Raw genomic sequence first — 115343 nt, 5'->3', positions numbered from 1 at the left:
CGCAGCTATGTGTTCTTGCAGCCTTGATAGCGCGAGGTTGATACCGATAAAGGACCCGCATAAGTAGAGGCCAATAAACGCCCAGGGGAGTTTTTTGACCCGCACAATAATATAGAGGGATGCGGCACTCATGCCTACGCTTTGTATGGCAAGTGAGAATGTTTTGGCGTTGAGGGCGTCTACGCTTAGTAGTTTGGTCAAAGCAGGGAAGGCCACCGCGCCGCCTCCGAGAAAGGTCGAGCCAGCTACAAAAGAGCCCAAGGCCATAATGGGGGCTATTAAGATGGTCGGCAGCTCTAAGCTCTCTATGAAATGCTCTGCAAAGAAAATAAAATAGAGCACGGCAATGGCAATAAGTATTGCCAGTACACAGCGTGATGGTCGAGAGGCTTGTTGAGTCACAGGTCTATCATTATCGTTATTATGACCAACTAGTTTAGCTTAGGCCTTTAGGGCAAACAATCGGACTTGATTGAATTGTTTACTGTGCGGCAGACAGTTTGTCGTAGCGTTTACGTAGAAACTGATAGCGCTGAAAGCACGCGGCATTTTCTGCCGGTTCGCCAACTCGTTGGAAGGCGCTATCGAGTATCAGGCGTTCAGCCACACTAAGTTGTTTGTTTTTGGCTTTGCTTGTAAGTGCTTGTATCAAGTTGAGGTTTAAGCCTATATGGTTCGGCAGCTCTCTGAGCACCTCGCGAAAGACATCAATGGCAAGCTCGATATCACCACTTTCGTAATGTTCTATACCGCGCTTGTTGCAACTTGCCGCATAGGCAATGCCTTCTTTAGTTTGCGGCTCTCGAAGTAGCTTGTCGATATCAATAGCAAGTTCAGGGTCTTGGTTGAGTCGTGCCAGTTCTTGCAAAATGGCCTCACCCTCATCACCGCAGCCACGATTCATAAAGGTTTTAGCGCAGTCTATACAAAGCTCATAGGAGGTGTTGCCTATGACGCTGTATTTCATGGTTGCGTGTATATCCAAAGCTTTGGCCACCGCATCAATTGCCTGTTGTTCTTGCCCTTGCTCTTCGAGTAAATCAGCTTTAATTAAGTGGTTACGCATAGTCACAATAGGCTGATGGGTATAGCGTTTCTCCGCGCTGGCTAGTTGTTGTTGGGCCTCTTCAGTCAGTTTTTTAGCTGACTCGCTTGGCGACTTTTTAGCTTGTCTAATAAGACTATCGGCAAGATTTAAAAAATCATCGGCGACCTCATGGCAGGAGTTTTTTGCGTGACGAAGTGCTGAACGGTAGGCGTGAATGCTGGTTTGGTCGTCGTCCAATAACGTACTTGCTCGCCCCAGTTCCCTTTGACGCTGAGCAGAGCGTGGGGATATTTTTACTGCATTGAGCAGGGCTTGTTGGCTTTTTTGGGCTCTGTGGGTGTTTTGGTAGATTTTTGCGAGCAAGTCATGAGCTTCAACACAATATTGATGCTGCTCTATTATTTTTTGCAGTCGTGTTTCTGCTTGGTCAAATTCTGCTCGTTGGTAGTGAGCGCGAGCTAGACCAAGTTCAGCCCAGACAGGAAGGCGAGTCGGGTCGAGTAGGGCATAGATGGCTTCGGCCTCGTCGCTGCGATGTTGTTTGAGCAATAGCTCAGCAAGAATTTTGCGTACATCATTTTGAAAGCGGCTGGCTTTGGGGGCGAGGGCCGCAGCTACCTTGATCGCTTTGTCTATATTGTTGCTATCTAGGGCGCTTTTGATGTCCTGTAAATATTCATTTTTGAGTAGAGCCTGATCAAGCCTAGGTCTTAAGCTGTCGTGGCTAACCGGTTTTTGTAAAAACTCATCGGGTTCGTATTCTAAGGCATGCAATACATAGTGGCTGGAGCTTTCGGCCGTTAGCATTACAAACAAGGCTGTGTTTTTGAGAAGTTTGTGAAAGCGAAGCTCCTCAAGCAGTTGCTGACCGTTTTTACCTTGGCCAAGATTGTAATCGGATATGACTAGGTCATAGCTGTGCTTTTGGCATAAATCGATGGCTTCTTGGGCATTGCCAGCGGTATCGGTTTTGGCCGCGCCATAATCAACAATGATGCGTTTGAGGTGCGCGCGAGCCTGCGCCAAGTCATCAACGATCAGGCAGCGCTTTTGAGCGTAGGTACGAATGATGTCAATTTGCTTCATGAACAGGGCATAGTTAAAGCTTGTTTAAAGTCTAGTCTACTTAGAGGATAGAGGAATAAGAAATCAACTGTGTTTCTTTGCTTTGCCTGTTTCGGTTTTGTCAGTCGCTCTGCTAGAATGGCGCCTCTTTTAATAGCGGCGCGCATTGCGAACTCAGAGCTTCATGAATTGGGCCGATTGGGTAATTTTGGCGATACTGGTGGTATCCAGTTTATTGAGTCTCAAACGAGGCTTTATTAAAGAAGCGCTGTCGCTAGTCAATTGGGCTGCAGCCTTTGTTGTTGCTGTCACCTTTCGTGGTGTCATGGCCGACCTGCTTAGTACTTGGGTCGAAGCCCCTTCTCTTAGAGAGATTCTTGCCTTTGCTAGTTTATTTGTAGCGACCCTGATAGTGGGTGCTTTAATTAGCAATGTTCTATCTGAGCTGGTACGTATTACTGGCTTGAGCAGTACGGACCGTACCATCGGTATGGTCTTTGGTTTATTGCGAGGCTTTGTTTTAGTCATGGCCATACTCTTATTGGTTCCCAACTTTGTGCCTATCGATGAAGATGGCTGGTGGAAAGAGAGTGTGATTATTCCTGAACTTTTAAAATTAGAAGACTGGTGTCGCGGTATTACTGCTGATGTCAGAGATTTAGTTAGTCCCTTAATTAGTAAAACAGACGTGATTTGAGGCCCCTATGTGCGGAATTGTTGGACTTGTAGGTAAGAGCGATGTGAACTTGGCGCTGTATGACGCTCTCACCATGCTACAACATCGAGGGCAGGATGCCGCCGGTATTATGACTTGTGACGGAGGTAAATTTGCACAGCAAAAAGCCCTCGGTCTGGTAAAAGATGTGTTCCGTACACGTCACATGCAACGTTTAGTAGGGAATATTGGCATAGGTCATGTTCGTTACCCCACGGCCGGTAGCTCTGGGCCTGCCTTAGCGCAGCCGTTTTATGTTAACTCTCCTTACGGTATTGCACTGGCCCACAACGGTAACCTAACTAACAGCGCGCAATTAAGTGACGACTTATTTAAAGATGATTTGCGTCATGTAAATACGGACAGTGACTCAGAAGTGTTACTCAATGTATTTGCTCATGAACTTCATGAACAAGGTAAGTTAAAACCCGGTGCAGAAGACGTTTTTAACGCGGTTAAAGGTGTTCACAAGCGAGTTCGAGGCGGTTACGCTGCAGTAGCAATGATTGCGAGTTATGGCCTACTTGCCTTTCGTGATCCGAACGGCTTGCGCCCCTTAGTCTTTGGTTCTCGTGACGTAGATGGCGGCACTGAGTATATGGTGGCCTCTGAATCTGTAGCCTTAGATACGCTAGGCTTTAAATTGATTCGTGATGTTGCTCCAGGTGAAGCTATTTTCATTTGCGCCAATGGCAACTTACACACCAAACAATGTGCTGAAAACCCCAAATTAAGCCCGTGCATTTTTGAGCATGTCTATTTTGCTCGACCTGATTCGATTATGGATGGCGTTTCAGTTTATAAAGCTCGTCTTCGTCAAGGTGAGAAGCTGGCTGCAAAGATAATGCGTGATATACCTGATCACGATATCGATGTTGTTGTGCCCATTCCTGATTCAAGCCGAGTTGCGGGCCAGGCTGTGGCTCAAGCCATGGGTATTAAGTTTCGCGAAGGCCTAGTAAAGAACCGCTACATTGGTCGTACCTTTATTATGCCAGGCCAGCAGCAGCGTAAAAAATCCGTACGCCAAAAGCTCAACGCTATTCGCTTGGAGTTTGAAGGTAAAAACGTTTTATTAGTTGATGACTCTATTGTGCGTGGTACAACGTGTCAGCAGATTATTCAAATGGCGAGAGAAGCCGGTGCTAATAAGGTGTACTTTGCTTCAGCGGCACCAGCAGTTGAATACCCAAATGTTTATGGCATTGATATGCCAACGAGTAAGGAGCTGATTGCTCACGGCTTGGATACGGAAGAGGTTTGTAAAGAGATTGGGGCTGACGTCTTAATTTACCAAGACTTAGATGACTTGGTAGCCGCTTCAGCCGAAGGTAATAGTGAAATCACTGAATTTGACTGCTCCGTGTTTGATGGTTGTTATGTTACTGGTGATATTGATGAGCAATACTTTAATTGGCTTGAAGCCCAGCGCAGTGATAAAGCGAAAAATAAGCGCAGCGCCCAAAGTGGTGAGCAGCAAGCCATGGTTGGCATAAACAACGAGGGATAAGCGTGTTTGACGAAAATCACCCTTTATTTGAGGCGCAACTGCAAACCTTAGCTGTGCGTGCAGGACAACATCGCACGGCAGAAGGTGAGCAAGGTGAGCCCATTTTCACTACCTCTAGTTATGTGTTTGATAGCGCAGAGGCGGCGGCAGCACGTTTTTCTGGTGATGAGCCGGGCAATGTATATTCTCGCTATACCAACCCAACAGTGCGTTGTTTTGAAGAGCGCTTAGCTGCAATGGAAGCGGGCGAAAGCTGTGTGGCTACTGCTTCTGGCATGGCGGCTATTTTAAGTACTTGTTTGGCCCTTTTAAAAAGTGGCGATCATGTTGTTGCTTCAAGAAGCATTTTTGGCACAACCTCGATGTTGTTTAATAAGTACTTAGGCAAGCTAGGTATTGAAGTTACTCAAGTTAATTTAACGGACTACGATGAGTGGCAAGCCGCTATTCAGCCTAATACTCGTCTTTTATTTGCTGAAACACCGTCCAATCCATTAAATGACATTGCCGATATTAAAAAACTCGCTGCCATGGCTCACGCTAACGACAGCTTGTTGGTTATTGATAACTGTTTTTGTTCACCCGCCTTACAGCGACCGCTGACCTTGGGCGCCGATTTAGTCATTCACTCGGCAACTAAATTTTTGGATGGTCAGGGGCGTGTACTTGGTGGCGCTGTGGTTGGCCCTGAATCCCTATGTGATGAAGTACTCGGGTTTATTCGTACTTGCGGCCCAACGATGAGTGCTTTTAATGCATGGGTATTTTTGAAAGGTCTAGAAACCTTAGAACTGCGTATGAAAGCACACAGTGAAAACGCAATGGCCTTGGCAACATGGCTTGAGGCACACGAAGCGGTAGAGCAGGTCTATTATTGTGGGCTTGAATCACATCCGAACCATGAACTGGCTAAACAGCAGCAGTCAGGTTTTGGTGGTGTCTTATCGTTTAAAGTGCGCGGTGGGCGAGAGCAAGCTTGGACGGTATTAGATTCAACACAGTTGATGTCTCTAACCGCCAATCTCGGCGATGCTAAAACAACCATTGTTCACCCGGCAACGACTACTCATGGCCGCTTAAATGATGAACAAAAAGTGGCTGCCGGTATTACAGAAAATCTTATTCGTGTTGCTGTAGGCTTAGAACACGTTGATGATTTAAAGCGTGATTTAGAGCGAGGCTTCTCTAAAATCTAGTGCTCTTATAGGTGTATTTTCGCTATGCTGTGAAAAACAGTAAGAAAATAGCCGTATCTGGATACTTATAGATGTATCTGCGTTGTTAGTGAACGCCGAAGTTTATGTTCGTAGGTATCTAGATAACAATGGAGTGCAGTATATGAACAAACTTCTCGATGGCGTGTTGGAATCGGTATCTCAGGTTCTACTCGGCAAAGAGCAGCAACTAAAGCTAGCGCTTTGTTGTCTTTTGGCTCGTGGCCATCTACTTATTGAAGATTTACCCGGTATGGGTAAAACAACCTTAGCGCAATGTCTTGCTCGAGTGCTTGGTCTCAGTTACCAGCGAGTACAATTCACCAGTGATTTATTACCGGGTGATATTCTTGGTACTTCTATTTTTGATCAAAATAAAGCCAGCTTCCGTTTTCATCCTGGACCTATCTTTACGCAATTATTATTAGCAGATGAAATAAATCGCAGTACGCCTAAGGCGCAAAGCGCTTTGTTAGAAGCAATGGAAGAGCGCCAGGTCAGTATCGATTCTGAAAGCCATCCCTTACCTAATCCTTTTTTTGTTATTGCTACTCAAAACCCCCTTTCTCAGGCGGGAACCTATGTTTTACCGGAATCACAGCTTGATCGTTTTTTAATGTGTATTTCTCTGGGGTATCCGAGTCCTGAAGCAGAGAGGCAATTATTACTAGGCCAAGATCCTCGTCAGCGAATGCCTTCAATCAATCCGCTATTAAGCGTCGAAGACTTAGCTAAAGTACAGGAGCAGGTTGAAGAAGTGCATGTCAGTGATGCTCTGGTGGCTTATGTTCAACGTCTTGTGCACTTTACTCGTGAGAACCAATCCTTTACTCATGGCTTAAGTCCGAGAGCGGCGATGGCCTTAATTAAGGCTGCCAAAAGTTGGGCGCTTTTACACGGCCGACAACATGTTTTACCTGATGATGTACAAGCGGTCTTTGCCAGTGTGGTGGAGCATCGCGTGGAAGGTGGCACAGCATTAAAAGCAAGTGATACTGAGGGGGCTCAAAGTTTGAGCCGCTTAGCCTTGAATTCGGTTGACGTGCTTGGTCTTTGAGGTCGAGTTTTGTTAGTTAAAATAAGACGCTTTTTTAATAAACGTTTCCAATACTTTGCTGCTAAACGTATTGGAAGCTCAACGACCTTTACCTTAGGGCAACGAAATGTCTTTGTTTTCCCTTCGAGTTCAGCGCTGCCTTTTGTTTCTGTGCTTATTGTGCTGTGGTTATTAGGCACTAATTACCAAAATAATTTAATTCTGGCGCTGGTCTTTCTTATGGCTGCGCTTATGGTGTTTGCTATCTTAAGTGCCTTTAATAATATGCGAGGCTTGAAGTTACACTACCTTGGTCAGAAGGAGGCCTTTGCAGGGGAGAGAGTTTATCTACGTTTTAGCTTAGAGCATCAAAGGCAAAAAGCATTAGATGCCATTGAATTTGCTTGGCGTGGGCAATTGGATAATAGCCTTGTTATTGATTTGCAACCTGGTGAAATAAAAGAATTTGAGCTGGCTTTTCACTGCACACAGCGTGGCGTCTACCCACTACCGAAAATGCGTGTACAAAGCGTATTCCCCTTGGGGATTATTCGTTGTTGGACATGGTTAACTTGGTCAGGACAACTCTATGTTTACCCAAAGCCTCAAGACGGCGACATGGGCTATCACGGCTATAGCGAAAATGAGGGAGAGCAAGCGGGTGAGCAGAGTGGTTCGGAGGATTTTTCTGGGCTACGACCCTTTCGTCCTGGTGATGCAATCGCTCGCATTCATTGGAAAAGCCTTGCCAAAGCTCAGGGCTTACAAATTAAAGAGTTTAGTCAGCCACAAAGCCAGCTTGTGTGTTTAGATTACACTCGTGTTAATGCAAATTCGTTAGAGCAGCGCTTAAGTATTCTGTGTTATCACGTATTAAAGCTCTATCAGCAGCAACAAGATTTTTCATTTATCTTACCAGGGTTTAAACGTGATCAATCCTGCAGTCGTATTCATAGAGACGAATGCTTAAATGCGCTGGCAAGCTACGCTACCTCTAAAGAGCCGCTGACTCATGCTTAACTACCAGCTTCAGCAGCAGAGCTTAGTTAAGTTATTAGTTAGCTTGTTACTGTGCGCACTGCCACTGCTGCTGTTATTTCCTGCTTGGTTAGCACTTCTTTTTATTGTGGTTTCTACTTGGCGAATATTTGTTTTTAAACGCAACCTATCACTACCTTCCACCACCATTAAGGCATCACTGTTAGTACTAGGCCTTGTGGCTATTGCCTTAAGCTTTTCTCGTTTGCTTTCTGTTGAAGTGTTTGTTTGCTTTTTTCTTGTGGCACTATTTTTAAAGCTATTAGAGTTACAGTGGCGTAAAGATGCTTTACTTGTTGTTCATCTGATTTTTGTTGTCTTGGCCTGCAACTTTCTTTTTTATCAAAGCTTTCTTTTATCTCTTTATGCTTTTGTGTGTGTATTTGTTGTACTTTGGTTTTGGATGGGGCTTTTTCAAACCCGTAAAACCAATATTAAAAGGCAGTTAACGAATTTAGCCTTTGTGTTTGCTGTGGTTTTGCCTTTGTTGCTCTTACTGTTTGTATCTATACCTCGTTTGGGGCCTTTGTGGAAAATGCCAGGGCAGGGGCAAACGGCATCTACAGGCTTTAGTGATAGTATGGCACCTGGCGATTTTAGTAAGCTTATTCGTTCCAACGAAACAGCCTTTAGAGTGAACTTTGAAGGCGAATTGCCTCGTCCGGAGCAGCGCTATTGGCGAGCAATGGTACTGGATAAGTTTGATGGACGGCGTTGGACGCAAGCACTTAAGTGGCAGGCTTGGAGCTATAAAGAAGATACTGGCTTAGGTCCTAAGCAAAGTTGGCAATTACGTTACGATAGCAATAGTTTATTGAGCTATAAGGTGCTGGTAGAGGCTCATCAGCAACCGTGGTTGTTTTCTCTTATGGCTCCCGTTTCAGCGAGAGCGTCTTCACTTTCTTTAAGCTTTACAGATAATGCGACGATTAAAAATCGCTATAAGCTGGGTACTCGCTCTGAATACCAAGTGTCGAGTGCGATGCGTTATACCTATTCAGCGCAGTCTTTAAGCCCAGAGTTTAAACGTCGCAATTTACTTTTACCTTCAAATAATTCTCGTGCCTTAGCTTACGCCAAAGAGTTGAGAAAAGGTGTGGGGTTAGGGTCTGAAGCGGATGAAAGGCTGATTGAAAAAGTATTAGCTCAGTATCACGCCTCCTTTTTTTATACCCTTGAACCTCCCATTTTGGGCAGTAATACTGTGGATGAATTTTTATTCGACTCTAAACAGGGCTTTTGTGAACACTTTTCGTCAAGCTTTGTCTTCTTATTGCGGGCAGCAGGTATTCCAGCTCGCGTTGTTGTGGGATATCAAGGCGGGCAGTGGAATCAAGCCGCCTCATATTTATTGGTTAAGCAAAGTGATGCCCATGCATGGGCCGAAGCATGGATAGAAGGTAAGGGGTGGTTGAGGTTTGATCCTACGGCTGCCGTTGCGCCTTCACGTATAGAGCGTAGTTTAAGTGAGGCTTTAAGTCCGGAGGAAGCTCAAGCGTTACTTGGTTTAAGAGCGTCGGTACCTATGTTGCAATGGTTGAGCTTGCGCTTAGATGAAATAAATTATCGCTGGCAAAGCTTAGTTGTTAATTTTGATGGTGCCAGCCAGCATGCCTTGTTAAGTCGCTTATTGGGCCATGTAACAAGCTGGCGCATGCTGCTGTTATTTCTTGGCGGTTTTGCTTGTATTTTGCTCTTATATTTCTCTCTCTTATGGCTGAGTCGGCCAACTAAAACACTGACAGCCAGAGATCGTGCTTTTTATCAACTGTTAATGCGTTTAAATAAGGCCGGTTACCACCGAGAAAAACATGAAACAGCTATGCATTTTGTTAAACGTGTTGCTAACCTTGAGCCTGCATGGCGCTTGAGTCTATTTTCTATTGCAAGGCAATACGAGACGCTTCTTTATAACAAAAAAGGGCAAGCCGATGGGCAGGCAGAAAAGGCATTTGTTTTAGCATGCAAGCATTGGCGAGCAATTAAAAGTTAAACTGAAAGCCAAGATTAAGTGCCATGCCTCGCGGTAAGGTCTTGCCATCAATACTAACGGTATTTAAGGTGCTTGCTAAGTCGATTTGAACAAGCTTGGCAATGGTTGTACCGATACTTATATATTCTAAGTCTTTACGTGCTATGTCTGTACGATAGCCTAATCGTGCACTAGGCACTTTGCGGCTCGGGTGCATGTACTGCACGCCGATGGAGCGCCATTTATGTAAGTCCCCCATCGGATCGCTAGTTGTTTCTAGATCGGTATTGGCTGATAGCATCCAGCGTCTATTTGTAGTGTATATATTGGCTTCAATATTACTCTGTCGACTTAATTTCCACTGATCAGTTTTATGTATTTTTTGTAATACTTGGCTTTTACTATAGCGGCTTCGGTCTATCGCTGGATAGGCAAAGCTGGGAGAGAATAAGTCACTTACACTAAAGCCTAGGCTGTAATTATTCGAGTTCCAATAAGCTCCGATATCAAGGCTGGCTTTAGTGCTGTAATGAAGATCGGCATTTTTAATGTCATCGACGAGTTCACTAGAATCGGTAATATCGCCAAATCGTGTATCAACCTGACTCAGTCCAGCGTGAATGATTTTGGGACGAAGGCCTAGTTGCAGTGAGCCTGACGTGTAGTCCAAAACTTGGCGGCTGTAATCAAGATGGAACTGCTGAATAACTGAGCTTCGAGTTAAGAGTAAGCTGTCGTTATCCATTTTTACATCAAGGTCGTTATTGCTTCTGTCGACGACAAGAAGAATATCGTCGCTTAGGTGAAACTCTTCGCGTGGAGCATCCACCTCTAATTCAATTACGTCCTGAAGCACTTGCAAGGCTTCTTCTGTATTCCAGTCAAAATCGTCTAATATGCCTCGGGCTTTTGTAAGTCCAGATCGTTTTAGACCAAAAGCTAAGCTACCACCGTAGATATTGTGACTGATAAGTAGCTGGCCATCAAAGTCAGCATAGCCCTTGGCGTAGGACTCTTGAGATATAATAGCCAGTGCTGAAGCTAGAAAAGTAGCTTGCTTCTGTAGTGCATCAAACCACTCAACATATTCAGGGTTGTTATTAATAATATCTTCAATGGTTGGTTGATATGGCAGGTTGCCTGGTTGTGGTGGCAAGGCTTCTGGAGGTGGTTCGGGTGGCGAGCTGCCGTCATCTTTGTCACTTAAATAATATGAGATGGTATCAATGATCTTAAAAATTTCATCGACATTACCGTATTCCAAAGCGACGCCGCCATTAAAACCAACACCTACTTTACTCGAATAACCTAGTTTTTGGTTAGCGCTGAGTTGAGCAGGGTTGGCTATTGCGGTTTCTAAGCCTGTGCCGCCAAGGCTGCTATAAGGTGCGAGCGCGTTTGCGGCATAGATGCTTTGACAGGCTAATAAAAGCCCGCCGCTGCTTATCATTTTTATTGCGGTTCTGAATGGTGTGCTTTTTACCTTTGTAACTGCTTTTTGTAGATACACTGTATGTTGAAAATGCTTATTCATAGCAAAGGGTCATAAAAATAGGCTGAATAATTAATAGCTCAGAAGATTTGCACATTTAATGAAGGCTTAAGTTTTTTAACCAGTGCTTTTGAAGTACCCGCCAAGCAAATAATATGACTTTACTTAACTCTTCTGAATACGCTATAGCAACCACAGCTAACAGGGGCCAGTGCCAGATCAGGGCAGCTGCTGCGGTAAGAGGAATACCGATAAACCACATACCAACCACATCAATCAGCATCACAATGCGGTTGTCACCGCCGGCTCGTAGCACTCCCATTGCTAAGGTCATATTACTTACCTTAAGCCAGCTTAAAAGCGCCATTAATATTAAGACCTTGTGTGCATAAGCTAAGTTCCCAGTATCACTACTTGCAAACGGTGCGAGTACTAAGGGGGCACATAAGGTAAGCACAATACCTAAGAGCACAGCGATACTGATATTAAGCATAATAAAGACGCGTGCTTGCACAATGGCACCAGTAAAATCATTGGCACCTAAGCGTTGTCCTATTGATATCGAACAGGCAGAGGACAAACCAAAAAACAAAGCAAGAAAGATCGCTTCTACAGGCGTGAGCATCGCAATAATCGCAAGCTCAGTTGTGCCCATATTGCCGTAGATAAGTTGATAGACAAAAATACCAACAGCCCATACTCCAAAACTACCCATCATAGGGGCGGCCATAGATATAATTTTCCAGGCTTCTTTACGATTGGGTCGAAAATCCTCTAAGCGTGTACGTAAAGGGTGTTGGTTAATATGTATAAAGCTTATAAGCAAAAGCAGTTGTATCAAACGCGCAGCAGCTGTCGCTAGAGCAGCTCCTAGTACCCCCATCGCTGGCAGACCTAAACCGCCATGAATAAACCAATAATTTAATGCAATATTAAGTGCTATCGCTACTGCGCTCATTATCAGGGGCAGCTTGGTATGTCCTAAGGATCTAATCGCATTTTCATAAACAAGAATAACGGCGACAAAAGCTAGGCTGGGTACGGTAATATTGATGTATTCACTACCAAGTTGGATGACATCAATATTATTGGTTGCCAAGCCAATAATATTGATACTCCAGAACCAAGTAAGAAGGGCAACTGGTAATAAACCTAATAGTGCCACAGCGCAGGCGAGTACAATTGTACTGCGGATACGACTTGTTTGCTCAGCACCGTAGTACTGGGCTGAGAGCACACCCACCGTCCACGCACAACCTAACAAAATAACCATCAGCATAAACTGATAACGATTGCCTAAGCCTACAGCTGCAATGGCACTGTCGCCAAGGTGGCTGACCATGGCGACATCAACAATGGATATAAAGTTGGTTAGCATGCCCTGCAGGCTGATAGGCCATGCAAGGGCAAGAGCGTGTTTTAATTTAAAACCGCGCAGCATTATTGAGTGCTGGTTGAGCTGTTATCAAATAAATCGAGCAGGGCAGAAATAGGGTGTTTAATATGTAACTCTTGCTCACGTTTTACTTGGCAGCGACAGCTGTAACCTGTGGCGACGAGTGTGCTTGCATCGGCAGCATCAACGGTGTCGCGCCAGCTCATAGCGTAAATCTCTTTAGAGAGTTGTTCGTTGCGCGCTTCGTGGCCAAAGGTGCCGGCCATACCACAGCAACCGACAGCCGGAATGCTTAATTCAAGGCCCAGTTTTTGATAAATGGCTTGCCAGTGTTTGTTGGAACCGGCAGCGTTGGTTTTTTCTGTGCAGTGGCTAAGCAGTGTAAAGCGTTTGGCTTGTGAGTCTTTAAGTGGCAGTGCTGGCAGTTGTTCAAGTTTAGAGAATAAAAACTCTTGTAATAGTTGCACCTCAACACACTGCTCTTTACCTAAGACATCAACGTATTCTGCTCTATAGGTTAGGGTCATGGATGGGTCGATGCCCACTAGAGCCACGCCGCTTTGACTAAGCTCGTTTAACATGGCCATGTTTTTACGCGCATTGTTTTTAAATGCAGATAAAAAGCCGTGCACATGTAAGGGTTTGCCGTTGGCTTTAAATGGGGCAAGCCAAACCGTAAAGCCGAGTTTTTGTAAGGCGCTTGCTAATTGGCTTACTGTGCTCGCGTCAAAGTAACGAGTAAAGGCATCTTGAACAAGAATCAGACTCTTGGCTTTTTCTTCATCACTTAGCGCATTGAGCTTATTTAGTGAGGCCACTGGCAATTCTTTTTCTGCAAGCGGGCAGCGACTTAACATGGGCCCATCAACAAAACCGACACCGTGTTTAAGCAAGGCTTTGACCAAGCTATTGCCCATAACAAGGTTGTAGAGCGCGGGTACTTTTGACATGGGTGGCAATAAATACTCAAGGCTGGCCACCAAGTAATCTTTTAACGGGCGCAAATAGCGCGTGTGATACAGAGATAAAAACTTACTTCTGAAATCCGGTACATCGACTTTAATAGGGCACTGACCCTTACAGGTTTTACACGATAAACAGGTCGACATACTGGCGTACACTTCATGACTGAAATCGTAAGCACCGCGCTTTTTAGCAAAGCTGTTGGCGATTTTTTTAGGCAGCTGACTCAGCGATGAGACAAAGGACTGCTTGCTAATGGCTGCAGTGCTTTGACCTTGCACACTGATCAAACGCATCCATTCACGAATAAGACTGGCTCGGCCTTTGGGGCTGTCAGTACGCAAACGCGTGGCTTTGTAAGATGGGCACATCGCATCGTAAAAATTCCAGTTATAACACGCACCGTTGCCGTTACAGTACACGGCGCTATTAAACTGCTGCCAATCATCGCTATTGATTTCGCGGTCTAACTGGCCTCGGGTCACAGGCTCTGAAATACCAATTAACTGGCTATTGGCATCGGGTGTGGCGATTTTTCCCGGGTTTAACTGATTGTGTTGATCGAACGCGGCTTTAATACGCTGTAGCTGCGCATATAAAGGCCCAAAAAAATCGGGAGCGTAAGCCGAACGCAAGCCTTTGCCGTGTTCTCCCCAAAGTAGGCCACCGTATTTTTGGCAAAGCTTAGCGACCTCATCACTGATCTGCCAAGCCATGGTTTCGTGCTCTGGGTTTTTCATATCCAGAGCAGGGCGTACGTGAAGCACACCGGCGTCAACATGGCCAAACATACCGTAACTTAATTGATGGCGATCGAGTACAGCGCGGAACTCCATAATAAAATCAGCTAAATGTTCTGGCGGCACGGCGGTATCTTCAACAAAAGGAATAGGGCGAGCCTCACCTTTAGCATTGCCAAGTAGACCTACGGCGCGTTTACGCATGCCCCAAATACGAGACACCGCATTGCCCCCCATGGCCATGGAATAACCAATAGGGCGACTCAGTTGATTGTTTTTAAGCTGCTCAATGAGCTGCTGCATTTTTTCTTTGAGTTCGTCGTCACTGTCGGCGGTGTATTCAACTAGGTTGATACCTTGCACAGGTGCAGTGGTGTCACCCTCAAAAAATTCTTCCACTTCTGTCCAGCTAATGTCTTGCATCGCCAGATTTAAGACCTTTGAATCGATGGTCTCTATACTGGTTGGCCCAGCCTTCATAAGCTCAGGGGCATCGCGCAGAGAGGCTTCAAAATCACTGTATTTAACAATAATCAGTGCAGAACATTTGGGGATAGGCAGAACATTTAGTTTGGCTTCGGCAATAAAACCAAGCGTACCTTCACTGCCGCATAGTATGTTATTGAGATTGAGCTGATCTTTCTCGTCGCGAATATGGGCGAGGTCATAACCGGTTAGGCAGCGGTTTAATTTAGGAAAGCTCGCTTGAATGCGCTCTTTGTGTTCTTTCCAGATACTGTCACAAATACGGTGGATTTCTGCGCTTTTACTGTCATTTTGGCTAGCGCTTTGTAAATGCTGTTCATCTAGGCTGTGACTGTGTAAGACCTCACCGCCAAGCAACACCGTATGGAGCTCAAGCACGTGATCACGTGTTTTACCATATAGGCAAGAGCCTTGGCCTGAGGCATCGGTATTGATCATGCCTCCAATGGTGGCGCGATTGCTGGTACTTAGCTCGGGCGCAAAAAACAAACCGTAGGGTTTCAGTGCGGCGTTGAGCTGGTCTTTGACCACACCGGTTTGCACACGCACCCAGCGCTCTTCTTGATTGACTTCCAACACCTGATTCATATGGCGGCTGATATCCACCACAATACCGTCACTTAAGCTTTGCCCGTTGGTGCCCGTGCCGCCCCCGCGTGCAGTTAATACAATGGTGGCAAACTCAGGTTCAGCGGCAAGTTGTGCCAAGCAGATCAGATCGTCAATGCTTTTAGGGTAGACAGCCGCTTGAGGCAAAATTTGATAGATGGAATTATCCGTAGCAAGTGCCGTGCGATGGCCGTAGTCAGCACTGAGATCGCCCTTAAAGGCTGTGCTGCGTAAGCGGTCGAGAAAGGTTTGGTAAAGGCTATCGACAGGTGATAGCTGATCTAACTTGGGAATCATTGGCGCTCTTGCTTTATCTGCTGGGCGAGTCTTGCACGGGAATCGTGTACGGCCCTTTAATGTCGTACATTTTAGCGAAGCCAGAGCTTAATAGCAGCTAAAAAAGCACTTTGCCTCTGCGCCCCGATCGACGTTTTGCCAATGCACGTTGCCTAGCTTGTGTATCTATAGGATACGTCGGTATTGAGCACTTAGAAGCCGGTGATGTAGTGTGTGGAAACAGATAATGATAGTGTGTTGCCAAAACACATAATGATAACGAAGCAGATATGACACATCTTACTTGGGGCATTGTTGGGGCAGGGCGCATTGCCAAGCAATTTGCACAGGACATTCAGTACGTAAGTAATGCCAAGCTACTAGCTGTGGCGGCGAGAGATCTTAAACGCGCTCAAGAGTTTGCCGATGCACACGCTATTGGCACAGCTTATGGCTCTTACGCGGAACTCTTTAACGATCAAACGATTGATGCCATCTATATAGCCACGCCACATAGCTTCCACTTTGAACAAGCAAAAGCCGCAATGCTGGCTGGTAAACATGTTCTTTGTGAGAAACCCATATGCGTTAGCAGTGACGAGTTCAGTGAGCTTGCCGCTGTGGCTAAGGCTCAAGGTGTTTTGTTGATGGAAGCGATGTGGACTTATTTCTTACCTGCGCTGCGTCAAGCTAAACGCTGGGTAGACGAGGGCAAGATAGGCCAGATTAAACACATCAAAGCCGACTTTGGTTATCTCGCCCCCTACGAGCCAAACAGCCGAGAATACGATGCGGCACTGGCCGGAGGCTCTTTATTGGATGTTGGTATTTACCCTTTAGCACTGGCGCTATTTTTTAGTGAGCAAGAGCTAAGCGGCCTCCAGGTTTGTGCAAACCTAGCCGAAAATGGGGTGGATGATGATGTCATCATTACCGCCAGTTCAGGCGATATTAAATTAAGTCTGGCTTCTTCTTTTCAGTGCTGGTTAGAAAATGCAGCCTTTATTGTTGGCGATAAAGGCCGCATTGTTATCCCTAACTTTTTTGCCGCATCACAAGTGCATTTATATAACGAAGACAAACGACTCGAATCGTTTGACGATGGTCGCTCAAGCTTGGGGTATGACTACGAAATACAACACTTTAGCCAACTTGTATTAAATGGCGCTGTTGATAATGACTTTGAAAGCCCAGTTGTGAGCCATAAGCGAAGTTTGATTTTGCAAAGGCAGATGGAAGAGATTAGGGCTTTGTTTTAGGCACGTTTTAAAGTGAATTGCCGTTTGTTATATAAATAAAACGGCCTGATCTAGACTCTCGCGAGATTATTATAAGTTGGCGATAGATATTTCATCTCACACTAAAGTCTAGAAAAGGAGCGTTTGTCTGCTTCTTGCGGAGTCTGTAGCTGTCTTTTTTATTTTTGTACCTCCTCTTTACACTCAATTGCTTATTGAGCAAGTTTTAAATCTTTTCTTGGGCTTGAATGTATTTACATTTTTTTATTTTTGGATGAAACAAATGACAAACTTTAATGTTTTTCACTTGTTTTGATCTTAATGATTGACAGTGTGTCGCATGCTCAGTAAAACGTCGCAATATTTAAATAATGAATGCGCCTGCTTTTAAAAAATATAACTACATTGTATGGCATTCTCTTGCAGTACAAAAAAATACTTGGGTTCTTTTATGCGTCGTAGCTTACTTTCGATACTTTCATTTTTATTGCTGACGTTTATTTCGGTAAATGCTCTTTCCTTCACTCCACCAAAACAAACACCTCCAAACAAACCAGTTGCGCCACCAAATGATGCCGATGGTAATTATACGGTCTCTTGGGATGATCGGGTTATTAACCCTGTTTTGTACGAGCGTTTTAACGGCGGTACTTGGACTAGTGTTTCTACTATGTCACAAGGTGGTAGTAATCCGTATGGTGCTGTAAATAAGCCAGACGGTATCTACGAATATCGAAGTCAAGGATACAATACATCGAGTTGGCCACCAGTCACTAATTACAGTGATATAGCTAGAGTTGTAGTCGCTCAGCCTAATCAGGCCCCTACCATTAGCTCTTTTTCGCCTGTCAATATTGGGGAGGGTAAAGCTACCGGCAGAATTAATTTTACAGTTAGTGATACTCAAACACCTGCAGACAGTCTTTCCGTAGATTACAAGGCAATAAGTACTGTAGCTCAACTAGGTAATGTTGTACTCGGCGGTAGCGGCTCTAATCGTTACGTTGAATTTTTTTCTTTAGTAGATGAAGTGGGTGTCGCGGAGATTGAGATTGCTGTATCTGATGAGAATGGGGCAAAAAGTATATCGACGCTGAACGTAACAGTAACAGCGCTACCGAATGAACCATCGATTACAATTAACGGAAATATACCACTTGAAGAAAATAATAGTGGAAATATTCATTTAACTATAGAAGATAAGTACGGTCCTGAAAACTTGGATCTTTCGTTGCTTGTCTCAGATGAGACATCCAACTTAATAAGTGCTTACGAATTTGAAAAATCACCTTTTGGTGGTGTTTTTTTATTAAAGGTTACCCCAAGTAAAAATGCTTCGGGCCTTATTGATGCAACGATTGTTGCAAGAAACCCAAAGGGCTTTAGTAGTACAAAAGATCTCGAAATTACTATTCGTGAAGGAAATGATGCTCCGCATGTCGAGCCTATTGCTCCTGTGCGACACCAGCATGGAGCCGGTTATGGGTACTTAGGTATGACATTCGAGTTTCACGATGAAGAAACGCCTGTCGAAGACTTAGATTTTACATTAACGAGCAGCAACCCTTCTGTTGTACGTATTGGTGTACAACCCCCTGAAGCTGAAGGGGATAACTGGCGTCTTCTGACTTTAGGTGATGTTGGGGTAAGTACATTGACCGTTAGTGTGTCTGATGGTGTAAACGAAGCAAGTACGCAAACATTCACATTCGAAATATTTGAAGGGGCTCCCCCTGTCCTTAATCAAATTGGGCCCCAGACAATTGCAAGAAATAGTGTGAAAGCGCCAGTTGTGCTTGATATTGTTGCTGGAACTACTCCTGTAGAGGATTTACATATAGAGGCATCTGTTGATGGTATGAGTGAGCAGTTAATACCTAGGGGTGGTTTCTCATCTGGGGTTGTTGACGGTAAAAAAGTTTTGTTTATAAGCCCTCATAAATACACTGTTGGTTCAGCTAGAATTAATGTAAAAGTACGTGGCTTAGTATATACGGTAACAGGCTCTTTTGACCTAGAAGTTAAACCATTACCATTGCTAACACCTACACTTGCAGCTCCATCTTCGGTTACTACAAACACGGTGCCCCTTCATTGGACACGTTCTCAGGGGGCAGAATATTATGAGCTTGATCAATCAAAGAATTCAGGGGCTTGGAGTTTTGTACAACGTATTACGGGTGATTTAGACAAGGTAGACCTTAAAGTCTCTAACAGCGCATCATATTCCTATCGTTTGCGCGCGTGCCAAACTCAAAACATTTGCTCGCAATGGAGTGACACTGTTAGCACATCCGTTTCTTTCAACTCCAATAGTCCAATCGATCCGACTTTTTCAACACTATCACCAGAGTTATCACCGGCGCCGTCATTGGCAAGCATGTCTCATATAGACGAGAGTTACCGAGCATCTGACGCGCTAGATATAACACCAAGTGGTGGCGTTTCATATAACTACCCAATTTTAGTTGCTCCAGGCACTGCGGGTGTGGCTCCTGAACTAAGTATTGCTATGGCGTCTTCTGGTGGTGCTGGAATGTTAGGCAGGGGGGCTAACATTAGTGGATTGTCATCAATTTCTCGTTGTCGTCAAACGGCATTAACCGATGGTCAGTTCAAACCCATTACATGGGGGAGCTCCGATAGATTTTGCTTTAATGGTCAGCGTTTACTGGTAGTTAGTGGTAATTATGGTACTCCAGGTAGTGTATATAAAACTGAAATAGACTCTTATGTAACAATTACTGCGATAGGAGGCAGTTCAGGGCATCCAGATTATTTTGAGCTTAGGGCTAAAGACGGTTCTGTATCGAAGTTTGGTGGTACTGGAAGCCATCCTTCTGAGTTACGTCCTTTAACTAGCAGCGGTACTGCGCCAGACGTGCTGAGTTGGCATCTTAGTACCTTTAAGGATAGTGTAGGTAATGCGATTGACTATGTTTATACCGATGATTCCAATGCTAAAAATTTTCGCATTCAAGGGGTTATTTACGCTTATGGCAATCGTAATTCTGGTGGTTCTAGTGACTTAGGCGGGACAGTAGCCTCGGGAGCTTATATTGAGTTCGATGCTCAGGAAAATCGACACGCTTACAGAAAAAGCTATGTTGCAGGGCGAAGTATTGAATATACGAAAGTTATTTATAAAATTAGTAGTTATGCCGCCCCCGTAAATCAGAGTATGGACATGGGTTCTACGCGGCTATTAAGAGAATATTCTTTTTCCTATGACGGAGCTTGGATTGACGCTATTTGCGAATCAGCCTCGAACATCTCTTCATGTACACAAGCTAATGCGCGTAAAACCTTTGACTGGAGAACCATTAATAATATTGGACCTGGTAGCTCTAGCTGGGTTGATAGTACAAGCAACGCAAGTATTACTCTTGCTTCTGGTGTTAGTCAGGCTCCAGAATTTACTCTATTAGATATTGATGGCAATAGCATATCTGACGTTGTATGGAGTGAGAGGGACGGGGCGTATGACAAAATATATTATGCCTTATCCTCTTCTTCTGGTATCGGCGAAAAAACCTACCTTGCTAGGTTCAATGCGGCCAGTGGTAACGATAAAACGAACATGGTGCCAGTTGATGTCAATCTAGATGGCCGTACAGATTTAGCTGTCAAGTCTGGAGATGATTGGAGATTATTCCTAGCAAAGCCTGATGAAAGCAACCTTGGATCTTGGGGCTTGAGTGGGGTAGCAAACCAATACGAATTTCCGTTTTCTGGTGAGGTCGCTTTAGCTGATTTTGATGGTGATGGTTTTCTTAATGCCATGTCTACTGAAAGAATGTGGGAACTTGAGGCGGGTGTAGGCAGTATAGAAAGTGCGCATTATTATGGTTTTGTTGAACAGTCAGATTACCCATCTCGAAGCGGAAGTGATTATCGTTATACATTAACTAATGGCGAAGAACGCATCTGGAAGGTGAAAAAGCTAAGGCCTATTGGTGATTTAAATGGAGATGGTTTGGTTGATGTTATTACCCTCGAAGCACTTTTTAGGGTTAGCACAGATCACTCCGGTAGAGAGACCCTTACTGATTTAGACTACCAACGTGTTCAGTTAGCAACATATAGTGAAAATAATTTTGATTTATTTAGTGTGCTAGAGAGTGCATCTTCAGATGAGTTTGACGAGTTAGAGCAGTTTTATAATAGTGTTCAGGGTATCGATGTGAATACGGATGGTAATACCGACATTATTTACAATCATGGCCCTATGGACGGTCTGTCTTCGACTGAGAATCTATGGATACTTAAGCGAAGTGATGGCGTGCGCTTAATGACGGGACAAGAAGCGTTTATACCAGGAGACGAACCGCTACAAGCCCCAAGTTTTTCTGATCTTAATGATGATGGTGTATTAGATATCATTTGGCGTAATGATGCCTTAAACCAAATGAAGGTCAGTTTGTGGAATTCGCAGTCTAAAAATTATCAGTATTATTCTACATTTGCTCATAGTGTAGGCAATTTTGACGCGTCTAAAATGTACCTACCTTCGGATGTTGATGGGGATGCATGGTTAGATTTAGTTGTGTTTGACGCAAGCTCCAATCGCATTGATTTTTATCCAAGCTTTCGTGCTGGAGAGGCCAAAATTGGAAGTCTAGTGCAGCTTGATAGCATTAATGGTGGGGGAGAAATCTATTCAAGTACTAAGTTGTCATGGGATACATTAGGTAGGAGCTCACAGTATCGAAGGTTAGATATAGCGGCAAACGTTGTTTCTAACGATGCCTACCAGCGTTGCGTTGATCAGCTTTATGCCTCTAATATTTTCAATCAAGAAATTATTGACAATATGTGTTCATCTACTTCAGGTGACCACCACGATTATGATACCGCCGGTTTTTATAGCGATCTTTACGATCCATTTTCTAATTATGGTTATGGTTATGGTGATGTTTTTAAAACATTGATTACTGACCATGGGCCAATATTAGAAGTTGCGGGTAGTTACCCAGTAGTGACTTCTATTAAAAGCACTGCGCCTTATTATCAACAAAATTCAAATGAGAATGAAATCCGTTATGTCTATCACCAGGCGAGGGTTCAGGCTGGTGGTCGCGGTTGGTTAGGCTTTAAAAAAGTTGAAAAAGTAAATTTACAAACTGAAACTGTTACCAGCACGGATTATCGTCAGGACTGGCCTTTTATTGGTCAGCCCAGTCGTGTAAAGAGCCAGTTGTTAAAAGGTGGTTTAATAGATGACAGTAGTTTTACGTATAGGGTGCATAATGTTGATGAAGGTCAAGCAGGGTTAAGCCGAGACGGGAACGACTATATTCAGCTGCCGTCTTCTTATCGGTCGACCAAAGATTTAGGTCCTCTTCGAGTTTATGTTTCTAACAGTTCTGTGGCTAATTTTGATTTAGACGGGGATGGGAGTAGTTCGGGTAGTAAATTAGTAACCGATGAGACTGAAACAGAAATAGACACTTGGGGTAATGTTACTAAGCTTGTGAGTACAACTAAAATAGGTCACGTAAAAAGCACGCTGGCTTCGGTTACTACACAAAACCACTACTTGGCAGATTACGAGCATTTAGGCCGGTTATCTTGGTCGGAAGTTGATAAGTATCGTTCAGATGCAAGCTCTCAAAATGACAGTACCAAACGCGTCGAATTTCAGTACTACGGAATGGGATGTACTGTCGCCGATACGAGTATAAATACATCGTTAACAGGAATGTTGTGTGAAGAAAAAATAATTGGTGATAATCGAACTTTAACTACACATCACTATTACGATGACTTTGGCAACCCGGCATTTACCAAAACTACGGATAGTGTTAGTTCAGAATTCCGTTTAAGTGCTTTTACTAAATACACTCTGTCAGGCCGTTTCCCTGAAAAGACTTATACGGCATTTCCTTCGGGGGCTACCGGTAGCAACGCATCGAATAACAGTGGTGTTTTTGCTGCATTCCAAATAGAGGCTCAGGCTCAAGATGCAGAAATTCGCTTGGTCGGAGAGGTGGAGCAGCGTAATAAGTATGGTGCAGCATTACGCTCTTCGAGTTATGTAGGAGGCAGTGCTGTTACTGCAACAGCGGCATACACAGATTTAGGCATTAAATATTATGAGGCGGACAGTACAGGCGCTTGGGTACTAACAGAAACCAGCTTGGAAACTTCTAGCTGCGTTGGGTACGGCCAAGTAATAACTGATGCGTCAGGGGCCCGCTCTAGAAAATGCTTTGATGCATTGGGCCGAGTAATCACAAGCGCTAAAAACAACTATAGCGTAGTTAGATCTACAGTAGTAACGCGGTACGATAAACAGGGACGTGCATATAAGGTTAGTGAGCCTTTTCGTTCCGGTTTTAATGACGAGAAGTATTGGACAGAAACAACAGATTACGACGCATTCGGTCGACCTCTTCATGTTGAGTTGCCATATAGTGATGTTGGTGAAGACGGTGGTGAGCTGGGTGTCGCGGCAACGGTATCTACTGTCTACAGCGGTTTTACTACTACCTATATCAACCCTCTTGGACAGCGTCGTGAAGAGCGTAAAAACGGTTTAGGAGACCTCGTTTGGGTCAGAGATGAGGACGGTAGTACAGTCAGCTACGAATATTTAGCCAGTGGCAAGCTACATAAAATTAAACACCCTGATAGTAGTATTGAAACCATTATTTTTTATGATGAGTTTGGAAACAAAACATCAATGTCGGACCCAGATACAGGTGATTGGAGCTATACGTATAACACGTTTGGCGATCTCATTTGTCAGGTAGATGCAGAGGGGCAGGTTCTTAGAAATACATATGACATCTTAGGACGTAAAACGGCAAGTTATTACTTCCACTCTGGAACGTGTAATAACAGTTTAAATAATGCGAACAGTGCTAATTATTTTACTTACGACCTAAAAGCAAACGGTCTTGGTAAGCTAGCTTATGAAAGTAAAAGTGATGGTTTTCAACGTGATTACAGTTACGACTCTTTAGGGCGAAGTAGCGAGGTATCTACTTTTATACCAGCAAGTACTGATGTCGCGGCAGAGACCCATTATAGTAAAACTCTTTATGATGAGTTAGGTCGAGTGAAAGTAAGTTACGATGCAGCTCGTCAAGGCCGAGATTACAGTCATGGTGCTGTGCTTAATCATTACAATGAATACGGTTATCTTTATAAAACAACGAATCTAGATGGCTCTGAAGTTTATTATGAAGTGCATGCCGTTAATGTTCGAGGGCAGGTTACGCAGTCAACGCTTGGGCATAATGTTAGCTTAAGCAGAGAGTACGACGGTTCTTCTGGTCGAATTCGTTTTATGAATACTGATGCAGGGCTTGCACCTATTACCGTGCAAGATATGGAAATGCGTTGGGATGCCGTAGGCAACCTCCTTAAACGATATGACAAGGGGCTTGAGTTTGATGGGTTATATCGCGACATCGAAGAAAGCTATGCTTACGATGATATTAACCAGCTAACTAGTTCAAGTTACCGCGGGGTAATCGGTGAGTATAGCGTTAACAATCAGCAGAATTTATCTTATGACCCGAGTGGGTTGGGTAATATTAGCTACAAAAGTGATGTAGGAGACTATAGTTATTCCGGTTGTAACGCTGGAGTTCATGCTGTTTGTAGTGTCACCAAGAACGGGCAGGTTACCAGTTATAGCTACGATCAAAATGGCCGCATGACCTCCGGTGATGGTAGGGATCTTGGATACACTCTTGCAGGTAAAGTCGCGTCTGTATCTAAAAACGGACATGAAACGCACTTTGATTACGATTCTTCTAATCGACGTTATCGTCGCGTAGATATAGATGCCGATAATAATTTAACGACCACTGTTTACCTTGGCTCAGTGGAAAAAATATATCGTGAAGGTGGTTTGCGTCAGTGGAAGCGCTCATTGCCCGGCGGCGTCTTAATTACCATGGACTACAATGGTCAAGCTTATCAGGGCAGTCGCCTTGTCTATTTGATCAAAGATCACCTCGGCTCAACTACAGCAATTTTAGATGAATTTGGTTCATTGCTACAAACCATGTCTTTTGATTCGTGGGGAGCTCGACGTGACACTATGACATGGCAGCGCATGCTTCAAAATGATGTTGAACGCAGTTATATCACTCGAGCTGAACCTATTAGTAATCGCGGTTTTACTGGTCATGAAATGCTCGATGAAGTGGGCATTATTCACATGAATGGTCGTACCTATGATGCCAAGTTAGCTAGGTTTATGCAGGCCGACCCTTTTGTGCAAGCGCCGACCTTGGCGGGGTCTTTGAACCGTTATAGTTATGTCATGAATAATCCGTTAAACGCTATTGATCCGAGTGGCTTTAACTGGGTGAGTGATCGCTGGCATGCGGCGAAGGATGAGGTGAAGACAGTTGCGACGGTAATTGTGGTTGCTTATCTGACTGTTGTGACTGCTGGAGCTGCAGGGGCTTGGGCCGTTAGCATGGGGGCTCTTAAAGGTGGTTTTATTGCTGGAATGGTTGCTGGTGCCGCAGGAGGTTTTGTGAGTGGGGTATCAATGGCAGCCTTATCGGGAGCGAATTCGGCTGATGCATTAAGGGCTGGCTTTAAAGGTGCGGCAACCGGAGCCTTATTTGGTGGTATTGGTGGGGCGTTTAATCAGCTAGGGCAAACAGGTTCTTTAGGTCATATTGCAGCTCATGGTGTAGGCGGAGGGGTTTTATCAGAGCTTCAAGGTGGTGAGTTTAGAACTGGCATGATGGTTGGTGTGTTTACTAAGTTTATGAGCTCTAATGTGATTAGTAAGGTTGGCGGCGAAGGTTTTAGCAGTATTTTAGGGCGAACCGCTATTGCTTCTGCCGTGGGCGGCACAGTGAGTCAGGCTACGGGTGGAAAGTTTGCGAATGGTGCTAAGACGGCAGCATATGCGCACTTTTTTAATCAGGAGAGTGGGGATGTTTATAAATTTACTAGTGATCGTTTAAAGAGATCTGTATCGTATGCAATTGGTAGAACTGAAGCTGTTGCTACGTTTGATGGTGAAACGAATGGTATAGTCATTAAAAATGAAAAGAGAGGAGGATTGTATAAAATGTCCTCGACTCAAACAGATATCCCAGAAGGATATGAGGTTAGGAGCATTAGTACTAAAATTAATTTCTTTGGTGGAAGTTATGATACTAGAGCAACTATAGAAAATGCTCAGGCATTGGTTGTAACGGAATCAAAATATTCTACCCCTAAAAACTGGAGTTGGTTAGCTGCGCGTGAAGAAGTTCCCGTGTTTACTACTAAGATTGGTGGTCGAGGGGTTACAGTTTGGGAGCCTGATGGGGCTGTGATGCCTGTGGAGTTCAAATGAGTAATTTTTTAAGAGTTATGCTTTTTATAACAATCACATACGTATTGTTGGGGTGTGAAAGTAAGTCAGAAATCACCCCTCTTTCTTTTGTGTCCATCCTTATTAACTATAACGAACTTGATGGTCAGAAAGTAGAGGTGAAAGGTTATGTCTCTTCTCCAACAGGGAATGTGATGCTTTTTCTTACGGAAGATTCTGCTAAGTATAGAGATTTTTCTAGTTCAATAAAGCTGGCAGGGGTTAATGAGACAGATTTAAGTGATTGTCTAAATAGCTTTTCAACCGTGTTTGGTATTCTAGAGGTTTCTGGGGTAAAGAACTCTCAGCATAGGTTGCATGTCTATAAAGTATTTAATGATGTTTCTAATAGTTTATGTTGGAAAATGGAATAAAAGGGACACCCACTAAGTTTACAGTTTCTTTATTTCGTTCTAGCCTTTAGTTAGAATAATAAGGACACCCACTAAGTTTGTAGTTTCTTTATTTCGTTCTAGCCTTTAGTTAACTTGCTTACTAAAGGTTGGTTCGATGACCAAAGCCCGCGAACAACAGATATGTTTAGATGCCACGCCTTACTATCACTGCGTTAGCCGTTGTGTACGTAGGGCGTTTTTGTGTGGCAAAGATCAACTAACAGGTTGTGATTATGAGCACCGGCGTTTGTGGGTCGAGGAGCGTATTCTTATGCTCGCCAAGGTCTTTGCCATTGATGTTTGTGCTTATGCGGTGATGTCGAACCACTATCACGTGGTGGTCAGGGTTGATCGTGATCAGGCGCTTAACTGGAGTGACAAAGACGTTGTTGAGCGTTGGCATCGTTTATACAAGGGCAATTTATTAAGCCAGCGTTTTATTCGAGATGAGTTGTTAGATAAGGCGGAGGCGAAAGTTCTTAGCGATATTATTGCGAATTGGCGCGAGCGCCTTTATAGCATCAGCCTCTTTATGCAGTTAATTAATGAGGGTATTGCCCGTGAAGCCAATGCAGAAGATCAGTGCACAGGGCGATTTTGGGAAGGGCGCTATAAAAGCCAAGCTTTATTGGATGATGTCGCATTAGCTGCGTGCTTGGCTTATGTTGATTTAAACCCGGTGAGAGTAAAAATGGCTCAAACTCCAGAGGCATCGGAGCATACCAGCATCAGGCGTCGCATCAAAAAAGCTAAAAAATCCAGAGCTCCAAATCAGCGCCGCCAACAAACTTCCGATTTACTACCGTTTGTAGGCAATCCAAGACTTAACATACCCAAGGGCCTACCTTGGCGTTTGAGCGATTATTCTGAGCTGCTTGATTGGACTGGTAGGCAGTTAAGACCTAAAAAAAGGGGGCTTATAGCCGAAGGGCTACCTCCCATCCTTGAACGTTTGAATATCGATGCCAAACGCTGGCTTTGCATTGCGACAGAATTTGAGAGCCGCTTTAAAGGTTTGGTCGGCCGCAGTCGCTCGGTAAAAAGTCTTGTTGCTGATTTTTCTCAAAAGCAGGTTTCATGTGTCTGCAACTGTAAGGCCTTGCTTGGCGAGTAGTCGTTTCGAAAGTAAGTTTATGAGAACGCTATAACTTTGATGTTTTATGTGCTTCCGGCGCGTGTGGCAATAATTTATGGATAAGTGGTCGGTGGATGTTTTTTTATCTTTTATTTTTTGGAAGGATAACGCACTTCACTATTAGAATTAGTAGCCGATCAACTGCCGAGTAATAACTCATCTCACGTTGCTATACGCCAGCTTCAATGTGAAAGTGCACCAGCAATTTTATTAAAGCTCTAGCCTTTACCTATTCTCATACATCCGAATAATCCAATAAGGAACTCACTTTTCCCGCCCTTATTCTTCAAATAAAACACTACTGACAATAGGGTGTCAGTAGCTCTATTTTAAACTCTCCATCTTTCTCCGGCGGCCTTGCCGGAGTCATTCATAAATGGAGAAATTACCATGGAAAATAATACGTACCACCAAGCCGTTTGGTTTGAAATCCCAGTAACTGATTTAACTCGAGCTATACGCTTTTACGAACAGGTGCTGAGCATAGACATTTGTGAGCAAGCGATGGATGAGATAATGCTAGGCTTATTTCCTCATGATGATAAGTCTTCTGTATCAGGAGCACTTATCTGCGGTATGGAGCTGAAGCCATCTAGTGATGGCAGTATTGTTTATTTAAACGGAGGGGATGACTTAGGTGTCGCCTTATCTAAGGTTGAAGCAGCCGGCGGTAAGGTTTTAATTCCGAAAACGCATCTGGGTGATGAAATTGGCTATATCGGGCATTTTATTGATTCAGAAGGTAATCGCATTGGGCTTCACTCCATTCAATAAATCACTTTTGTTTGTGCCTAATCTAATTAGGCTGGCTAGGAGCATATTGACAGGGCTTAAACCTTATTTCGAAAAGTCTGAGCTGAGCCTTTAAATAAAGGCCTCTTTTGACGAGATTAATTTAAGTGCTTAAGTAACTCACTTAAATGTTACATAGCCTTGTAAATGATCTAGGTAAATAACGCGGTAAGAGCCAGAAGTTAACGCTCTTACCACGTGGCCATCTCTTATTTGATCGTTACCTTAACTGCGGCCGAACTATGCACGGCTTTTTCTTTGGCTTCATCAATGCTTTCGCCTAGTGCTAATGCCACACCCATTCGGCGCTTACCGCTGACTTCTGGTTTGCCAAAAAGTCGGAAGTCGGTATCGGCTAACGCCAGTGCTTGATCTAAATTGCTGTATTCAATGTCTTTCCCTTCACCTTCAACCAACAATACACGTGATGCGGCTGGGCCGTATTGGCGAATATTGGGAATAGGCAAACCCATAAAGGCGCGAGCGTGTAGAGCAAACTCACTGAGGTTTTGGCTGATTAAGGTCACCATACCGGTATCGTGAGGGCGTGGTGAGACTTCACTAAAAATGACCTCTTCACCTTTAATAAATAACTCAACACCAAAAATACCGTAACCACCTAACGCGTCAGTTACCTTTTTGGCGACTGCTTCACTGCGTTCAAGTGCCAATGCTGGCATTTGTTGGGGCTGCCAACTCTCTTGATAGTCGCCGTCTTCTTGTCTGTGGCCGATCGGTGCGCAGAAAGAGGTGCCGCCCGCATGGCGGACAGTCAGCAGGGTGATTTCAAAATCGAAATCAACAAAACCCTCAACAATGACTCGGCCACCGCCAGCGCGGCCGCCTTCTTGAGCGTACTTCCAAGCCGGTTCAATATCGGCCTCAGATTTCAGTAGGCTTTGGCCCTTGCCAGATGAGCTCATAATAGGTTTGGTAAGACAGGGTAAGCCGATCTCCATCACTGCAGTTTTAAACTCTTCCAATTCGCTACAGAACTTGTACGTGGAGGTTGGCAGGCCCAGCTCTTCAGCGGCTAAGCAGCGAATGCCTTCACGATTCATCGTCAACTGAGCCGCGCGCGCGGTTGGCACCACGTTTAAACCTTCCGCTTCAAGTTTCACCAGTAGGTCGGTGGCAATTGCCTCAATTTCAGGTACCACAAAGTCGGGTTTTTCTTTCTCAATGACTTCTTGCAGGGCCTTTTCATCGAGCATAGAAAAGGCATAGGACCTGTCTGCAAGCTGCATGGCGGGAGCATTTGCATAGCGATCACAGGCAATGACCTCGGCGCCAAGTCGTTTACATTCAATAACCACTTCTTTAGCCAGCTCTCCGGCGCCTAACAATAAGACCTTGGTAGCTGTACTGGAATACGGTGTGCCTATTTTAAGCATGCTGGGGTTCCTGAAATAGAGAATTGGCGGTAGGAGTCAAAGTAGGGGGGATTATATTAAATACTGCCATTGATGCCCAATAGCTTATTTATCGCATGAAAAACGAGAGCGTTGTTCTGTGATTGGCGCGTTTCACCAGCTTCTAGCTGTTTTTGAGCTTACGCAGTTGTCATAGTGAGGTGATTTTGTTGTTGATAGGCTTAAGAATTGATGCTTTCCACTTACTTAGTGCTGTTCTTATCCCGTGTTATAGCCTCCTATCATTTTTTAGCTAATGTTATTTGCATTTAAGCGAAAGCCTAAGCCGTGTATGGTTTCAATAATGCTGTCGTTGTGTACTGTTTTTAAGGCTTGCCGCAATATGTAGATATGACTTCGAATACTGTCGCTCTCTGGTGGATTCCCTTGCCAAATGGTTTCTTCTAACTCAGCTCTACTCACTATTTTAGGGTGAGCAAGAACCAGGGTATGTAATATACAAAAGCCCATTTGCGTTAATGTAAGTTCTTGAGTATCAAAAAAGGCTCTTCTACTTTGAGGTTGTAAGTGAAGTTTTTCTAATATTAAATGTTCATTCAATACGCCGTTTGCACGATTTACAATGGCATTTATTTTTAGTTCGAGCTCTTGAAGATCAAAAGGTTTGACTAAATAATCGTCAGCACCACTGCTATAGCCCTCTACTTTATCCGACATTGAGTCACGTGCAGTTAAGAATAAGATTGGGCTAGAGCAGTTGAATTTATTTCTTAAGGTTCTTGCCAAAGTAAAACCATCCATACCAGGCAGCATTACATCAAGAAGTAGTACGTCGTAGCGGAATGTTTTAATGAGATCTATTGCCTGTAATGCAGAGCTTACATGATCTATTTCGTGTAGGCAGGTTTGCATGAAAATAGAAATATTTTCTGCTAGATCTATGTTATCTTCTACTAAAAGTATACGTATTTTATTACTCATCGTTAAACTCAATTTTAACAAGAAAACGGTATGCAGTATGGTGAATTAATAGATCCCACTTTAATACTTTACATATTTTATCAATAATGGTTAACCCTATACCTGAGCCATGAGGTTTACTGTTGTCCCTAACTTGGTTAACAAAGTATAATCTTTTAGCGGATATAGACACATAAGCACTACCTTTACTGTGTATGTTGATGTTACGTATGATGTTTTCAAATAGACTATAAATTAGCCTTGCTGATACCGTTTTTCGGCATACCGATTGCTCCTTAATAGACCACTGTGTACTTTCTCCAAGTGCTTCACAAACTTCTTTAATTACGGTTGTGATATCGATCGGTTTTTTATGTGTTCTTAAATTTTCTTCTCTGCTGAGTTCAAGAAAGATATCAGTTAGCTCTTCCATTTTTATGACTGATCGTTGCATCTTTTCTTTTAAGGCGATTAGCTGATGCTGTGGTGTATAAACATCCATTAGCGTGAGTGAGGTTTTCATTATGCTGATGGGGGTTCTAAGTTCATGGCTTACCGTACGAGTAAACTGCTGTTCTCTTTTTAAAAACTCCTCAAGGCGACTTAAGTTTTCCGAGAAGAGGTGCTCAAGATACTCAATTTCTGTGTGTTGTGGTTCCTGTGTTTGATGAGCGGTTATGCTAGATTTCAATAAGCGCCTTACCAGCCTACGAATAGGCTTGATAATAAGCGAGTTTAATGCATGGCTTAAGATGAGGCTTGCGACTAAAGTAATTAGTAATAGAGCCCATATTAGGGTTAGCAGTTCTGTCTCTCTTAAGTCTAAAGGGCTGTCACTGGACTTGATGGAGAGATACCAGTGTTGGCCTTGATCTTGTGTGTGTAGTAGGTGTATGTGGTCAAACTCATAAAAGCCCTCATCTAAATCAATTGGCCAATCCTTTTGTGGCTGCCTGTCTATAGTGACAAGTCCGTTGTAGCAAGGGCAGTGAATTAAGGTATTTTGACTTTGTCGTTTCTGCCACGCTAAAGTTAGCAGTTGGTTATAAATAGCATCTTCACCACGGTAGCTTATAAATAGCAAAAAAAGTGAATAGCTTAGCGCAATGCTAAATGAAAAAATGAGTAAGTAGGCTCTTATTTTATGTTTTAGGGTCATAAAGAAGAACGAGTCCTTAGGTTTATATTACTCAGAAATAAAAAATAGCCGCTCGTGTGTACGAGCGACTGGGAAAACCTATTGATGCTTGAGTAGCAGGTTAACACTTAAACAGTGTTAAATGGCAGGCTTTAATTCTGTGCTTAGATTTCAATTTTAACGGATCTATCTGGCGTTGTTGTCAATTAGGTATCACGCTATTGTAGACAAGCTGAGAAGGGTGGTCTGGATCGCTGTATAGCGTTACTCTACCGCCTTTAATAGAGTCGTGATAAATGCCGCTTTCTTCGATATCAGAACCTTGTATGATTATCACTAGTTGCTCGCCAGCTCGAAAGAGCGTTGAAGAGGGGTGGATTTCAATATTCACAGGGATGACTTCATTTTCGTCTATCGCTAGTTGTTTTTGATGTTTGTGCCATGGACGGGTTGGTAATGATAGTTCTGTATCAAGTTCTCGATGTGATGCTCGCAACCAGCCGTTTGCGACTTGCCCCTTTTCTATATCGTTACCATAGATATGTATCTGTTCATTGTTTTCGTTTTCTTTTTGTATACCAATAAATAGATCAGTATCTGTATTTCCCTGAATAGAAATCCATAAGTTTAAGCTCATTGAGCCTGTAATTTCAGTATCGTGATTAAAGGTGTATTTGAGTTTGACGCTTTGTTTATCTCCCTGGAAGTTTTCATCACCAGTAATGTAATAAAAGTCTTCTGACGCTGTATTAACGGGCGCTTGTTGCAGCTCTAAACTATTAAAATCTAAGTAGAGTTGTTGCTCAAGTGTGTTTTCTAAGGGCCATGTATCAGAGGTTTTAGTCTCGCCTTCATAGTAGGCGCTACGCAGTTCATACTGTACACGGGGGACTTCAAGCATGCCGTTATTGGAGCCCTTTAGAAAATAATCAAAAAACTGTTGCTGTCTTGCTTGGCTGGCTAAACTGTAAAACCATTCCCACTTTTTTCGCCCATGAATTTCTAACCATTTATGTTCTGAGCTAATGCCTTCGTAGCCTAGTAGGGTTCCTCGTGTATGTAAGCCGTGATCAGGCCAGCTAGCTGTTATATATGCGGGAATCCTTACTGAGCTTAAATTTTGAGCTCCTAAGTTTTGATAAAATTCATTTAAAAGTGGGTTTTCCCTTACACGCTCAGGAAGGGCGGGGTCGTTGCTGCTTTGGTTCTTGTTATCTAAGATTCTAAATTGCCACCAGCCATCAAGGAATGCTCTATTAGGAATTCCACCGTGGTAAGCTAAGTCTCGATAAACGTCAGTAAACCCCTCCCACGGCATGATAGCGGCTAAACTAGGAGGTGCGAGAGATGCCACCTGCCATTGGTTTAAAGCCATATATGAAACACCAGCAAGACCCACTTTGCCATTGCTCCACGGTCGCTTTGAAAACCATTCAATCGCATCGTAATAGTCCTGCGCTTCCTGTTGGCTTAACAGGCTTAAATTACCTTCAGATAAGTTACTACCTCGTGTGTCAATGGTGACAACGGCGTAACCTTGAGGAACCCAGTAACCTGGATCTAATGTTTCAAAGCTGGCGTAATCCGATACCTGAATATTGCCTTGTATGGCCTCGTATTCTACGGGTAGGTCGTCTTTGTTATATGGTGTCATGGCCATTAAAACGGGGTATGGGCCATCTTTAGTTGGGCGAAAGACATTGGCTGAAAGAGACGTGCCATCGCGCATAGGTATACGAAGGTTTTCTTCAAATAGAACCTCTATACCCGATTCAATCTCAATCGTTGGCGGTATCGACGTCATTTTAGGCTTGTTGTCACCGCCACAAGCGCCTAAGAAAACCGGACTGAAGAAACTTACAAGCCCAAAAGCTTTTATCTTGTTGTAAAACATGTGCAGACCTCATCCTGTTGAAAAGCAAGTTAAGGATAAGGTGTGTGGTGTGATGAAAATGTCGAAAATATGTGAAGCGTTTGTGAATTGCTAGGATGTAAAAGTGCTTATCTTTGAGCTTGTAAAGTATCCCCGATATGTAGGTCTAGGCTCTCAATATTGTTAGCTAATTTTACATTAACTCCAAAAGCAGGCGCATGTTTTTTGTGGGGCATAGCATTTATTTTTGCTAGTTCACGAAAGGGCACTTGTTGTTGGTGTTTAGTGCCGGTGTCAGGATCTACGGTAATCATCACGCAGCGTTCACAGTGATCAACTAATTCAAGCTCGGCACCATTACTTAAAATAAGCTTTTTGTATTTGTGTTCGGCAAAAGCCTCAAGTCCGCTGACTACGATGTTTGGGCGAAAGCGGCGCATGTCGACGTTGTTCTTATCTTGTGATGCAAGTTCCTTGTTTAGTGTTTTTAATGAAGCGCTATTCGCCAATAAATAAGGCGCTGCATCAGCAAAGTGACGTGCGCTAAGGCCAAAACGTTCAGGTTGAGCCGGCTTGCGAAGTTGCTTCTGATTGAAATGAACTAAATTGATATTATCGAGGCCTATAAGCGGGCTTAGGCACTTCCGAAGCCATTTTTGTACTTGTGTGCAAGCGCCCAGAGCTAGTACTTTGTCAGACCAAAGACCCACTTCGAGCTCTGTGTCTAAGTCACTATGATTGATGTCGCAACTTTCACCTGTTGGCAAATTTAGTTGCAAGCTTTTTCCGTCGTATTGAGTGCTTATTAGTGCAAGTTTAGGATACTGGCGTTGAGTAAGGGCGCGACCTTGTTGGTTGACCAGCATCCACTTGCGATCGAGTTCAAAGCCCGTTGTTGTTAATGTTGCAGCGTCTAAACTCATGCCTGCGCATGATTTAACTGGGTAGCAATACAGGGCTTCTACTTTTATATCCATGCTCTTTTCTTCTACTTTGCTATTTTTTTATAAGCACTAGCCAATCTTGTTCTGGGCTGTGGGGCGGCTGACCAAGCTCTTTATCTATGCGTTCCCACGCATAATACCTTTTTGTTTCAATGTCGATGGTTTTCACACTGCCTTGTTGAAACCTGCCTCCTTTTATTGGGTCGAACCAGTGTATCTCATAGCTTCCTAATGTCGATTGCATGCTAAGAGAGGTATCTTTTGTTCCATCTTTAAAATAAACAATATAAAACTCACCAAGTTGAGCGAGAACCCAAGCTGTTGGCGCTAGTTCATCATGATTGCGTGCTTTTTCTATGGCGAGTTTTTGTTGTTGTAATAAGTCAAAGAAATCAATGCTGTGTTTAGCTTGTTGCCAAAAAAGGTCTCTGCTTCGCCAGTCTTGTGCTGTTAAATCGCTGTGTTCATTTTTATAACCAAAATACCATTCGCTACCCCAAGCGCCAGCCATTAACGCTCCCCATAAGCCATTTTTTCTGGCTATATCGTGGGAGGGGTCTTTACTGTCTGGCAATAAAGCAAACTCCGCATCGCCAGGCTCATCAACCGCAACAGCCCATTGGCGGCCGTTACTCGTTGGCCAAGAAAGCACATTTTTAGCTTGTTTATGCACACCGCTAAAATCGCTTTGTGAGGTTTGTATGGATGCGCCTGTGTACCAGCTTTGTTCGCCCCGTAAGTCATCAAAATAGATGCCGTTATGAATTACTCTGTGGTGCTGGTAGGGGTCGTGTTCCTTAAAATATTTCGCCATCGCTAGACGTTGATTGGTATCTTGAGGGGCGGTAATGTTCTCCGGCAACCAATCTCCGTTTTCTTCCCCCATGTTCCAATTAAGTGCGAGGTGATGACTAAAGCGTGCGATTAATTCTCGGTAATAAAGTTTGCGTTCTATGCCGAGGCCACCACCATCAAGCAAGCCTTGGTTTTCTACTTCCTGAGTCTTGAAGTGCAGAAATAAGCCTTTTTTTTGTGCGTGGCTAAAGACGATATTCCACTGCTCTAGCTTGCTGATATCAAAGCGGTCGTAGGTGTTGTAGTCGATATAAGGGAAGACGTTTTTGTCATCACCTAGAATGTTTAAAGTCAAAAAGCTAATTGAGTTTAAACCTTTAGAGGCAAGATAGTTTAAAGCCCCAATTAATGCGCGCCCCTTTCCGTTCTGCCAGCTTGGATCATTCTTATTCCAGTCTTGCAAATGCCCGGCCCAAGTTTTTACGAGTTCATCTCCGTGTCCATCACTGTGGAAATTACCGTCGAAATCAGCATAGGCAAGCAAGTTTTCTGGGGAGTCTGGGCCTGCCTTGATAAAGTACTTTTGGCTTCCTGCAAAACGTAAGTAGCTTTGGTTGACCCATTCGAGCCGACCTTGAGAGCGGAAATCAGGTTCTTTTTTGTTGTTCTTTTTTATTTTGAACTGACCATTGGACTCATCCATAAATCCGCCAGGTTGCCCGGTGTCGAACTTTTCTGATACTGCGACGTAAGGGCCTTTTCTGAATGAGGCCTGCCACTGCCAAAGGCCTAATTCATCGGGGCTAAACCGTACTTGCCATTTATTACCTTGTTTCGCTGAGCTATTAGCCGCGTTACCATCGGCTGCAAAAAATCCAGGTACTAAATATCTCTTACCAGTTTTAGGGTGAAGAAACTCAACGTTGAGGCGGTAATTAAGGAAGGGATTGTATTCGTCATCTTCACTTACCGAAGGCCCATCAAAGCTCAAGGTGAGGCTGTGCCAGAGTCGTTTTTCTCCTAGCAACTCGACCGAGCTGTTTGCGAAGCTGTTTATGCTTAAAAGCAAGGTGCTTAATGTCAGGCTTAAAACCAAAAGAAAGCGTATAGATTGAAACATGCATGCATCCTTTGTGTGGTCATGCGACTAGTTAGCGAATCATTAACTCAGGGGGAATATCTCTAAGCTTTGGCCCAGCTCGATTTCTGTTTGTTCGGGTAACAGGGCTAAGGCATCTGCCCAAGCCACAGAAGACAATACCCCAGAGCTTTGGTTGCTATAGCGCTCTAAACCTTTCTCTGTTTCTATCACGCGAATAAACTCGGGGCGTTTACCTGTTTGCTTAATGTTAAAAGCACTTGTCGCCTGACGGGATTTAGGGAAACAGTGCTGCTGAGTTTGCATGGCGCGGACTAAGGTCGAAGCAAATAAGTGGCAGCAAACATAGGCCGAGACAGGATTGCCAGGTAGGCCAATAAAAGCACAAGTGCCGCCATCTTTTTTGGGGAGCCGTGCGTAAGCCAGAGGTTTGCCGGGTTTAATGCGTATCTTCCAGAAATCGAGCTCGCCTAGGTTTTCTAATGCTGTTCTTACGTGGTCTTCTTCACCAACACTGACACCGCCACAACTTAAAATGAGCTCTGCTTTTTCCGCGGCTTCTTTAAAGAGCGTTTCGCTGGCTTGAAGATCATCTGGAGCGTGAGAGCGCATAACGATGTTACAACCGAGTTCTCTTGCATAAGCTTCGAGCATAGGGCCATTGCTGTCATAGATCTGGCCAGGTTTTAATGGGCCTTTACCCGCAGGGATAAGTTCGTCGCCGGTACTTATAAGAGCAATGCGCAAGCGGGTTTGCACTTTGATTTTGTTTATACCAATGGAGGCTAATAACCCGATTTGGCGAGCATCAAGTAACTGACCTGCTTTGAGAATACAGCTGCCTTGAGCGATGTCTTGAGCACGGCGACGGATATTGGCACCGCTTTGATCGAGTTTGTTAATTATAACGTTTTGTTTGTCTTGCCAGCTGCAGTTTTCTTGCATAACAACAGTATCGGCTCCAGCAGGAATTTCCGCGCCAGTGAAAATGCGAGCGGCAGTACCAAGTTGTAATGGTTGGGCCTCATCACCTGCACAAATTCGTTGGCTAACGCTTAGGCTTTGGCCGACCTCGCTTATATCTTTGCTGTTATAGGCCCATCCGTCCATTGCGCTATTGTCGGCAGGTGGCACATCAATAGTGGCGTGGATGTCTTCGCTCAAAACGCGCCCGAGAGCTTGACTGAGTTTAATTTGCTCGGTTTTTGTTGAGGCGAGTTTTTTTCCTTCGGCCTGCATGGCTTCAAGTGCATTAAGAAATTCAAGCATGGCTGTGTCGCCTTATTTTTTTATAAGCTGGCCAACAAAGTTACAAGGGCGGTGGCGGCTATCTAACTGCTCAACAATGATTTTATTCCAAGCAGTTAGGCAGGCGCCGGTAGAGCCTGGTAGGCAAAAGGTGATGGTACGATTAGCTAAACCTGCAGTGGCACGGCTTTGAATGGTTGAGCTGCCAATCTCTTCATAACTGACTGCGCGAAACAGCTCACCAAAACCTTCGACTTGCTTTTCAAACAGCGGGCGCAAGGCTTCAGGGGTTGAGTCACGGCCGGTAAAACCGGTGCCGCCAGTAATTAAAATGACCTGTTTGTCGTCATCAAAAATCCACTGTGAAACAACGGCGCGCATGTGAAAGATGTCGTCTTTAATGAGCTCGCGCGCAACGACATTATGGCCTGCGTCTTCTGCTGCTTTTTGCAGGGCATCGCCAGAGGTGTCGTTGGCAAAACTTCGGGTATCGCTGAGGGTGAGAACCGCTACATTTAGTGGGATAAAATCCTTAAATTTTTCGCTCATGCTTGTATCTCATTGCGCTTGGGCGCGTTTTGGCAAAGGGCGGGGCTTAGCCGCCTGTGGCATTCATAAAGCGCAAAACCTGTGGCGCCTCGTTTAAGTCAAAATGATGTTTTTCTGGCTTTATGGTCATGGCGTCGACAATAGCTTGTTTTACTAGGCTTAAGGTTTGATCTGGCTCGGATTCGCGAATCAAAGTTCGTAGATCGACACTGTGTTCATTGCCAAGGCAAAGTAGTAGGCGACCCGAGGCGGTAAGACGTACTCGATTACAGCTTGCGCAGAAATTTTCGCTGTGTGGCGAAATAAAGCCAATACGAGATCGGTAGCCTTCAGCTTGCCAGTATTTAGAAGGGCCTCCGGTGATGTCACTGCATGGGCTCAGTTGAAATTCGGGGGCTAGGGCCTGCCTGAGCTCGGCGCTTGAAACAAACTCAATATTGCGCGCGTGGCTGGTGATCTCACCAAGTGGCATTTCTTCAATAAAGCTGATGTCGATGTCTCGCTCTAAAGCATAACGGCTTAGATCCCTTACTTCATCGAAGTTAAAGTTTTTTAAGGCCACGCTGTTTAACTTCAAGGCTTTGAAATTGTATTTGCGCGCTTCTTCAATGCCGTCGAGTACGTGTTGTAAATTACCGTGACGAGTGAGTGTCTTAAAACGCTCAGCTTTTAAAGAATCCAAGCTGATATTTATGCGATCAACACCTGCGTCTTTTAGCTCTTTAGCATATTGAGCTAAGTGTGAAGCATTGGTGGTGATACTAAGTTCTTCGAGCCGTGGCATTTTTCGGATCTTGCTAAGTAGCGGCACGATATCTCGGCGAATAAGCGGCTCACCACCTGTAATGCGTATTTTTTTCACTCCAAGGCTGGTAAAGGCTTCAGCAACGAGTTGTATTTCTTCAAAGCTGAGCACGTCTTTACGTGGAAGAAACGTCATATCTTCCGCCATGCAATAGGTGCAGCGAAAGTCGCAGCGGTCTGTTACCGACAGACGTAAATAATCAACGCGTCGGCCAAAGCCGTCTTCTAGTAGGGTAGGGGAGTGAGTCATAGGCGAGCATTATAGCCTTAGTCTTCTAGGAAATAGCTAAAAATATGTGCGCAACTTTGGTGCTTATGCGTGATCCTGTTTCTCTGCTGGTTAAAATATAGTCTGTATTGGTTTGTGTTTTGGCTCCTGCTTGGTGCGTCATGCTGTTTTTTGGTGCGGTTTTGAGCTGGGTCAAACAGTATTAAGTTGGTTTTGTTTTTTGTGTTGTGTTTTTAAGTTTTTGATTTTAATGGTTTTTTTAAAATACTTTTACAAAAAATGTGGTTTTGGTTTTACTTTTGCAATATGATTCGCGTCCCTCGCTTGGTGAGATAAAAACTAAACAATCACCGAATAAGTTAGGTTATATAAGAATTGAAACGCTTAGAGTTAAACACTGGTGCGTGTTGAATTGAGGAAATATCAATATGAGTAAGCAACGAATCGTTGTTGTCGGTAACGGCATGGTTGGCCACAAGTTCATTGATAACTTGATTGGTCATGAAGATGCTGCAAGCTATGACGTAATCACTTTTTCTGAAGAGCCTCGCTTGGCTTATGATCGTGTGCAATTGAGTGCCTATTTCTCGGGTTCTACAGCAGACGATCTTATGCTGACTTCTGAGGGTTATTATCAGGAGAATGGTGTTAGTTACGTCCTAAACGATAAAGTTGTTTCTTTAGATGCGGCGGCTAAGAAAGTTGTGACGGAATCGGGCCGCGAAGAAGCTTACGACAAGCTGATTCTTGCAACGGGCTCTTTTCCTTTTGTTCCTCCTATCCCTGGTAAAGATCAAGAGCATTGCTTGGTCTATCGCACCATTGAAGATTTAGAAGCCATTACTGCTTCCGCTAAGCAGAGTAAAAAAGGCGTGGTTGTTGGTGGTGGTTTACTTGGCCTTGAAGCGGCCAATGCATTGCAAAACCTCGGTTTAGAAACGCACGTTGTTGAATTTGCTCCGCGTTTGATGGCTGTTCAGCTTGATGAGGGTGGCGGTAACTTACTGCGCAGTAAAATTGAAGCGCTAGGTGTGAGTGTTCATACCGAGAAAAACACAAAAGAAATTGTTGCTGGTGAAGAGTGTCGCTACCGCATGAACTTTGCGGATGGCTCTTTCCTAGAAACAGACATGATTTTGTTCTCTGCAGGTATTCGCCCGCAAGATGAGCTGGCTCGTCAATATGATATTGCTATTGGTGAGCGTGGCGGTATTGTCATTGACAATAACTGTTTGACCTCTGCTGAAGATGTTTACGCTATTGGTGAGTGCGCGCTTTGGGATGGCAAGATCTTTGGTTTGGTAGCTCCTGGCTACCAAATGGCTAAAGTTGCTCTTTCACATATTACTGGCGGTGATGAGCAGTTTGAAGGTGCCGACATGAGTACTAAGCTTAAGCTGCTTGGTGTGGATGTGGCTTCAGTGGGTGATGCGCATGGTCGTACACCGGGCTGTAAAAGCTACGTCTATCAAGATGGTGTGAGCGAAGTTTATAAGCGCATCATTGTTAGTGAAGATCATAAAACTTTACTCGGTGCTGTGTTAATTGGTGATGTTGATGCTTATGGCACGCTTCAGCAGATGTGTGTTCACGGTATGGAATTACCTGAAAGCCCAGAGGCTTTGATTCTTCCTGCTGTCGAAGGCGGTGCTTCTGCAGGTATGGGTGTTGATGCTTTGCCTGAGTCGGCGCAAATTTGTTCTTGTTATGAAGTAACAAAAGGTCAAATTAGTTGTGCGGTTCAAGAGGGCGCGCATACGATTGGCGCTGTAAAAGACGCAACCAAAGCCGGTACGGGTTGTGGTGGTTGTGTTGCTTTAACTACGCAAGTGATGAATGCCGAGCTTGAGAATTTAGGTGTTGAAGTGAATACCGACCTGTGTGAGCACTTTGCTTATACCCGTCAGGAGCTTTTCCACATTGTTAAAGTTGAAGGCATTAAGTCTTTTGACGAAATGATTGAAAAACACGGTAAGGGTTTGGGTTGTGATATCTGTAAACCTACCGTGGGTTCTATCCTTGCCAGTGTATGGAATGATTACATTCTAGAAAATCAACATGCACCGCTGCAGGATACTAATGACTACTTTATGGCGAATATGCAGAAGAATGGTACTTACTCCATTGTTCCTCGTGTTCCCGGTGGTGAAATCACCCCTCAGAAGTTGATCGTATTAGGTCAGGTGGCTGAGAAATATAAGTTGTACACCAAGATTACCGGTGGTCAGCGTATCGACTTGTTTGGTGCGCAGCAGCACGAGCTGCCATTGATCTGGAAAGAGCTGGTTGATGCTGGTTTTGAAACCGGTCAAGCCTACGGTAAGTCTTTGCGTACAGTGAAATCGTGTGTGGGCAGTACCTGGTGTCGTTACGGTGTCTTAGATAGTGTTGGCATGGCTATTCGCCTTGAAGAGCGCTACAAAGGTTTGCGTGCCCCGCATAAGATCAAGTTTGCTGTTTCCGGTTGTACTCGTGAGTGTGCTGAAGCCCAAGGTAAAGACATTGGTGTGATCGCTACTGAAACAGGTTGGAGCCTTTACGTTTGTGGTAATGGCGGTATGAAGCCTCGCCACGCTGACTTGTTTGCGACCAGTCTTGATGATGAAACGCTTATTAAGTACATCGACCGTGTGTTGATGTTCTACATCCGCACTGCCGATCGCTTACAGCGTACGTCAGTATGGATGGATAACCTTGAAGGTGGTTTAGAGTATCTTCAGTCGGTTGTTGTGGATGACAGGCTGGAGCTCGGTGCTGAGCTTGAAAAAGAAATGCAGCATGTTGTGAATACCTTCCAGTGTGAGTGGAAGACCACTATCGAAGATCCAGAGAAAGTTAAACGCTTCCGCACCTTTGTTAACAGTGACAAAAAAGACGATAGCGTTGTGTTTGTGCAAGAGCGCGAGCAGATCCGTCCAGCCACTGAAGAAGAAGTGGTTAAATTTGTAGAGTCTGAAACTGAAGCAGAGCCGGCGTAAGGGGAGATAACCATGTCAGATGTAAATTCTTGGGAAACGATTTGTGAAGCGACCGACATTCCAGCCGGTCTGGGTGTTCGTGCTTTGTTGGGTGAGGCTGAAGTGGCTGTATTCCGCGTAGCGGAAAAGCTCTATGCCGTAGATGCTATTGATCCTTTTACCAAAATGCCTGTGCTTGCACGTGGTTTGGTGGGTGATCTTCAGGGGCAGGTTGTGGTTGCCTCACCTATTTATAAGCAGCACTTTAACCTTGAAACAGGTCAGTGCTTGGAAGATGAGGCTGTAAAGCTGAATGTCTATCCTGTGCGTGAAGAAGCTGGCCAAGTTCAGCTTGCACAAGCGTAAGTTTTTTTAGCAAATTTAACTTCCTCCTAAATTTGCACCAGTTGGGCAGCTTCGGCTGCCTTTTTTTATGCGATTTTTTTGTTGTCTTGTGTGTTTTTCTCGGCTTCTTGAGCGCAGCGGTTTCTTCCTTGTCTTTTAGCTTCATACATCGCTTGGTCGGCGCGATTAAATAGGCTTTCAAAGTTGTCGCTTGCTTTTAGGGTGGCGCAGCCAATAGAGCAGCTTAATTCTATACGTTTGCTTGTGGTTGTTAATGGTGTTGCAGCTATTTGGCTGCGAATGCGTTCGGCACAGTAATAAGCATTGCTTGAGTCGCATTCACTTAGTTGGATTACAAATTCTTCACCGCCATAACGGAAGGCTTGGTCACCTGCACGCAGGGCATTTTTAAGTATTTTAGCAATGTGTTGTAGGCATTCGTCACCAATAAGATGGCCGTGCGTATCGTTTATCTCTTTAAATAAATCAATATCGAGTACTAGAATGCTGAGGGGGTTGTTGTGCCTGTGCGCAAGCGGTATTTCTCGTTGCATGCAGTTTTCCAGTGCGCGCCGATTGCGCAGGCCGGTGAGGGAGTCAACATGTGAACCCTGGATGGCGGCATGGTATAGGCGTGCATTGTGAAGAGGGGTTACCAGCAGGCCTATGAGTGATTCTATGGTGATGAGTTCTGCCTCAGCAAAACGGTGGCGGCGGCTAAATCTAAGCTCGCCCATATTTGACTCTTCTTTCTTTAGGCGATACAGGGCAGAGTGGCTTTTATGATGGCCGATTTGAATATCAATCTCGTGCTCGGTATCGCGGTAATGCAGGCCGTCACAGCTCATGAGTTTGCTGAGGGCATGAAAGAAGTTGCGCAACACATCTTCGCTCTCTAGGCTGCTATGAAGACGGGTGGAAATATCCAGTTGAAGCTTGCCAATAGCCTCCGCGCCGTTGGAGCTTGGTTCAATGCGACGGTTTTTGCTTGCTAGGGTGACCATGGATAGTGCTCTTTGTCTTTTAGGGCTTTATTTGTAGTTAGCTAAATATGTGCCACAATATTTTCGTAATAAAACTCCCTTATATTCAATGGCTTAGCTCGATTGTTGTTGTATGCTGAGTGCTTAAGGGTCAAAATCCCGTCTTTACGCATGCGCGGGTCTGTGTTTTTGCGGCAGGTGATTGCCGCTTGTTATTGGTGTTGGAGGTTGCTTTGTCTGAGTTCGCAGTGAAAAACCGGGGGGTCAAGCGTTTGTATAAGGCGGGTTATTATGCTTCGCGTGGCTTGTGGCAGGCTTTAAGGCATGAGAGTGCTTTTCAGCAAGAGTTTGTGTTGGCTGTGTTTATGCTGCCCCTTGCTGTGTGGCTTGATGTGACGTCGGTGGAGCGAGTATTACTTGTGGCCGCTGTCGTACTTGTGCTGATTGTAGAGCTGCTTAACACTGCTGTTGAAGCAGTGGTTGATCGTGTTGGTTTTGAATATCATGAATTAGCAGGGCAGGCCAAAGATTTGGGGGCTGCGGCTGTATTGGTTTCTTTGTTGTTGGCAGTTTTTATCTGGTCAAGTATTTTGCTTCCTTATTATTGGTGAGTTCATGAGGTTGGGGTGTTGTTGCTCTGGGTTTGCTTGCCTAAACTCTTTCTTCATTTATATAGCTAATTATATGTGGCTGCTTATTGCTTGTGATTTGGGTTCGGTTTTATGAGCAAGGGCTTGGCATGTTTGTGGTTTTCCGGCTTCATGAGCCTTGTTTTGCTTAGCGGTGAGTGTCCAAAGCGTTAAAATGCTAGAAAGTGGCCTTAATCGCATAAGAAGTTTTGACAGTCAAGGACTGTTTCTCTATTATCGCGCCCCTATGTCGGAGCAAGCCCAAGATCTATATCTGCCAAGAGCGGTTGAGCCGCGCAAGTTGGCGACCGCACAAGCTGCTTTCGAGCGCTCGATTCGAGCTTCCGATCTGCCTAGGCTGGCGGAGCTGAGCTTGTCTATTGATAAAGTAGACGTAAAGCTTCAGTTTGATCGTAACGATCAGGGAAGGCCTGAGTTGCAGGGCTCGATTGCTGCCTGCGTGCAGTTGGAGTGCCAGCGTTGCTTGGAGTCAATGTCGCTTAATATTGAGCGGGATTTTCTCCTTGGTATCGTTTGGGATGAGGCGCAAGCCAATGCGTTGCCAAAACACATCGAACCTTGGATTGTTGGTGAGGATGAGACGGATTTAATCGAGATTGTTGAAGAGGAAATTCTTCTTAATATCCCGGTTGTTGCTAGGCACGATGAAGATTGTTTAAACCCTGACTTGCTCAGTGTGGGCGAGATCGACGAAGAAATTAGTGAGCCAAAGGAAAATCCCTTTAGCGTGCTTGCTGGATTAAAAGGTAAGCATTAGCTCACCCATTACGAATATTGTACCGGAGGAATCCATGGCTGTTCAAAAAAGTAAAAAGACTCGTTCAAGACGTGATATGCGCCGTTCACACGATGCGTTGAGCTCTGAAACTCTATCTGTTGACGCAACTAGCGGTGAAAAGCACTTGCGTCACCACGTTACTGCCGACGGTTTTTACCGTGGCAAAAAAGTTGTTGATACTAAAAACGACGACTAAAACATTGTAGTGGTGTCGCAAGGCACAACAGATGTTTTGTTGCTATGAACGGGGGCGTAAGCCCCCGTTTGTGCGTTTCTGCAGCCTTGATTTTTTTGCTGCGCGCATTCTGAATTCTTCTTCTGTGCCCTGTTGCTAAGCACAAGCTGTTTTGTCATTTGTGTTAATGATGTGCCTGCGCTTGCCCGTTTGTCTGCTTTTGTTGAGATTAGCCCTGGCTGGTTAACTTAGTGCACTTTTTATTTGCTTATGCGCTGTTTCCTTTCTTGTCTATTAAGTGCTTGTTGATGTAGGTTTTCGCTTGTGCACTTAGGCTAAAAAAAGAAGTGCTTCGATGTATAATGGCGTGCTTTTCTTGGGGAGGCTTCTGCACTTGGGTGCTAGTGGCGTAGATCTGTTGTGTTTAAGGGCTTAGAGGTTTTAAGGCCTGACTCGAGACCCCAAGTGGACCTTTGCTGGTTTGATGTAATAATTTGAAAATAATATTGAGTGAGTTTTATGAGTGACGATAAGTTTGCCTTGGTATTTCCTGGTCAGGGGTCTCAAAAGGTTGGGATGTTGGCTGAATTCTACGACCAGTTTCCGTGTTTTTCCGATGCTTTTAAAAGTGCTTCTGAGGTGTTGGGTTACGATCTTTGGGCTTTGATTCAAGAGGGGCCTACTGAGGACTTAAACTTAACTGAAAATACTCAGCCCGCTTTGCTTACTTGTAGTGTTGCTCTGTGGCGTGTGTGGCAAGAGCTTGGTGGTCAGACGCCTGATTTTGTTGCAGGTCATAGTCTGGGCGAGTGGTCGGCCCTTGTTTGTGCGGGTGTTGTCAGTCTTGAAGATGCCGTCAAGCTTGTACAGCTTCGCGGTCGTTATATGCAAGAGGCTGTTCCTGTGGGTGAGGGGGCGATGGCTGCCATTATTGGTCTAGATGACGCAGCAATTGTTGATATTTGTACTCAGCATCAAGATAAAGGTGAGGTATCGGCTGTTAACTTTAATGCCCCGGGGCAGGTTGTTATTGCCGGTAAAAAAGAAGCGGTAGAGGCCGCGTGTGATGACTTAAAAGAAGCAGGTGCAAAGCGTGCATTATTGCTTCCAGTTAGTGCACCTTTCCATACGGCTCTAATGAAACCAGCCGCTGACAGGCTTGCAGGAGATATAGCTGCGGTTGAATTTTCTTCTCCAAGTATTCCTGTTGTGCACAACGTAAGCGCGCAAACCGAAATGGACGCAGAAAAAATCAAAGCTTTAATGATTGAGCAAATTTATGCTCCTGTTCGTTGGGTTGAGTGTATACAAACTCTTGCTCAGGCAGGTGTGCTTGGCGCTGCTGAGTGTGGCCCTGGTAAGGTGCTTTCAGGACTGATGAAACGCATTGATAAAAGTATTACTATCGCTGCCTTAGAATCGCTTGATACTTTAAAAGCTAGCGCTAGCGAATAACATTATTTAAAGAGGAAGGAATATGTCTCTCGAGACTAAAGTTGCACTGGTAACCGGCGCTAGCCGAGGAATAGGTGCAGCGATTGCTGCCGAGCTTGGTCGGGCAGGTGCAAAAGTTATTGGTACAGCAACTAGCCAAAAGGGTGCGGATGCTATTACGGCTCGTTTCAAAGAGCTGGGCTTAGAAGGTGAGGGGCAAGTGCTTAATGTGACAGATGCTGACTCAGTTGCCGCTTTACTTAAGTATGTTCAAGAGAGCTACGGCGCGCCACAGATTCTTGTGAATAATGCCGGCATTACCAAAGATAACTTGTTAATGCGCATGAGCGATGACGAGTGGTTTGATGTTATTAATACTAACTTGAGTGCTGTTTACCGTTTAAGTAAAGCGGTATTGCGCGGCATGATGAAAGCTCGCTGGGGCCGAATTGTTAATATCAGTTCTGTTGTTGGTCAGATGGGTAATGCAGGTCAAACCAACTACAGTGCCACTAAAGCGGGTGTGATGGGTTTTACTCGTTCGCTAGCTAAAGAGGTGGGTTCACGAAACATTACTGTTAACGCCGTTGCCCCAGGTTTTATCGATACCGACATGACCCGTGAGTTAACGGATGAGCAAAAAGCACCTATGCTTGCGGCCATCCCTTTAGCGCGATTGGGGCAGCCAGAAGAGATTGCAAGAACCGTAAAATTCCTTGCTTCTGATGATGCTGCATACGTTACCGGTGAAACTATTCATGTGAATGGTGGTATGTATATGTGTTAAGTCTTTGTTATAAAACGCTTTTTATGTAAATTTAAAGAAAATTGGCTGATTTGCTTAAACTTGCAGAAAAATAAGGTAAAATGCGCGCACTCGCATGGCCTGATGTGGGCTTGAGATTTCTTTCGGCTTCGAAAAGAACGACAAATTTAGGAGTTTATCTAGTATGAGCAGCATTGAAGAACGCGTTAAGAAGATCGTTGCAGAGCAACTTGGCGTTAAAGAAGAAGAAGTTAAAAATGAAGCTTCTTTCGTTGAAGATCTGGGCGCGGATTCCCTCGACACTGTTGAGCTTGTTATGGCTCTTGAAGAAGAGTTCGAAACAGAAATTCCTGATGAGGAAGCTGAAAAGATTACCACTGTTCAGCTTGCTATCAACTACATCAACGAAAACTTGGCTTAATTGAACCTCAATTAGTCCTTCTTTCGTTGAAGCTCCTGAAAGGCCGCCCTATGAATGTAGAGCGGCTTTTCTTGGTTTTATACCTTTAAGAATATTGCGCCTTCTATTGGCTAATGGAGAAGCACGTGACTCGTCGAAGAGTTGTTGTAACTGGTTTGGGAATGGTGACCTCTGTTGGTCATGATGTTAAATCTACTTGGGATGCTATTCTCAATGGTGTGAGTGGTGTACGTCCAATTACACACTTTGATGCATCTAAATTTGCCACTCAGATTAGTGCTTCTGTACAAGATTTTGATTGTTCACCCTATATAGACCCTAAAGAGGCTCGTAAGCTCGATACTTTTATTCAGTACGGTATGAGTGCAGGTGTACAAGCAGTAGAAGATAGCGGCATTCAGGTAACAGATGAAAACGCTGCTCGTATTGGTTGTATCATCGGTTCAGGTATTGGTGGTCTTGGTAATATTGAGGAAACCTCAATAACCATTAATGAAAAAGGCCCTCGCCGAGTTAGCCCATTTTTTGTACCCGGCGCAATTATTAATATGATTTCGGGCAACTTAAGCATTCGTTATGGTTTTCAGGGGATTAACCTTGCTATTTCAACAGCGTGTACCACAGGTACGCACTGTGTAGGCATGGCTGCTCGTGAAATATTATATGGCGCGGCTGACGTTATGGTGGCCGGTGGTGCTGAAATGGCAACAACTCGTGTGGGTGTTGGTGGTTTTGGTGCGGCTAGAGCATTATCTAAACGTAATGATGAGCCAGAAAAAGCCAGTCGCCCTTGGGATAAAGACCGTGATGGTTTTGTTCTTGGAGACGGTGCTGGTGTTCTTGTGCTTGAAGAATATGAGCACGCTAAAGCTCGTGGCGCAAAGATTTATGCTGAATTAAGCGGTTTTGGTACCAGTGGTGATGCTTACCACATTACCTTGCCTTCAGGTAAAGGTGCACAGCTTAGTATGCAAAATGCGCTTAATGATGCTGGTATTGATGCAAGTGCTGTTAATTATATTAATGCGCACGGCACCTCAACGCCTGCTGGTGATAAAGGTGAGAGCGATGCAGTAAAAGGTGTGTTTGCTGCACACTCTACAAATTTAGCTGTTAGTTCAACTAAGTCTATGATTGGTCATTTATTGGGAGCTGCAGGTGCAGTTGAAGCCATTTTTAGTGTGCTTGCTGTGCAAGACCAAGTGGCGCCACCAACAATTAACTTAGACAACCCTGAAGAGGGCTGCGATCTAAATTACGTACCGCACACAGCTCAAGAAATGAAAATTGATGTCGCCTTATCCAACTCCTTTGGTTTTGGCGGTACCAATGGCTCTCTTGTTTTTAAACGTGTTTAAAGCCTGAAATTAGTGTGCAGAGCTTAGCCTTTCGCAACGGTTCAGTGTTTGATGCTTCATGTTTGGATGCTCGAGCACTGATTTATGCTGACGGTGTATTTGAAACTCTTCGCTCTTGCGTAAAGGGCCATTTACCGATGTGGCGCTACCACCGGCAGCGCCTTCTTCATGCGGCTTCTGTTTTAAAAATTGATTTAGATATTTCATTGTTAGAACAGCATTTAGAGCATGCTATTGCGCAGTTTTCTCAGTTCCCCGCCGTAATAAAAATTATTCTTGGTCGTGCTCCCGGTAAGCGTGGGGCTTATGCTCAAGCACATGCTTCTGCAGACATCATTGTGCAGTTAAAAGCGCTGCCCAATAGGGAGGCATTGCGCAGTTGTAAATTAGTGAGCCTTGCTCAACCGTTATTGGGGCAGGCTTTAACTAACGGGCTTAAACTTGTTAATCGTTTACCTTATCTATTACCAAGCATAGAAGGCTCTATCGCTGAAGATGCTGAAGCCCTTTTTTTAGATGAAAATCAGCATGTGGTAGAAACCATGCATCATAATATTTTTATTCTGAAGGGAGTCTCATTACTTACACCCTCACTGCAGTGCGCGGGTGTGGAGGGTACTTTACGTGCGGCCTTGTTGGATGGTTGGACCTCAGACCTTGGTTTGGGCTTAACTGTGCAGGTAGCAGAGCTTGGCCTTGATGACCTGTTTCAAGCTGATGCCGTCTTCCTGACTAATGCACTGGACGGCATCTTAGCCGTCAGTAGCTTAAACTCTAAACCCTTAGCTCAAAATGCTGTTGTGCGTACTCTGTCAGAGTATTTTCAAAAGGAATTTTCTTGAGTAAAAAAACGATATTTATTCGCTCACTAATCGCCTTGGTGGTTTGGGCTTTGTTTGTGGCTGTTACTTTTACTGCTTGGTCTATTCACTGGATGAATGAAAAGCATGTTATCCCAGAAACTTCTCAAACTGTGCTTATTGAGCGCGGTGAAAGCCTTTATTCTCTAGCTTACCGCCTTCAGGAAGCCAATATTTTAAAGTGGCCCAGAATATGGGTTCACTATGCCAAATTTAAAAAGCGCGCTTTTATTAATGCTGGTGAATATCGACTGGATGCACTCGAAAGCCCTTTGTCCTTGCTCGATAAATTTCAGTCTGCAGATGTTATTCAGTATTCAATTACTTTTGTTGAGGGCATGAGCGCAGATGATGCATTAAATGTGTTGCGTACAGAAAAGCGGCTAAAAAAACATATTCCAAGAGATATTCAACTTGAACAAGCTTCCGACTTAGGGCTGGATGTCGCCTTTTTGGAAGGGTGGATGTTTCCTGATACCTACGCTTATAGTCTGGGGGATAGTGATTTAGCTGTTTTACAGCGGGCAGTCAAAAAAATGCAGCGAGTCTTAGAAGAAGAGTGGGCTAATAGGGCTGAAGGCTTACCTTATGCAACGGCTTATGAGGCTTTAATTATGGCTTCTATCGTAGAGAAAGAAACCGGTGCGCCACAAGAGCGAGAAGAAATAGCGGGTGTTTTTGTACGTCGCTTGCAAAAAAATATGCGTCTGCAAACAGACCCTACGGTCATCTATGGCATGGGTGACGATTATAGCGGCAACATCACACGCGCAGATTTACGTAAAAAGACGGCTTACAATACCTATAGAATTAATGGCTTACCACCCACACCCATCGCTTTGCCCGGTCGCGCTGCTATTCACGCAGCCTTGCACCCTGCAGAAGGTGACAGTCTGTATTTTGTTGCCAAAGGTGATGGCACACATTATTTTTCCAGCAGCTTGGAAGAGCATAATAAAGCTGTACGCCGTTATCAGTACAAGCGTAAAAGCAATTATCGCTCTCAGTATCAAGAAGATGACACACAAGAATCCGCGAAAAAAGAAAAGGAATCATCGTGAGTAGCAAAGCTCGTTTTATTACTATGGAAGGCACAGAGGGCGTTGGGAAATCGACTAACCTTGCTTTTGTAGAGCAATATCTGCGTGATCGTAATATAGACGTCATTGTTACAAGAGAGCCCGGTGGCACACCATTAGCAGAAGAAATACGTGAACTGTTGTTAAAAAAGCGTGATGAAAACTTTGACCCTACTGCTGAGCTATTAACGGTTTTTGCAGCGCGAGCTCAGCATTTAAATAATTGTATAAAACCTGCCTTGGCTAAGGGCCAGTGGGTGCTATGTGATCGCTTTACCGATGCAACTTATGCCTATCAAGGCTGGGGCAGAGGCTTAAGTCTTGAGCATATTTGCACTCTTGAGAATTTAGTGCAAGAAACGTTAAGGCCTGATTTAACTCTGTTGCTTGATATTGAAACCAAAGTTGGTTTGGCGCGTGCCTCGGCTCGAGCTGAGTTGGACCGCTTTGAATCAGAAGAAGTTGTCTTCTTTGATCGTGTAAGGTCAGGTTATTTGGAGCGGGCAAAAGCTGAGTCTCAGCGTTTTTCTGTGATTGATGCAGGGCAGACATTAGTGAGTGTGCAAAAAGACATAGCCGCAAGTTTATTTGAATATTTAAAGGTTTAAGCTTTGTGTATTTAGCTTAAAAAGTGGGAGGGCAGCTTAGTTGCACGACTTCTCTGCTGATAGGGTGGGTAAATCTTAGCTCTTCGGCATGCAATAAAAGGCGGCTCGCTTGCTTCTCTGAACTTTCTAAATTGTAAAACTTATCGCCTAAAATAGGATGGCCCAATTGCAGCATGTGTAGCCTTAATTGATGCGTTCTACCTGTAATAGGTTTCAATTTAACTCGGGTCGATTCCTGTTTGGTTTCTAGAACATGGTATAAAGTGTGTGCGGGCTTTCCCTCATGCCAGTCGATTTTTTGACGAGGGCGTTGAGGCCAGTCACACATCATTGGGCTAATGATCTCCCCATGTTGCTGTTCAATTTTTCCATAAACTTCGGCGCAATATTCTTTTTGCATTTGTCGTTTTTCGAATAGCTGAGTAAAGCCTTTTTGGGTTTCGTGATTAAGTGCAAAGATAACTAAGCCTGATGTTGCCATATCTAGCCTGTGAACCACTCGCGCATTTTTGAACTCACTTTTGACTCGATCAAAGAGGTTATCGGGTTCACTTAAGCCAGGTACGCAGAGAAGGCCAGAGGGCTTATTGGTGACAATGAGATCGGAATCTTGGTAAATGAGTTCGATGGTCATAAAATGAATTTGATGGTCGCAGTTTGTAAGCAGATATTTAAGGCTGCTTTGTAACGTGCTTTTAGTTGATAATAAAGCTTTTATTGAGACAAGTTAGATGATTCCACAAACTGCAATGCCACCTTATCCGTGGCAAGAGAGTCTATGGGCCGGTTTTTGCCAGAGTCTTGAAGCGGGTAGGCTGCCTCATGCGATATTGCTCAATGCCGTTGACGGTTTGGGAATCGAGGAGCTGGGCCAAGCAATGGCCCGATTTTTACTGTGTCATTCTCCTATTGATGATCTCGCCTGTGGTCGTTGTCGTGGGTGTGAGCTTTTACATGCCGGCTCGCATCCAGATTTCTTCCTGCTAAAGCCAGAAGAGAAAGCGACTCAAATTAAAGTTGATCAGGTGCGAGACTGTGTCGATTTTGTTGCTAAAACCTCACACTTTGATGGGCCCAAGCTCGTCTTAATTGAGCAGGCAGAGTCCATGAACGTTAATGCCTCAAATGCGCTTTTAAAAAGTCTTGAGGAGCCTGCTGGCCGCTGTATTTTTATTTTGGTAAGCGATAGGGTGAGCGCTATATTGCCGACCATACGCAGCCGTTGTCAGTGCATGACCTTAAGTTTGCCTAGCACACGGGCATCTGAGGCGTGGTTAAAAGAGCAGGGTTTGGAAAACGCCCAGCACTGGCTGCGCCAAGCTGGCGGAGCGCCGTTAAAAGCGAAAAAGTGGACGGATGGTGATTATGCTGAATCTCAGCTCAAGCTCTGGGCCGAGCTGTCATCTCTTGCTCGGGCCGAAATAGGGGCTATCGCCTTGGCGGCATCGTGGCAGAGTCGTGAGACGCTAGAGTTAATGCAGATGCAGCTATTTATGCTTGAAAGCTTATTGCGCTTTAAAATGGCCAAGGAGCCCGTGGCTCAAGAGCTGCAAGCCTTGGTTGATCAGCTTGCTATACTGGAGGAGCATTACTTCTTTCGCTTGCATGACAAGCTTTCGCAGCGCTTGGCGCAATTACAGCGTGGGGCCAATCTTAATGGCTTATTACAATGCGAAGACATGGTTATGGATTGGCAGAGTCTATTTCAGTTGGCGCGTAGAATGAATGCGCGACAAAGACGCTTATAAAGCACGGAGGCTACTCGTATTGAGCCACAAGAGCTAGACAATGACTTTGCTTTTCACTACTTTAGTTAGATATGTATATTTAATAGCGCAAGCTATACAGATTAGGAATTAGGTAAAAAAATGGGTGGACTTGGCGGCGGCGCACGTAACGGTATACTTTCCCTCACTATTCGGGATAAGGCCGTGTTGTATGCAGCGTATATGCCTTTTATCAACAACGGCGGTTTGTTTATTCCAACAAACAAAAGTTATGCCCTTGGCGATGAAGTGTTTATGTTGTTGAGTCTTATGGATGAGCCAGAGAAGATTCCTGTTGCTGGTAAGGTTGTTTGGATTACACCTAAGGGGGCACAAGGTAACCGCGCAGCAGGTGTTGGCATTCAGTTCAGCGGTGAAGACGATACCGCAGCAAGTAAGATTGAAACTTACCTAGCTGGTTCTTTAGAGTCAGAGCGTCCAACGCACACGATGTAATACACGAGCTAATCAGCTTGTGTTCTTTCTTAGGGTTTTCAGTTGTTAGATTTTAAACACAGTCGCTTACATAAATAAGCAACTGTGTTCTATGGGTTAAGGATAAAGGTCATATTGTGTTAGTGGATTCTCATTGCCATCTAGATCGTCTCAAGCTTGAGGCATACGGTGGAGACTTAACAAAAGCCTTAGATGCTGCGCGTGAGCGCGATATTAGTGCGATGCTTTGCGTTTGTATTAGTGAAGAAAACAAGCAGGCCGTATTGGACATTGCCGCTCAACATGATGATATTTTTGCTTCTGTAGGGGTACATCCATCCGATGTGAACGCTAGGATTTATAGTGTTGAAGAGTTGGTCGAGTGGTCTAAAGCCCCCAAGGTGGTTGCTCTAGGAGAGAGCGGCTTAGATTATTACTACACCAAAGACAGCGCACAAGTGCAGCAGCAAAGCTTTATTAATCATTTACAGGCTGGTGCTCAAACAAATCTACCGGTGATTGTGCATACACGAGAAGCCAAGGCCGATACCTTAGCGCTTATAAAAGAGCATGGCGCAACAGATAGCGCTGGAGTACTGCATTGTTTTACTGAAGATTGGGAGATGGCCGAAAAAGCCCTGGATCTAGGTTATTACATTAGTCTATCTGGCATAGTAACCTTTAAAAATGCTGAGAACTTACGTGAAGTTGCGAAAAAAGTGCCGCTTGAGCGTTTATTGGTAGAAACAGACTCGCCTTATTTGGCGCCAGTGCCTTATCGTGGTAAGCCCAATGAGCCAAAGTTTGTGCGTGAAGTTGCCCAGTTTATTGCCGATCACAGAGGTATTAGCCTAGAAGCATTGGCAGAGGCGACAACAGAGAATTTTTACAACTTATTTAATCGGGCCGTTACCACATCAGTAAAATAAATTGCTAGCGTGCATCGCTTTGCTGTGTGATTGATACTGAATGAGTTCAATTTACCACTGCTGATTCGCAGTCGGCACCTATTTGAAATAAGTGCCGATTTGCGCTCAATATTTGCAGGTTTAAGCTGATTGACAAGCTTGCTTGCTAGGCCAAGCTAGGCATAGGCTCCCTATCAAAACTTGAGATGCCACTTGCATTGGTCTGTTGCCAAAGTGATTGGATTAACTCAAGACGCTTCTCTTTGTTTTCCCAGTCACCAGCGGCTAACCAACGAACAATGGCTTCGGCAACGTTTGGGTAGCCTACGGCTTTTGCGGCGGGGGTCTCGAGCCAGCGTTTTACTGCATTGCTATCGAGCCTATCCATTGATGAACCTAAACCAAGCACTTCAAGAGCTTCTGCATTACTGAGTTGCTCCATTTGCCCGTGCAAGGGTTTTACCAGTAGTTTTTTGCCTAGTTGAATCGCCTCGCTGCTTAGCTCGAAACCAGCATTGCATATCACACCCGAAGCACTGGCAAGGTCTTTTTTAAAGCCTTCACGAGAGAGGGGTTTTAACTGAATGTGACCACGACTTTCATATTGTGCAAAGGGACCATAGAAAACAAATAAGGTGTTTTCAAATGGCTCTAATAACTGAATCACTTGCTCGGGTTCTTCAAAACCTAAATAAACCAAGACTTTATTGGGGTCCACAGGGTCTGGCTGTGTATGTGTTTCAGCGATTGGAGGTAGTATTTCACTATTAAAATGGTGCCAGTGCAGGCCGAGTTCAACATTGGCTGGAGCAAAGTGTTTCATTACTAAGCTGCCAGCGAGTGAATGCCCGCGTCGGGGTACATCGTGGTGAAATGCGTATTGATGCCCCATGCCAATACAGAGCTTGCCTTGACGCTTGGCGGCCCACGCTGTAATGGGTTCAAAATCAGTCATTACTAAGTCGTATTGACTTAAATCGAGGTTTTTTATATCGCGCCACAATTGCAATAGGCTGTTTTTTTGAGCTGTCTTAAGTAGTTTTATTTTGCCGGCTTCGTGCTGAAACGTGAGGCCTTTGCAGCAGCGCCAGTCGCCAAAAGCTTGCATGTCAAAAAATAGCTCACGCTCGCGTCCTGAAAAAAGAAAGTCTGCTTCAATTCCATTGTCTGCAAGATAGGTATTAATCGCCCGTGCTCGCGTAATATGGCCGTTTCCGGTGGCCTGAACACCGTAAAGAATTTTCATAGAGAAATATAAGAAACCACTAGATAAAAAACGGAAGATCCCATAACTGCGCCGGCAAGTATGTCGGTAGGGAAGTGTACACCAAGAGTCACCCTGGCAGCTCCAACGCATAACGCCCAAGGAAATAGAATCCAAGTTAGCATTGGGAAGAAATAAGAAAACATACAAGCCATCATAAATGCGGCAGAGGTATGACCTGATGGGAAGCTAAACTGATCTGAAGGTCTTACAGCACTTTCAAAGCCAGGAATGGCTTGGGGAGGGCGATTGCGTTTAAATAGGCTTTTAAAAACCTTATAAGAAACACGTTCAATAATAAAACATAAAGCCATAACCTTTGCCACAAGCCAATTTTGGCTGAATAAAAAAGCAAGCCCTGTCAGTACGTAAAGGGGGCCGTCGGCACTGGTTGATATAAAGCGAGCAATGCCTACAGCCTGCTTGCGCCAACGCGCTTGAGCTAGCCATATAAAGGTATCTACATCTACCTGATGAATGCTTTGTAATAAGCGCATCGGAATTCTCGCTTTTTGAGGTTCTATTCAATCTAGCCAGTAAAAATGACAATCTTGTGTCTTGCTTGTGATGCTTTTGTGACAGTGGTGAGTGATTTAGCGCTCTGTGCTACCATCGCACTTTTTTATCTGTGGGGGAATACCAAGCGTGCGCCAACAATTAATCACGATGCTGGAACTGCAAGACGCAATGAATACTAAGGTGAATGCGGACTGGCGTGAAGCTGGTAATGCTTGGTATCGAGCAATTTGGGTTGAATGTGCTGAGCTGTTAGATCATTACGGTTGGAAGTGGTGGAAAGCGCAAGAGCCAGATATAGAGCAAGTTGAACTTGAGCTGATTGATATTTGGCATTTTGGTATCAGTATCGCATTGGAGCAAAGCTCTAATTATGAAGCACTTGCGCAAGAACTAGAGAGTAAACTGTTTGTTGATGAAACTAAGGGGGATTTTCGCGAATCCCTAGAGCTATTTGCTTTGAATACTTTGCAAAGTAAAGCCTTTGATGTGGCAGGTTTTGCAGGCTTAATGCGTCTTGCTGGTTTAGACTTTGATAGTTTATTTACTCGTTATGTCGCAAAAAATGTGCTTAACATCTTTCGCCAAGATCACGGTTACAAAGAGGGCAGCTATATTAAGCTCTGGGCTGGCAAAGAAGATAATGAGCATTTGATGGAAATCCTTGCGCAGTTATCAGGAGCTGAGTGCACTAAAGAGTGTATTTATAGTGAGTTAGAGGCTCGTTATCAGTCTATGTGTTAGGGCGCGCTGATTAATTTTCATTTGTAGCTAGGCCTTAAATGATTTTGCTTTATTTTGGTGCGTTATTTGGGTGATGTCTATTTAATGCACTTTTTCTGCCACATGACTTTTTCGTCGTTTTCCTTATAATGCGCGACGATTGTTCAAAACATACATATTTAACGGAGATATATTGTGAAAGCACCCGTTCGAGTTGCCGTAACTGGCGCCGCTGGTCAAATCAGCTATTCCTTGTTGTTCCGCATCGCCGCTGGTGAAATGCTGGGCAAAGATCAGCCAGTTATTTTGCAAATGCTTGAAATTACGCCTGCTTTAGAAGCATTAAAGGGTGTAGCAATGGAGCTTGAAGATTGCGCTTTCCCTTTGCTTGCCGGCATGGTTTGCACTGATGACGCTAATCTTGCTTTTAAAGATGCAGATTATGCTTTGCTTGTTGGTGCGCGTCCCCGTGGCCCAGGCATGGAGCGTAAAGACTTGCTTGAAGCTAATGCTGCGATTTTCTCTGTTCAAGGTAAAGCAATTAATGATCACGCTTCACGTGATATTAAAGTTTTGGTTGTTGGTAACCCTGCTAATACAAACGCCTTGATTACTCAGCGTAATGCTCCAGATATTAACCCTCGCCAATTTACTGCGATGATGCGTTTGGATCACAATCGTGCCATGTCTCAGCTGTCTGAGAAAATCGGCAAGAGCATTAATGATGTGAGCAAGATGACGGTATGGGGTAACCACAGTGCTACTCAATATCCAGATTTGCACACTGCTAAAGTGAATGGTGATGATGCGATCAACCTGGTTGATCAAGATTGGTACGAAGGCACGTTTATTCCTGATGTACAGCAGCGTGGTGCAGCAATCATTAAAGCGCGTGGCGCATCTTCTGCAGCTTCTGCAGCGAATGCCGCAATCTTCCATATGCGTGACTGGGCACTCGGCACTCCTGAAAACGATTGGGTGAGCATGGGTGTTTATAGCGATGGCTCTTACGGTATAGAAAAAGGCCTGATTTACTCTTTCCCATGTGTTTGTAAAGATGGCGATTGGGAAATTGTTCAAGGTCTTGAGATCAGTGAGTTTTCACAAGAGAAAATGAACGCTACTGAAACCGAGCTTAAAGAAGAGCGCGACGCGGTTAAAGCATTATTGCCTTAATCCAGTTAAGCTTTTAAGTCGTATTAAAAAGCGCAGTTTATTCTGCGCTTTTTTTTGCCTGCGTGTTATTCGTCTATTTTAGTTGGCAGGCCTACTGCTATGTTTGTTTAAGTCATTGCCATTTTTTATTAGCTAAGGCATTAAGGGCGCTAGCAAGCTAAGATGCATGTTTGGTAAATAAAGCGCTTAATATATAAAAGTAAAAGTGTTAAAAGTCATTAGAGCTAGGAGAGTGTATGTCACACCCAAAGGTTGGTAATAAAGCCCCTGCGTTTAATTTGTTAAATCAAGATGGCGAAAAAGTGAATTTGTCGTCGTTTGTAGGTGAAAAGAATGTTGTTTTGTTTTTTTACCCTAAAGCTTTAACGCCTGGTTGTACAACTCAGGCTTGTGGTATTCGAGATAGCCAAGCAGAGCTGGCTCAGAGAGATACAGTGGTCTTTGGTATTAGCCCAGACCCTGTCGCACGCTTACCTAAGTTCATTGAAAAACACGACTTAAATTTTCCCTTGCTTTCTGATGAAGACCACAAAATTGCGGAGAAGTACGGTTGCTGGGGTTTAAAGAAGTTTATGGGTAAAGAGTTTATGGGCCTGATACGAACCACCTTTATCATTGGTAAAGATGGCCGTTTATTAAAGGTGATGGATAAATTTAAAACTAAAACACACCACGAAGACTTATTGGTTGAGCTTGATAGCTTGCTTTAGTTTGTTAATTATAAAGCCATGATTTAATTGTGGCTTTATAATCTTTAATCAGTCGCTTTTGTTCTCGCCTGTTTAAGTGCAATCTTACTTCTCTTACTCATACTCCCATCACTCCAAAGTACGAATATTATTCGCCCTTTATGCGTTCGTTATCCTGCCTAAGTGTGCTTTTGCGCATACAATTCTAATATTGTCGCTTTTATCCCCAAGCTGGCGTCATCGGTGCTGAAATAGACGTGCAAATCTAAATTTAAAATTTATAATCGAAAGCCATGTATTTACATCTGCTGATAACTATATCGCATAAGCAATGTGCGCTTTTGGAAATTGAGTGACCGATTCAAACCAGATAAAACAAGAGTCAGGGCAGCTATCTGCTGAGACCCATCGATTCAATCGCGAGCAATTTACGTCTGCATGCTTTGAGAAAAAAGCCAGTAGTGTTTATCTTCGTGATCTATATCGACTGATAGTGAATCATCAGCAGTTCGGCTCGTTTAATGAAGTTTTGAGCTTGCTGTTGCGTAGCGCCAGTGTCCAGTTTGGAATGCAAAATGGTGCAGTATTAACGCCGGTGTCTCCAGAAGTCTTTGAGGTATGTGCTTCTTCCGATGCAGAGAATTTGTTTCCAGGTCAGCATGTTAGCCTTCAAGAGTGTGGTGTTTTAGCTGAGCATAAAGAGTCGCGTTTTGTTTTGAGTGAAAATTGTTCGACAAATGCTACAAAAAGCGACAAAAATCCTTATAATCTAATGCAGACCCGCGCCTACTTAGGGATAAACCTGGATATGGGTGACAAGCAGCGCGGGCTGGTGTGTTTTGTCTCATCCGAGGTGGTAGACACAGCGATGGATGAGGCAAGCATGTTGTTGCTTGAACTCACGGCGGAAGGAATAGCCTGTATGATGGATTTACAAAATGCGCGTGCACAGCGCAAAACCGAAGATTTAGCCATTTTTGCCAGCGGATCAATGAAAACTCTAGATGAGTATCAGGCTGCTGCGGACTTACCAGAAGGCCTTGGTATTTCAGGTAAAGTGGTTGAGGTGCTTAAACGTCGCATAGGTCAAAGCTCTCTGAGTATTGATCACATTGCAGAAGAGCTAAACCTGAGTAAGCGCACTTTACAGCGTCGTTTACAGCAGCAAGGTATTAGCTTTGCAGAGTTACGCGATAAAGTCCGTTTTCACTTTTCTATTGATTATCTGATTCGCCAACAAACGTCCATAGATCGTATCTCCTCGACTTTGGATTTTTCTGATCGCACCAGCTTTACCAATGCCTTTAAACGCTGGACGGGGCTTTCACCAAGCACTTTCCGTAAAGTGTTCAGGGATTACGCATAATCTCGCTATTTAAGGGCTAGCTTGGCTAGTCCTTGATTGCCTACTTAGCTCATCTTTAGTAGAGTTGCCGCCTGATTTTTTATACTAATCAAGAGGTTACTCATGAGTTTTTTCATCGCTGAAGCGGCTGCTCAAGCGCAAGCCAGTGCTCCTGCTGCGTCCCCCAATGCCGGTTTTTTAAACATTCTGCTTTTAGGTGGTTTGTTTGTATTCATGTATTTTATGATTATCCGTCCTCAGCGTAAGCGTCAAAAAGAGCATCAGAGCTTAGTTGATGCCTTGGGTAAAGGTGATGAAGTGGTTATGAGTAGCGGCCTATTAGGTAAAATCGTCGAGGTTGATGAAGCCTATGTAACGATTAAAGCTGCAGATAGTGTTGAGCTTAAATTTCAAAAAGCCAGTGTTCATGCGGTACTTCCAAAAGGTACGATCAAAGCTATTTAATTATTAGCTTTAAGCTGTGCGCTTAAATTAGCGTGCAGCTTTGCTTTCCCCTTCGCTCGCGCTGTTTTATGCTTTGTTTATCACAAAGGAACAGTGCCTATTATGCTACGCCATATCCCCCCTCGTATTCGTCTTGCTCAATTACCGAGCCCTCTGCGTGAATTGCAGTCCTTAAGCCGACGCTTTCCTCGGCAGCGCTTGTGGCTCAAACAAGATGAGCTAACGGGTATGACTCTAAGTGGTAATAAGGTTCGTAAGCTTGAGTTTTTACTTGCTGATGCTATTGAAAAAGGCTGTGATACCGTTATCACTTGTGGTGGTGTTCAAAGTAATCACTGTCGTGCAACGGCCTTTGCGTGTGCCGAGTTAGGCCTGCGCTGCGAATTGATTTTAAGAGATGATCCAGATCTTAACGGGCAATCCACATTAGGGCAGGGCAACCACGTATTGAGTCTCATGACGGGGGCGCAGATAGAGCTTCTATCGCAGCAAGAGTATACCAAACAACTTAATAACCGCTTTAAAGAAAAAGCCAGAGAAATTGAGCGAGCAGGGCGTAGCCCTTATTTAATACCAACTGGGGGCAGCAACGGTAAAGGCGTGTGGGGTTACGTTAATGCTGCAAAAGAAATTTTGGAGCAGTGTCAGGGGCAAGGCTTTAACCCTGACTTAGTCGTCTGTGCAAGTGGCTCAGGTGGTACTCAAGCAGGCTTAACGCTTGGTTTTCATGAACTGCATGTGCCCACTCAGGTGTTGGGTATGGCAGTCTGTGATTCTGAAGCTTATTTTCAAAAGAAGGTGGCGGCGGATATTAATGAGGCTGCCCAGCAAAGTGGCTTAAGTGCGGTGGAGCGTGAAACGCTGATAAATGAACTGAGTATTCAGGTGAATGCGGATTTTATTGGCCCCGGTTACGCCCTGGGGTATAGCAAGCTGTATCAGCGCATGGCTGAGCTGGCTAGAGAAGAGGCAGTTTTATTGGACCCTGTATATACCGGTAAAGCGATGCATGGTTTATTGTCTTTGTTAGAGCAGGGGCAGTTGGCCGATTATGAAGATATTGTCTTTGTTCATACAGGTGGGGCATTTGGGGTATTTCCACAGGCAGCTCAGCTAATGGATACCATCTCGTAGATAAGCTTAAGAGTATTTATTGATGCATGAAAAGTTAGTGGTAGCTATATCTTCCCGGGCTCTGTTTAATTTGGATAACAGCCATAAGGTGTTTGAGTCAGATGGTCTTGAGGCCTATAGTCGTTACCAAATTGAGCGCGAGGAAAAAGTGCTTGAGCCGGGTGATGCCTTTCATATGGTCAAAAAATTATTGAGCATTAATGACTTAATAGAAGGACCGGAGCGTGTGGAGGTTATTCTGCTCTCGCGTAACAGTGCCGATACGGGTCTACGGGTGTTTAACTCCATTAAACATTACGACTTGTCGATCACTCGTGCCGCTTTTACTGGGGGGCAGAGTCCTTATCGCTATATAGCTCCCTTTAATTGCCATTTATTTTTATCTACCAATGCTGATGATGTACGCCATGCTTTGAGCCATGGTATCGCCGCCGCGACCTTGATGCCCTCTAATAAAGAAAACCTCGAATCACCAGAGCTGCGTTTTGCTTTTGATGGCGATGCTGTGCTGTTCTCTGATGAAGCTGAGAAAATATATAAAAATGAAGGTTTACAGGCTTTTACTGCAAGTGAAGTGGCAGCGGCGAAAAAACCCTTGTCGGGAGGCCCTTTTAAATCGTTTCTTGCCGCTTTACAGAACCTACAAGGCGAGTTTGCCGAAGATCAATGCCCCATTCGCACAGCGTTGGTAACGGCTCGTTCAGCTCCTGCACATGAGCGTGTAATACGTACGCTTAGAGCTTGGAATATTCGTATTGATGAAAGTTTATTTTTAGGGGGCATGGATAAAGGGGCCTTTTTAAAAGCCTATGGTGCGGATGTCTTTTTTGATGATCAGCCAAGCCATTGCGAGTCTGCTCAGCAACACGTTGCAACGGGGCACGTTCCTCATGGTGTGGCTAATGCGTAAGCACTACTCCATAAGCCTGAAGCCTCTTCTAGGACCTATGTGTTGAGGTTATAGAGGTATGGAGAAAGCAAAGGCGGCTCAGCTAATAAAAACAAACTTCAAGCCAATACCAAATAAGATAAACGCCAGTATGCGTTGAAGTATGTGGTTGGGGATTTTGCTTGCAAGCTTGGCTCCAAAATGAACGGCCGGTAGAGAGCCCATCAATAAGCCGGCAAGCAAGCTCCAGCTGACACTTTCATTCCATACATGCCCTAAGCCTGCGACTAAGGTCAATGGCACTGCATGCGCGATATCGGTGCCAATAACGTTAAGTGCAGGTAAGCGCGGAAAAAGTGTTAATAAGAGAGCGGTGCAAAAAGCGCCCGCGCCAACAGAAGACAGAGTTACAAACAGCCCAAGTAGAATACCCGCAACAAATGTGACAGGGCGACGATGTTGGTGTATCCATCGATTGTGTTTACTTTCTTCGATTGCCTCGGTTTTAATTCTGCTTTTAAAAATAACAACAATCGATGTGAGTATTAGCATAATGCCTAAGGCTAGCTCTAAGCCTGCGCTGTAATCAGTGTCTTTGGCTATGAGGAGTTTAAGTGCAGCGCTTGTTGCTAAGCTTGCAGGAATACTGCCTGCTAGTAATAGCAGTACTACGTTCCATTTAATGGTTTGTTGGCGCTGGTGGCTAATTAACGCTCCGCTTTTGGTTGCAGCTGCGTAAAGTAAATCGGTACCAATGGCAATTTTGGTCGGTATGCCTGAAAAAATCAGTAGGGGAGTCATCAGTGAGCCGCCACCGACCCCTGTTAGGCCTACAGCAAGGCCTACTCCAGCACCACATAGAATGAAATACAGCAAATCAGGCATAAAAAGAGAAACTTAGGTCTAAACTAGGTAAAAGTGGCTGGCAAATATACAGATTTATAACTATTCTACAAAAGAATATTTGCTTATATTTTTATAACTAAATTAGCTTGAGTCGACTGGGAAGGTCGATGTCAGCCGCGTGGCTAAGAATGATCATACGGCTGGAGCGAGCAAATTTACTGCGGCCGAATGGAGGGTCTATGAAACTGCAGCAGTTGCGTTACATCTGGGAAGTTGCTCATCACGATTTAAATGTGTCAGCGACGGCTCAGAGTCTCTATACCTCTCAACCAGGTATCAGTAAGCAGATCCGCTTACTCGAGGATGAGTTGGGTGTGGAGATTTTCTCTCGAAGCGGTAAGCATTTAACGCGGATTACACCTGCGGGAGAAGCTATTTTGCGCACTGCCGGTGAGATTCTGCGTAAAGTAGAGAGCATTAAGCAGGTGGCGCAAGAGTTTTCGAATGAGAAAAAGGGCAGCTTGTCCATTGCGACTACCCATACTCAAGCTCGCTACGCCTTACCTAAAGTGATTGAAAACTTTATCTCTGAGTACCCTGATGTCAGCTTGCATATGCATCAAGGCACTCCGATGCAGATATCGGAGATGGCTGCCGATGGCAGTGTCGATTTTGCGATCGCGACCGAGGCTTTAGATCTTTTTAGTGATCTCATTATGCTGCCGTGTTATCGCTGGAATCGCTGTATTTTGGTTCCCCGCAATCACCCGCTTGCCCAGTTGAGTGAGCTAAGTCTTGAGGATGTGGCCAAGCATCCTATTGTGACTTATGTTTTTGGTTTTACTGGTCGCTCTAAATTGGACGAAGCGTTTATGCAGCGCGGCCTAGCTCCTAAAGTGGTGTTTACTGCTGCGGATGCTGATGTCATTAAAACCTATGTTCGCTTAGGTTTGGGTATCGGTATTGTGGCTAAAATGGCCTACGATCCAGAAACCGACTCCGATTTAGTGGCCCTTGATGCAAGCCACTTGTTTGGTGCAAGCACCACTAAGCTTGGTTTTAGACGGGGGACTTTTTTGCGGGGCTTTATGTATGAATTTATTGAAGCCTTAGCTCCTCATCTTACTCGTGAGGTTGTTACAAACGCTTTTAACTGCCACTCGAAAGTTGAGTTAGACGAGCTCTTTAGCAACATCAAACTACCTGAGTATTAGGCTTTAATACAGGCTTGTTTCCTCGCTATTTAGATAAGAAAAAGGCCGCTATTGCGGCCTTTTTGCATATTAGCGCTGCATTAGTCGTTTAAAGGAAGTCGAGATCGTTGTTGTCCATAATCTCTTTGAGCTCATCTGCTTCTTCTGTCTTTTGGTTTAGCACGTCTTTTACAAACTTCATGTAAACAGTGTAAACCTCAGTAGAGTCGCCATTCTCTACAACAAAGAAGGGGGCTCTATCAACATCCAATTCTTTGGCAAGCTTCATGCCCGCGCTATCTGGATCTCGCTCATCTGCAACCAGCACTTCATCAATACGCTGCATCTGACCACTGGTTTCGAGCTTATTCAGTACGTCACCACACTTTTTGCAAGGGCTGCCATCAGCAAGAATTTTTTTAACCAGCGTAATTTTCATCGTTTGCTCCTAAGTCTCTGTGTGCGAATGCACGCTAAGCCTTATATGGGGTTACTTTTTCACATTACCAGAGTGAAGACCGCATTCTTTTTTGGTGGCTTCTTCCCACCACCAGCGGCCGTTGCGCTCGTGTTCACCAGGAAGTACGGCACGTGTACAAGGTTCACAGCCTATGCTGATAAACCCTTTGTGGTGTAGCTCATTAAAAGGGATGTCCATGGCGCGGATGTATTCCCATACTTGCTCTGAGCTCCAGTTCGCAAGCGGGTTGTACTTGATCAAGCTTTCGCCGGGGCGGGCAAAGGCTTTATCTAGCTGAATCACTGGGATTTCAGCGCGTGTTCCTGGGCTTTGATCCTTTCGTTGGCCTGTAATCCACGCATCTAATGTCAGTAGATGGCGACGAAGAGGGCCGACTTTACGAATACCACAGCATTCCTGATGCATATCCTCATAAAAGCTATAGAAGCCTTTCTCACGCACAAGTTTTTCTACTTGGTTTGCATCAGGGAAAAGAATCTCAAGTTGCATGTCGTAAGTTGTGCGAACCTTTTCAATAAATTGATAGGTTTCTGAATGCAGGCGGCCAGTATCTAGACAGAATATTTTAACACCCGGCTTAATTTGCGCAGCCATATGTACTAAAACAACATCTTCAGCGCCGCTAAACGAAACAGCAATATTGTCGTGCTCTTCAAGAGCGTATTTTAAGGTCTCTTGAGGGCTGCTTTTACTTAATTGCGCATTAATATCGGTGACAGGCAGGGTACTCATAATTACTATCCTTTGGAATCCAGCATTGCCTCAGGTTTAGCTCAAGGCTTTGACTCAAGGCGTCGGCCTTGGAAATTGGCGCGAATCATAGCAGAAGCAAGGCAGCAAGAAAAACGTCAGGCATTGCTATAAGTCAGTGAAACAGGTAGATTGAGCGCCAAATTTTACCCGCATTGCTACGAGGAATTGAGACGTGGAAATCGCTTGCCTTGACCTAGAAGGTGTACTGATCCCTGAAATTTGGATCGAATTTGCTCAAAAAACTGGAATTGAAGCGCTAAAAGCGACCACTCGCGATATCGCTGATTACGATGAATTAATGACCATGCGCTTGAATGAGTTAGATAAGCACGGTTTAGGCATTAATGAAATTCAAGAAGTTATCGCAACCTTAAGCCCTTTGGAAGGCGCTGTTGAGTTTGTTGATTGGTTGCGTGAGCGTTTTCAAGTCATCATCTTGTCTGACACCTTTTATCAGTTTGCTGATCCGTTGATGAAGCAATTAGGGTATCCGACTTTGTTGTGTCACAACTTAGAGATGAACGACACCGGCAAGATTGTTAACTACCACTTGCGTCAAGCGAATCCTAAGCGCCAAGCTATTTGTGCGTTAAAATCCCTGTACTATCGTACTATTGCCGCAGGTGATAGCTATAACGATACAACTATGTTGGCTGAAGCGGATGCTGGGATTTTGTTCCATGCCCCTCAGAATGTGATCGAGGAATTCCCTCAGTTCCCTGCGGTTCATACCTACGACGATCTGAAAAAAGAATTCTTAAAAGCAAGCATTGAAGTTAAAGCTTAAGCTTCTTTCTTAGGCTACGTTTTTTTAGCTTCTACAAAAAAGCCACGTCTCAGCGTGGTTTTTTTGTGTCTTTTGTTTACCTAGGTGAACCTTTTAGTGCTTATTTAGCGGCTATAGATTTTGCTTCTAATTCACGCATCAATGCGCCCACTTTTTGCAGTGATTCTTGGTATTCTTCTTCTGCTTTAGAGTCTGCCACAATGCCTCCTCCGCCCCAGCAATAGATACTGTTGTCCTTTATCAGCAGGGTGCGAATAGCAATGCTACTGTTAAGTCGGCCATTTGCACTGATGCAAACAATGGAGCCGCAGTAGATATTACGAGGGTGGGGTTCAAGCTCGTCGATAATTTCCATGGCCCTTTTTTTGGGCGCGCCGGTTATGGAACCGCCGGGAAAACAGTCATGATAAAAACTCAGCTCATCGATACCATCGTTTAATTCACCGGTTACTGTGCTGACTAAGTGGTGAACGTTGGCATAGCTCTCTAATGCGAATAGGTGGGGGACCTTAACACTGGCGGCTTTACAGTTTTGGCCAAAATCATTGCGTAATAAATCCACAATCATCAGGTTTTCAGCACGGTTTTTTTCACTTTGAAGCAGTTCGCAGGCTAAGCTCTTGTCTTGCTGTTCATCAACACCGCGTCTTATTGTGCCTTTAATTGGCTTAGTTTGCGCTCTTTTGTCTTGTATTTGAACAAACTGCTCAGGAGATAGGCTTAATACCTGTTGCTCACCTAAGGCAATATAAGCAGAGTAGGGGCCACCTATGTGCTTACGCAGTTGCAGGTAAGCCTCAGATGGGTCGCCACTAAATTGGGCGCTAAAGCGCTGGCTGTAATTGATCTGATAACAGTCTCCTGCATGAATATAACTTTGAATTTGTTCAAAGGCTTTTAAATAGTCTTGCTTGCTTTGGTCGTGTTTAAACGAGGACAGATGGTAGTTAGAACAGGGTTGTTTATCTTCAGCTTGTAGTAGGCTTATTAGGTTTTGTATGTGTGTGCTTGTTTCATTGGCAAGGCATATAAAATGGCAGCTCTTATTTTCGTGATCTTGTATTAAAGCCCAATCAAACAAGCCCCAGTAACTTGGGCTCTGCTGCTTGTTTTTTGTACTTAATGAGAAGTGCTGGTGTCTGTCTTCGTAGTTGTTGTAACCAATTAAACCACCGCAAAAAGGAAACGTCTCTAAAGCCTTTAGCTCTTTTTGATAGCGTTGCTTAAATGCCTCAAGCTGCTGCTTGAGTTCATTGTGGCTTGGGTTTTTGAATAGCTCATTTGGCTCGGCACTTAAGACCGAATAACGCCCGCCTTGGGCTTGTTCTCCATCTAGCCATATCGCACCAGAAAGATGGCGGATACGTGTAAACCAATGGCTGCTATCTGGGTAGTATTTAAAACTAAGGCAAGGCATGAATGATGAAATCTAAAGATAAGGCGGCATTCTAGGCGAGACAGTGTGCTGGGCCAAGTACCGTTTTACAAGTCTCTAGCTGATTTGTAAGTGATGGCTTAATTGAAATAGCTCCCTTAGGGGGCAGTGGGCTTGTACTGGTTTGATACTCTGAGTACATCCCAGCTAGGTTTTCAGTCTAAACATGCTCATAATGGGCGTCGTTGATTAACAAGAAATGAGGCAGCAGTGGCTTTTCACGTATTAGAACAATTGAGTCGCTTACAAGACGGCTATAAGAAAAGTTTCAACATAGAAGGGCATAAGTTATTACTTATCCATGAAAATGGACATAGCTACTTAATTGAAGATCGCTGCCCACACAAAGACCTACCTTTGTCGACAGGCACAGTAACGCCTGATGGCAAACTTCGTTGCAGTGCTCATGGAATTGCCTTTGAGCTAAACAGTGGAAAGGCAACAGGCCCTATGGGGGATGTACTCGATTGCTTAACACGCTTCGATTTAGTTTATGAGGGCAGCACCGTGGGGGTTGAGCTTTAAGCTTTGTTAGCTAGTAAGCCTTGTTTTCTGGTCGAGTTTGATGCTGAGCCGCTTCCCAGCCAATGATGCTCCTCTTTTGCTTTAATCCCCAGCGATAGCCTCCTAGCTTTCCGCTTGCCTGTATCACTCTGTGGCAGGGGATTAGGAACGCAATAGGGTTTTGCCCTATGGCTGTGCCCACCGCTCTGGCGGCACCGTCTCTATTGATTTTTTTGGCCAATGTACCGTAACTGGTCAGAGAGGCTAGAGGAATCTGTAGCAGTGCTTTCCATACTTGTACCTGAAAAGGGCTGGCCTTTAAGTGAAGCTTTAAGCTTTCAGCTTTTAAATCACTATCTATTATTTCTCCTTGCAATAAAGCAAGGGCATCTTTTTGTACATCACTCTCAGTTTCTATAAAAGTAGCCTTGCTGAACTGCATCTTCAGTTGCTCTAATGCTTCGAGCTTGTTTGAGTGAAACAGAATACTGCAGACGCCTTTTGTTGTACTTGCTATTAACACAGGTCCAAAAAGTGACCTATTAAACTGATAGTTGATGATAAGTTGTTGCCCTTGGTTTTTATACTCTCCGGGTGTCATGGCCTCTAGAGTGATAAATGCATCATGTAGACGGCTTGCGCTCGAATACCCCGTTTGATGAGCTAGCTCGAGTACAGATTGTTGTAGCAGGTCTTGTTGTCGGTTTTTCTGTAGGCATTGTTTGGCATATTCCACGCTTAAAAATCGCACAAATTGTTTGGGGCTTAAGCCTACCCAGTTTGTAAATTCACGCTGAAAGTGAGAAGGGCTGAGTTGCGCTTGAGCGGCGATGCTTGCAAGATCTGGTTGCTCTTGAAAGTGTTCACAAATAAAACCTATGGCTTTTTCTATACGTGTATAACTTCTTAGGGCTGCACTGTTGGTCTCACCTTGCTTAGCATCACTTATTATATGTGAAGGGCGTGGGGGCCTAGCCTCTACTGATGTGGTATTGCTTGATGTTTTAGCTTCGTGCTGGCTATTTTGTGCAGGAGCTTGCATTGAAAGCGAAAGTGGCTGTGCTTTAGTCATGCTAAATGTAGGCCTAGAGGCGCGTTGGATTAGTTCGCTATGAGCATGCTATATGAATCGGGCCATGTCGACCCGATTCATGCTGAGATAATAGCTGTAGTACTAACTGTGGTATCAACTATTTACGTGCTGCTCAATATGGGCTTGCACTTCTTTATCTCTTGCTGTGTTCTGGCTCAGGTCACGAGCAAAAAGCATATAAATCGCCGGTAACACGACCAAGCTAAAGATGGTGCCAATAAGCATACCTAAAACTAGTACAAGGCCAATTGAATTTCGAGCCTCTGCACCGGCTCCAGCAGCAAAGATAAGTGGGGTGTGGCCTGCAATGGTTGCGATACTTGTCATCAATACTGGGCGTAAACGGACAAACGATGCATCTTTAACAGCCTGTAATTTACTGATGCCTTTCTCTTGCAGTTTATTGGCAAACTCAACTACTAAGATGCCGTTTCGCACAATCAACCCGATTAAAGTAACTAAGCCGACTTGTGAGTAGATGTTGAGTGTACTCGACATAGGGTCTGTCCAGTGTGGCATAAAGGATTTTAAAAAGGTAAATACCAAAGCGCCAAATATCGCCATAGGTACGGAGCCAAGCAAAATAATAAGTGGGTCTCTAAAGCTATTAAATTGGGCTGCGAGCACCATAAAAATAATAATGGTGGCAAAAGAGATCGCTGGAATAAATTTATTACCTTCGGTGCGTAATTGGCGAGATTCGCCCTTGTAATCAATAGAGTAGTTACTTGGTAATATCTCTGTCGCTTTTTCTTCCATAAACGTAAGTGCTTCACCTAAAGGAACCACTGGAAAGCCACTTAAGGTGACGGCATTGAGTTGCTGGAAGCGATTAAGCGAGCGTGGCACGGTGCTATCGCTGATGCTGGCCACTTCGGCTAAGCGAATAAGGTGGCCTTGAGGGCCGCTAATATAAAGGTCATTTAAATCGTCAGGAGTCAGCCTAGCACTGCGCTGAACTTGAGGAATGACTCGATAGCTCATGCCTTGCATATTAAAGCGGTTTACATAGTTACCACCTAATAAAATGGCAAGATCACGGGTTACGGTTTGCAAGTCTAGGCCGTAATCAGCCACTTTGTTTTTATCAATAAGCACTTGTGCGTTGGGCTGATCGTATTTCATATCAAGCATAGGTGGAAAGGCAAACTTACCGCTGGCACCAGCTTCTTGTTGTAGTTTTTGGGCGAACTCAAAAATCTCAGTAGCAGGAGCTGTTGACATGATGGAAAAGTTAACTGGGAAGTTTGAGCCACCAGGTAGGGAAGGGGGCGTTGCTGGCATAATATTTAAGCCCGCAATTTGCCCCAAACGCTCTTGTACTTCCGGCATAATCTCTTTTACTTCGCGATCTCGTTCACTCCACGCTTTGGTGACTAAACCTGAAAAACCACCATTAGGAAAGGTGATCTGGAAGGTGAAATCTGTTTCTGGCACACTTTCAAAGGCTTCGTTTACTTGTTCTGCATAAAAACTACTTTGGTCGATCGTGGCATTGGCTGGGGTTTCGACAAAACCAAATATGATGCCTTGATCTTCCATCGGGGCGAGTTCTTTAGGAGAAAGCTGATAAAGAGGGATGATCAGCAGGGTTAGGCTGGCCCATAAAAAATAGACCGAATAACGATGGCGCAACGTTGCATCAACAAAACGCGCGTAGCTTTCCCTAAAACGTTCAAATAAAGGTTCGAGCGGGCCCGACATTTTTTTATTGGCTTGCAGCAGTTTTGAGCCAAGCATGGGCGATAGAGTAAGAGCAATAATGGCTGAAACAACAATGGCGCCAGCTAGGGTGATCGCAAATTCACGAAATAGAGAACCGGTTAAGCCACCTTGGAAAGCAATGGGTACATAAACAGAGACAATAGTGACGGTCATTGAAACAATAGGGCCAACAAGTTCTCTTGCTGCATCAATCGCCGCTTTAAACGGGGTACTGCCTTCTTCAATATGACGCTCGACATTTTCGACCATAATGATCGCGTCATCGACCACCAAACCAACACTTAACACAATCGCAAGTAAGGTCAGTAAATTGAGTGAAAAGTCGAATAGCTGAATAATAAAAACAGCGCCGATTAAAGAAAGCGGTATGGCAAGTAGAGGGATTAAAACGGATCGGCTAAAACCTAAGAATAGGAAAATGACCACAGTGATAATCAGTAAGGTTTCGCTTAAGGTAAAGACGACTTCATCAATCGCTTCGGCAATATAGGCGGTGGCATCGTAGCTGATTTCTCCCTCAAGACCGGTAGGCAAGGTATCTTGGATAATCGCCATTTCTTTTTTAACGCTATTGATAACTTCTAGTGAGTTGGCTGTGGGTAAGACCCAAACACCCATAAAAATAGCGGTATTCCCTGAATGGTTGACGACCGTGTTGTAGTCTTCTGCCCCAAGCTCTACATCGGCGACTTGCTTGAGTAAAATACTGCCCTGGTTAGTACGGCGAATAATAAGCTCTTGGAAATCTTCTATTGTTCGTAAGTCTGTATTTGCACTGAGGTTAACTTGCGTTAACGCTCCTTTGGTTTGCCCTAAGGTCGATTGCACATTGTTGGCAGCTAAGGCTTGATAAATCTCAGCCGGACTTACGTTAAGGGCCGCCATGTTTTCAGGTTTTAACCAAGCTCGCATAGCAAAGGTACGGCCACCAATGATTTCCGTACGCTGGATTCCAGGCAGAGCAGCGATTCTAGGTTGAACAGCACGAACCAGATAGTCAGTAATCTGGGCTTGGCTTAATAAATCCGAGGTAAAGCCTAGATAGGCTGCGCCGACTTGAGCGTCAGGTCCGGTGATAGTAAGGGCGGGTATCTCGGCTTCGGGGGGCAGTTGCCCGCGTATCTGATTTACCTTGGTGTTAATTTCAGACATCGCACGAACAGGGTCGTAGTTAAGCTTTAAGATGGCTGTAATCTGAGAAAAACCCAGTGAGCTTTGGCTTTCGATATAGTCAATGCCATCGGCAGAGGCGATGGCGCGTTCTATTGGGGTGGTGATAAAACCTTGCACAAGTTCCGCACTGGCACCGACATAAACCGTTTGAATGGTAATGGCCGAGCTATCACTTTCGGGGTATTGGCGAACGGTTAGATTCATCGCTGCCTGTAATCCTGCAATCAGGATAAGCATGCTCACAACAATCGAAAGCACAGGCCTTGTGATAAAGAGATCCGTAAATTTCATAAGTCTAGGGCCTAGCTATCTTCAGGTTCAGGGTTAAGGCTATAACTGACTTCTTGATTGTCAGTGATAAATACAGCTTGGCCGTTGAAGAGTTTAAATGCGCCAGCACTTGCGACTTTTTCGCCCAGAGTTAAGCCTTGAGCGATGGCGACATAATCACCACGCCGCGCAGCAATTTGAACAAACTGCTGCCTTGCCTGTAGCTGGCCTGTGTCAGTATTTTCTTCAATGACAAAAACGGTATCGCCATAAGGGGCATAAATGATGGCGGTAGATGGTACAACTAAGTAGTTGCTTCTCTCTGGAAGGTCAATGTGCACTTCAACGGCCATGCCTGGTAGTAATTTACCTTGTGTGTCTTCAAGCGTGGCCTGAACCTCTAAATTGCGTGTAACTTCGTTAACGGCAGCACCAACAGCGGTAATGGTGCCGTTAACTTGCTGCTCTTTTAGTTCGATCATATTGACGCTGACGGCTTGCCCAGGTTTCACCTGTGCTAACCAGCGCTGAGGAATAGGGAAGTCAACTTGCAAATTATTGTGTGAATACAAGTCTACGATAGGTGTGCCTGCTTGCAGATCTTGGCCTAGGTCGACTTTACGAATACCAAGTACACCGCTAAAACGTGCACGAATTTGTTTTTTCTTTAAGCTACTTTCAAGGTTTTGCACATCGGCTTTGGCGGCATCTAGATCTTTTTTGGCAACTTCGTAGGCACTTTCACTCACACTGTTGTTTTTGCGAAGCTTTTTGACTTGCTCGAAGTTGTAGTTAGCTAGGCGTAGCTGAGCCTCGGCCGATTTAAGCATGGCCTGCTCATTACCCCTAACTTGCTTGAGTAATAAGTCGCCAGCTTTAACTTGATCGCCAGAGTTAAAGTGTATGCTTTCTACTCGCCCGGCTAATTCAGCCATGACAGTAATACCTTCGTTCGCATGCACGGTACCTACTGCATTGAGTGATTTAGCCCATGCTTGTTCCTCAGCTTCAAACACGCTGACAGCAATAGCTGGCGCAGTGAAGTTTTCTTGGCTTTCAGCCATGCTTTTAAATTGCAGTGCTTTAATGGAGCCAATAATCAATACAATAGCGAACACCACGCCTAAGGCGATAAGTGGTGCTTTGAGCTTTTTCATAGCGTGGCCTTTGTCTTCCGAGCGGTATATAAGAGGGAGTAGTAAAAAAGGGGGGATGGTAGTTTATTAGTACAGACATTAGCACTTATTTATATGGCTTCACAAGCACTGCGTATGCATTGCGTTGTAAGTTTGATTTGAAATGTAACAGAATGTATCGAGCGGCTCTTTTGGCATTGGTTAAGTGTTTGCTTCAGTTTAGAGTTGCACTCTAATAATGTAGGCTGAGGTATTGGCAGTGAATACTTCGTTAGCAGTGTTGGTTCTTGATAAGAGTCATAGGTATTACTCTCTAGCGTATTGTCCCCTATACTAGCTGCTGCGAAATTGATTGGATAACCCATTTTAGCGAGGAAGCTATGCGCACTTTATTTCATTTCTTTGTAGTCGCTGCTGCGACATTAACACTGTTTGCTTGTTCTAGTTCTCGGACTGATGTTGAGTCAGACCTAGGTATTAAAGGTGCCCCAGATTGGGTAAATGAGGGAACTAAGGCGGTCGATAACGACAAAGGCCAGCTTATTCACGGTATCGGTTCTGCACCAGATATGGGTGATCAAAGCTTGCAGCGCTCTACTGCTGATGGTCGTGCACGCGCTGAAGTCGCACGTGTTGTGTCCACAATTGTTAAAAGCAGCTTGAATGATTACACCACTTCTACTGGTGAAACGGCTGATATGAGCGTCGAGCGTGAAATTACAACCACAACGAACTCCGCTCTTAATGGCTCGCTTATTGTGGCTAACTGGAAAGACCCTCGTACCGGCACCTTATATTCAATTGCCGAGCTTGATCTTAAAAAGCTCGACGCAGCGATTGAAAGCGCTAAGAAGCTAGGCAACTTGGATAAAACTCAATTCAAACAAGATTTAAATGCGAATTTTGACCGCTTTATGAAGGAGCAGAATTAATGAAAAAGCTAGTTATAGCGGCTACAGCAGTATTCACCTTGGTATTAGGTGCTTGTTCTACCTCGGTAGAACGCATTGATAGTGACAGTACCACTGACTTAAGTGGCGCTTGGAACGATACCGACTCGCGCCAAACCGCGCAGGCCATGATTGATGATGTACTTAGCCGTCCTTGGATTGATCAGCATGTGGCCAAAGAAGGTTCCGCTCCTGCTGTTATCGTTGGCCAAGTTAAAAACCTGTCCCACGAGCATATTAATACCAAGACCTTTATCGCTGATATGGAACGAGAGCTTATCAATTCAGGTCGTGTGCAATTTGTTGCGTCGGCCAATGAGCGTGAAGAAATTCGTGGCGAGCGAGAAGATCAAGATCTGAATTCAACCGAGGCCTCACGTAATGCCGCCGGCCAAGAATTGGGCGCCGATTTTATGCTGAAGGGGCAGATCAACACCATTATTGATGCCGAAGGCAAAAAGCAGGTTCGCTATTATCAAGTTGATCTTACTTTGATTTCGTTGGCTGATAACCGCAAGGTTTGGGTGGGGCAGAAGAAGATAAAGAAATACGTTAAAAACTCTAAAATGCGTTACTAAGGTTCTTGTCCTTATGAGTTTACGGCCTTAAATCCGTGTTGTGATTAAGGCCGGTCTTGCCTGAAGTGCTATTCAAGCCGCTTTTGAATGTATCCGTTACCAGATTGCCTAGGATGGCAGAATATTGAAAACATCAGCCCTGAATTGGTTTAGTCTAAGTGTTTACTCAAGCCTTCTCGCTGCACTGCTATTTATTTCTGGCTGTGCCAGCATGTCTATTAATATGCATGCCACAGCGAATCAGCTAAAACATTCAAAAAACGTCGAACAAACTTACCTAACGGTTTCGCAAGCGACGTGCAAATCACACAGCCAAGTTGAGTGTGACTTGAATCTTGGTTACCTTGCTCTTATGAGTGGCCGCTTTGACGAAGCCATCACTTCTCTCGAGTCGGCTAAGCAGCAGATGAAAGCGTTGTCTGCGACTTCCTTTGTAGAAACCACCGTTGCACTTACTATTAATGAAACAGGCCGAAGCTTTGAAGGTACACCGACTGACAAGGTTTTATTGCATAGCATGATGGCACTGGCTTATCTGATGAAATCTGATTTAGATGGGGCCAGAGTCGAGGTGCTGCAAGCGGATGTCGCTATGAACGCGCTGGCTAAAAAAGATTCCAGCTCGGGCCAGCTTATATTTATGCACTTTTTAAGTGGCATAATCTACGAAATAAATGATGAGGCTGATAATGCTTTGATCAGTTATCGCCGTGCCTATAGCTTGCTTAATAAGGGTACTACGCCTGTGCCCGAGGCTTTGCAGTTAGCCTTGTTAAAGCATACAGCAGCTTTAGGTCTGAACAACGAATACGATCAGTTTAAAGATCAGTTTGGTGAGCGTGTTGTGGCTGAAGCTAAATTGCCTTCAAAGCATTTCTATATCTACTTTGATGGTGTGGTAAGCCAGTTAATTAATAATCAAACGACACTGTGGTGGCCGGTTGATGAGGTGTATTTGTCGGTTGCTTTGCCTAAGTTTCCAAATAATTATTATCAACCGACATCAGCGAAGCTAAGTTGGCAAAGCCAAACTATGCAAACCCACGTTATTGAGGATTTAGAGCTCAGAGTACGTGATGATCTTAATGATGAAATGCCTAAACTAAGTGCCGCCGCTTTAGCCCGCGCTGCAACAAAATACAAAGCGGTGAAGTCGGCGCAAGAACAGGATAGCATGTTGGGCGCGTTTGCTAATGTGCTTACCATTATCTCTGAGCAAGCTGATATTCGTCAGTGGGCTGTTTTGCCTTCAAGTATGCAGGTTGCTCGTAACGATCTCTCACTGGAAAGTGAAGGGGGGAGTAATGACGGGTTTGTCGATATCAATATCATTGTTAATAATCAGCCTCAAACTGTTACGCTAAATAGTGAACGTTACAGTGTGGTACTGGCTGCCGATATTAGCCCCTATATTTTTCACTCAGAGTTTTAAACCATAAATGTTGAACCAAAGGATTGCTATGAAAACTTTTATAACTATTGCCGTGCTATTTGTAGTCACCGCTTGTGGTTCTACACCCACTAAAACTGATTGGGTTGAAAATCCTAGCTCAGTTTATTCTGATGCTCAGTATTTGAGCGCTGTTGGGCAGGGTAGTGATTTAGAGCAGGCGAGTACACGGGCCCAAGCAAACTTAGCCAAAATGTTCTCTGTATCTATTTACGAAAAACAAATTGATAGCAGTAGCTTTAATTCTGCTCAGGGCCAAACAAATACAAGTGTGAGTCGTCATGTTTCTGCCGAAGCTCAGCAGGAGTTAAAAGGTGCAAAAGTTGTTGAATCAAGAAAAGCGGAAGATGGCAGCACTTATGCTTTAGCCGTGCTTGATAAAAACATCGCCTCTCAAAACTTTCGCAGCCAAATTCGCAATGCAGACAAGCAAGTTTCTGAGCGTGTAAGTTACGCAAGCAACAGTGCGAGCAATGTGTTTAGTGCTTTATCTGCTTTAAAACAGGCTCATAGTATTCAGTTGAAACGTGAAAACCTTAATCGAAATTTAGTGGTTGCCTCAGGAAAAGGGATACCATCATCTACAACATCTGCAGATATTGAAGCCTTATTCCGCAATGCGACAAGCAGCTTAAAGTTTAGTGTTCAAGCAGAGCCTGCCGCTCTTGCCAATAAGTTGAGTGCGAGTAGCGAGAGTTTAGGAATTGCTATTGCAAAGGATTCTCCGCTTGTTTTGAAAGGCAAGCTCGATACTGGAGAGGTGTTTGAGCAGGGCGGCTGGTACTGGTTACGAGCGACTTTAAACTTGGCTGTTGAAGAGCATGGCAAGATCACTCGCAAGCAAAGTAAAGCTCTAAAAGTTTCTGCCAAGCAAAAAGATACCTTAGCGGCACGTATGCAAGCAGAAGTCGATAAACAGCTTGATGATGAGCTGCTTGGTTTGTTAATGACCGAAGAATAAGTTTGTATAAAAGCTTAGTTCGACAGAGGTTGTTTTAGCTTTTTATTCCGTAAGCTTCAAAAGCCTCTTCTTTGCTGTGGTAAATATCAATTTGCCACGGCAGCTTCTCTCCTAAAAGTTTGTACCAAGCGGCCAATGCTGTACCTGTATTGTTGCGTTTTACGATAGCGCAATTGATTGCGTGTGGACAGTAGCGTGATGCAGGTAGTAAACAAGCAATCATTTCTTCTACGTGCTTGGCGCTAATCTCTGTTTTATCGACTTGAGTCCAGTCACCGATAACATACTTGAGCCCATCCCAACGAGTATCACCTGTTACTTCTAAGGTGGCGTCTAAAAGCTCAGCCCCAGTGACTTCCTGGGTGTATTTTGTATAAAGTGTTTTACTTGGCAGCCAGTTATTTCTAATCATCACTTAGGCGCTTTGGGGTCTGGGTGTATCTAGAGTATAAGGCTATTTTTGTGAGTTATCGTTTAGGCTTTGGGTTTATCTTAAGGCGAGGGGTAGACTAACAGGCTTAACAATAAGCACTGTTAGTCTGGGCAGGGCTATTCGTTGGCGATAAGAGTGAGAGTTCGGCTGGTATAACCACTTATCAAGCCACTAGAAAAGCGCTCACTGACTAAGCCTATGGTTGTTTTAGTGACAGTAAAGCTTGTTGAGCATTGGCCTGTTAGAAAATCTGAATTTAATGAGCCTGCTTGGAAAACATAGCTGCCTGTTGTATCAGTGTTAAGCTCTTCAGACCATACAACGCTGTAACCTCCATTGCCTGTGCAGCGGGTCGTTACTTCAATATCTATAACGTAGCTTTTGTTACTATTAAAGCTCCAGTTTAAGCGAACATCATCATTTGAGCGGCTGTAATAGCCACTAGTATGATTGTGGTTTAAGCTGAACTGTTCAGCTAGATTGATGGTGCTTTTGTAGAGGTTGTGACCACTATTTCGACTTAGAGTGATGGTGTATTCGCGGTCTTTGGGATCAAAAATGTCTTGAATGGCTCTGTAACCATTATTTGAAAGATAAGAGTTGTATGTACCATAGTTTGAGTCAACAAATTTAGTATGAGTGTTTTCTAAGTTTGCCGCTTGATCAAAAATATCATCGCTGTAAGACTGCTCAAAAATACTTGCTTCGGTACTCGATAAATACAGGCTGTCACCACCAGTTAAAACGATATCTTCTCTAGGGCTATCTCCGTGCGGAGGGCGATCTAAGTCTACTTCGGCATAGAGTTGGCCGTCACCTGGGTCAATAATCGAAGCATTTAATTCTATTTCGCTACTGCTAAGCAGTGCTGAGCTTTCATCACTGCTGCCACCACAAGCGCTTAGCAGTGTCGCTAGGCTTATTGCAGAGATGGCACTTAGATAGAGGGTTATTTTTTTATTTTTTGTCTTATTCATTAAAAAGCAAGCCTCGCGTCAATACTAACAATACCCAGCGACTCACCTGAAATTTGATTAAGGTATTTAATATTACCGACTAAGGCAAACACAGGCCCAAAAGGCTTTATCACTTCTGCGATAGCAATCATTCCGATATCGGAATCTGACCCGAGTTTATGTTTTTGATAAAAGACTTCGGATTCATTGTAGTTTGCACCTAAGCGCAGGGCATAGTTCAGCGGTTTGGTTTTAAATTCTTTACCAACACTAAAGTATAAGGCATCAACTTCTGCTTCGATATCATTTGATGTCGTCATACTGCCTTGGCGGATCCCACCAAAAGAATACTGAAGCTTGCCATATTCATAGGTGTAAGAAGCACTTAGGCTATAGCTGCTATCGTAGTAGTCGTTAGAAAGTTGGCCAAAGCCTGTACCAGCTTGAAATAAATGCTTGCTGCTACTTTCACCGCTAGTGTTGTCACCGGCACTTGCATCGATACTTGTGAGTATGGCGGCTAAGGTGAGCCCCGTTAATACTTTTTTTCTCATAATCCTTCACGTTGTGGCGTTAATAAAGCGCCACAATCATAACGCTATTTACAAGCAAAATCAGAACTAATGGGGCTGGAGGCCTTTTTACTATTGCTTTAGATGGCTTTGAGGACTTGCTGTCGATGTTCAAAGCTAGATTCGTAATTGCCTTAAATTCATATCCGCATGACTTAGGTGTTCCCATGCATGCTCAAAAGCCTCTATGAGAGGTAGGGCTTCGGTTGCGGCCTGATAGCAAGCGAAACCTGAAAAATGCTTTTCGTTATTGAAGTAGAGCAGGCGCTTTTTATCAAACAGCATAAAGTAATCGAGTGACAGATGGTGTTTGTCTGTTAGTTGGTGCAAGCTGATTTTGCTGCTTAGACGGCGCAGTAAATACACTAGGTGATTTGCGTGTAGATCTAAGTTTTGGCTGTCTTCTACAAGAATACGAATGTGCACATGTTTATTCTTTCTTGCCAGTAACGAAAGTGCTTCTATTAAGGGCTCTTGATTAAAAAGTTCTTCGTTTAAGTGCTGGCTATAAATAAGCAGTTCTTTGCTGCTTAGCTCGGCCATCGTATGAAAGTGCTGCAGGTAGTGGTTGGGGTAAGCAAGGCGCTCAACATGGGCTTGAAATACCCGCTCACAGTTTTCTGCGCTTGTTATAAAGCACATTCGTTGGTGTTCAATGCCTACCTCGTCAAAGCGTGGGCCCTCAGTTTGCCAGTCTAGCTTTTGATAAAGGACAATAGCGCTGGTTTGTGCATGCATGTAAATACGTTCTTGTATACGGTGTTTGTTGCTGAGAGCATAGCGTGTTGCCGCATTTAGTAGTGCGCTGCCTAGCCCTTGCTGACGATGTATTGCCAGTACAGCAAGGCGGCTTATTCGCCAAGCATCTTTTTCTTTAATTAAGCGAATACAGCCTGCTGCTTGTTCATGAACGAAGGCGATCCAGTGTTGGCACTTTACTTCATACTCATCGAACTCTTCATCTATGGGCACGTGTTGCTCACGCACAAAGACCTCACAACGTATTGCTTTGAGCTCATCTTGTTGCTCAGCCCAAGTGCACGGTTGTATGTCGATGTTAGCCATGTGGGCTCCTATGCTCCTATATCGTTTGGAATCATTCTGATCTTAGCAGAAGGCCAGCTTCAAGCATGTCTTGCAGGGACGCTTGATCACTGGCTTCAAAGTTGTCGGCTGTAAAAGACTCATAGTGGCTCAGTGTTTTGGCTAGCTGCAAACTAGTCGGGTAAGCCTGGCCATTGATATAGGTGTAAACCTGCTCATTTGAATTGATATAGCTCACACGGTTGAAGCTTGAGAGCTTGAGTGGGCCGCTTTTTAAGTCGTCTGCAAAATCCAAGGGGAGGGCGCTAGGGTCAAGGCCTGGTTTTAAATGAGTGGCGTATTGGCCTAACCAATGAGCGATCTTGTCGGGCTCTTGCAGAAGTTTACTTAGACGCTGTTGAATGCGTTGAATACTTAAGTCAGCTATTTCACCGCTGTTTTGGCTGATCAGCTCGGGGCCGTCTTGGTAGCGCTGATCTTCAACTAATTCAGATGCTAAGTGTTGGCTTAGGTCTAAGAGTAATTCATTGTCACTCGGTGCTCTAAAGCCGATGGACCAAGTCATGCTTTCATTGACGGCTTCGCCCCAGTGAGCGACCTGAGCGGGAATATAAAGTAAGTCGCCCGCTTCTACTAACCAGTCGTTTTCGCATTCAAAATCTTGTAGTAATTGGTTGGGTTGATTGGGTACAAGTGGGCTATTGGCATCGCAGTGTTGGCCTGTTCGCCAGCGACGTGTGCCTCCTGCTTGCAATAAAAACACATCGTAATAATCAAAGTGTGCTCCTACGCCGCCGCCATCACTGGCATAGCTAATCATAATATCATCTAGGCGCCAATTAGGTAGAAAGCGAAAGCGTTGAAGTAGGGCGTTGACTTCTGGATCTAGGGCATCGGCATGTTGTACTAATAAAGTCCATTTTTTTTCGGGTAAACTCGAAAAGTCTTCTTCTGCAAGAGGGCCGTGTTTAACCTGCCAGTCTTGGCCTTTTTCTATGATAAGTCGGCTGTTACTTTCTTCTTCCATGGCTAGCCCTGCTAGCTCATCGGGGCTTATAGGGCTTTCAAAATGTTGAAACGCTTGGCGTACAAGAAGAGGTTTTTTTTGCCAGTACTCTTTAAGAAACTGTTCGTTGCTGACCTCGCCAAATAGTGATGTATTCATTTTAAATGTTCTTTGCTTTTATCGGCTCAGGAGTAGGGCTAGTTAAAGTATCTTAAGAGGGGTAAATGATATTGGGCTTTGTCTGGTTTTTATGTGTTCTAGGTACACATAAAAAAGCCGGGCTAGGCCCGGCTTCTGAGTCAATTATTTGTTGATGTAATTGACAATGTCTTTTGCTTGTTGGGCGGCGTTACCAATATAGCTGGCCGGTGTTAAGGCAAGCAGTTCGGCTTTTGCCTCCTCTGGGATGTCGAGCGTTTCGGTGAATTCTTGGATGACCTCTTTGCTCATATCCTTTCCTCGAGTGAGAGCCTTTAGTTTTTCATAAGGCTCTTCAATGGCGTAGCGGCGCATCACTGTTTGAATGGGTTCTGCCAATACTTCCCAGCTGGAATCTAAATCTGCTGCGATGGCAGTTTCGTTGATTTCTAGCTTGCCCATACCTTTTAACGTTGCTTCATAGGCAATAAGGCTATAACCAAAACCAACACCCATATTGCGCAATACGGTTGAATCGGTTAAATCGCGCTGCCAGCGGCTAACCGGTAGCTTCTGTGCAAGGTGGCCGAGTACGGCGTTTGCTAAACCTAGGTTACCTTCAGAGTTTTCGAAGTCGATAGGGTTAACTTTGTGAGGCATGGTTGAAGAGCCAACCTCACCGGCAATGGTTTTTTGTTTGAAGTAGGCGTTGCTGATATAGGCCCAGATATCTCGGTCAAAGTCGATCAGGATGGTGTTGAAGCGCGCACAAGCGTCAAACATCTCAGCCATGTAATCGTGAGGCTCAATCTGAGTGGTATAAGGGTTGTAGCTAAGGCCTAAGCTGCTGATAAAGCGTTCTGCGTGAGCTTGCCAGTCTAATTTAGGGTAGGCACTTAGGTGGGCGTTATAGTTGCCAACGGCTCCGTTAATTTTGCCTAGAAGTTTTACGTCTCGCAGGACTTCGTATTGGCCCTGAAGGCGTGCTGCTACATTGGCCATCTCTTTACCAACGGTTGTTGGTGAGGCTGTTTGACCATGGGTACGGCTAAGCATTGGGACTTCAGCATAGGCGAGAGCAAGTTCTGCAATGCCTTCAATGATTTGGCGCATTTTAGGCAAAATCACGTTGTCGCGGCCATCTTTAAGCATGAGGCCGTGACTTAGGTTGTTGATGTCTTCAGAGGTGCAAGCAAAGTGAACAAATTCAGTAACCGCTTGTAGTTCGTCATTGCCTTCAAATTTTTGCTTAATGAAGTATTCAACGGCTTTAACATCGTGGTTGGTTGTAGCTTCGATGTTTTTGATTGCTTGGGCGTCGTCTTCGTTGAAGTTGGCAACTAAGGCATCTAGAAATGCGTCGGTTTCAGCTGTGAATGCTGGTACTTCAGTGATTTCGGCGTGCTTAGCTAGGGCTTGTAGCCAGCGTATTTCAACTTCGGTACGGCGTTTGATTAGGCCGTATTCGCTGAATACTTGGCGTAGGTCGATGGTTTTGCTGCCGTAGCGGCCGTCGATGGGGGAAATCGCAGAGATTGCACTCAGATTCATGGTTTTCGCTTCAATCGATGGTTAGAAAAGGCGCGCATTCTATAGCAAAAACGCTTGTTTCGCAGCCAATTTGAAGTGAAAAGTGATTTTTACTTGCCGGGCTTGAATCTGTCTTGCTTGGCTTCTTTAATTAGCTCTCGGCACACATCAAGAATGGCCTTGCGATACAAGACAAGTTGCCAGCGACTGCCGCCGAGTTGACGCCAGAGCATCGCTGAGCGCACAGCGGCAAGCAGCAAGCTGCGTACCTGATTAGCCACTCTATCTTGCTGAAGGTAGTTGAAATTTCCAGTGACCTGAATGCGGTACTGAAAAGTGCTAATAGTATCGCTGTAAATATCGGCAATGTTACTGACTACATTGTCATGAGTGAGGCCAAATAATTCGACTTGTTTCTCAGCTGTTTCAAGCCGCTCAGCAATCACAGTGAGCAACTTTTTGCGGCTCTTAAGGCGTTTTTGTATATGCAGAACACCAAGAAAATAGCGAAAAATATCTGAAGCAGGTGCTTGGCGGTATTCGCTTAGTTGTTTTTCTAGGGTCTCGAGACCCGGCAATAGCGCGCTTATGCTGCCGTAAATATCTTCCGTCTTTTCTGGGGTGCGCTGGAATAAACTGTTGATTGAGGTTTCGAATTGCTCCGTGTCTAGGTAGCCGTTCTTGGCAATACGCTCAACTTGCGCTGTTGCTTGCAATATACCGGCTAGAGCAAGGCAGAGTTCTCGATAGCTTCCTTTCATATGTTTTTTGCTTAAATCTCAGTTGGTGTAGTTATCAGCGCTGATAGTACCGCTTGTTGTTGGTTTCTCTAGCGGTTATAGGCCTGTTCAATGACGGCGCCACCAAGGCAGTGTTCATCTTGGTAAAGTACCAAGCTTTGGCCCGGGGTGACAGCTCGTTGAGGCTCATGAAACTGCACCTCAAGAGAGCCATCGGTAAGAATCGTGATGTCGCAGTCTTGGTCGGCTTGGCGATAGCGTGTCTTGGCTTGGCATGAGAGCTTGCCTTCATGCTGCGCGCCATCGATCCAGTGCATCGGCCCTGTTCGCAAGCTGTCGGTAAATAGAAGAGGGTGCTGAGCGCCCTGTACAACAACAAGACGGTTATTGTCTAAGTCTTTTTGGGCTACATACCACGGTTCTTCCGGTGCCCCTTTGACTCCGCCAATGCCTAAGCCTTGGCGCTGCCCCATGGTGTGATACATCAGGCCTTGGTGTTGACCGATTACACGGCCATCTTCGGTGATGATCTCTCCAGGTTGAGCGGGAAGGTAGTTTTGTAAAAAGTCTTTAAAGCGACGTTCGCCTATAAAACAAATGCCGGTGCTGTCTTTTTTGTTGTGAGTGACAAGGTCGTGCTCTTCGGCAATTTTGCGAACCTCGGGCTTTTCCATGTCGCCAATCGGAAACAGGCTTCTATCAAATGCTTTGCCGGTGACAGCATGTAAAAAATAGCTCTGATCTTTGTTGTTATCTAAGCCTTTAAGAAGGCGGGCAGGTTGCTGGCTGTGATCAAGCCTACAGTAATGCCCTGTAGCTATATAGTCAGCGCCTAGTTCATTGGCATAGTCGAGAAACACTTTGAATTTAATTTCTCTATTGCACAGGATGTCGGGGTTTGGCGTTCGTCCCGCTTTGTATTCTTCAAGAAAGTGCTCAAAGACATTATCCCAGTAATTTCGTGCAAAGTTGGCGGTATGCAGGTGGATGTTGAGCTTTTGGCACACAGCCGCTGCGTCCATAAGGTCGGTCATGGCGGTGCAATAATCTGTGCCGTCGTCTTCATCCCAGTTTTTCATAAACAGGCCTTCAACCTGAAAGCCCTGTTGCTTAAGAAGTAGGGCGCTAACGGATGAGTCAACTCCGCCGCTCATACCAACGATGACTTTAGTCGAACTGGGGTCTTTAAACTTCACGGTAAATCTCGGAAAACTGGGTGGAGGCACAAATGGCAGCTAAGCCACTATTTTCATTGATATAAGATATTAGGGCAAGCGCGCCTTCATTTTAGTGACTCTTAAATAGCTGCTATTGATCGGCGGCAGGGTCTAAAGCTCCTGCTCAATGGCCTCTATGAGTTTATTGCTCATCGGTTTTGTGTTCGATCCGAAGCGCTGAACTTTGCTGCCATCTGCGCTAACTAGGTATTTATTAAAATTCCAACTTGGCTTTTTGCTGAGCCTTGCAAGCTCTTTAAAGGTTGGATTTGCGTCTTCGCCGCGAACAGCCGTTGGTGCGAGCATGGTAAAGCTAACACCGTAGTTTTTGTAGCAAATACCGGCGGCTTCCTCTTCATCTTTGGCGGCTTGCTTAAAGTCATCCGATGTAAAACCAATCACAACAAGACCTTGATCTTGAAAGCGCTGATGTAGCTCTTCTAGCCCTGAAAACTGCTTTGTGTAACCGCAGTGGCTGGCTGTGTTGACCAGTAGAATGGCTTTGCCTTTGTAGAGTTCACACAGGTTTACGCTGGTATTGCTATGCAGCTTTCTATAGTCATGATTTAAGAGCTTGGGACAGGCGGAATGTTTGTCTGCAGCGTCTATGTTGTCGTCGCTGTGAGTCACAGAGCTTAGAGTGATGGTGGCGAAGAGAAGAGCTGCGCTGATTAAATTTTGATAACACATAAGATATAAGCCTTAGAGCTTTGATTTTGCTCTAATTACGTTAACAGATATGGTTTGGATCTGTCGCATTGAAATCACGCCGCGCGTATACTGTGTTTGCCGATTTGTGGCATAAGGCTCAATCGGACAACTTAATCTGAACAGGAGTGAAGTAAGTGGCGATAGAACGTACTCTGTCCATCGTAAAACCCGATGCGGTATCTAAAAACGTAATTGGGAAAATCTACAGCCGTTTAGAAAGTGCCGGTCTGCGTATTGTGGCTGCAAAGATGCTGCATATGGATGATGACAAAGCAGGCGGTTTTTATAAAGAGCATCTTGGTAAGCCTTTTTACGATGCTTTAAAAGAGTTTATGACATCCGGCCCTGTTATGGTTCAGGTGCTAGAAGGCGAAAATGCGATTGAGCATTATCGTGAAGTCATGGGCGCTACTAACCCAGAAAATGCCGCAGAAGACACGATTCGTAAGGTCTTTGCTGAGTCTATGCAGCGCAATGCGGTTCACGGATCTGACTCTCCAGAGTCTGCTGCACGTGAAATAGCTTACTTTTTTGATGAAAGTGAGATCTGTCCCCGCTAAGATGCGCAACTGTTATATGTTGCACAGGTATGCTTAGTGAACACCGAAGTCCGCGCCGAGGCGCCCGCACTCACTAACCTAATGGGATTAAGTGAGGAAAAACTCGTAGCTTTTTTTGCCGAATTTGGTGAAAAAAAGTTTCGTGCCATTCAAGTGATGAAGTGGATTCATCAACTCGGCGTCACGGATTTCGATGAGATGACTAACCTCAGTAAAGGGCTTAGAGAAAAACTTAAGCAAGTTGCTGAGGTTAGGGCTCCCGAGCTAATGCAGCGCCTAGACAGTGCTGATGGCACAGCTAAATTCCTATTTCGTGTTGGTGGTGGTAATGCCATTGAGACGGTTTATATCCCCGACGGAGATCGAGGTACCTTGTGTGTCAGCTCACAAGTGGGCTGCTCGTTAGATTGCAGCTTTTGCGCCACGGGTAAGCAAGGTTTTAATCGTGATCTCGATGCCTTTGAGATTATTGGTCAGGTTTGGCATGCCGCCAAAAGTTTTGGTCAGTTAGATACTGCGAACGTAGCCGATCGCAAAGTGACCAATGTTGTGATGATGGGCATGGGTGAGCCTTTGCTTAATTTCGAGAACGTGGTTGATTCCATGAACTTGATGATGCATGACAACGCCTACGGCCTTTCTAAGCGTCGAGTCACCTTGAGTACCTCAGGGGTTGTACCAGCCTTAGATAAACTTGCAGATTACACTGATGTCAGTCTTGCGATATCACTGCACGCAAGTAATGATGAAATTCGCAATACTCTGGTACCTATTAATCGTAAATATCCCATTGCCGTACTTTTAGATTCTGCTCAGCGTTATATCGAGCGCATGCCGGATGTACGCCGCAAAATTACGATTGAATACACCTTAATCGATAAAGTAAATGATAGGCCCGAGCACGCTCGAGAGTTGATTGAACTTTTGAAAGACGTTCCGGTTAAAATCAATCTGATTCCATTTAATCCATTTAATTTATCTAATTACAAACGGGTTAGTGAAGGGGCTTTGCGTCGCTTCCAAAAAATGCTGATTGACGCTGGCTTTACAACAACTGTGCGCACGACTCGTGGTGATGATATCGATGCTGCATGTGGTCAGCTTGCAGGTCAGGTTCAAGATAGAACTCGACGCAGTCAGCGCTACAAGCTTGATGCTGAGGCATTGATTGCGTCATCATCGGATGTGATACCGGTTAAGTTGGTTCAAGATTAACAACAATAAATTGGGCAAAGGGTTATGAAATTACAGCGCATTTTAGTGCTTGCGTTTGCTGTATTGCTAAGTGCTTGTGTATCGACTATCGAAAACGATGGTATTAAGTTTGATAAGACGAAAGCAGTAGAGTCAAATATCAAACTGGGTATGAACTATTTGCAAAAAGGTGAGCGCGATCGAGCTCTTAGAGCGTTTACCGAGGCCCAGGAGTTAGATCCCAAATCAGCAGAAGCGATGCAGGGTATTGCTATGATTCACCAGTTAAACGGTGAGACTGAGCAAGCTGACAAGAAGTTTAAAAAAGCCCTGCGTCTGCGAGCGGATTTCTCAATGGCGAGTATTGAGTTGAGTTATGCTCGTTTCTTAGCCGAGAATGAGCGCTGTAAAGAGGCTTTGCCGCTTCTTGAGCGTGCTGGTGCAGATATTAATTACCCAAGCCGTTCGAATGCTCTGTATATGCTCGGGATTTGTTCTTTACAAACAGGCGATCGTAAGCGTGCCAAAGGCTCATTTGAGCATGCACTTAATATCAGTTCTCGTAATGCACCTGCGGCAATTGAGTTGGCAGAACTTAACTTTGAAGATAGAGAGTATCCAGAAGCTAAGAAAAATTTAGACCTGAATATGGCCAATTCTTCTGCTAGTGCGCGTAGCTTGTGGTTGGGTATACGTATTGAGCGTATTTTTGACAACAAAGATAAAGAAGCCAGTTATGCGTTGGCTTTAAAGAATTTACACCCGTATTCCAGGGAATACCTCGATTATAAAAACTCGTTAAAATAAGGCAGATTTGCTCGTAATGGAAAATCAGCAGGAAGGTTATAAAGAGGCCAGCGATACCCCGCGTTCTGATCTTGATGTTAGCTCTGACACAAATACCTTGCCCCCAGGTGCTCAGCTTAAAGCTTTGCGCGAGGAGCAAGGCCTAAGTGAAGATGATGTTCAGCGTCTAAGTCGCATCCCTTATAACAAGCTGCCCATGCTTGAAGCGGACGACTACGAGGGAATCGGCAATCCTGTTTTTGTGAGTGGCTATATTCGCAATTACGCAAAAGTGGTTGGTGCCGATGCAAGCGTATTGGTGGAGCAGTTTTTTGCAAGCCAAAATACTCCTAGTGATGAGCTTCGAGATATGAGTCTTGGTGAGGCTGTCAATGAGGGTGGGCTTAAGTTGCGCTGGGTCTTGGCGCTATTGCTGTTGCTTATTGTTGTTGCTCTTGCTTGGTTTTCATCTCAACGACTGGGCGGGCACTTTTCAGCTGCCGACATGACGGTGCCCATTATAGAGGAGCCTGTTAATGACGAAGCATCAGGCTTGGTGCTGCACTCAGAGCCTAATGGCTTGCAGGCCGCTACGAATGAAGGCACTGAGGTGGATTCGCAAGCCGATGTGGGGCTTGAGCTTGAACAAGATCTTGGCCGGGGCGCAGTTGTGGCAGCGGATACGATGCCGAACCGTGATGCTGGTGACTCAGAAAGTGCGTTGGTTTCAGGTGCCCTTGCTGCTACTTCAGCTTCTGCAGATGAGCCCGTTGAGCGTTCTGAACCGGCTGCTGATCCGTTAGCAAGTCAGCTTAATGAGGCGGATGCCGCTGACTCTCAGCTCGATTTTATCTTTAGTGATGAGTGTTGGCTGGAGGTCAAAGATGCTTCAGGAAAACGCTTATTTGCAGAACTGAAGGCCAAAGGGGATAATCTCCGCCTTTTGGGCCAAGCACCGTTCTCGATTGTGCTTGGAAATGCTAACGCGGTGTCACTCACTATTGATGGCCGAATTGTAGATGTGCCTCGCAGCAGTGTCGCTAAGCTGGCACGTTTAAAGGTGCAGTAATTTAAGCGTGCAATCAAAGGCACGGTCGTTCGTTAGCAGCCATTAAGTAAGCATTCAGTAAGAAGTAGGAATAAGCTTGAAAAAATTACAGGCCATTACCGGCATGAAAGATTTGCTGCCCGGCGATAGTCCGGTGTGGCAATACCTAGAAAATACCATCCGTTCTGTATTACAGAGTTACGGTTATCGTGAAATTCGCTTCCCCATTCTTGAGCAAACAGAGTTGTTTAAGCGCGGTATTGGTGAAGCGACGGATATCGTAGAAAAAGAAATGTATACCTTTGAGGACAGAAATGGCGACATGCTGACTCTGCGTCCAGAGGGTACGGCTTCGTGTGTGAGAGCCTGCGAGCAGCATCAAATGTTGTTTGATCGCGGTATCTTGACTCAGAAGCTATGGTATACCGGTCCAATGTTCCGCCATGAAAAACCGCAGAAAGGGCGTTTGCGTCAGTTCCATCAGTTTGGTGTTGAGGCTTTTGGTTTTAAAGGTCCCGATGTTGATGCAGAGCTCTTACAAATGACGGCGAGTCTTTGGAAGAAGCTAGGTATTCTTGATGTTGTTAGCTTACAGCTTAATAGCCTTGGTAATGCCGCTGCCCGCAAGGCGCATCGTCAGGCTCTTATTGCGTACTTTGAACAGCATGTCGATCAACTTGATGATGACAGCAAGCGCCGTTTGCATACGAACCCTTTGCGTATCTTCGATAGTAAAGTGGATAGCACCCGTAGTCTTTTTGATAAAGCTCCGATGCTTAATGAGTATCTTGATGACGAAAGCAAAGAGCATTTTGATGCCCTGTTGAAACTTCTTGATGAGCTTGGCGTCAATTACACCATCGATCCACTTTTGGTGCGTGGACTGGATTATTACAGTAACACGGTGTTTGAGTGGGTAACCGATAAGCTCGGTTCACAAGGTACTATTTGTGGTGGTGGCCGCTACGACAGTTTGGTTGAGCAGCTTGGTGGTAAGCCAACGTCTGCAATTGGCTTTGGAATGGGTGTCGAGCGTCTAATTTTGATGCTTACAGAGCTTAATTTAGTGCCTGAGCAGGTGCAGCAGCAGCTCGATGTCTATATCCTAGCGGTCGGCGATGTCAAAGCCGACGCAATGAAACTTGGGCAAGAGTTGAGAGACTCTGTTGAAGGCTTGCGTGTGCAGGTACATGGTGGCGCTGGCAATTTTAGGGCGCAGATGAAAAAAGCAGATCGCAGCGGTGCTTCTATTGCCCTGGTATTGGGGGAGGATGAAGTGTCGCGTGGTGTGGTAGCTGTGAAATATTTACGTGAAGAGCGTGAACAACAAACACTGACAAAACAAGAACTCTTTTCGGTCTTTAATTAGGAGTAATAACGTGGCTGATCATTTAACAGAAGAAGAACAAATTGAAGCGATCAAGCGCTGGTGGGATAACAACTGGCTAAATGTGGTTGTGCCCATTGTTGCGGCAGCTCTTATTTATACCGGATGGAATTTCTGGAACGACCATAAAGAGAAACAAGCAGAAGCTGCTTCCGATGAGTATCAAGCTCTGATTGAGCTTATTCAGCCTGCAGGCCCTGCAGCCTTTGATGATGCGCTTAAAGCAGAAGCTGGTGCTTTAGCTACTGATATTCAAACAAAGTATCAGGGCACTATGTATGCTGATCTTGCGACCATGATTTCTGCACGTATTGCTGTGCAAGATCAGGATTATGCGACAGCGGTTTCTTTGCTAGAAGGCATCGTTGAAACTGAGTCTAACGAGGCGCTTGTGGCTGTTGCTCAGGCTCGTTTAGCGCGTGCTTTGGTGCAAACCGGAGAGCTAGATCAGGCGCTTAGCTTGGTGGTAACGACTCAATCCGAGGCAGTTAAGGCGCTTTATGCTGAGATTCGAGGCGACATTTATGTTGCTAAAAATGAGCCGGCCAATGCTCGTACAGCTTATAACCAAGCTATTGGCAGCCTTTCAGGTCAGCAATATGCACAGCGCAGTATTTTGCAGTTCAAATTAGACGGTCTTCCTGCAGATGAAGCCGTTGAAGCTGAAGCAGCCGCGGTAGTGGCTGAAGAAGCAGCTCAAGGTTGATTATGAACGTTAAAACCCTTGCTCTACTTTTGGCTGCTTGTGTTTTATTTGCCTGCAGTTCAAACAAAGATAAAGAAGAGTTAAAACGCTCAGGTTTAGTTGATTTTGACGATACCGTTAAAATTAAACGCGACTGGAGCAAGGGCTTAGGTGATGGTCGAGACAAACGCGCCTCTAATTTGCAGCTAGCCGTTGATGGCACCGTTGTCTATGGCGCTGATGTTGAAGGTCGAGTCTACGCCTATGACTACGAAAGCAAAAAACGCCTGTGGAAGGTTCGCCTTGATGACGAGATCAGCGCAGCGGTTGGTCTTGGTCGCAATCAAATTTACCTGGGTACCTTCAAGGGTGAATTGATAGCTCTGGACTCTGCAACGGGTGAAGAGCTTTGGCGTGCAAAAACCTCAAGTGAAATTCTAGGCGTGCCGGTGGGCTCTCGTCGAGTGGCGGTAGCGCAGACGATTGATGGCCGTTTATTTGGCTTTTCAACACGAGATGGTGAACAGTTATGGCGTTACGACCACGCAGTACCTGCTTTAACGCTGCGCGGAACCGCTAATCCTGTTTTGTCTCGCAACCAGCTTTTTGCTGCCTTTGCCAACGGGCAAGTGGTTAGCTTAAATGTTGGTGATGGCGCTTTATTGTGGAGTGGTCGAGTCAGTTCACCCCGTGGCCGCCACGACCTTGAAAAAATGGTTGATATTGATGGCACGCCCGTTGTTGATGGTGGTTTAGTCTACGCCGCAACCTATCAAGGTGCTTTGGCGAGCTTTAGCAAAGCCAAAGGTCAGGTTGTGTGGAAGCAAGATTTATCTAGCTATCGTGATCTCACTGTAGATGGTCGCTATGTTTATGCGGTTACTGAAGAAAGTCATTTAGTGGCTTTTGATGTTGCTAATGGCAGTATCGCTTGGACGAACGATCAAATGCAGCTTCGAGGTTTGGATTCGCCCCTTGCTTTAGGTAATTACGTGCTGGTGGTGGATGATGATTCCTACTTACACGTTATTAACAAAAGTGATGGCAGCTTTGCTGGACGTCGCAAGTTAAAAGGCGGTGAGTACAATGCACCGTTTATTAAGCTAGGTGAGCGCTTTATGACCTTTAGTGGTGATGGCAAGCTTGGCATCTATCGCTTGAGTGAGTAGGGCTCTGGCCCTACAATTTCTGTTATTTCTTTTTAGGCACCCCCCAAGGCTTTTTCTATGTTATCAACCGTAGCGTTGGTTGGCCGCCCCAATGTGGGCAAGTCGACTCTTTTTAATCGCTTAACAAAAAGCCGTGATGCACTGGTTGCTAACTACGCAGGCTTAACTCGTGATCGAAAGTACGGGGAGCTTGTTATTGGTGAGCGCCGTTATCTTGCTATTGATACCGGTGGTATTAGTGGCGAAGAAGAGGGTATTGATCTTGAGATGGCCGATCAGAGTCGCCAAGCCATTGAAGAAGCCTCTCTTGTGCTGTTTCTTGTCGATTGTAAAGACGGTGTTACGCCTGCTGATGAAGAGCTTGCCGAACACCTTCGTAAAAGTGGTAAGAAGGTTGTGTTGGTTGCCAACAAAATTGACGGCCAAAATGAAGACATGGTTGTCTCACAGTTTTACGAGCTTGGCTTTAGCGAGATTATTGGTATTGCTGCGGCTCAAGGTCGTGGCATTCGTGGCTTGCAGCAAGCTATCGTCGAGGTGTGGCCTGAAACAGCTCTGCTTGAAACCGATGAAGAAGAGATTAAAGAAGGCGGCATTAAAATAGCCATTGTCGGTCGCCCAAATGTCGGTAAAAGTACCTTGGTGAATCGTATGCTGGGTGAAGACCGAGTGGTTGTTTACGATCAGCCTGGTACAACACGAGACAGTGTTTATATCCCTTATGAGCGTGATGGCGAACCCTATACCTTGATCGATACTGCGGGTGTGCGTCGACGTAAAAATATCAAATTAACAGTAGAGAAGTTCTCTATCGTTAAGACCTTGCAAGCCATTGATGATGCCCATGTGGTGATCTTAGTTGTGGATGCGCAAGAGGGCATTGTTGAACAAGATCTGCACTTACTTGGGCATGTGATTGATACCGGTAAAGCCCTTGTTATTGCTTTAAACAAGTGGGATGGTCTTGAAAGTGAGCATAAGGCCTACGTTAAGACTGAGCTTGAACGCCGTTTAAGCTTTGTTGACTTTGCTGATACGCACTTTATTTCTGCCTTGCATGGCACGGGTGTTGGTCATTTATACGAGTCTGTAAAGCGCTGTTATAAATCAGCCACTGAAAAGTTCTCTACCAATTATCTAACTCGTATTCTTGAGCATGCGGTGTCAGAGCATCAGCCGCCGCTTGTGCAAGGGCGCCGTATCAAATTACGTTATGCTCATTCGGGTGGTCATAACCCTCCGATCATTGTGATTCATGGCAATCAGACCAAGTCTGTACCGGGGCATTATCAGCGTTATTTGGAAAAAACCTTTCGTCGAGCCCTCGATTTACACGGTACGCCTGTGCGTATTGAGTTCAAAACAGGTGACAATCCCTTTGAGGGAAAGAAGGCAAAATTCAAAACTCAGCGCATGGAAAAGCTGCGTGCACATGGTAAAGGTGCAAAACCTACTCGAACTAGGAAAAAATAGCGTCTCTAAGCGCTTGAAAACTCTGTGAAAGCTGCGATAATGCGCAGCCTTCGGGATACGCAGCCCGAAGCGGTCGGTTTAAACTCCGATCTATTTTCGAGTTTTAAACTCGAGTGTCGTGGTGGCCCAATTTGGTCCTCTCGCAACATGAAACTGTGAACTCCGCCAGGTCCGGAAGGAAGCAACGGTAGCAGTGGAATTGTGTGCCGGGATGTGGCTGGGTTGGGTCGCTTCCAACGTCAAGAAGCAAACCCTTCTCACGCTTCAAACCAATATCTCTCACATATTCGCATAAAAGTGGCGACAGATCTCACTGGTCCAAATCAACTGGCCGTACGCCCTGTTTACTCCTTTCAATAATTTATTGGGTGGCGCCAAATGCCGTTTCGTGGCGTGCACAAGCGATCTGTTACCGTCTTAATCTCTCTTAGTTTGACCTAGGTATGCCTCGGCTTTAAGGTGCCGTTTACCATCGACGGTTCAACATAGAGAAAAAGTGTGTTTAGACAAGGACTGGCGGCTGATCCTGTTGATGACTACGAGCCCCTAAAAGGCAACCCTCCGTGAGGAGCGCGCGCGTGCCAAACCTAGCATCAAATCACCTAAAGAGGTGTCAAACTTGAGCCCTAAAACATAGTCTCGTATACACTCAAGCACCAGATACCAACAACACAAGGAAATAAAAGTGGACGAAATTGCAAAAAGTGGGATAGACAAGGCAACTAATGTTCTCGTAAACCTTTCAGTCGGTGCAATTTCCAACTGGTACGCTAGGTCTGACTTCAATCATAAGAAAGCCACTGAGTACGCTCATCAAGTAGCAGAAACACATAAGAACATTCAAATCCTTGGGATGCCTCAGCCAAAGCATCTATCAAATGTGTATGTGAGCCTACGTGCTCACTCCAACTATCGAAAGTACTTAAGCAGTCCTATCGACAAGACATACACGTTTGACAATACTGATCTTGATGAATACCTACAGAACGATGACTTTATTGAATCCCTTCTTTCAGATTCGGGTTTTAAACACTTAATAAATGAAACCAGCGCGCGACACACTATACAAACTAGAGACACCACTTCTCCTCCAGCCTCCTACAGTGCCTCAGGCCTTAATGCGTTTTTATACGTTGAATCCAATCCACACACATTGGTATTGGGGCAGCCCGGCTCAGGAAAGACAACTTTTTTTAAGGCCCTTATCTTGGCTTACTGTGGCTTGCTTGACTCAAGAAAACCTCGGGTCCAGCTGATTCCTAGGATTCCTATTTATATCAATTTAAAAGATTGTAGTGAGCAGCTCGATGTCACGCCCACCTCTGATCAGTTTTTGATAGAGATTCAGTCACAGGTTTCCGAGCTAACTGGACGGAATTACTCTAAATGGCTACATGAGATGATATCCGAAGGTAGCTGTATCATTCTCACAGACGGCCTTGATGAAGTGCCAAAGTCGAAACTGAAGAGTAGGGCTAAGGCGCTACGTCGCTTCTACAAGAAATACAACACCAATAAATATGTCACTAGCTGCAGAACTTCTGTTTACGATAATGAGCTAACCGATGTGAGAATATGTGAAATAGATGATTTTTCACATGATGATATTTCCCTTTTCATAAAAAACTGGTTTGTCGATCGGCAAGATCTGGCTGAGAGATTAATCAAAGACATTAAAAGCCATAAGAACGCGACAGACCTTCTAAAAACCCCTCTGCTCTGTACGTTGGTTTGTATAATGTATAGTCACAATCGCACTCTCCCAAATAATCGCTCAGAGCTTTATGGAACCTGCGTTGACACGTTGATGTTCAAGTGGGATAGCCAGCGAGACATTACGCGGGACGGCAGTGTTGAGTGCATAACCCCCAAAAACAAAAGGTTCGTTCTATCCGAGATAGCTAGACTGACAATCGAGAATAGGGCCTCTCATATTGAGAAGTCAGCGTTGCTCAACTACCTAAAGGACCAATTGCAAAGATCTGGAGCACCTCATGTGTCTCCAGAGGCTCTGCTTAGGGATTACGAAAACAATATGGGGCTAGTTGTTGAGTACTCCTCAAATACATATCAATTCTCCCACCTAACACTGCAAGAGTTTTTCGCTGCCATATCTTATGTTGAAAACCATGATGTCGTGAACTTAGCCGAAAAAGCTTTCCACGACCCCAGGCTAAAAGAGGTTTTTTTGTTGTCATTGGAGATGATGCATCGAGCAGACGAGCCATTAATCAAGCTGATGATGGTGATTAAGAACCATCGGATTGGGCCGAAACTATCAGGGGACTCTTCTACGGAAGAGCTAATCAGTCAGGTTCTTGAGCTTGATATGACATGTGATACGAGAGTAAAAAAGGCCGCTATCGCGATTGCAGGCGACCTACTCGCGCTGAATGGTGACGATCTGGCTCATGACTGGAGGCAAGACGGAAAAAGCAGTCACTTCGACGTAGCTGAAGATACTCATTTCAACGCTTATATAAGTTAGAAGGGGTCCCGGCTGTCTGATAGCCTTCTGGGGAGATTTATGAGGTAGGTCTGGACCTCTTTAAATAGTGTGCAGTGAAAGACTACGTGGGGAGTGGAGTTCTGATCATAGATTGCATCAATGAGTTATAGGCCAAAGTGTCTCTTGGTCTTATCAATGAAGGAAGACCAATGAAGTGCCTCTCACAAGTACTCCTACTAATCTTTATAATGACCTCAGCAGCTGCCCATAATAACGGTAGAACAGACTCTAATGGCGGGCATAAGTGTAGTAGAAGAAGGGGGTGTGCAAGGGGTATCATAAGTACTAGAGCGGGCAGTACTGGTCCTTCTTAAGGTGAATAATCTAACAGCATTTAGTTAAACGGGATTCAAGGAAGGTAAATATATGCAGTACGCAACTTGCATAGCAGGTAATGAAGTTTGGGAGGTTCTACCTTTTTCAGCACTGCCTGATAGTGAGCTAGAGCAAAAGTAAATAGCTTAATTTGTACTGATTGCGGTGAGCTTGCTTGGTTTAGGAAAGAGAGCTCCCACGGCCATCCTGCACATTTTTGCGCAAGGCACGCCCCAGAATGCAATTTAAAGACTGAGTATGTGTATTCAGACGAAGAGCGGAATAATCATCTAAGGAGGTCGATGAAGTCTCAGCTGGTGACGCGATTATTGTCAGGCTAGATCAAGAGGAAGGAGGTGCAGTTGAAGTTGCCGAGACACCCTCACCACAGAGTGCCAGTCAGGGCTTCGAAAGTATTATAGGAGGCGGGGCGCAACCTTTCGAAAGATGGCTGGTTGAAAATCCAGAGAACCCTGCAGGAGAGCACTGGATGATTAACCCTGAATTTACAATTGTTCGGGATGTGTGGAATAGCAGACGGCATGAGTGTTAAGAAGCAACTTTCGAACCGCCATTCTCTCTAGATATGATCTCGCTGGCCGCATGCCCAATATTGAAATCATCATACAAGAATCCACAAACGATTCTGGTCTGCCAGTTGAAGCATGCGAATTCACATATGAAAGTGATTCTAATGATTAACACTGTAGCGCATAATTTAGTCCTTAGAGTCTCTGCAATACCATTTCAGTCCAGCCAAATAATTTCGTACGACCTGTCCACCCCTCTGAAGCCCTGTAACGGCAGTGGCTTCATGGCATACCGCTAGTAGGTGGGCGTTATTTATAGAGATAAAGGTAATCTGCGGCGACAGGCCTCGTTTTATCAGTTAACGGTTTGTTTCCAAGTATGGCTAAATAGTTCGAGCGCTGATTCCCCCCCCCTCTTGAGACTTGGCACTCCAAACACCTGATTTCCCTTTTTCGTATAGATATCGCTCAACAATTTCGGTAGTTTTGTCAGGTCTTTGGCATTACATAGCTTTTTGGAGTTAAAAATTTCTATCACTCTGTGTCCTTGTGATTGGCAATAGCTATTAATGGAGGCCTTAAGTGACGCTTTAATAGCTTCAATGCTTAACGTGGTTTTATTTAGTAGCAGATTCAGTTCAATGGAGAGTACTGCAGCGATCAAATTAGCCTGCTTTCTACTAGAAGTTCGTAGGCTTAGCCTTATTTCGGGGCGTGTTACGTTTACACTCTTGGGGATGCGTACATTAAAGTAGTACTTTCGGTCTCTTTTAAGGACATGATGCATAATAGTCTGACACCTGAGTCTGACAGTTTACTAAGGGTTGATCAGTTTTTATGCGTTTTAAGGGGGTAGGTTTGCAGCATGACAGAGGTAACCAAATCTTAATTGAAGCATCACTTTATCGTTTAAGCGGTTACGAAATCTCTCTCAATCGCTTATGGGGCCTGACCTAGAGCTAACATGTTGCTATTAACTGTGGGTAGTTCCAAAGAGGATAAGGAGATGCTGGCAAGAATTGGCAATGTGTGCCGGGATGTGGCTGGGTTGGGTCGCTTCCAAGACCCGCCCTCAGTCACCCCCTATTTTTTATCTCTTTAGTTAATCTTTTAGCTTCGCTTTAATATGTATCCCATTCAGGGCACCAATCCGCGTCGACTAAGCGCATGCCTTGCTCTAAGGCTTCTATACGTTGTAGCTCTTGCTTGCTTAATGTGATCTTTGTCGCTGCTAAATTGTCGGTGATACGTTGCTTGTTGGCAGAAGAGGGAATAACGCTATAGCCCTTGTTTAGCAAAAAGGCCAAGGCTATTTGTGAGTTGCTGGCTTGGTGCTCAGCGGCAATCTCATTAATAACACTGTCGTCCAATAGGGCGCCACGAGCAAGCGGAGAGTAGGCTGTAATAGGAATATCCAGTTCGCTACAAAACTTAGCAATAGCTTTGTTTTGCATATAGGCGTGAAGTTCAACTTGGTTTGTGGCCAGCGTGCGCTCATCCAGCATCATTAAGGTTTGGCGGATGTATTTCTGGGTGAAGTTTGAGACACCGATATGTTTGCACAGGCCTGAGTCATAAACATCGATAAATTGGCCGACATAGTCCTCAATAGGATATTCATCATGTAGTGATGGGAAGTGCAGCAAGAGTAGGTCGACTTCATCTGTTTGGAGTTTTTTGAGTGATGACTCAACACTTAAGCGTACTTGCCCTGGACCATAGTTTACCGGGTCAACTTTGGTGCAAATAAAGATGTCAGAGCGTGAGACGGAGCTATCACTTATGGCTTGACCAACGGCCTCTTCATTATCGTAAGCTTGGGCGGTGTCTATATGGCGATAGCCTAGCTCTAAAGCGTCTAGCACGCCTTGATAGGCCGTGGGTTTGTCTCGATTCCAAGTGCCGTAACCGATTGGAGGTAGGATACTGCTTTGACTGCTCATCGTCTTTTCCCGTGTAAGTTGTATACATACGTAAAGCTAATAAAACGTATAAAAAGGCCCGTACTTTAGCATGTTCGACCTAAGTCTTGTGTTGGCTATCTAGCCGCTTTTGCAGGCTCTGTTTTTCTTACTTGTTGCCTGAGCATTGATCGCTGCGTTTAGTGCCTATTGTGGGTATAATCGATCTCTTTGCTTTGCTCAATAGGATTCCAAGCAGCATGAGTTATCAGGTATTAGCGCGTAAATGGCGACCTCGTATTTTTAGTGAGATGGTCGGGCAGGAGCACGTCTTAAAAGCGCTTATCAATGCTTTGGATCACAATCGTTTACATCACGCCTATTTATTTACCGGTACTCGTGGTGTTGGTAAGACCACGGTTGCCCGTATCTTGGCTCGCTGTCTTAATTGTGAGACCGGTGTTGGCTCTTCGCCTTGTGGTGCCTGCCAAACTTGTATTGAGATTAATGAAGGTCGTTTTGTCGATTTAATTGAGGTGGATGCGGCCTCAAGGACCAAAGTTGAAGATACACGTGAGTTACTCGATAACGTGCAGTACTCACCTACTAGCGGCCGTTATAAGATCTACCTGATCGATGAAGTACACATGCTCTCGAATTCGAGCTTTAACGCTTTGTTAAAAACGCTCGAAGAGCCTCCTGAGCATGTGAAGTTTTTGTTGGCAACAACAGACCCGCAAAAACTACCGGCAACCATTCTTTCTCGCTGCCTGCAGTTTAACCTTAAGAACATGAGCCCCGAGAAGATCGTGGCACACCTGCAAAACATTCTTGCAGAAGAAATGGTTGAATTTGATACAGGTGCTTTGTGGCAATTGGCTCGAGCAGCCGATGGCAGTATGCGTGATGGCCTTAGCTTAACCGATCAGGCAATTGCCTTTGGTAACGGCAAGCTAAAAGATGCTGACGTGGCCTCTATGCTTGGCAGCATTGACCATAAATTTACCCAAAGCTTGGTTGAAGCCTTGCTGCAAGAAGATGGCGGGGCTTTGTTAGATGCTGTGGCTAAGTTTGCCGAGCATGCGCCAGACTACTCGGCAGCCTTGGCTGATTTACAAACGGTTTTACATCGTATTGCTATTGCGCAGGCTCTCCCTTCAGCCTTAGACAACAGTTTTGGCGACAAGGAGCAAATTTTGGCCTTTGCTAGCCAGTTGGCTCCTGAAGATGTGCAGTTGTTTTATCAAACAGCCCTGATGGGGCAGCGTGATCTGCAATATTCTGCAGTGCCAAGAACCGGCTTTGAGATGACGTTGTTGCGTATGTTGGCCTTTAAGCCGCAAGGCGTGGTTGATGTACCAACGCAAACCTTAGAAGATGCAGCAAAGCAGCAGGCCCAAGTGGCGGCTCTTAATGCAAGCCGAGCAGAATCAGCGCTTGAACCGCCAGTAAGCCCCGCTGTAGAGACTGAATCAGCCCAAGCTCAAGAACCAGCTGCTCAAGCAGATCAACCGCCTTGGTCAGACGAATCCGCAGGGGAGGGATCTAGCCCAAAAAAGCCTAGTGGCGCCGATGAGGCGCAAAGTCTTCACGAATCTTTTGTGCAGGGCAGCACTGGCACCGAAACCGTGGCTGCAGAGTCTGTCAGCCAAGAGTTAACAAACTCGGAACCACAGCAAACTGAATCGACTCAAAGTGAGCGCAGTCTTGAATCAGGGCAGCATGATAATCAGCTAGATACTACAGCTAGTGAGGTTGTTGAGCTAGGAGCAGCGCTCAATACTGAGGCTGATCATGGCATTACAGAAGTGCTTTCTCCACAGCATGATACTCAAGCTGAGGCAGAAGCCGATCGTCTAAGCTCGCATAGCTCGACTCAAGAGCCTTCTAATAAAGAGGGCGCTAGCCAAGTTGAGCATGTAAGTGTGCCTGTTGATGTTCAAGAGGCTCACTCATCAGCCTCTGTTTCTATTGATAATCGCGATAGCGAGCAAGCTGAAGCCTTAAGTAATGAGCCGCTACATGACGAGCCTGATTTGGCCGCATCTCAAGAGCGAGCGCAAGCCGCTATAGCCAGTATTGGCCAGAGCTTAGAGGGGCGTGCAGATGATCCATCTTCTGCGAAAAATCTAGACGAGTTAAGCCGTGATATTGCATCTGCCCATGTCCAGCGTGCGGTGGAGCGTATAGATGAACCCACTGCCGCTGAGTCTAATAAAGAAGCCTTACCTAAGCTTAGTTTTGACGAATTCCAACCTCATAATTGGATCTCTGTTTACAATCAGCTTGCTATTGCTGGGGTGCTTAGAATGACGGCATCGGGTTTTGTGTGTATTAACAAGCAAGGCCGCACGCTTTATTTCTTGCAAGATCAATTAGCCGGTGGCTTTTTAAATAAAGAGCACGCCGAAAGTTTGGGGCAAGCTTTAAGTGTCTATTTCTCTGAATCCATTGAGGTAAATATAGAAGTAGGCGAGCTGCAAAGTGACATGGAAACACCCGCTCAATGGCGCGAACGCAAAAAACAAGAGCGCCGTGTGGAAGCGCTTGCGGCTATGCGCGGTGATGCAGTTGTGCAGACTTTAGAGCAACAGTTTGCCGCCGTGTTAAATGAAGCTTCGCTGCAAGTGCACGATGCTTAATGAAGAACAATCTATATATGTATTTTATACATGCAAACTAAGAGGTAGTTATGAAAGGTCTTGGTGACATGATGAAGCAAGCACAGCAGCTTCAAGAAAACATGCAAAAAATGCAGGAAGATTTGGCCAATACAGAAGTGGAAGGTCAGGCCGGTGCAGGCATGGTTAAAGTCGTGATGACAGGGCGCCACGATGTTAAAAAAGTAAGCATTGACCCTATGTTAAAAGATGAAGATATTTCTATGCTGGAAGATTTACTTGCTGCTGCCGTCAATGATGCGGTACGCCGTGTTGAAGAAAAGAACCAGTCTAGTTTAAGTGATTTAACCGGAGGCATGAGCATGCCTCCGGGTTTTAAAATGCCATTTTAATAATTAGGCTGTTGGATGTTTTCTCCGTTAATCGATGAATTAATTAGCTCGCTTAAAGTGTTGCCCGGTGTTGGGCCTAAGAGCGCTCAGCGTATGGCCTTGCACTTACTTGAGCACGAGCGAGCTGGTGCAGTGCGCTTAGCTGAAGCCTTGCAACAAAGTGCTGACAAGGTTCAGCAGTGTGGTAATTGTCGAACCCTGAGCGAGTGCAGTCCGTGCCAACTTTGCGCCAATCCTAGGCGTAATGCTGCATTGGTTTGTGTGGTTGAAAGTCCAGCCGATGTCTTAGCTGTAGAACAAAGTGGTACTTTTAGTGGCCATTATTTTGTTTTGCATGGAAGGCTGTCACCAATCGATGGCATTGGACCGGCAGACATAGGGCTTAATATCTTGGTTGAAAAAATGCAGCAAGCTGGGCTCGATGAAATTATTGTGGCCACCAACCCCAGTATGGAGGGCGAGGCAACAGCGCACTATATAGCGGATAAAGCCAAAAGCGCGAATGTAAAAGTAAGTCGTATTGCTCATGGCGTACCCATCGGCGGCGAACTTGAATTTATTGATGGTGGCACATTAGCTCATGCACTTAGCTCACGACGAGAACTCTAATGGTTGAAGATTTACTTAAGCAGGAAATTCACTGGATAGACAGTGATCAAGCCTTAGAGCAAGTTTGCGAACGCTGGCAAGAAAAGCGATTATTAGTTCTTGATACAGAATTTATTCGTACCAATACCTATTACCCCATCGCAGGTTTAATTCAGCTCAGTGATGGTGACGCAAGCTACTTAATTGATCCAAAAACAATTCAAGACTGGTACCCGCTTATTGAATTGCTAGACGATGAGCATCGCATCATTGCCATGCATGCTTGTGGGGAAGATCTCGAAGTGTTGCAACAAGAAGTGGGCTGTATTCCGGCTTGTATTTTTGATACTCAAGTAGCCGTAGCCTTTACTGGTGGCGCCGCTTCTATGGGCTATGGCGCCTTAGTTGAGCAAGAGCTAGATTGTGTTTTACCAAAAGGAGAAACACGCTCCGATTGGTTGCAGAGACCTCTGAGTAAACCGCAAATTATGTATGCGGCATTGGATGTGGAGTATCTTTATAAATTAGCCGAAGTGTTAATGGCTAAGTTAGAAGAGCAAAACAAGCTTGAGTGGGTCATGGAAGAGGGCCGTCGTAGCTATCGACAGTTCAAAGCTTTGCAAGTGGGTAAGCGTGCGGTTGAGCGAATAAAAAGTGCATGGAAATTAAATGCCCGCCAATTAACCTTGTTAACTTATTTGGCTGATTGGCGAGAAAATCTAGCGCAGCAGCTGGACATGCCTCGCAATCGTTTATTAAAAGAATCAGCCCTGTTTGATATTGCGATAAAAGCGCCTGAGCATATTTCTCAGTTACGTGGTATTGAGGGCGTGAGTGAGCGCATTATCAATAAGAATGGCCGCCATATAATGTCAATTGTTGAGCAGGTTAGCGAGCTGGATGAAACAGCTTTGGTTGATGTCTTGCCTAAACCTTTTGATAAAGCTCAGCGTGAGAAACTGCAAAACTTCCGAGCCGTAATCAATGAGCTTGCGCTTGAGTTGGGTGTTGCTACAGAGCACTTATTTAGAAAAAAAGGCTGTGAACACATGCTGCGCTTGGCCCTTGCTGAGCAGTGGCAAGAAATTGAGTCGATGTTTGATGGCTGGCGTGAGCAAGCGCTTAAAGCAACATTGATCGAACATTTAAAAAAGTTATAGGCTGTTATCTCGTCATGAAAACTTTGGTGGATATTTACCGCAGTGGTAAAAAAGAAGGGCTTTATCTTTATGTGAATAGAGGTCAAGACTTATTGGAGCTTCCTGAGGCCTTATTAAAAAGCTTTGGACAGCCCGAATATGCAATGGGTTTGGCCTTAGATGAAGATAAACAGCTTGCACGTGTGAAAGCTAAAGATGTGCTTGAACAATTAAAAGAACAAAAATTCTTTTTACAGATGCCACCTAAAATCAGTGTCGAAGAGCAACTAAAAAGCTAATGCGAGATCAGTTTTGGTCTAAGTACAACTTAGAAGAGCTTGAACGCGATGAGTGGGAAGCGCTCTGTGATGGTTGCGCCTTGTGTTGCTTACATAAGCTAGAAGACGAAGATACAGGCAAGGTCGCAGTGACAGATATTCGTTGTCGATATCTAGAGCTTGATCAGTGCCGTTGTGGGGATTATGAGAATCGCCATGTTAATGTGCCCGATTGTGTGCCTTTTGATGCAGACACCGCCAAGCGTTTTTATTGGCTGCCTGATACCTGTGCTTATCGGCGTTTAGCAATGGGGCGAGAGCTGCCTTATTGGCACTGGTTGTTATCGGGTGATAAGAGTCTTGTGCATAGTTTAGAAGTATCGGCAAAGAAACAAAGCGTGTCGGAACTTGGTTTACCAGAGGACCAATGGCAAGAGCGAGTTGTCCGCTGGGTGGAAAAATAAAGGAAATACAATGACAGAACATGAACACTTATTAGCATGGGCCTACTACCTGGGCGCTTCTGTTTTGTTCTACGTGGTTTTTTGGTACGTCAGTCGCAATTGGTGGCGCGAGCTTAAGCAGTTGCTTAGAGCCTTATTGGCTGCCATCTTATTTACGCCTTGGTACACCTTGGGTGATCAAGGGTATATGAGCCCAGCTTGGTTAAGCTCTGTGGCTGATCTTCTGCTTGCTCGAGAGGGTGGTTTTATGCGTGCAGGCTTCCCACTTCTAATAGCCATTTGTGCTGCGCTTGCCCTCTCTAGCGCTTTGGCTTTTTGGCAATGGTTTAGCAGAAAAAGCGCTTAAACTTGCCCGCCTAAGTCGGCAGCAGCTCTCAAAGCCTGCTATAACTTATCAGTAGTTATAACTGAATTTTATAGCCAAGCTGCCGACGGGACCTAAATGTCTCTATACCGATCTACTACTATTTTTCTTTTTACTGCGTTGCTCGCGCTATCTGGCTTTGCCAGTAGCCAAGAGGCAAGCACTAATGACGTGCGCCTAGTTATTGATGTCAGCGGTAGTATGAAGCGCAACGACCCGAATAATCTGCGTCAGCCCTCGGTTGAGTTGCTTGTTGAACTGCTTCCAGAGCAAGGTAAAGCCGGTGTATGGACATTTGGCAAATGGGTCAATATGTTGGTAAAGCATCAAGAGGTTGATGCTAAGTGGCGCGAGCTTGCCAAGCGAGAAGCTCAAAATATCAATTCGGTTGGTTTATATACCAACATTGGTACAGCATTAGAAAAAGCCGCCTATGACCTTAGCTATACCGACAGCTCTCAAACCAAGCAAATAATTCTGCTAACCGATGGGGTTGTTGATATCGACAAAGACCCCGAACTCAACCAACGCGAATGGCGACGTATAGTTGACGAGGTGACACCCAAGCTCGCTGCGGCAGGGTATCGAATCCATACCATTGCGCTGTCCGACAATGCGGATAGAGACCTAATGAATAAGATCTCTGTCGCTACCGATGGTTTAGCCGACATTGCTAGAAATGCCGATGAACTTATGCAGGTCTTTTTAAAGGCCTTTGATGCAGCAGCACCTACCGAGCAAGTTGATTTAAATGGCAATCAATTTGTTATCGATTCGAGTGTGGAAGAATTTACAGCTCTTATTTTTCGGGAAAAAGCCTCGGAAACCCTAGCTCTTATTAGCCCAGATAAGCAGCGCCTTATCTCGACAACCAAAGAGAGTGATTTGCGTTGGCACAGGGCAAATAACTACGACCTAATTACCGTTAAGCGCCCCTTAGAAGGCACGTGGTATATAGAAGGCGAAATTGCCGAATCAAGCCGTATTACCGTTGTCAGTAATCTTAATCTGCTTATGAAGCCTTTGCCGACCAATGTGGTTACTGGCGATCAGTTAAGCATTGATGCGTTCTTAAAAGAAGACGGGCAAATCATTAGCAACCCAGAATTCTTGACCTTAATGACTGTCGAAGCTGAGTTATTTGGTGGGCATTCCCATTCAAATTTAGTGTCAGTGTGGAAGCAGGGGCTAGAGCAATTTGGGCCGCAGGGCCGTTATCAAGCAGATTTACCTGCGTTAGAAAATGAAGGTGTCTATGAATTAAGGGTAAAAGTAGATGGTAAAACCTTTCAACGTTCTTTAAAGCATCAATTAACACTGCGTCAGCCCTTCAGTGCAGAGTTGCGCCAGCAGTACCGAGAGGGGGCAACACGTTATTTACTAACCGTTAATGCCTTTCATCCCCAACTTGATTATGGCTCAGTCACGATTGTTGCCAGTATTAAAGGGCCTGAAGGTGCTCAATACACTCGCTCGTTAAGCTTGACAGACATGGATAACTGGCAAGCTGAATTTATGCCCGATAAAGAAGGGCATTACAGTGTCGAATTAAAAGTAAGGGCCAAGAGCAAACAAGCTACAGCCTTGAGTTATACCTTGCCCTTGTTGGAATTTGATTATTCCGTCGAAGGTGGGCTTGCTGAGGAGAAAAAACCATTTGTTGAGCCAAGCCCGGAAGTGGAAAGTCCGGAAGTAGAAAGCCCAGAGCCCGAAGCTCAAGTGGAAGAACAGCCAAGCAAGGCGCTCGAAGAGTCCGCCGAGCCAGAGGAGCCAGCTTTAGCGCCTTGGATGCTCTATGCTGCAGTCGGTTTAGGTAACGTCTTATTGTTGGCTTTGGGTTATATTGCATTTAAGAAAATAATGGGTGGGCCCAAGTCGGATATCCTTGATGAGCTAGAAGAGAAAGACGAAGCTGAAGAAGCCCCCGAAGCCGAGGCTGAAGAGGAGCTTGTAGAAGAAGAGCCTCCGATGGAGGATTTAGATCCTGATGTCAGCCCTGAAGAGCCTGAACCCATTCAAGAGGCAAGCCCTGATCCAGTGGATGCGCTTGCTGCAGAAGAGGTGCCACCGGCACCAGCTCAAGAAGAGTCGGCGATAGATGACGAGCCATTAATGGACGCGATGGAAGAGGCCATTGATGCTGTTATTGATGAAGCTGATCAGGGCGAGGTCGCTGATGATCTGGACGACCTCGATGATCTTGATGCAATGGCCATGCAAGAGCCTGAACCACAAGAAAGCCAAGAAGAGCCTGCAACAGAGGAGGAAGAGGAAGAAGACATGGTGCAAGCTATGTTAGAGGCCCAAGGTCTGGATCTTGCGGAGGAGGAGCTCGATGATGCCATCTCTTCATTGATTGATGACTTAGAAGATGATGAGGATGAAAAGCCTTAATAATGAACTAACGCTTAGTTGGCTTTATATTCAGAACTGGTCAGACAGAATTAGTGAGGCAGAGCTTGGCTGGGTGTCGCTTGGTAAATCTATTGTTAATTATTAAAGCCGTTTTCTTAACATCATTTTGTAAAGACAAGTATCACGACGTTTTAATAAAAGTTTATCTCACAAGCTAGGCTGCTTGTCGTGTTTAATTTTCACCCTGATCCCTACGCGTTACATAATCAATGGCATCATTGACAGCATGTGCAACCCTATCAACCATTGATTCAATCTCATCCGGTGTTAAAAAGAAGGTCATATCAACATCGTGACGAACATAACGTGGAGGTAATCGGTTTAACGCCACACAAGCAACATCCGCTAGAAAATCACTGTCTTGATTGGCTCTGTCGCTTGCTCTAAGTGCTTGGTCTATGACCATCTGCTCGTAGTAATTATGAACAGAATCACGGTGAGAAACGGCATCGTAACGTGGGCGGCCAATTCCTAAGAGCATGATGCATCCTCGCTTGTAAATATGGTTGGTTGTCGCTACTTATAGGCTCTCTAAGTTTAGACCTTGAATGCCACTTGTGCTCAGAGTCGGCAGAAACGTTGCTTTGGTTTCTAAGAGGCCGTGGCTATAGCGCGATCTGTCTCTAATTATTTCTGGCCAGAGATAACTAAAGGCTCAGCTAAAGCATTAGGCATAGTGGTTTAAATAGACTTATAACTCGCCTTTACTGAGTTGGCGTATTTTAAAGCGCACAGGGTGAAGATTTGCATATAGGTCTCTGCGCACAGGCAGGTAAGTACCGCATATTAAGTCGCTTATTAATTGTGCTGCAATGGGTGTGTAGGCCAAGCCTCTTGAGCCAAAACCTAGGGCGCAATAAAGACCGGGGTAGCTGACAGCGCATTGGCCAATATCGGCATTGGCTTTATGGCGCAGGGCAGAGAAGCGCTTAAGGGTTTCTTGTTCATTCACAAGCGGCCCAACTAGGGGCAGGTAATCTGGGCTACTGGTTCGAAATGCAACTCGACCTTTAAGGGCTTGTTTATCGTCGTGCTCGTAAGCTGTGATAAAACGACTTAAGGCGTCGATGTTTTTGTTTTGATCTTCTTCTCTTAGGTCTAGGCCGTCATCATTTAAGTTGAAGGTTGCACCGGCGCAGTGAAAATCGCCATCTTGATTGTGTTGTGCAGGCGTTAAATAACCTTCACCACAAACGACGGCTTTAAGTTTTTTTAAGGTGTTGTTACTGTCTAGGTAAGTGACTTGGCCGCGTATACGCTTAAGAGGCAGTTGGGCGCACTGTTCCAGTTGGCTGGCTTCATAGGCTGTCGCAACAATACAGTGGCTGGCCTGGAATGTTGTTAAGGCGGCTTTATCCTGTGTCGGTGTTTGACAGTGGGCAAACCACAAGCCATCTTCGCTGCTCAGTTTACTGACGCTATGTTGTTCATATATATTGATATTGGGGTGTTGCAATAGCTCTTTACAAAGCTCAACAGGGTTGAGCCAGCCTGAATCGGGTAGCCATAAACCGCCACATTGTATGTCTATGCCTAGAGCTTCTGAACTTTGTTGTTTGGAAAGAATATGCAGTTGCTTGCCTGAATAGTAGGCGAGCAGTTTTTCAAAGCGCGCTTGTGTGTTTTTATCACTGCTTAAATGTAAAACACCACTTTGATCGCCGCAGCGTTGGTAATAACCATGCTGTTGGTAAAACTGATCGGCGTATATTTGTGCGCTTAAATTAAACTCACTTAGCATATCGTTGCCAAGGCCAAGGCGTGTAAACACAGCTCCGGCTGGGTTGCCTGATGCTTGGCTGGCAATGCTTTTACGCTCTAATACTGTGACTTGAAAGCCGCGTTCGGCAAGCTTTCTTGCCACATGACTGCCGGCAAGTCCGGCACCAATGACAAGGGCCGTTTTGGAGCTGTTTAAGCGTGCTTTACTGTTGTCGTTAAGCAGCCAGTTAGGCAGGTTACTTGAGCCTAAACGAGGGCGTAAATGTTTGTGCTGGGTTTTAGTTTCATTTTTATGATCGTTGTTAGCATCAAAGCTGGCGATAAGCATTTCTCGCTTTTTACCAAAGCCCGCGATTTTTTTAATATTAAAACCGTTATTTTTTAAGCCGCGTTTAACAATGCCTGCGCAAGTAAAGGTCGCCAATGTGCTTGTTTTAGTGCTGTTTTCTTTTATGCCTTTAAATAAATATTCGGTCCACATTTCTGGGTTTTTAGAAGGCGCAAAACCATCTAAAAACCAAGCGTCGACCTTAGGCGCTGTTTCACCAAAAGCGGGCTTTAATGCGCTGATCGCGTCACTTTTTAATTGAGGGCTTATTTGTCTCCAAGCGTGTTCTGCACTGCCAAAATACAATAATAATCTAACGGGTTTAATGTGCTTGCTTGTTGAGTGCAGTTCTATATTTTGCAAACCCTGCCAAGGCTGGGGAGGGTAGTTAGCTAAGAGTAGTTCGGCCAGCTCTTTTAGTTCTGGCCAAAGTGAAAGCGCTTGCTCTAGATCTTGAGGTTTAAGTGGAAATTTTTCCACACTTAAAAAATGCAGTTCGCTGCTACCGGTATTACATTTATTCCAAAGCGACCAAGCGGCAAGAAAGTTGAGCCCCGTTCCAAAACCGGTTTCAGCAATAGTAAACACATCTTGCTCAAGCTGGTTCCAGCGCGCTTTAAGTTTATTGCCCTCTAAAAAGACGTATTCGGTTTCAGCCAGACCATTTTCTTTCGAGAAATAGATATCATCAAATTGGGGGGAGATGGGTTGGGCTTGTTCATCCCAGTCTAGTTTTGCGCACTCTAAACTATAAGGTTTGTCACTCATGCTGGCGGCCTTGTTTATTTATCTAAGGCAAAGGCCTTTTGAATATCGGCCACCCAAGTAGCGATTCGCTCTTCACTTAAATCAAATTCATTTTCTTCGTCTAAAGCTAGACCCACAAATTGGCTTTTATCTTCGGTCAGAGCCTTACTTTGTTCAAACTCATAAGCTTCAGCGGGCCAGTAAGCGACAGCACTTGCACCTAAACTCACAACTTTATCGTGTAAATAACCCAGTGCATCTTGAAACCATTGTGGATAACCAACTTGATCGCCCATGCCAAAAAGCGCGACTTTTTTACCTGTTAAGTCAAGATCGTCAAGGTCGTCCCAGCAGTTTTCCCAGTCTTCTTGTAGCTCGCCATAATCCCAAGTAGGAATGCCCAAGATGAGCAGTTCATAATCGAGCATAAGATCGATCGGATCATCAGCAATATTGTGCAGCTCCACATGATCAGTGCCGATGGCAGTTTGAATTTTCTCGGCCGCCATCTCGGTATAACAAGTGGAGCTTCCGTAAAATAATCCAATGGTTTTGGGCATGAACAGGGCCTCAGTTGGTTCTAAGTAGTTAGGTTAAATGGCGCTAAGCAGTGTGTTTTCTAACCACTCTAAGGCGATCTTTGTGGCAGGTTTATTGTCTTGAGCATCGATAATACAGTCATCGCATAAACGTTTGGCCGCAAGACCCTGCATCAGATCGGCTAAGGTGAATCCGGCCTGTGCAAAATTAGGGTAGCTGCTATCCCCTAAGCTAATTTGAGCATAAGGTTTTTGGTAAATATTGGGGGGGCAGTCTCGTAACTCAGCGGCGAGCGCTTGCATATTGGCTGGCAGATCACCCATGCCTGTTGTTGAACAAATAAGGAGTAAATTGTGGTCGAGCTTGTCGGTCAGTGAGCCTTGTTGGTACTGCTTGTCACAAACAGCAGTGTGTCCGAGGCTGTTTAGCTTTTCTGTCAGTGTTTCAGCAACGCCTTGCGCCGTGCCCATAACGGAGCCGACAATGATGTAGAACTTGGCCATTTAGTCTCTATCTGAAAAAAGGAGGTATAGTAGTGTTTTCGGCACATTTGGTCTATCTCGGGAGTGACAGTGAAGCAAGATGTTAGTGCGGATATCGCGCTTGGTATTTATGAACACTACAAAGGCAGTCGCTATGAGGTACTGGCTTTGTGTACTCATTCAGAAACAGAAGAGGCAATGGTCTTTTACCGCTGCCTATATGGCGATTACAGCTTATGGGTTAGGCCTGCTGCTATGTTTGTTGAAGAAGTTGAGGTTGATGGTCGCAAACAGGCTCGTTTCATTTTGATTGAGGCCGCTGAAAACAAAGAAGGTTTATTGTGACATCAACGCGCGAATCTTCTGCCGAAGCGTGCGCAGGCAATAATGTGGATGCCGAACAAAATTCAGGCACCGGCGCTACTCAGTTACAAATAGACGAGGGTTTTATGCGTCGGGCCCTTAGCTTGGCAGGGCAGGCCGCTAAAGAGGGTGAGGTGCCTGTTGGTGCTGTGCTGGTGATCGATGGCGAGGTCATTGCAGAAGCAAGTAATAAGCCTATTGGTCATTGTGACCCTTCGGCCCATGCCGAAGTACTGGCTATTCGAGAAGCATGTAAAAAGGTGAATAATTATCGCCTGCCGGGCAGTACGCTTTATGTCACGATAGAGCCGTGCTCTATGTGTTTAGGCACCTTGGTGCATGCGCGTATTGAACGCTTGGTATTTGGGGCTTTAGAGCCCAAAGCTGGCGTGATTTACAGTAATCAGGGTTTACTGAACGATAAGTGTTTTAATCATCACTTTGAAGTTAGTTCAGGTGTGTTGGCAGAGCCGTGTTCAGAGTTGATATCGACGTTTTTTAGTCAGAGAAGGGCGGCAATTAAAGCTCAAAAGAAGGCTCAGAAAGGTTGCGTACAGCCTCCGTCACCGTCGAGCTAACACTCGCGTACTCACTGGGAGTATCGAGAGAAGCAAGTTGATTATCTTTGTTGCTCTTTTCATTCCAAGCAATGATGTTGTAGAAGTTGCGAATATTTTGCACGTAATCGACCGCTTCCCAACCTCGTGCATAGCCATGTTTCGTCTTTTTGTAATATTTGCTTTTTGCGAGCAGGGGCAGGTGTTTGCGTACATCCGACCACTTGTCGGGATTATGGCCATGGCGCTGGGTTAGGATGCGAGCGTCTTCCAGATGTCCCATGCCTATGTTGTAAGCTGCTAAGGCAAGCCAAGTACGATCAGGGTCTTGAATGCGTTTAGGTAGTCGATTATAGAGACTCTTAAAATAACGCGTGCCGCCATCAATGCTTTGCTTGGCATCGCTTCTATTCTTAACACCGACTTGTTTGGCTGTGCCCTGGGTCAGCATCATAAAACCGCGAACCCCAGTGCGAGAAACGGCACGTGGATTCCAGTGACTTTCTTGATAGCTTAGTGCTGCAAGCAGCTGCCAGTCTAACTCATGTTTTTCAGCTGCTTCTTGGAGCTGTGCTTTCCAGCGCGGTAAGCGGGTTTCTAGGCGCTTGGTAAAAACTAAAGAACCCGCAAAATCAATCTTATCAATGTGGCCATAGAAATTTTCTCTAAGCTTAGCAATCAGATTATGAGTACTTGGTTTGGCAAAAAAGGCCTCAACTTCACGCATAAGTGAAGGATCTTGTTGCTTGGCAAAGGCCCACGCTAAAGCTTGAGCTTCGCTGACATCAAAGGCGCGGCGCGCTCTAGGGTATAGGGCGGTATTGATTTCGTAGGCATTTGAATCAACGACGGCGTAATCAACACTGCCGTCGTGTACAAGCTCCATTAAATCCATCATTTCCACACCGTGGCGAACTTGCCAGCGTAAGCTGGGGTGAGAGAATTTGAGCTTGTTGAGGTTTTCTTCGTGGGAGCTATCGGCAATGACCACCAGTACACCACCGGCTAAGTCTTCTATAGTCTTAGGGCGTTTAGTGCCCTTGCGATAAATAAGGGTTTGTTTAACTTCAGCATACGCAGGGCCAAAATCTACGGTATTTTGCCTTGCCTCGGTCACTGTCAGGCCTGCAGCTGCGAACTGACCAGAAGCTTGATCGATGGTGGCGATCATGGTGCCAAGATCGGGTTCGTCTTTGATCTCTAATTCAACATTTAAGTGCTTGGCAAACGCGGAGGCGAGTAAGTATTCAAAACCAGTTAGGCCGCTAGCGCCTTCATAATAAGTGGTTGAGCCATTTCTGGAGACCATCGTGATCTTGCCCGCAGCCTGAATTTTTTCCAGTTCAGTCGGCTCTCGATCTTGCTGAATGGTAAGCGCAAGTAGGGTAACAAAGGCTGCAAAGGCGCAAAGCTTGGTCAGGCGATAGGTCGCCAAGGCCAGCATTTTTACCTGCTTCTTTGTCATGTCCTTACTCCATTTGCTCAAAATCTGCGCGATTCTACCCACTTCAAGTGTGAACCGCCACTCAATTCTAACAGCTATAGGTTTAATGTTAGATCTTTGGCATGTTTTTTTATCATTGAATTTCTCTATCAACATGGGTGAAACCAAGGCCGCGCTCAAGTACAATGCCGCCTTTAGTTAGAGGCAACTCTAAATAACTCCCATTTTCCTCAGCACAGCCGCTAGAAGAGGCTTTCGGGCGACTCGACATCGCTGGTAACTTTTTCAACATGCCTTGGCATGCTTTCAAAAAAATTACCGTGTTCTCGAACGGCCAAAAACCTGAGAAGCATGGAGTTGTTCAGACTTGCCTTGCCCAGCTATTTACCACGTAATTAGGGAATTCCATGCTGATACTTCGCGGTTCTTCCGCTCTTTCTGATTTTCGCCTCAACAAGTTGCAACAG

At 44.9% G+C, this 115343-nt stretch carries 102 protein-coding genes and 1 other RNA gene (2 of these 103 only partly in view); 61 read left to right on the top strand and 42 right to left on the bottom strand.

Annotated features, from left to right (window positions below; translation table 11 throughout):
- Positions 1 to 402, bottom strand: partial view of a sulfite exporter TauE/SafE family protein gene (locus AB1S55_RS14370; protein ID WP_370978871.1) — the 5' end (the start) only. Its footprint begins 588 nt before the window's first position; 402 of the gene's 990 nt are visible here — the first part of the coding sequence; the start codon lies at positions 400 to 402; the stop codon falls past the left edge of the window.
- A gap of 79 nt (positions 403 to 481) precedes the next feature.
- Positions 482 to 2134, bottom strand: a complete 1653-nt coding sequence (locus AB1S55_RS14365; RefSeq protein WP_370978870.1) for a response regulator — start codon at positions 2132 to 2134, stop codon at positions 482 to 484.
- 163 nt (positions 2135 to 2297) lie between these two features.
- On the opposite strand from AB1S55_RS14365, the gene AB1S55_RS14360 reads away from it, so the two are divergent.
- The 6 genes from AB1S55_RS14360 to AB1S55_RS14335 all read left to right on the top strand — a co-directional run bounded on the left by AB1S55_RS14360 (position 2298) and on the right by AB1S55_RS14335 (position 9619).
- On the top strand, positions 2298 to 2810 hold the full coding sequence (locus tag AB1S55_RS14360; protein ID WP_370978869.1) for a CvpA family protein: 513 nt from the start codon (positions 2298 to 2300) through the stop codon (positions 2808 to 2810).
- A gap of 7 nt (positions 2811 to 2817) precedes the next feature.
- Positions 2818 to 4338, top strand: coding sequence for an amidophosphoribosyltransferase (purF, locus tag AB1S55_RS14355; RefSeq protein WP_370978868.1), 1521 nt, complete (start codon positions 2818 to 2820; stop codon positions 4336 to 4338).
- A gap of 2 nt (positions 4339 to 4340) precedes the next feature.
- Positions 4341 to 5534: an O-succinylhomoserine sulfhydrylase gene (locus AB1S55_RS14350; protein ID WP_370978867.1), complete on the top strand. Its 1194-nt coding sequence runs from the start codon at positions 4341 to 4343 to the stop codon at positions 5532 to 5534.
- Between the two features lie 142 nt (positions 5535 to 5676).
- Entirely contained in the window at positions 5677 to 6609 is a 933-nt protein-coding gene (locus tag AB1S55_RS14345; protein WP_370978866.1) for an AAA family ATPase, read from the top strand.
- A 9-nt stretch (positions 6610 to 6618) separates the two neighbouring features.
- Positions 6619 to 7608, top strand: a complete 990-nt coding sequence (locus AB1S55_RS14340; RefSeq protein WP_370978865.1) for a DUF58 domain-containing protein — start codon at positions 6619 to 6621, stop codon at positions 7606 to 7608.
- On the top strand, positions 7601 to 9619 hold the full coding sequence (locus tag AB1S55_RS14335) for a transglutaminaseTgpA domain-containing protein (protein ID WP_370978864.1): 2019 nt from the start codon (positions 7601 to 7603) through the stop codon (positions 9617 to 9619). Before AB1S55_RS14340 ends, AB1S55_RS14335 begins: the two co-directional genes overlap by 8 nt.
- Here AB1S55_RS14335 and traF read toward each other — a convergent pair.
- From traF to AB1S55_RS14320, 3 genes are read right to left on the bottom strand one after another with little or no spacing between them, the layout of a single operon-like run.
- Complete coding sequence (gene traF / locus AB1S55_RS14330; protein WP_370978863.1) at positions 9609 to 11132, bottom strand: conjugal transfer protein TraF; 1524 nt, start codon at positions 11130 to 11132, stop codon at positions 9609 to 9611. The genes AB1S55_RS14335 and traF overlap by 11 nt on opposite strands.
- A gap of 55 nt (positions 11133 to 11187) precedes the next feature.
- Positions 11188 to 12531, bottom strand: coding sequence for an MATE family efflux transporter (locus AB1S55_RS14325; protein WP_370978862.1), 1344 nt, complete (start codon positions 12529 to 12531; stop codon positions 11188 to 11190).
- On the bottom strand, positions 12531 to 15581 hold the full coding sequence (locus AB1S55_RS14320) for an FAD-binding and (Fe-S)-binding domain-containing protein (protein ID WP_370978861.1): 3051 nt from the start codon (positions 15579 to 15581) through the stop codon (positions 12531 to 12533). Before AB1S55_RS14320 ends, AB1S55_RS14325 begins: the two co-directional genes overlap by 1 nt.
- A 269-nt stretch (positions 15582 to 15850) precedes the next feature.
- On the opposite strand from AB1S55_RS14320, the gene AB1S55_RS14315 reads away from it, so the two are divergent.
- The 5 genes from AB1S55_RS14315 to AB1S55_RS14295 all read left to right on the top strand — a co-directional run bounded on the left by AB1S55_RS14315 (position 15851) and on the right by AB1S55_RS14295 (position 28439).
- Positions 15851 to 16819, top strand: a complete 969-nt coding sequence (locus tag AB1S55_RS14315; RefSeq protein ID WP_370978860.1) for a Gfo/Idh/MocA family protein — start codon at positions 15851 to 15853, stop codon at positions 16817 to 16819.
- Positions 16820 to 17249: 430 nt separating this feature from the next.
- Positions 17250 to 26117: an RHS repeat-associated core domain-containing protein gene (locus AB1S55_RS14310; RefSeq protein ID WP_370978859.1), complete on the top strand. Its 8868-nt coding sequence runs from the start codon at positions 17250 to 17252 to the stop codon at positions 26115 to 26117.
- A complete protein-coding gene (locus AB1S55_RS14305; RefSeq protein ID WP_370978858.1) occupies positions 26114 to 26509 on the top strand; it encodes a hypothetical protein in 396 nt (131 codons plus the stop codon). Before AB1S55_RS14310 ends, AB1S55_RS14305 begins: the two co-directional genes overlap by 4 nt.
- A 136-nt stretch (positions 26510 to 26645) precedes the next feature.
- The gene (locus AB1S55_RS14300; protein ID WP_370978857.1) at positions 26646 to 27644 is read left to right on the top strand and encodes a transposase; all 999 of its coding nucleotides are present in this window, start codon (positions 26646 to 26648) and stop codon (positions 27642 to 27644) included.
- Between the two features lie 411 nt (positions 27645 to 28055).
- Positions 28056 to 28439 carry a VOC family protein gene (locus AB1S55_RS14295; RefSeq protein WP_370978856.1) on the top strand — a complete coding sequence of 128 codons (384 nt, stop codon included), beginning with the start codon at positions 28056 to 28058 and terminating at the stop codon, positions 28437 to 28439.
- Positions 28440 to 28666: 227 nt separating this feature from the next.
- Here the strand turns inward: AB1S55_RS14295 and purT are convergent, their stop codons facing one another.
- From purT to moaA, 9 genes are all read right to left on the bottom strand, one after another.
- Positions 28667 to 29851, bottom strand: coding sequence for a formate-dependent phosphoribosylglycinamide formyltransferase (gene purT / locus AB1S55_RS14290; RefSeq protein WP_370978855.1), 1185 nt, complete (start codon positions 29849 to 29851; stop codon positions 28667 to 28669).
- A gap of 267 nt (positions 29852 to 30118) precedes the next feature.
- The gene (locus tag AB1S55_RS14285) at positions 30119 to 30811 is read right to left on the bottom strand and encodes a response regulator transcription factor (protein ID WP_370978854.1); all 693 of its coding nucleotides are present in this window, start codon (positions 30809 to 30811) and stop codon (positions 30119 to 30121) included.
- Complete coding sequence (locus tag AB1S55_RS14280; protein ID WP_370978853.1) at positions 30804 to 31949, bottom strand: sensor histidine kinase; 1146 nt, start codon at positions 31947 to 31949, stop codon at positions 30804 to 30806. Before AB1S55_RS14280 ends, AB1S55_RS14285 begins: the two co-directional genes overlap by 8 nt.
- Positions 31950 to 32130: 181 nt before the next feature.
- On the bottom strand, positions 32131 to 33822 hold the full coding sequence (locus AB1S55_RS14275; protein WP_370978852.1) for a CocE/NonD family hydrolase: 1692 nt from the start codon (positions 33820 to 33822) through the stop codon (positions 32131 to 32133).
- 107 nt (positions 33823 to 33929) lie between these two features.
- Entirely contained in the window at positions 33930 to 34778 is an 849-nt protein-coding gene (locus tag AB1S55_RS14270) for an MOSC domain-containing protein (RefSeq protein WP_370978851.1), read from the bottom strand.
- Between the two features lie 19 nt (positions 34779 to 34797).
- Positions 34798 to 36660 carry a DUF5060 domain-containing protein gene (locus AB1S55_RS14265; protein WP_370978850.1) on the bottom strand — a complete coding sequence of 621 codons (1863 nt, stop codon included), beginning with the start codon at positions 36658 to 36660 and terminating at the stop codon, positions 34798 to 34800.
- A gap of 42 nt (positions 36661 to 36702) precedes the next feature.
- Positions 36703 to 37908: a gephyrin-like molybdotransferase Glp gene (glp, locus tag AB1S55_RS14260; RefSeq protein WP_370978849.1), complete on the bottom strand. Its 1206-nt coding sequence runs from the start codon at positions 37906 to 37908 to the stop codon at positions 36703 to 36705.
- A gap of 12 nt (positions 37909 to 37920) precedes the next feature.
- Positions 37921 to 38436, bottom strand: coding sequence for a molybdenum cofactor biosynthesis protein B (gene moaB / locus AB1S55_RS14255; RefSeq protein WP_370978848.1), 516 nt, complete (start codon positions 38434 to 38436; stop codon positions 37921 to 37923).
- A 46-nt stretch (positions 38437 to 38482) separates the two neighbouring features.
- Entirely contained in the window at positions 38483 to 39490 is a 1008-nt protein-coding gene (gene moaA / locus AB1S55_RS14250; RefSeq protein WP_370978847.1) for a GTP 3',8-cyclase MoaA, read from the bottom strand.
- Between the two features lie 407 nt (positions 39491 to 39897).
- On the opposite strand from moaA, the gene nirB reads away from it, so the two are divergent.
- Together nirB and nirD are read left to right on the top strand one after the other, a co-directional pair.
- A complete protein-coding gene (gene nirB, locus AB1S55_RS14245) occupies positions 39898 to 42447 on the top strand; it encodes a nitrite reductase large subunit NirB (protein WP_370978846.1) in 2550 nt (849 codons plus the stop codon).
- A 12-nt stretch (positions 42448 to 42459) separates the two neighbouring features.
- The gene (gene nirD, locus AB1S55_RS14240; RefSeq protein WP_370978845.1) at positions 42460 to 42792 is read left to right on the top strand and encodes a nitrite reductase small subunit NirD; all 333 of its coding nucleotides are present in this window, start codon (positions 42460 to 42462) and stop codon (positions 42790 to 42792) included.
- Positions 42793 to 42857: 65 nt separating this feature from the next.
- Here the strand turns inward: nirD and AB1S55_RS14235 are convergent, their stop codons facing one another.
- A complete protein-coding gene (locus AB1S55_RS14235) occupies positions 42858 to 43775 on the bottom strand; it encodes a GGDEF domain-containing protein (protein WP_370978844.1) in 918 nt (305 codons plus the stop codon).
- Between the two features lie 212 nt (positions 43776 to 43987).
- Between AB1S55_RS14235 and AB1S55_RS14230 the strand changes: the two genes are divergently transcribed.
- From AB1S55_RS14230 to tmk, 10 genes are all read left to right on the top strand, one after another.
- Entirely contained in the window at positions 43988 to 44365 is a 378-nt protein-coding gene (locus tag AB1S55_RS14230; RefSeq protein WP_370978843.1) for a diacylglycerol kinase, read from the top strand.
- Positions 44366 to 44558: 193 nt separating this feature from the next.
- On the top strand, positions 44559 to 45161 hold the full coding sequence (locus AB1S55_RS14225) for a YceD family protein (RefSeq protein ID WP_370978842.1): 603 nt from the start codon (positions 44559 to 44561) through the stop codon (positions 45159 to 45161).
- A 34-nt stretch (positions 45162 to 45195) separates the two neighbouring features.
- Positions 45196 to 45378 carry a 50S ribosomal protein L32 gene (gene rpmF, locus AB1S55_RS14220; protein WP_370978841.1) on the top strand — a complete coding sequence of 61 codons (183 nt, stop codon included), beginning with the start codon at positions 45196 to 45198 and terminating at the stop codon, positions 45376 to 45378.
- A gap of 498 nt (positions 45379 to 45876) precedes the next feature.
- Positions 45877 to 46812 (top strand): ACP S-malonyltransferase, encoded by a 936-nt coding sequence (gene fabD, locus AB1S55_RS14215; RefSeq protein ID WP_370978840.1) that lies wholly within the window; start codon positions 45877 to 45879, stop codon positions 46810 to 46812.
- Between the two features lie 22 nt (positions 46813 to 46834).
- Positions 46835 to 47578 (top strand): 3-oxoacyl-ACP reductase FabG, encoded by a 744-nt coding sequence (gene fabG, locus AB1S55_RS14210; protein ID WP_370978839.1) that lies wholly within the window; start codon positions 46835 to 46837, stop codon positions 47576 to 47578.
- A gap of 163 nt (positions 47579 to 47741) precedes the next feature.
- Positions 47742 to 47978, top strand: a complete 237-nt coding sequence (acpP, locus tag AB1S55_RS14205; protein WP_011468112.1) for an acyl carrier protein — start codon at positions 47742 to 47744, stop codon at positions 47976 to 47978.
- Between the two features lie 125 nt (positions 47979 to 48103).
- Positions 48104 to 49336: a beta-ketoacyl-ACP synthase II gene (gene fabF, locus AB1S55_RS14200; protein WP_370978838.1), complete on the top strand. Its 1233-nt coding sequence runs from the start codon at positions 48104 to 48106 to the stop codon at positions 49334 to 49336.
- A gap of 14 nt (positions 49337 to 49350) precedes the next feature.
- Positions 49351 to 50178: an aminotransferase class IV gene (locus tag AB1S55_RS14195; protein ID WP_370978837.1), complete on the top strand. Its 828-nt coding sequence runs from the start codon at positions 49351 to 49353 to the stop codon at positions 50176 to 50178.
- The gene (mltG, locus tag AB1S55_RS14190) at positions 50175 to 51257 is read left to right on the top strand and encodes an endolytic transglycosylase MltG (RefSeq protein WP_370978836.1); all 1083 of its coding nucleotides are present in this window, start codon (positions 50175 to 50177) and stop codon (positions 51255 to 51257) included. Before AB1S55_RS14195 ends, mltG begins: the two co-directional genes overlap by 4 nt.
- Positions 51254 to 51883: a dTMP kinase gene (gene tmk / locus AB1S55_RS14185; protein WP_370978835.1), complete on the top strand. Its 630-nt coding sequence runs from the start codon at positions 51254 to 51256 to the stop codon at positions 51881 to 51883. Before mltG ends, tmk begins: the two co-directional genes overlap by 4 nt.
- Positions 51884 to 51899: 16 nt before the next feature.
- Here the strand turns inward: tmk and AB1S55_RS14180 are convergent, their stop codons facing one another.
- Positions 51900 to 52517: an RluA family pseudouridine synthase gene (locus AB1S55_RS14180; RefSeq protein WP_370978834.1), complete on the bottom strand. Its 618-nt coding sequence runs from the start codon at positions 52515 to 52517 to the stop codon at positions 51900 to 51902.
- Positions 52518 to 52614: 97 nt separating this feature from the next.
- Here AB1S55_RS14180 and holB point away from each other — a divergent pair, with 97 nt between their 5' ends.
- The 3 genes from holB (at position 52615) to AB1S55_RS14165 (ending at position 55013) form a co-directional block, all read left to right on the top strand.
- Positions 52615 to 53631, top strand: a complete 1017-nt coding sequence (gene holB, locus AB1S55_RS14175) for a DNA polymerase III subunit delta' (protein ID WP_370978833.1) — start codon at positions 52615 to 52617, stop codon at positions 53629 to 53631.
- A gap of 120 nt (positions 53632 to 53751) precedes the next feature.
- Positions 53752 to 54105, top strand: a complete 354-nt coding sequence (locus tag AB1S55_RS14170; protein ID WP_370978832.1) for a PilZ domain-containing protein — start codon at positions 53752 to 53754, stop codon at positions 54103 to 54105.
- A gap of 116 nt (positions 54106 to 54221) precedes the next feature.
- Positions 54222 to 55013, top strand: a complete 792-nt coding sequence (locus AB1S55_RS14165) for a TatD family hydrolase (RefSeq protein ID WP_370978831.1) — start codon at positions 54222 to 54224, stop codon at positions 55011 to 55013.
- A gap of 145 nt (positions 55014 to 55158) precedes the next feature.
- Here AB1S55_RS14165 and AB1S55_RS14160 read toward each other — a convergent pair whose 3' ends face one another.
- Positions 55159 to 56238 carry an MJ1255/VC2487 family glycosyltransferase gene (locus AB1S55_RS14160; RefSeq protein WP_370978830.1) on the bottom strand — a complete coding sequence of 360 codons (1080 nt, stop codon included), beginning with the start codon at positions 56236 to 56238 and terminating at the stop codon, positions 55159 to 55161.
- The gene (locus tag AB1S55_RS14155; RefSeq protein ID WP_370978829.1) at positions 56235 to 56753 is read right to left on the bottom strand and encodes a phosphatase PAP2 family protein; all 519 of its coding nucleotides are present in this window, start codon (positions 56751 to 56753) and stop codon (positions 56235 to 56237) included. Before AB1S55_RS14155 ends, AB1S55_RS14160 begins: the two co-directional genes overlap by 4 nt.
- A gap of 148 nt (positions 56754 to 56901) precedes the next feature.
- On the opposite strand from AB1S55_RS14155, the gene AB1S55_RS14150 reads away from it, so the two are divergent.
- The 7 genes from AB1S55_RS14150 to AB1S55_RS14120 all read left to right on the top strand — a co-directional run bounded on the left by AB1S55_RS14150 (position 56902) and on the right by AB1S55_RS14120 (position 63214).
- On the top strand, positions 56902 to 57516 hold the full coding sequence (locus tag AB1S55_RS14150; RefSeq protein WP_370978828.1) for a dUTP diphosphatase: 615 nt from the start codon (positions 56902 to 56904) through the stop codon (positions 57514 to 57516).
- 174 nt (positions 57517 to 57690) lie between these two features.
- Complete coding sequence (locus AB1S55_RS14145) at positions 57691 to 58671, top strand: malate dehydrogenase (RefSeq protein ID WP_370978827.1); 981 nt, start codon at positions 57691 to 57693, stop codon at positions 58669 to 58671.
- Positions 58672 to 58907: 236 nt separating this feature from the next.
- Positions 58908 to 59381 (top strand): thioredoxin-dependent thiol peroxidase, encoded by a 474-nt coding sequence (bcp, locus tag AB1S55_RS14140; protein ID WP_370978826.1) that lies wholly within the window; start codon positions 58908 to 58910, stop codon positions 59379 to 59381.
- 331 nt (positions 59382 to 59712) lie between these two features.
- On the top strand, positions 59713 to 60726 hold the full coding sequence (locus AB1S55_RS14135; protein ID WP_370978825.1) for a helix-turn-helix domain-containing protein: 1014 nt from the start codon (positions 59713 to 59715) through the stop codon (positions 60724 to 60726).
- A 102-nt stretch (positions 60727 to 60828) separates the two neighbouring features.
- Positions 60829 to 61170, top strand: a complete 342-nt coding sequence (yajC, locus tag AB1S55_RS14130) for a preprotein translocase subunit YajC (protein ID WP_370978824.1) — start codon at positions 60829 to 60831, stop codon at positions 61168 to 61170.
- Between the two features lie 102 nt (positions 61171 to 61272).
- Positions 61273 to 62304: a D-cysteine desulfhydrase family protein gene (locus tag AB1S55_RS14125; protein WP_370978823.1), complete on the top strand. Its 1032-nt coding sequence runs from the start codon at positions 61273 to 61275 to the stop codon at positions 62302 to 62304.
- Positions 62305 to 62326: 22 nt separating this feature from the next.
- Positions 62327 to 63214 (top strand): 5'-nucleotidase, encoded by an 888-nt coding sequence (locus AB1S55_RS14120; protein ID WP_370978822.1) that lies wholly within the window; start codon positions 62327 to 62329, stop codon positions 63212 to 63214.
- Between the two features lie 78 nt (positions 63215 to 63292).
- Here the strand turns inward: AB1S55_RS14120 and AB1S55_RS14115 are convergent, their stop codons facing one another.
- Positions 63293 to 64078, bottom strand: coding sequence for a sulfite exporter TauE/SafE family protein (locus tag AB1S55_RS14115; protein WP_370978821.1), 786 nt, complete (start codon positions 64076 to 64078; stop codon positions 63293 to 63295).
- 200 nt (positions 64079 to 64278) lie between these two features.
- Between AB1S55_RS14115 and cysB the strand changes: the two genes are divergently transcribed.
- Positions 64279 to 65253 carry an HTH-type transcriptional regulator CysB gene (gene cysB, locus AB1S55_RS14110; RefSeq protein WP_370978820.1) on the top strand — a complete coding sequence of 325 codons (975 nt, stop codon included), beginning with the start codon at positions 64279 to 64281 and terminating at the stop codon, positions 65251 to 65253.
- 88 nt (positions 65254 to 65341) lie between these two features.
- On the opposite strand, the gene AB1S55_RS14105 is transcribed toward cysB, so the two are convergent.
- Positions 65342 to 65671, bottom strand: a complete 330-nt coding sequence (locus tag AB1S55_RS14105) for a hypothetical protein (protein WP_370978819.1) — start codon at positions 65669 to 65671, stop codon at positions 65342 to 65344.
- 51 nt (positions 65672 to 65722) lie between these two features.
- Positions 65723 to 66445 carry a phosphoadenylyl-sulfate reductase gene (locus AB1S55_RS14100; protein ID WP_370978818.1) on the bottom strand — a complete coding sequence of 241 codons (723 nt, stop codon included), beginning with the start codon at positions 66443 to 66445 and terminating at the stop codon, positions 65723 to 65725.
- Between the two features lie 193 nt (positions 66446 to 66638).
- Between AB1S55_RS14100 and thrH the strand changes: the two genes are divergently transcribed.
- Positions 66639 to 67253 (top strand): bifunctional phosphoserine phosphatase/homoserine phosphotransferase ThrH, encoded by a 615-nt coding sequence (gene thrH / locus AB1S55_RS14095; RefSeq protein WP_370978817.1) that lies wholly within the window; start codon positions 66639 to 66641, stop codon positions 67251 to 67253.
- A gap of 100 nt (positions 67254 to 67353) precedes the next feature.
- On the opposite strand, the gene pabB is transcribed toward thrH, so the two are convergent.
- Positions 67354 to 68670, bottom strand: a complete 1317-nt coding sequence (gene pabB / locus AB1S55_RS14090; protein WP_370978816.1) for an aminodeoxychorismate synthase component I — start codon at positions 68668 to 68670, stop codon at positions 67354 to 67356.
- Positions 68671 to 68898: 228 nt separating this feature from the next.
- Between pabB and AB1S55_RS14085 the strand changes: the two genes are divergently transcribed.
- Positions 68899 to 69213: a Rieske (2Fe-2S) protein gene (locus AB1S55_RS14085; RefSeq protein ID WP_370978815.1), complete on the top strand. Its 315-nt coding sequence runs from the start codon at positions 68899 to 68901 to the stop codon at positions 69211 to 69213.
- Positions 69214 to 69223: 10 nt separating this feature from the next.
- Here AB1S55_RS14085 and AB1S55_RS14080 read toward each other — a convergent pair whose 3' ends face one another.
- The 3 genes from AB1S55_RS14080 to AB1S55_RS14070 all read right to left on the bottom strand — a co-directional run bounded on the left by AB1S55_RS14080 (position 69224) and on the right by AB1S55_RS14070 (position 74610).
- Positions 69224 to 70264, bottom strand: coding sequence for a bifunctional helix-turn-helix domain-containing protein/methylated-DNA--[protein]-cysteine S-methyltransferase (locus AB1S55_RS14080; protein ID WP_370978814.1), 1041 nt, complete (start codon positions 70262 to 70264; stop codon positions 69224 to 69226).
- 114 nt (positions 70265 to 70378) lie between these two features.
- Complete coding sequence (locus AB1S55_RS14075; protein ID WP_370978813.1) at positions 70379 to 73474, bottom strand: efflux RND transporter permease subunit; 3096 nt, start codon at positions 73472 to 73474, stop codon at positions 70379 to 70381.
- A gap of 11 nt (positions 73475 to 73485) precedes the next feature.
- Entirely contained in the window at positions 73486 to 74610 is a 1125-nt protein-coding gene (locus tag AB1S55_RS14070) for an efflux RND transporter periplasmic adaptor subunit (RefSeq protein ID WP_370978812.1), read from the bottom strand.
- Between the two features lie 359 nt (positions 74611 to 74969).
- Here AB1S55_RS14070 and AB1S55_RS14065 point away from each other — a divergent pair, with 359 nt between their 5' ends.
- The 4 genes from AB1S55_RS14065 to AB1S55_RS14050 all read left to right on the top strand — a co-directional run bounded on the left by AB1S55_RS14065 (position 74970) and on the right by AB1S55_RS14050 (position 78528).
- Complete coding sequence (locus AB1S55_RS14065; RefSeq protein WP_370978811.1) at positions 74970 to 75521, top strand: LPP20 family lipoprotein; 552 nt, start codon at positions 74970 to 74972, stop codon at positions 75519 to 75521.
- Complete coding sequence (locus tag AB1S55_RS14060; protein ID WP_370978810.1) at positions 75521 to 76117, top strand: penicillin-binding protein activator LpoB; 597 nt, start codon at positions 75521 to 75523, stop codon at positions 76115 to 76117. Before AB1S55_RS14065 ends, AB1S55_RS14060 begins: the two co-directional genes overlap by 1 nt.
- A 124-nt stretch (positions 76118 to 76241) precedes the next feature.
- Complete coding sequence (locus AB1S55_RS14055) at positions 76242 to 77549, top strand: hypothetical protein (RefSeq protein WP_370978809.1); 1308 nt, start codon at positions 76242 to 76244, stop codon at positions 77547 to 77549.
- A gap of 28 nt (positions 77550 to 77577) precedes the next feature.
- Positions 77578 to 78528: an LPP20 family lipoprotein gene (locus AB1S55_RS14050; protein ID WP_370978808.1), complete on the top strand. Its 951-nt coding sequence runs from the start codon at positions 77578 to 77580 to the stop codon at positions 78526 to 78528.
- 34 nt (positions 78529 to 78562) lie between these two features.
- On the opposite strand, the gene AB1S55_RS14045 is transcribed toward AB1S55_RS14050, so the two are convergent.
- From AB1S55_RS14045 to AB1S55_RS14005, 9 genes are all read right to left on the bottom strand, one after another.
- Positions 78563 to 78943, bottom strand: a complete 381-nt coding sequence (locus tag AB1S55_RS14045; protein ID WP_370978807.1) for a hypothetical protein — start codon at positions 78941 to 78943, stop codon at positions 78563 to 78565.
- 134 nt (positions 78944 to 79077) lie between these two features.
- Positions 79078 to 79938: a hypothetical protein gene (locus AB1S55_RS14040; RefSeq protein ID WP_370978806.1), complete on the bottom strand. Its 861-nt coding sequence runs from the start codon at positions 79936 to 79938 to the stop codon at positions 79078 to 79080.
- Positions 79938 to 80471 (bottom strand): hypothetical protein, encoded by a 534-nt coding sequence (locus tag AB1S55_RS14035; RefSeq protein ID WP_370978805.1) that lies wholly within the window; start codon positions 80469 to 80471, stop codon positions 79938 to 79940. The genes AB1S55_RS14040 and AB1S55_RS14035 overlap by 1 nt, the downstream gene beginning before the upstream one ends.
- 135 nt (positions 80472 to 80606) lie before the next feature.
- Complete coding sequence (locus AB1S55_RS14030) at positions 80607 to 81554, bottom strand: GNAT family N-acetyltransferase (RefSeq protein ID WP_370978804.1); 948 nt, start codon at positions 81552 to 81554, stop codon at positions 80607 to 80609.
- Between the two features lie 31 nt (positions 81555 to 81585).
- The gene (locus AB1S55_RS14025; protein WP_370978803.1) at positions 81586 to 82698 is read right to left on the bottom strand and encodes a cupin domain-containing protein; all 1113 of its coding nucleotides are present in this window, start codon (positions 82696 to 82698) and stop codon (positions 81586 to 81588) included.
- A 144-nt stretch (positions 82699 to 82842) separates the two neighbouring features.
- Positions 82843 to 84228 carry an adenylosuccinate lyase gene (gene purB, locus AB1S55_RS14020; RefSeq protein ID WP_370978802.1) on the bottom strand — a complete coding sequence of 462 codons (1386 nt, stop codon included), beginning with the start codon at positions 84226 to 84228 and terminating at the stop codon, positions 82843 to 82845.
- Between the two features lie 89 nt (positions 84229 to 84317).
- The gene (hflD, locus tag AB1S55_RS14015) at positions 84318 to 84968 is read right to left on the bottom strand and encodes a high frequency lysogenization protein HflD (RefSeq protein ID WP_370978801.1); all 651 of its coding nucleotides are present in this window, start codon (positions 84966 to 84968) and stop codon (positions 84318 to 84320) included.
- A gap of 68 nt (positions 84969 to 85036) precedes the next feature.
- Positions 85037 to 86143 (bottom strand): tRNA 2-thiouridine(34) synthase MnmA, encoded by a 1107-nt coding sequence (gene mnmA, locus AB1S55_RS14010; protein WP_370978800.1) that lies wholly within the window; start codon positions 86141 to 86143, stop codon positions 85037 to 85039.
- A gap of 132 nt (positions 86144 to 86275) precedes the next feature.
- Complete coding sequence (locus tag AB1S55_RS14005) at positions 86276 to 86854, bottom strand: glutathione peroxidase (RefSeq protein ID WP_370978799.1); 579 nt, start codon at positions 86852 to 86854, stop codon at positions 86276 to 86278.
- A gap of 155 nt (positions 86855 to 87009) precedes the next feature.
- Between AB1S55_RS14005 and ndk the strand changes: the two genes are divergently transcribed.
- The 10 genes from ndk to AB1S55_RS13955 all read left to right on the top strand — a co-directional run bounded on the left by ndk (position 87010) and on the right by AB1S55_RS13955 (position 97665).
- Complete coding sequence (gene ndk, locus AB1S55_RS14000; RefSeq protein WP_370978798.1) at positions 87010 to 87435, top strand: nucleoside-diphosphate kinase; 426 nt, start codon at positions 87010 to 87012, stop codon at positions 87433 to 87435.
- A gap of 81 nt (positions 87436 to 87516) precedes the next feature.
- Positions 87517 to 88650 carry a 23S rRNA (adenine(2503)-C(2))-methyltransferase RlmN gene (rlmN, locus tag AB1S55_RS13995; RefSeq protein ID WP_370981602.1) on the top strand — a complete coding sequence of 378 codons (1134 nt, stop codon included), beginning with the start codon at positions 87517 to 87519 and terminating at the stop codon, positions 88648 to 88650.
- 24 nt (positions 88651 to 88674) lie between these two features.
- Positions 88675 to 89436 (top strand): type IV pilus biogenesis/stability protein PilW, encoded by a 762-nt coding sequence (gene pilW, locus AB1S55_RS13990; RefSeq protein ID WP_370978797.1) that lies wholly within the window; start codon positions 88675 to 88677, stop codon positions 89434 to 89436.
- Positions 89437 to 89452: 16 nt separating this feature from the next.
- Positions 89453 to 90484: a helix-turn-helix domain-containing protein gene (locus tag AB1S55_RS13985; RefSeq protein ID WP_370978796.1), complete on the top strand. Its 1032-nt coding sequence runs from the start codon at positions 89453 to 89455 to the stop codon at positions 90482 to 90484.
- 76 nt (positions 90485 to 90560) lie between these two features.
- Complete coding sequence (gene hisS / locus AB1S55_RS13980) at positions 90561 to 91832, top strand: histidine--tRNA ligase (RefSeq protein ID WP_370978795.1); 1272 nt, start codon at positions 90561 to 90563, stop codon at positions 91830 to 91832.
- A 10-nt stretch (positions 91833 to 91842) separates the two neighbouring features.
- Positions 91843 to 92556 carry a YfgM family protein gene (locus AB1S55_RS13975; protein WP_370978794.1) on the top strand — a complete coding sequence of 238 codons (714 nt, stop codon included), beginning with the start codon at positions 91843 to 91845 and terminating at the stop codon, positions 92554 to 92556.
- Positions 92557 to 92558: 2 nt separating this feature from the next.
- Positions 92559 to 93704 carry an outer membrane protein assembly factor BamB gene (bamB, locus tag AB1S55_RS13970; protein ID WP_370978793.1) on the top strand — a complete coding sequence of 382 codons (1146 nt, stop codon included), beginning with the start codon at positions 92559 to 92561 and terminating at the stop codon, positions 93702 to 93704.
- 57 nt (positions 93705 to 93761) lie between these two features.
- Positions 93762 to 95177, top strand: coding sequence for a ribosome biogenesis GTPase Der (gene der, locus AB1S55_RS13965; RefSeq protein ID WP_370978792.1), 1416 nt, complete (start codon positions 93762 to 93764; stop codon positions 95175 to 95177).
- 129 nt (positions 95178 to 95306) lie between these two features.
- Positions 95307 to 95403, top strand: an RNA gene (gene ffs, locus AB1S55_RS13960) — signal recognition particle sRNA small type.
- A 459-nt stretch (positions 95404 to 95862) separates the two neighbouring features.
- The gene (locus AB1S55_RS13955; RefSeq protein WP_370978791.1) at positions 95863 to 97665 is read left to right on the top strand and encodes an NACHT domain-containing NTPase; all 1803 of its coding nucleotides are present in this window, start codon (positions 95863 to 95865) and stop codon (positions 97663 to 97665) included.
- A gap of 1221 nt (positions 97666 to 98886) precedes the next feature.
- On the opposite strand, the gene AB1S55_RS13950 is transcribed toward AB1S55_RS13955, so the two are convergent.
- Positions 98887 to 99318 (bottom strand): DUF6538 domain-containing protein, encoded by a 432-nt coding sequence (locus tag AB1S55_RS13950; protein WP_370978790.1) that lies wholly within the window; start codon positions 99316 to 99318, stop codon positions 98887 to 98889.
- 334 nt (positions 99319 to 99652) lie between these two features.
- Complete coding sequence (locus AB1S55_RS13945) at positions 99653 to 100474, bottom strand: aldo/keto reductase (protein ID WP_370978789.1); 822 nt, start codon at positions 100472 to 100474, stop codon at positions 99653 to 99655.
- Positions 100475 to 100692: 218 nt separating this feature from the next.
- Here AB1S55_RS13945 and dnaX point away from each other — a divergent pair, with 218 nt between their 5' ends.
- From dnaX to AB1S55_RS13905, 8 genes are all read left to right on the top strand, one after another.
- Positions 100693 to 103074, top strand: coding sequence for a DNA polymerase III subunit gamma/tau (gene dnaX, locus AB1S55_RS13940; RefSeq protein ID WP_370978788.1), 2382 nt, complete (start codon positions 100693 to 100695; stop codon positions 103072 to 103074).
- A 50-nt stretch (positions 103075 to 103124) separates the two neighbouring features.
- Positions 103125 to 103445, top strand: coding sequence for a YbaB/EbfC family nucleoid-associated protein (locus AB1S55_RS13935; protein ID WP_370978787.1), 321 nt, complete (start codon positions 103125 to 103127; stop codon positions 103443 to 103445).
- 15 nt (positions 103446 to 103460) lie between these two features.
- Positions 103461 to 104054, top strand: coding sequence for a recombination mediator RecR (gene recR, locus AB1S55_RS13930; RefSeq protein ID WP_370978786.1), 594 nt, complete (start codon positions 103461 to 103463; stop codon positions 104052 to 104054).
- Positions 104054 to 105193 (top strand): ribonuclease D, encoded by a 1140-nt coding sequence (gene rnd / locus AB1S55_RS13925; RefSeq protein WP_370978785.1) that lies wholly within the window; start codon positions 104054 to 104056, stop codon positions 105191 to 105193. The genes recR and rnd overlap by 1 nt, the downstream gene beginning before the upstream one ends.
- Positions 105194 to 105207: 14 nt before the next feature.
- Positions 105208 to 105471 (top strand): YcgL domain-containing protein, encoded by a 264-nt coding sequence (locus AB1S55_RS13920; RefSeq protein WP_370978784.1) that lies wholly within the window; start codon positions 105208 to 105210, stop codon positions 105469 to 105471.
- Positions 105471 to 105914, top strand: a complete 444-nt coding sequence (locus tag AB1S55_RS13915) for a YcgN family cysteine cluster protein (RefSeq protein WP_370978783.1) — start codon at positions 105471 to 105473, stop codon at positions 105912 to 105914. The genes AB1S55_RS13920 and AB1S55_RS13915 overlap by 1 nt, the downstream gene beginning before the upstream one ends.
- Before the next feature lie 10 nt (positions 105915 to 105924).
- Positions 105925 to 106260 (top strand): hypothetical protein, encoded by a 336-nt coding sequence (locus AB1S55_RS13910; protein ID WP_370978782.1) that lies wholly within the window; start codon positions 105925 to 105927, stop codon positions 106258 to 106260.
- A gap of 96 nt (positions 106261 to 106356) precedes the next feature.
- Positions 106357 to 108672, top strand: coding sequence for a VWA domain-containing protein (locus AB1S55_RS13905; protein ID WP_370978781.1), 2316 nt, complete (start codon positions 106357 to 106359; stop codon positions 108670 to 108672).
- A gap of 193 nt (positions 108673 to 108865) precedes the next feature.
- Here the strand turns inward: AB1S55_RS13905 and AB1S55_RS13900 are convergent, their stop codons facing one another.
- From AB1S55_RS13900 to AB1S55_RS13885, 4 genes are all read right to left on the bottom strand, one after another.
- Positions 108866 to 109174 (bottom strand): late competence development ComFB family protein, encoded by a 309-nt coding sequence (locus AB1S55_RS13900; protein ID WP_370978780.1) that lies wholly within the window; start codon positions 109172 to 109174, stop codon positions 108866 to 108868.
- A 210-nt stretch (positions 109175 to 109384) separates the two neighbouring features.
- Positions 109385 to 111511, bottom strand: coding sequence for a bifunctional tRNA (5-methylaminomethyl-2-thiouridine)(34)-methyltransferase MnmD/FAD-dependent 5-carboxymethylaminomethyl-2-thiouridine(34) oxidoreductase MnmC (mnmC, locus tag AB1S55_RS13895; protein ID WP_370978779.1), 2127 nt, complete (start codon positions 111509 to 111511; stop codon positions 109385 to 109387).
- A gap of 14 nt (positions 111512 to 111525) precedes the next feature.
- Positions 111526 to 112050: a flavodoxin FldB gene (fldB, locus tag AB1S55_RS13890; protein WP_370978778.1), complete on the bottom strand. Its 525-nt coding sequence runs from the start codon at positions 112048 to 112050 to the stop codon at positions 111526 to 111528.
- A 33-nt stretch (positions 112051 to 112083) separates the two neighbouring features.
- Positions 112084 to 112533, bottom strand: a complete 450-nt coding sequence (locus tag AB1S55_RS13885) for a flavodoxin domain-containing protein (protein ID WP_370978777.1) — start codon at positions 112531 to 112533, stop codon at positions 112084 to 112086.
- Positions 112534 to 112602: 69 nt separating this feature from the next.
- On the opposite strand from AB1S55_RS13885, the gene AB1S55_RS13880 reads away from it, so the two are divergent.
- Both AB1S55_RS13880 and tadA read left to right on the top strand, forming a co-directional pair.
- Complete coding sequence (locus tag AB1S55_RS13880; RefSeq protein ID WP_370978776.1) at positions 112603 to 112857, top strand: DUF1653 domain-containing protein; 255 nt, start codon at positions 112603 to 112605, stop codon at positions 112855 to 112857.
- Between the two features lie 89 nt (positions 112858 to 112946).
- Positions 112947 to 113453: a tRNA adenosine(34) deaminase TadA gene (gene tadA / locus AB1S55_RS13875; RefSeq protein ID WP_370981601.1), complete on the top strand. Its 507-nt coding sequence runs from the start codon at positions 112947 to 112949 to the stop codon at positions 113451 to 113453.
- On the opposite strand, the gene mltF is transcribed toward tadA, so the two are convergent.
- Together mltF and AB1S55_RS13865 are read right to left on the bottom strand one after the other, a co-directional pair.
- A complete protein-coding gene (gene mltF, locus AB1S55_RS13870; RefSeq protein ID WP_370978775.1) occupies positions 113395 to 114897 on the bottom strand; it encodes a membrane-bound lytic murein transglycosylase MltF in 1503 nt (500 codons plus the stop codon). The genes tadA and mltF overlap by 59 nt on opposite strands.
- 112 nt (positions 114898 to 115009) lie before the next feature.
- A complete protein-coding gene (locus AB1S55_RS13865) occupies positions 115010 to 115168 on the bottom strand; it encodes a hypothetical protein (RefSeq protein WP_370978774.1) in 159 nt (52 codons plus the stop codon).
- Positions 115169 to 115283: 115 nt separating this feature from the next.
- Between AB1S55_RS13865 and purL the strand changes: the two genes are divergently transcribed.
- On the top strand, positions 115284 to 115343 hold the 5' end (the start) of the coding sequence (purL, locus tag AB1S55_RS13860) for a phosphoribosylformylglycinamidine synthase (RefSeq protein ID WP_370978773.1). 3804 nt of this gene lie beyond the right edge of the window; only the first 60 of its 3864 coding nucleotides appear in the window; the start codon lies at positions 115284 to 115286; its stop codon lies off the right edge, out of view.

Origin of the sequence: Agaribacterium sp. ZY112 (genome assembly GCF_041346925.1) — a bacterium.
Taxonomy (GTDB): domain Bacteria; phylum Pseudomonadota; class Gammaproteobacteria; order Pseudomonadales; family Cellvibrionaceae; genus Agaribacterium.
The sequence above is the reverse complement of the archived record's forward strand: the minus strand, read 5'-3'. Positions and strand labels throughout refer to the sequence as shown.

Coding starts and splice junctions, on each gene's coding strand:
- AB1S55_RS14365 (WP_370978870.1), bottom strand. CDS start 2,134: ATGAAGCAAATTGACATCATTCGTACCTACGCTCAAAAGCGCTGCCTG.
- AB1S55_RS14360 (WP_370978869.1), top strand. CDS start 2,298: ATGAATTGGGCCGATTGGGTAATTTTGGCGATACTGGTGGTATCCAGT.
- purF (WP_370978868.1), top strand. CDS start 2,818: ATGTGCGGAATTGTTGGACTTGTAGGTAAGAGCGATGTGAACTTGGCG.
- AB1S55_RS14345 (WP_370978866.1), top strand. CDS start 5,677: ATGAACAAACTTCTCGATGGCGTGTTGGAATCGGTATCTCAGGTTCTA.
- AB1S55_RS14335 (WP_370978864.1), top strand. CDS start 7,601: ATGCTTAACTACCAGCTTCAGCAGCAGAGCTTAGTTAAGTTATTAGTT.
- traF (WP_370978863.1), bottom strand. CDS start 11,132: ATGAATAAGCATTTTCAACATACAGTGTATCTACAAAAAGCAGTTACA.
- AB1S55_RS14325 (WP_370978862.1), bottom strand. CDS start 12,531: ATGCTGCGCGGTTTTAAATTAAAACACGCTCTTGCCCTTGCATGGCCT.
- AB1S55_RS14320 (WP_370978861.1), bottom strand. CDS start 15,581: ATGATTCCCAAGTTAGATCAGCTATCACCTGTCGATAGCCTTTACCAA.
- AB1S55_RS14315 (WP_370978860.1), top strand. CDS start 15,851: ATGACACATCTTACTTGGGGCATTGTTGGGGCAGGGCGCATTGCCAAG.
- AB1S55_RS14310 (WP_370978859.1), top strand. CDS start 17,250: ATGCGTCGTAGCTTACTTTCGATACTTTCATTTTTATTGCTGACGTTT.
- AB1S55_RS14305 (WP_370978858.1), top strand. CDS start 26,114: ATGAGTAATTTTTTAAGAGTTATGCTTTTTATAACAATCACATACGTA.
- AB1S55_RS14300 (WP_370978857.1), top strand. CDS start 26,646: ATGACCAAAGCCCGCGAACAACAGATATGTTTAGATGCCACGCCTTAC.
- AB1S55_RS14295 (WP_370978856.1), top strand. CDS start 28,056: ATGGAAAATAATACGTACCACCAAGCCGTTTGGTTTGAAATCCCAGTA.
- purT (WP_370978855.1), bottom strand. CDS start 29,851: ATGCTTAAAATAGGCACACCGTATTCCAGTACAGCTACCAAGGTCTTA.
- AB1S55_RS14285 (WP_370978854.1), bottom strand. CDS start 30,811: ATGAGTAATAAAATACGTATACTTTTAGTAGAAGATAACATAGATCTA.
- AB1S55_RS14280 (WP_370978853.1), bottom strand. CDS start 31,949: ATGACCCTAAAACATAAAATAAGAGCCTACTTACTCATTTTTTCATTT.
- AB1S55_RS14275 (WP_370978852.1), bottom strand. CDS start 33,822: ATGTTTTACAACAAGATAAAAGCTTTTGGGCTTGTAAGTTTCTTCAGT.
- AB1S55_RS14270 (WP_370978851.1), bottom strand. CDS start 34,778: ATGGATATAAAAGTAGAAGCCCTGTATTGCTACCCAGTTAAATCATGC.
- AB1S55_RS14265 (WP_370978850.1), bottom strand. CDS start 36,660: ATGTTTCAATCTATACGCTTTCTTTTGGTTTTAAGCCTGACATTAAGC.
- glp (WP_370978849.1), bottom strand. CDS start 37,908: ATGCTTGAATTTCTTAATGCACTTGAAGCCATGCAGGCCGAAGGAAAA.
- moaB (WP_370978848.1), bottom strand. CDS start 38,436: ATGAGCGAAAAATTTAAGGATTTTATCCCACTAAATGTAGCGGTTCTC.
- moaA (WP_370978847.1), bottom strand. CDS start 39,490: ATGACTCACTCCCCTACCCTACTAGAAGACGGCTTTGGCCGACGCGTT.
- nirB (WP_370978846.1), top strand. CDS start 39,898: ATGAGTAAGCAACGAATCGTTGTTGTCGGTAACGGCATGGTTGGCCAC.
- nirD (WP_370978845.1), top strand. CDS start 42,460: ATGTCAGATGTAAATTCTTGGGAAACGATTTGTGAAGCGACCGACATT.
- AB1S55_RS14235 (WP_370978844.1), bottom strand. CDS start 43,775: ATGGTCACCCTAGCAAGCAAAAACCGTCGCATTGAACCAAGCTCCAAC.
- AB1S55_RS14225 (WP_370978842.1), top strand. CDS start 44,559: ATGCTAGAAAGTGGCCTTAATCGCATAAGAAGTTTTGACAGTCAAGGA.
- rpmF (WP_370978841.1), top strand. CDS start 45,196: ATGGCTGTTCAAAAAAGTAAAAAGACTCGTTCAAGACGTGATATGCGC.
- fabD (WP_370978840.1), top strand. CDS start 45,877: ATGAGTGACGATAAGTTTGCCTTGGTATTTCCTGGTCAGGGGTCTCAA.
- fabG (WP_370978839.1), top strand. CDS start 46,835: ATGTCTCTCGAGACTAAAGTTGCACTGGTAACCGGCGCTAGCCGAGGA.
- acpP (WP_011468112.1), top strand. CDS start 47,742: ATGAGCAGCATTGAAGAACGCGTTAAGAAGATCGTTGCAGAGCAACTT.
- AB1S55_RS14180 (WP_370978834.1), bottom strand. CDS start 52,517: ATGACCATCGAACTCATTTACCAAGATTCCGATCTCATTGTCACCAAT.
- holB (WP_370978833.1), top strand. CDS start 52,615: ATGATTCCACAAACTGCAATGCCACCTTATCCGTGGCAAGAGAGTCTA.
- AB1S55_RS14170 (WP_370978832.1), top strand. CDS start 53,752: ATGGGTGGACTTGGCGGCGGCGCACGTAACGGTATACTTTCCCTCACT.
- AB1S55_RS14160 (WP_370978830.1), bottom strand. CDS start 56,238: ATGAAAATTCTTTACGGTGTTCAGGCCACCGGAAACGGCCATATTACG.
- AB1S55_RS14155 (WP_370978829.1), bottom strand. CDS start 56,753: ATGCGCTTATTACAAAGCATTCATCAGGTAGATGTAGATACCTTTATA.
- bcp (WP_370978826.1), top strand. CDS start 58,908: ATGTCACACCCAAAGGTTGGTAATAAAGCCCCTGCGTTTAATTTGTTA.
- yajC (WP_370978824.1), top strand. CDS start 60,829: ATGAGTTTTTTCATCGCTGAAGCGGCTGCTCAAGCGCAAGCCAGTGCT.
- AB1S55_RS14125 (WP_370978823.1), top strand. CDS start 61,273: ATGCTACGCCATATCCCCCCTCGTATTCGTCTTGCTCAATTACCGAGC.
- AB1S55_RS14120 (WP_370978822.1), top strand. CDS start 62,327: ATGCATGAAAAGTTAGTGGTAGCTATATCTTCCCGGGCTCTGTTTAAT.
- AB1S55_RS14115 (WP_370978821.1), bottom strand. CDS start 64,078: ATGCCTGATTTGCTGTATTTCATTCTATGTGGTGCTGGAGTAGGCCTT.
- cysB (WP_370978820.1), top strand. CDS start 64,279: ATGAAACTGCAGCAGTTGCGTTACATCTGGGAAGTTGCTCATCACGAT.
- AB1S55_RS14105 (WP_370978819.1), bottom strand. CDS start 65,671: ATGAAAATTACGCTGGTTAAAAAAATTCTTGCTGATGGCAGCCCTTGC.
- AB1S55_RS14100 (WP_370978818.1), bottom strand. CDS start 66,445: ATGAGTACCCTGCCTGTCACCGATATTAATGCGCAATTAAGTAAAAGC.
- pabB (WP_370978816.1), bottom strand. CDS start 68,670: ATGCCTTGCCTTAGTTTTAAATACTACCCAGATAGCAGCCATTGGTTT.
- AB1S55_RS14080 (WP_370978814.1), bottom strand. CDS start 70,264: ATGACTAAAGCACAGCCACTTTCGCTTTCAATGCAAGCTCCTGCACAA.
- AB1S55_RS14075 (WP_370978813.1), bottom strand. CDS start 73,474: ATGAAATTTACGGATCTCTTTATCACAAGGCCTGTGCTTTCGATTGTT.
- AB1S55_RS14070 (WP_370978812.1), bottom strand. CDS start 74,610: ATGAAAAAGCTCAAAGCACCACTTATCGCCTTAGGCGTGGTGTTCGCT.
- AB1S55_RS14065 (WP_370978811.1), top strand. CDS start 74,970: ATGCGCACTTTATTTCATTTCTTTGTAGTCGCTGCTGCGACATTAACA.
- AB1S55_RS14060 (WP_370978810.1), top strand. CDS start 75,521: ATGAAAAAGCTAGTTATAGCGGCTACAGCAGTATTCACCTTGGTATTA.
- AB1S55_RS14050 (WP_370978808.1), top strand. CDS start 77,578: ATGAAAACTTTTATAACTATTGCCGTGCTATTTGTAGTCACCGCTTGT.
- AB1S55_RS14040 (WP_370978806.1), bottom strand. CDS start 79,938: ATGAATAAGACAAAAAATAAAAAAATAACCCTCTATCTAAGTGCCATC.
- AB1S55_RS14035 (WP_370978805.1), bottom strand. CDS start 80,471: ATGAGAAAAAAAGTATTAACGGGGCTCACCTTAGCCGCCATACTCACA.
- AB1S55_RS14030 (WP_370978804.1), bottom strand. CDS start 81,554: ATGGCTAACATCGACATACAACCGTGCACTTGGGCTGAGCAACAAGAT.
- AB1S55_RS14025 (WP_370978803.1), bottom strand. CDS start 82,698: ATGAATACATCACTATTTGGCGAGGTCAGCAACGAACAGTTTCTTAAA.
- purB (WP_370978802.1), bottom strand. CDS start 84,228: ATGAATCTGAGTGCAATCTCTGCGATTTCCCCCATCGACGGCCGCTAC.
- hflD (WP_370978801.1), bottom strand. CDS start 84,968: ATGAAAGGAAGCTATCGAGAACTCTGCCTTGCTCTAGCCGGTATATTG.
- AB1S55_RS14005 (WP_370978799.1), bottom strand. CDS start 86,854: ATGTGTTATCAAAATTTAATCAGCGCAGCTCTTCTCTTCGCCACCATC.
- rlmN (WP_370981602.1), top strand. CDS start 87,517: ATGGGATTAAGTGAGGAAAAACTCGTAGCTTTTTTTGCCGAATTTGGT.
- pilW (WP_370978797.1), top strand. CDS start 88,675: ATGAAATTACAGCGCATTTTAGTGCTTGCGTTTGCTGTATTGCTAAGT.
- AB1S55_RS13985 (WP_370978796.1), top strand. CDS start 89,453: ATGGAAAATCAGCAGGAAGGTTATAAAGAGGCCAGCGATACCCCGCGT.
- bamB (WP_370978793.1), top strand. CDS start 92,559: ATGAACGTTAAAACCCTTGCTCTACTTTTGGCTGCTTGTGTTTTATTT.
- der (WP_370978792.1), top strand. CDS start 93,762: ATGTTATCAACCGTAGCGTTGGTTGGCCGCCCCAATGTGGGCAAGTCG.
- AB1S55_RS13950 (WP_370978790.1), bottom strand. CDS start 99,318: ATGCATCATGTCCTTAAAAGAGACCGAAAGTACTACTTTAATGTACGC.
- AB1S55_RS13945 (WP_370978789.1), bottom strand. CDS start 100,474: ATGAGCAGTCAAAGCAGTATCCTACCTCCAATCGGTTACGGCACTTGG.
- dnaX (WP_370978788.1), top strand. CDS start 100,693: ATGAGTTATCAGGTATTAGCGCGTAAATGGCGACCTCGTATTTTTAGT.
- AB1S55_RS13935 (WP_370978787.1), top strand. CDS start 103,125: ATGAAAGGTCTTGGTGACATGATGAAGCAAGCACAGCAGCTTCAAGAA.
- recR (WP_370978786.1), top strand. CDS start 103,461: ATGTTTTCTCCGTTAATCGATGAATTAATTAGCTCGCTTAAAGTGTTG.
- rnd (WP_370978785.1), top strand. CDS start 104,054: ATGGTTGAAGATTTACTTAAGCAGGAAATTCACTGGATAGACAGTGAT.
- AB1S55_RS13920 (WP_370978784.1), top strand. CDS start 105,208: ATGAAAACTTTGGTGGATATTTACCGCAGTGGTAAAAAAGAAGGGCTT.
- AB1S55_RS13915 (WP_370978783.1), top strand. CDS start 105,471: ATGCGAGATCAGTTTTGGTCTAAGTACAACTTAGAAGAGCTTGAACGC.
- AB1S55_RS13910 (WP_370978782.1), top strand. CDS start 105,925: ATGACAGAACATGAACACTTATTAGCATGGGCCTACTACCTGGGCGCT.
- AB1S55_RS13905 (WP_370978781.1), top strand. CDS start 106,357: ATGTCTCTATACCGATCTACTACTATTTTTCTTTTTACTGCGTTGCTC.
- AB1S55_RS13900 (WP_370978780.1), bottom strand. CDS start 109,174: ATGCTCTTAGGAATTGGCCGCCCACGTTACGATGCCGTTTCTCACCGT.
- mnmC (WP_370978779.1), bottom strand. CDS start 111,511: ATGAGTGACAAACCTTATAGTTTAGAGTGCGCAAAACTAGACTGGGAT.
- fldB (WP_370978778.1), bottom strand. CDS start 112,050: ATGCCCAAAACCATTGGATTATTTTACGGAAGCTCCACTTGTTATACC.
- AB1S55_RS13885 (WP_370978777.1), bottom strand. CDS start 112,533: ATGGCCAAGTTCTACATCATTGTCGGCTCCGTTATGGGCACGGCGCAA.
- mltF (WP_370978775.1), bottom strand. CDS start 114,897: ATGACAAAGAAGCAGGTAAAAATGCTGGCCTTGGCGACCTATCGCCTG.
- AB1S55_RS13865 (WP_370978774.1), bottom strand. CDS start 115,168: ATGTTGAAAAAGTTACCAGCGATGTCGAGTCGCCCGAAAGCCTCTTCT.